The 106,881-nt window shown below is 71.9% G+C and carries 110 protein-coding genes, 1 pseudogene and 1 riboswitch (1 of these 112 only partly in view); of the genes and pseudogenes, 53 read left to right on the top strand and 58 right to left on the bottom strand.

Translation table 11 applies throughout. The features are described 5' to 3' along the window. A partial coding sequence (locus ACZ7LU_RS30950; RefSeq protein ID WP_392133596.1) for a hypothetical protein occupies nt 1-229 on the top strand: 229 nt, incomplete at its 5' end. Nucleotides 230-387: 158 nt separating this feature from the next. On the opposite strand, the gene ACZ7LU_RS30945 is transcribed toward ACZ7LU_RS30950, so the two are convergent. Next, the gene (locus tag ACZ7LU_RS30945; RefSeq protein ID WP_468317108.1) at nt 388-1,029 is read right to left on the bottom strand and encodes a DNA-3-methyladenine glycosylase; all 642 of its coding nucleotides are present in this window, start codon (nt 1,027-1,029) and stop codon (nt 388-390) included. Nucleotides 1,030-1,191: 162 nt separating this feature from the next. Between ACZ7LU_RS30945 and ACZ7LU_RS30940 the strand changes: the two genes are divergently transcribed. The 3 genes from ACZ7LU_RS30940 (at nt 1,192) to ACZ7LU_RS30930 (ending at nt 3,241) form a co-directional block, all read left to right on the top strand. After that, nucleotides 1,192-1,974: a sporulation protein gene (locus tag ACZ7LU_RS30940; protein ID WP_398307789.1), complete on the top strand. Its 783-nt coding sequence runs from the start codon at nt 1,192-1,194 to the stop codon at nt 1,972-1,974. A 48-nt stretch (nt 1,975-2,022) separates the two neighbouring features. After that, the gene (locus ACZ7LU_RS30935) at nt 2,023-2,562 is read left to right on the top strand and encodes a YbhB/YbcL family Raf kinase inhibitor-like protein (protein ID WP_398307787.1); all 540 of its coding nucleotides are present in this window, start codon (nt 2,023-2,025) and stop codon (nt 2,560-2,562) included. Nucleotides 2,563-2,728: 166 nt separating this feature from the next. Further along, nucleotides 2,729-3,241, top strand: a complete 513-nt coding sequence (locus ACZ7LU_RS30930) for an HNH endonuclease (RefSeq protein WP_398307785.1) — start codon at nt 2,729-2,731, stop codon at nt 3,239-3,241. A gap of 10 nt (nt 3,242-3,251) precedes the next feature. Here ACZ7LU_RS30930 and ACZ7LU_RS30925 read toward each other — a convergent pair whose 3' ends face one another. From ACZ7LU_RS30925 to ACZ7LU_RS30915, 3 genes and pseudogenes are all read right to left on the bottom strand, one after another. Beyond that, entirely contained in the window at nt 3,252-4,193 is a 942-nt protein-coding gene (locus tag ACZ7LU_RS30925; protein ID WP_398307783.1) for an SPFH domain-containing protein, read from the bottom strand. A gap of 80 nt (nt 4,194-4,273) precedes the next feature. Next, nucleotides 4,274-4,702: an NfeD family protein gene (locus ACZ7LU_RS30920; protein ID WP_468317112.1), complete on the bottom strand. Its 429-nt coding sequence runs from the start codon at nt 4,700-4,702 to the stop codon at nt 4,274-4,276. Nucleotides 4,703-5,014: 312 nt separating this feature from the next. Further along, nucleotides 5,015-5,545: pseudogene (locus tag ACZ7LU_RS30915) on the bottom strand (ABC transporter ATP-binding protein); the annotation flags it as partial. A 121-nt stretch (nt 5,546-5,666) separates the two neighbouring features. Between ACZ7LU_RS30915 and ACZ7LU_RS30910 the strand changes: the two are divergent. Continuing rightward, the gene (locus tag ACZ7LU_RS30910; RefSeq protein WP_471918600.1) at nt 5,667-6,458 is read left to right on the top strand and encodes a hypothetical protein; all 792 of its coding nucleotides are present in this window, start codon (nt 5,667-5,669) and stop codon (nt 6,456-6,458) included. Nucleotides 6,459-6,518: 60 nt separating this feature from the next. Here the strand turns inward: ACZ7LU_RS30910 and ACZ7LU_RS30905 are convergent, their stop codons facing one another. The 4 genes from ACZ7LU_RS30905 to ACZ7LU_RS30890 all read right to left on the bottom strand — a co-directional run bounded on the left by ACZ7LU_RS30905 (nt 6,519) and on the right by ACZ7LU_RS30890 (nt 9,042). Next, nucleotides 6,519-6,767, bottom strand: a complete 249-nt coding sequence (locus ACZ7LU_RS30905) for a chaplin (RefSeq protein ID WP_398307775.1) — start codon at nt 6,765-6,767, stop codon at nt 6,519-6,521. A gap of 73 nt (nt 6,768-6,840) precedes the next feature. After that, nucleotides 6,841-7,086, bottom strand: a complete 246-nt coding sequence (locus ACZ7LU_RS30900) for a chaplin (RefSeq protein ID WP_398307774.1) — start codon at nt 7,084-7,086, stop codon at nt 6,841-6,843. A 155-nt stretch (nt 7,087-7,241) separates the two neighbouring features. Then, a complete protein-coding gene (locus tag ACZ7LU_RS30895) occupies nt 7,242-7,904 on the bottom strand; it encodes a response regulator (RefSeq protein ID WP_398307772.1) in 663 nt (220 codons plus the stop codon). After that, complete coding sequence (locus ACZ7LU_RS30890) at nt 7,897-9,042, bottom strand: GAF domain-containing sensor histidine kinase (RefSeq protein WP_398307770.1); 1,146 nt, start codon at nt 9,040-9,042, stop codon at nt 7,897-7,899. Before ACZ7LU_RS30890 ends, ACZ7LU_RS30895 begins: the two co-directional genes overlap by 8 nt. A gap of 452 nt (nt 9,043-9,494) precedes the next feature. On the opposite strand from ACZ7LU_RS30890, the gene ACZ7LU_RS30885 reads away from it, so the two are divergent. After that, a complete protein-coding gene (locus ACZ7LU_RS30885) occupies nt 9,495-10,193 on the top strand; it encodes a transglycosylase SLT domain-containing protein (protein ID WP_398307768.1) in 699 nt (232 codons plus the stop codon). A 109-nt stretch (nt 10,194-10,302) separates the two neighbouring features. On the opposite strand, the gene ACZ7LU_RS30880 is transcribed toward ACZ7LU_RS30885, so the two are convergent. After that, complete coding sequence (locus tag ACZ7LU_RS30880) at nt 10,303-12,873, bottom strand: ABC transporter ATP-binding protein/permease (RefSeq protein ID WP_471918599.1); 2,571 nt, start codon at nt 12,871-12,873, stop codon at nt 10,303-10,305. A gap of 275 nt (nt 12,874-13,148) precedes the next feature. On the opposite strand from ACZ7LU_RS30880, the gene ACZ7LU_RS30875 reads away from it, so the two are divergent. Together ACZ7LU_RS30875 and serB are read left to right on the top strand one after the other, a co-directional pair. Further along, nucleotides 13,149-14,960: a streptophobe family protein gene (locus tag ACZ7LU_RS30875; protein ID WP_471918598.1), complete on the top strand. Its 1,812-nt coding sequence runs from the start codon at nt 13,149-13,151 to the stop codon at nt 14,958-14,960. An 825-nt stretch (nt 14,961-15,785) separates the two neighbouring features. Continuing rightward, nucleotides 15,786-17,000, top strand: coding sequence for a phosphoserine phosphatase SerB (gene serB, locus ACZ7LU_RS30870; RefSeq protein WP_398307762.1), 1,215 nt, complete (start codon nt 15,786-15,788; stop codon nt 16,998-17,000). A 130-nt stretch (nt 17,001-17,130) separates the two neighbouring features. On the opposite strand, the gene ACZ7LU_RS30865 is transcribed toward serB, so the two are convergent. The 4 genes from ACZ7LU_RS30865 to ACZ7LU_RS30850 all read right to left on the bottom strand — a co-directional run bounded on the left by ACZ7LU_RS30865 (nt 17,131) and on the right by ACZ7LU_RS30850 (nt 19,685). Continuing rightward, complete coding sequence (locus tag ACZ7LU_RS30865; RefSeq protein WP_398307760.1) at nt 17,131-17,649, bottom strand: SixA phosphatase family protein; 519 nt, start codon at nt 17,647-17,649, stop codon at nt 17,131-17,133. 88 nt (nt 17,650-17,737) lie between these two features. Further along, nucleotides 17,738-17,953 (bottom strand): hypothetical protein, encoded by a 216-nt coding sequence (locus tag ACZ7LU_RS30860; RefSeq protein ID WP_398307758.1) that lies wholly within the window; start codon nt 17,951-17,953, stop codon nt 17,738-17,740. 191 nt (nt 17,954-18,144) lie between these two features. Then, nucleotides 18,145-18,261, bottom strand: a complete 117-nt coding sequence (locus tag ACZ7LU_RS30855) for an SGM_5486 family transporter-associated protein (RefSeq protein WP_107059069.1) — start codon at nt 18,259-18,261, stop codon at nt 18,145-18,147. A gap of 110 nt (nt 18,262-18,371) precedes the next feature. After that, nucleotides 18,372-19,685, bottom strand: a complete 1,314-nt coding sequence (locus ACZ7LU_RS30850) for a CynX/NimT family MFS transporter (protein WP_471918597.1) — start codon at nt 19,683-19,685, stop codon at nt 18,372-18,374. A gap of 108 nt (nt 19,686-19,793) precedes the next feature. Between ACZ7LU_RS30850 and ACZ7LU_RS30845 the strand changes: the two genes are divergently transcribed. Beyond that, a complete protein-coding gene (locus tag ACZ7LU_RS30845; RefSeq protein ID WP_398307754.1) occupies nt 19,794-20,480 on the top strand; it encodes a FadR/GntR family transcriptional regulator in 687 nt (228 codons plus the stop codon). Nucleotides 20,481-20,515: 35 nt separating this feature from the next. Here the strand turns inward: ACZ7LU_RS30845 and ACZ7LU_RS30840 are convergent, their stop codons facing one another. The 3 genes from ACZ7LU_RS30840 to fabG all read right to left on the bottom strand — a co-directional run bounded on the left by ACZ7LU_RS30840 (nt 20,516) and on the right by fabG (nt 22,491). Then, a complete protein-coding gene (locus tag ACZ7LU_RS30840) occupies nt 20,516-20,863 on the bottom strand; it encodes a hypothetical protein (RefSeq protein WP_471918615.1) in 348 nt (115 codons plus the stop codon). Nucleotides 20,864-20,996: 133 nt separating this feature from the next. Beyond that, nucleotides 20,997-21,767 (bottom strand): enoyl-ACP reductase FabI, encoded by a 771-nt coding sequence (gene fabI, locus ACZ7LU_RS30835; RefSeq protein ID WP_468093011.1) that lies wholly within the window; start codon nt 21,765-21,767, stop codon nt 20,997-20,999. Nucleotides 21,768-21,771: 4 nt separating this feature from the next. Beyond that, nucleotides 21,772-22,491, bottom strand: a complete 720-nt coding sequence (gene fabG / locus ACZ7LU_RS30830; RefSeq protein ID WP_398307750.1) for a 3-oxoacyl-[acyl-carrier-protein] reductase — start codon at nt 22,489-22,491, stop codon at nt 21,772-21,774. A gap of 186 nt (nt 22,492-22,677) precedes the next feature. On the opposite strand from fabG, the gene ACZ7LU_RS30825 reads away from it, so the two are divergent. The 3 genes from ACZ7LU_RS30825 to tyrS all read left to right on the top strand — a co-directional run bounded on the left by ACZ7LU_RS30825 (nt 22,678) and on the right by tyrS (nt 26,939). Then, nucleotides 22,678-24,201, top strand: coding sequence for a TldD/PmbA family protein (locus tag ACZ7LU_RS30825; protein ID WP_468317125.1), 1,524 nt, complete (start codon nt 22,678-22,680; stop codon nt 24,199-24,201). Next, nucleotides 24,198-25,592 carry a metallopeptidase TldD-related protein gene (locus ACZ7LU_RS30820; protein WP_471918596.1) on the top strand — a complete coding sequence of 465 codons (1,395 nt, stop codon included), beginning with the start codon at nt 24,198-24,200 and terminating at the stop codon, nt 25,590-25,592. The genes ACZ7LU_RS30825 and ACZ7LU_RS30820 overlap by 4 nt, the downstream gene beginning before the upstream one ends. A 78-nt stretch (nt 25,593-25,670) precedes the next feature. Further along, entirely contained in the window at nt 25,671-26,939 is a 1,269-nt protein-coding gene (gene tyrS, locus ACZ7LU_RS30815; RefSeq protein ID WP_471918595.1) for a tyrosine--tRNA ligase, read from the top strand. Nucleotides 26,940-27,026: 87 nt separating this feature from the next. Here tyrS and ACZ7LU_RS30810 read toward each other — a convergent pair whose 3' ends face one another. Continuing rightward, a complete protein-coding gene (locus ACZ7LU_RS30810) occupies nt 27,027-27,302 on the bottom strand; it encodes a GlsB/YeaQ/YmgE family stress response membrane protein (protein WP_150183375.1) in 276 nt (91 codons plus the stop codon). A gap of 222 nt (nt 27,303-27,524) precedes the next feature. On the opposite strand from ACZ7LU_RS30810, the gene ACZ7LU_RS30805 reads away from it, so the two are divergent. After that, nucleotides 27,525-27,911, top strand: a complete 387-nt coding sequence (locus ACZ7LU_RS30805; protein ID WP_398307743.1) for a DUF3099 domain-containing protein — start codon at nt 27,525-27,527, stop codon at nt 27,909-27,911. A 186-nt stretch (nt 27,912-28,097) separates the two neighbouring features. Continuing rightward, on the top strand, nt 28,098-28,328 hold the full coding sequence (locus ACZ7LU_RS30800; protein WP_471145388.1) for a hypothetical protein: 231 nt from the start codon (nt 28,098-28,100) through the stop codon (nt 28,326-28,328). On the opposite strand, the gene moaA is transcribed toward ACZ7LU_RS30800, so the two are convergent. The 3 genes from moaA to ACZ7LU_RS30785 all read right to left on the bottom strand — a co-directional run bounded on the left by moaA (nt 28,325) and on the right by ACZ7LU_RS30785 (nt 31,546). Then, entirely contained in the window at nt 28,325-29,332 is a 1,008-nt protein-coding gene (gene moaA / locus ACZ7LU_RS30795) for a GTP 3',8-cyclase MoaA (RefSeq protein ID WP_398307739.1), read from the bottom strand. The genes ACZ7LU_RS30800 and moaA overlap by 4 nt on opposite strands. A gap of 169 nt (nt 29,333-29,501) precedes the next feature. Further along, complete coding sequence (locus ACZ7LU_RS30790; protein ID WP_398307737.1) at nt 29,502-31,139, bottom strand: cation acetate symporter; 1,638 nt, start codon at nt 31,137-31,139, stop codon at nt 29,502-29,504. Then, nucleotides 31,136-31,546 carry a DUF485 domain-containing protein gene (locus tag ACZ7LU_RS30785; RefSeq protein ID WP_398307735.1) on the bottom strand — a complete coding sequence of 137 codons (411 nt, stop codon included), beginning with the start codon at nt 31,544-31,546 and terminating at the stop codon, nt 31,136-31,138. Before ACZ7LU_RS30785 ends, ACZ7LU_RS30790 begins: the two co-directional genes overlap by 4 nt. A 360-nt stretch (nt 31,547-31,906) precedes the next feature. On the opposite strand from ACZ7LU_RS30785, the gene ACZ7LU_RS30780 reads away from it, so the two are divergent. Next, nucleotides 31,907-33,454, top strand: a complete 1,548-nt coding sequence (locus ACZ7LU_RS30780) for a S8 family peptidase (RefSeq protein WP_470981307.1) — start codon at nt 31,907-31,909, stop codon at nt 33,452-33,454. Between the two features lie 143 nt (nt 33,455-33,597). Further along, a complete protein-coding gene (locus tag ACZ7LU_RS30775) occupies nt 33,598-35,106 on the top strand; it encodes a S8 family peptidase (RefSeq protein ID WP_471918614.1) in 1,509 nt (502 codons plus the stop codon). Between the two features lie 21 nt (nt 35,107-35,127). Here ACZ7LU_RS30775 and ACZ7LU_RS30770 read toward each other — a convergent pair whose 3' ends face one another. From ACZ7LU_RS30770 to ACZ7LU_RS30745, 6 genes are all read right to left on the bottom strand, one after another. Beyond that, nucleotides 35,128-35,823 carry a lysoplasmalogenase gene (locus tag ACZ7LU_RS30770; protein ID WP_471918594.1) on the bottom strand — a complete coding sequence of 232 codons (696 nt, stop codon included), beginning with the start codon at nt 35,821-35,823 and terminating at the stop codon, nt 35,128-35,130. Continuing rightward, nucleotides 35,820-36,719: a sterol desaturase family protein gene (locus tag ACZ7LU_RS30765; RefSeq protein ID WP_398307730.1), complete on the bottom strand. Its 900-nt coding sequence runs from the start codon at nt 36,717-36,719 to the stop codon at nt 35,820-35,822. The genes ACZ7LU_RS30770 and ACZ7LU_RS30765 overlap by 4 nt, the downstream gene beginning before the upstream one ends. 146 nt (nt 36,720-36,865) lie before the next feature. Next, nucleotides 36,866-38,104: an amidohydrolase family protein gene (locus ACZ7LU_RS30760; RefSeq protein ID WP_468092991.1), complete on the bottom strand. Its 1,239-nt coding sequence runs from the start codon at nt 38,102-38,104 to the stop codon at nt 36,866-36,868. Then, a complete protein-coding gene (locus ACZ7LU_RS30755) occupies nt 38,101-39,402 on the bottom strand; it encodes an amidohydrolase family protein (RefSeq protein WP_468317140.1) in 1,302 nt (433 codons plus the stop codon). Before ACZ7LU_RS30755 ends, ACZ7LU_RS30760 begins: the two co-directional genes overlap by 4 nt. A gap of 14 nt (nt 39,403-39,416) precedes the next feature. Continuing rightward, nucleotides 39,417-40,301 carry an SDR family NAD(P)-dependent oxidoreductase gene (locus tag ACZ7LU_RS30750; RefSeq protein ID WP_471918593.1) on the bottom strand — a complete coding sequence of 295 codons (885 nt, stop codon included), beginning with the start codon at nt 40,299-40,301 and terminating at the stop codon, nt 39,417-39,419. A 1-nt stretch (nt 40,302) separates the two neighbouring features. Continuing rightward, the gene (locus tag ACZ7LU_RS30745; RefSeq protein ID WP_468092985.1) at nt 40,303-41,100 is read right to left on the bottom strand and encodes an acetoacetate decarboxylase family protein; all 798 of its coding nucleotides are present in this window, start codon (nt 41,098-41,100) and stop codon (nt 40,303-40,305) included. Nucleotides 41,101-41,182: 82 nt separating this feature from the next. Here ACZ7LU_RS30745 and ACZ7LU_RS30740 point away from each other — a divergent pair, with 82 nt between their 5' ends. The 6 genes from ACZ7LU_RS30740 (at nt 41,183) to ACZ7LU_RS30715 (ending at nt 46,657) form a co-directional block, all read left to right on the top strand. Continuing rightward, complete coding sequence (locus ACZ7LU_RS30740) at nt 41,183-41,821, top strand: TetR/AcrR family transcriptional regulator (RefSeq protein WP_398307721.1); 639 nt, start codon at nt 41,183-41,185, stop codon at nt 41,819-41,821. Between the two features lie 31 nt (nt 41,822-41,852). Continuing rightward, nucleotides 41,853-42,848, top strand: a complete 996-nt coding sequence (locus ACZ7LU_RS30735) for a DEDDh family exonuclease (RefSeq protein ID WP_398307719.1) — start codon at nt 41,853-41,855, stop codon at nt 42,846-42,848. Between the two features lie 86 nt (nt 42,849-42,934). Then, nucleotides 42,935-43,168, top strand: coding sequence for a hypothetical protein (locus ACZ7LU_RS30730; protein ID WP_079043687.1), 234 nt, complete (start codon nt 42,935-42,937; stop codon nt 43,166-43,168). Nucleotides 43,169-43,243: 75 nt separating this feature from the next. Further along, nucleotides 43,244-44,032, top strand: coding sequence for an SURF1 family cytochrome oxidase biogenesis protein (locus tag ACZ7LU_RS30725; RefSeq protein ID WP_398307717.1), 789 nt, complete (start codon nt 43,244-43,246; stop codon nt 44,030-44,032). A 70-nt stretch (nt 44,033-44,102) separates the two neighbouring features. Next, a complete protein-coding gene (locus tag ACZ7LU_RS30720; RefSeq protein ID WP_471918592.1) occupies nt 44,103-45,896 on the top strand; it encodes a glycoside hydrolase family 15 protein in 1,794 nt (597 codons plus the stop codon). A gap of 5 nt (nt 45,897-45,901) precedes the next feature. Next, nucleotides 45,902-46,657, top strand: a complete 756-nt coding sequence (locus ACZ7LU_RS30715; protein ID WP_471918591.1) for an SDR family oxidoreductase — start codon at nt 45,902-45,904, stop codon at nt 46,655-46,657. A gap of 13 nt (nt 46,658-46,670) precedes the next feature. Here ACZ7LU_RS30715 and amaP read toward each other — a convergent pair whose 3' ends face one another. Genes amaP through ACZ7LU_RS30690 form a run of 5 tightly spaced genes read right to left on the bottom strand, consistent with a single transcriptional unit; the run spans nt 46,671 to nt 48,969 of the window. Then, a complete protein-coding gene (gene amaP / locus ACZ7LU_RS30710) occupies nt 46,671-47,258 on the bottom strand; it encodes an alkaline shock response membrane anchor protein AmaP (protein ID WP_471918590.1) in 588 nt (195 codons plus the stop codon). Next, nucleotides 47,255-47,920: a DUF6286 domain-containing protein gene (locus tag ACZ7LU_RS30705; RefSeq protein WP_471918589.1), complete on the bottom strand. Its 666-nt coding sequence runs from the start codon at nt 47,918-47,920 to the stop codon at nt 47,255-47,257. Before ACZ7LU_RS30705 ends, amaP begins: the two co-directional genes overlap by 4 nt. Beyond that, nucleotides 47,917-48,261, bottom strand: a complete 345-nt coding sequence (locus ACZ7LU_RS30700; protein ID WP_398307707.1) for an Asp23/Gls24 family envelope stress response protein — start codon at nt 48,259-48,261, stop codon at nt 47,917-47,919. The genes ACZ7LU_RS30705 and ACZ7LU_RS30700 overlap by 4 nt, the downstream gene beginning before the upstream one ends. A gap of 3 nt (nt 48,262-48,264) precedes the next feature. Next, nucleotides 48,265-48,450, bottom strand: a complete 186-nt coding sequence (locus tag ACZ7LU_RS30695) for a hypothetical protein (RefSeq protein ID WP_355818703.1) — start codon at nt 48,448-48,450, stop codon at nt 48,265-48,267. 33 nt (nt 48,451-48,483) lie between these two features. Beyond that, a complete protein-coding gene (locus ACZ7LU_RS30690) occupies nt 48,484-48,969 on the bottom strand; it encodes an Asp23/Gls24 family envelope stress response protein (RefSeq protein ID WP_398307705.1) in 486 nt (161 codons plus the stop codon). Between the two features lie 109 nt (nt 48,970-49,078). Here ACZ7LU_RS30690 and ACZ7LU_RS30685 point away from each other — a divergent pair, with 109 nt between their 5' ends. Continuing rightward, nucleotides 49,079-49,816: a nucleopolyhedrovirus P10 family protein gene (locus ACZ7LU_RS30685; protein WP_471918588.1), complete on the top strand. Its 738-nt coding sequence runs from the start codon at nt 49,079-49,081 to the stop codon at nt 49,814-49,816. Between the two features lie 45 nt (nt 49,817-49,861). Here the strand turns inward: ACZ7LU_RS30685 and ACZ7LU_RS30680 are convergent, their stop codons facing one another. The 4 genes from ACZ7LU_RS30680 to ACZ7LU_RS30665 all read right to left on the bottom strand — a co-directional run bounded on the left by ACZ7LU_RS30680 (nt 49,862) and on the right by ACZ7LU_RS30665 (nt 53,888). Further along, on the bottom strand, nt 49,862-50,665 hold the full coding sequence (locus tag ACZ7LU_RS30680) for an enoyl-CoA hydratase/isomerase family protein (RefSeq protein ID WP_398307701.1): 804 nt from the start codon (nt 50,663-50,665) through the stop codon (nt 49,862-49,864). A 137-nt stretch (nt 50,666-50,802) separates the two neighbouring features. Next, the gene (locus ACZ7LU_RS30675; protein ID WP_055550175.1) at nt 50,803-51,024 is read right to left on the bottom strand and encodes a helix-turn-helix domain-containing protein; all 222 of its coding nucleotides are present in this window, start codon (nt 51,022-51,024) and stop codon (nt 50,803-50,805) included. Between the two features lie 367 nt (nt 51,025-51,391). Continuing rightward, nucleotides 51,392-52,990: an ABC-F family ATP-binding cassette domain-containing protein gene (locus tag ACZ7LU_RS30670; protein WP_398307699.1), complete on the bottom strand. Its 1,599-nt coding sequence runs from the start codon at nt 52,988-52,990 to the stop codon at nt 51,392-51,394. Nucleotides 52,991-53,111: 121 nt separating this feature from the next. Continuing rightward, entirely contained in the window at nt 53,112-53,888 is a 777-nt protein-coding gene (locus tag ACZ7LU_RS30665; protein WP_471918587.1) for a hypothetical protein, read from the bottom strand. A gap of 225 nt (nt 53,889-54,113) precedes the next feature. Between ACZ7LU_RS30665 and ypfJ the strand changes: the two genes are divergently transcribed. Further along, the gene (ypfJ, locus tag ACZ7LU_RS30660; RefSeq protein ID WP_468717245.1) at nt 54,114-55,004 is read left to right on the top strand and encodes a KPN_02809 family neutral zinc metallopeptidase; all 891 of its coding nucleotides are present in this window, start codon (nt 54,114-54,116) and stop codon (nt 55,002-55,004) included. 18 nt (nt 55,005-55,022) lie between these two features. Here the strand turns inward: ypfJ and ACZ7LU_RS30655 are convergent, their stop codons facing one another. From ACZ7LU_RS30655 to ACZ7LU_RS30645, 3 genes are all read right to left on the bottom strand, one after another. Then, nucleotides 55,023-56,489, bottom strand: a complete 1,467-nt coding sequence (locus ACZ7LU_RS30655; RefSeq protein ID WP_471918586.1) for a serine/threonine-protein kinase — start codon at nt 56,487-56,489, stop codon at nt 55,023-55,025. Nucleotides 56,490-56,544: 55 nt separating this feature from the next. Then, entirely contained in the window at nt 56,545-57,681 is a 1,137-nt protein-coding gene (locus tag ACZ7LU_RS30650) for an alpha/beta hydrolase family protein (protein ID WP_471918585.1), read from the bottom strand. Nucleotides 57,682-57,747: 66 nt separating this feature from the next. Continuing rightward, the gene (locus tag ACZ7LU_RS30645; RefSeq protein WP_471145365.1) at nt 57,748-58,434 is read right to left on the bottom strand and encodes a class II aldolase/adducin family protein; all 687 of its coding nucleotides are present in this window, start codon (nt 58,432-58,434) and stop codon (nt 57,748-57,750) included. Between the two features lie 308 nt (nt 58,435-58,742). On the opposite strand from ACZ7LU_RS30645, the gene ACZ7LU_RS30640 reads away from it, so the two are divergent. The 7 genes from ACZ7LU_RS30640 to ACZ7LU_RS30610 all read left to right on the top strand — a co-directional run bounded on the left by ACZ7LU_RS30640 (nt 58,743) and on the right by ACZ7LU_RS30610 (nt 67,176). Beyond that, nucleotides 58,743-60,038, top strand: a complete 1,296-nt coding sequence (locus ACZ7LU_RS30640) for an inorganic phosphate transporter (RefSeq protein ID WP_468092958.1) — start codon at nt 58,743-58,745, stop codon at nt 60,036-60,038. A 12-nt stretch (nt 60,039-60,050) separates the two neighbouring features. Next, entirely contained in the window at nt 60,051-60,275 is a 225-nt protein-coding gene (locus ACZ7LU_RS30635) for a hypothetical protein (RefSeq protein ID WP_055554378.1), read from the top strand. Nucleotides 60,276-60,383: 108 nt separating this feature from the next. Beyond that, nucleotides 60,384-60,528, top strand: a riboswitch (cobalamin riboswitch). Nucleotides 60,529-60,635: 107 nt separating this feature from the next. Further along, nucleotides 60,636-61,592 carry a cobalamin biosynthesis protein gene (locus ACZ7LU_RS30630; protein ID WP_471918584.1) on the top strand — a complete coding sequence of 319 codons (957 nt, stop codon included), beginning with the start codon at nt 60,636-60,638 and terminating at the stop codon, nt 61,590-61,592. Beyond that, the gene (locus tag ACZ7LU_RS30625; protein ID WP_471918583.1) at nt 61,589-63,097 is read left to right on the top strand and encodes a cobyric acid synthase; all 1,509 of its coding nucleotides are present in this window, start codon (nt 61,589-61,591) and stop codon (nt 63,095-63,097) included. Before ACZ7LU_RS30630 ends, ACZ7LU_RS30625 begins: the two co-directional genes overlap by 4 nt. 58 nt (nt 63,098-63,155) lie before the next feature. Further along, nucleotides 63,156-65,237 carry a putative cobaltochelatase gene (locus ACZ7LU_RS30620; RefSeq protein ID WP_471918582.1) on the top strand — a complete coding sequence of 694 codons (2,082 nt, stop codon included), beginning with the start codon at nt 63,156-63,158 and terminating at the stop codon, nt 65,235-65,237. Beyond that, nucleotides 65,237-65,845: a cob(I)yrinic acid a,c-diamide adenosyltransferase gene (cobO, locus tag ACZ7LU_RS30615; RefSeq protein WP_362996962.1), complete on the top strand. Its 609-nt coding sequence runs from the start codon at nt 65,237-65,239 to the stop codon at nt 65,843-65,845. Before ACZ7LU_RS30620 ends, cobO begins: the two co-directional genes overlap by 1 nt. Then, nucleotides 65,839-67,176: a cobyrinate a,c-diamide synthase gene (locus ACZ7LU_RS30610; protein WP_471918581.1), complete on the top strand. Its 1,338-nt coding sequence runs from the start codon at nt 65,839-65,841 to the stop codon at nt 67,174-67,176. The genes cobO and ACZ7LU_RS30610 overlap by 7 nt, the downstream gene beginning before the upstream one ends. Before the next feature lie 14 nt (nt 67,177-67,190). Here ACZ7LU_RS30610 and ACZ7LU_RS30605 read toward each other — a convergent pair whose 3' ends face one another. Continuing rightward, nucleotides 67,191-67,922: a ZIP family metal transporter gene (locus ACZ7LU_RS30605; protein WP_471918580.1), complete on the bottom strand. Its 732-nt coding sequence runs from the start codon at nt 67,920-67,922 to the stop codon at nt 67,191-67,193. Nucleotides 67,923-67,997: 75 nt separating this feature from the next. Between ACZ7LU_RS30605 and cobC the strand changes: the two genes are divergently transcribed. Next, nucleotides 67,998-69,470: an Rv2231c family pyridoxal phosphate-dependent protein CobC gene (gene cobC / locus ACZ7LU_RS30600; RefSeq protein WP_471918579.1), complete on the top strand. Its 1,473-nt coding sequence runs from the start codon at nt 67,998-68,000 to the stop codon at nt 69,468-69,470. A gap of 591 nt (nt 69,471-70,061) precedes the next feature. On the opposite strand, the gene ACZ7LU_RS30595 is transcribed toward cobC, so the two are convergent. Both ACZ7LU_RS30595 and ACZ7LU_RS30590 read right to left on the bottom strand, forming a co-directional pair. Next, the gene (locus ACZ7LU_RS30595; RefSeq protein WP_471918578.1) at nt 70,062-71,003 is read right to left on the bottom strand and encodes an SCO1860 family LAETG-anchored protein; all 942 of its coding nucleotides are present in this window, start codon (nt 71,001-71,003) and stop codon (nt 70,062-70,064) included. 268 nt (nt 71,004-71,271) lie between these two features. Further along, nucleotides 71,272-72,369: an amidohydrolase family protein gene (locus ACZ7LU_RS30590; protein WP_471918577.1), complete on the bottom strand. Its 1,098-nt coding sequence runs from the start codon at nt 72,367-72,369 to the stop codon at nt 71,272-71,274. A 142-nt stretch (nt 72,370-72,511) separates the two neighbouring features. Between ACZ7LU_RS30590 and ACZ7LU_RS30585 the strand changes: the two genes are divergently transcribed. The 6 genes from ACZ7LU_RS30585 to thpD all read left to right on the top strand — a co-directional run bounded on the left by ACZ7LU_RS30585 (nt 72,512) and on the right by thpD (nt 77,902). Then, nucleotides 72,512-73,612 carry a pyridoxal-phosphate-dependent aminotransferase family protein gene (locus ACZ7LU_RS30585; RefSeq protein WP_471918613.1) on the top strand — a complete coding sequence of 367 codons (1,101 nt, stop codon included), beginning with the start codon at nt 72,512-72,514 and terminating at the stop codon, nt 73,610-73,612. An 85-nt stretch (nt 73,613-73,697) separates the two neighbouring features. Next, nucleotides 73,698-74,222, top strand: a complete 525-nt coding sequence (locus ACZ7LU_RS30580) for a DinB family protein (protein ID WP_471918576.1) — start codon at nt 73,698-73,700, stop codon at nt 74,220-74,222. A 353-nt stretch (nt 74,223-74,575) separates the two neighbouring features. Beyond that, complete coding sequence (gene ectA / locus ACZ7LU_RS30575; RefSeq protein WP_398307666.1) at nt 74,576-75,127, top strand: diaminobutyrate acetyltransferase; 552 nt, start codon at nt 74,576-74,578, stop codon at nt 75,125-75,127. Nucleotides 75,128-75,221: 94 nt separating this feature from the next. Further along, nucleotides 75,222-76,493, top strand: a complete 1,272-nt coding sequence (ectB, locus tag ACZ7LU_RS30570) for a diaminobutyrate--2-oxoglutarate transaminase (RefSeq protein ID WP_398307664.1) — start codon at nt 75,222-75,224, stop codon at nt 76,491-76,493. A 52-nt stretch (nt 76,494-76,545) separates the two neighbouring features. After that, nucleotides 76,546-76,950 carry an ectoine synthase gene (locus ACZ7LU_RS30565; protein ID WP_125511962.1) on the top strand — a complete coding sequence of 135 codons (405 nt, stop codon included), beginning with the start codon at nt 76,546-76,548 and terminating at the stop codon, nt 76,948-76,950. A 52-nt stretch (nt 76,951-77,002) separates the two neighbouring features. Further along, entirely contained in the window at nt 77,003-77,902 is a 900-nt protein-coding gene (gene thpD / locus ACZ7LU_RS30560) for an ectoine hydroxylase (protein ID WP_398307662.1), read from the top strand. A 69-nt stretch (nt 77,903-77,971) separates the two neighbouring features. Here thpD and ACZ7LU_RS30555 read toward each other — a convergent pair whose 3' ends face one another. Continuing rightward, complete coding sequence (locus ACZ7LU_RS30555) at nt 77,972-79,033, bottom strand: alkene reductase (protein ID WP_471918575.1); 1,062 nt, start codon at nt 79,031-79,033, stop codon at nt 77,972-77,974. Nucleotides 79,034-79,150: 117 nt separating this feature from the next. On the opposite strand from ACZ7LU_RS30555, the gene ACZ7LU_RS30550 reads away from it, so the two are divergent. Further along, nucleotides 79,151-79,672 (top strand): MarR family winged helix-turn-helix transcriptional regulator, encoded by a 522-nt coding sequence (locus ACZ7LU_RS30550; RefSeq protein ID WP_468560559.1) that lies wholly within the window; start codon nt 79,151-79,153, stop codon nt 79,670-79,672. 268 nt (nt 79,673-79,940) lie between these two features. Here the strand turns inward: ACZ7LU_RS30550 and ACZ7LU_RS30545 are convergent, their stop codons facing one another. The 6 genes from ACZ7LU_RS30545 to ACZ7LU_RS30520 all read right to left on the bottom strand — a co-directional run bounded on the left by ACZ7LU_RS30545 (nt 79,941) and on the right by ACZ7LU_RS30520 (nt 84,322). Further along, nucleotides 79,941-80,966, bottom strand: a complete 1,026-nt coding sequence (locus ACZ7LU_RS30545; RefSeq protein ID WP_471918574.1) for a maleylpyruvate isomerase family mycothiol-dependent enzyme — start codon at nt 80,964-80,966, stop codon at nt 79,941-79,943. After that, the gene (locus ACZ7LU_RS30540) at nt 80,963-81,589 is read right to left on the bottom strand and encodes an RNA polymerase sigma factor (RefSeq protein ID WP_471918573.1); all 627 of its coding nucleotides are present in this window, start codon (nt 81,587-81,589) and stop codon (nt 80,963-80,965) included. The genes ACZ7LU_RS30545 and ACZ7LU_RS30540 overlap by 4 nt, the downstream gene beginning before the upstream one ends. Before the next feature lie 78 nt (nt 81,590-81,667). Continuing rightward, nucleotides 81,668-82,723, bottom strand: a complete 1,056-nt coding sequence (locus ACZ7LU_RS30535) for an aminotransferase class V-fold PLP-dependent enzyme (protein ID WP_471918572.1) — start codon at nt 82,721-82,723, stop codon at nt 81,668-81,670. A 22-nt stretch (nt 82,724-82,745) separates the two neighbouring features. Continuing rightward, on the bottom strand, nt 82,746-83,462 hold the full coding sequence (locus ACZ7LU_RS30530; protein ID WP_471918571.1) for a DsbA family oxidoreductase: 717 nt from the start codon (nt 83,460-83,462) through the stop codon (nt 82,746-82,748). 146 nt (nt 83,463-83,608) lie between these two features. Beyond that, on the bottom strand, nt 83,609-83,863 hold the full coding sequence (locus ACZ7LU_RS30525) for a peptidylprolyl isomerase (protein ID WP_468092926.1): 255 nt from the start codon (nt 83,861-83,863) through the stop codon (nt 83,609-83,611). Nucleotides 83,864-83,941: 78 nt separating this feature from the next. Further along, a complete protein-coding gene (locus ACZ7LU_RS30520; protein WP_468092924.1) occupies nt 83,942-84,322 on the bottom strand; it encodes a winged helix-turn-helix transcriptional regulator in 381 nt (126 codons plus the stop codon). Nucleotides 84,323-84,407: 85 nt separating this feature from the next. Here ACZ7LU_RS30520 and ACZ7LU_RS30515 point away from each other — a divergent pair, with 85 nt between their 5' ends. Then, nucleotides 84,408-85,532, top strand: coding sequence for a Gfo/Idh/MocA family protein (locus ACZ7LU_RS30515; protein WP_471918570.1), 1,125 nt, complete (start codon nt 84,408-84,410; stop codon nt 85,530-85,532). Here the strand turns inward: ACZ7LU_RS30515 and ACZ7LU_RS30510 are convergent. Both ACZ7LU_RS30510 and ACZ7LU_RS30505 read right to left on the bottom strand, forming a co-directional pair. Further along, nucleotides 85,529-86,137, bottom strand: coding sequence for a DUF1349 domain-containing protein (locus ACZ7LU_RS30510; protein ID WP_468092920.1), 609 nt, complete (start codon nt 86,135-86,137; stop codon nt 85,529-85,531). The two genes, ACZ7LU_RS30515 and ACZ7LU_RS30510, sit on opposite strands and share 4 nt — an antisense overlap. 4 nt (nt 86,138-86,141) lie before the next feature. Next, complete coding sequence (locus ACZ7LU_RS30505; RefSeq protein ID WP_471918569.1) at nt 86,142-87,674, bottom strand: aldehyde dehydrogenase (NADP(+)); 1,533 nt, start codon at nt 87,672-87,674, stop codon at nt 86,142-86,144. A 122-nt stretch (nt 87,675-87,796) separates the two neighbouring features. On the opposite strand from ACZ7LU_RS30505, the gene ACZ7LU_RS30500 reads away from it, so the two are divergent. From ACZ7LU_RS30500 to ACZ7LU_RS30475, 6 genes are all read left to right on the top strand, one after another. Then, nucleotides 87,797-88,570 (top strand): IclR family transcriptional regulator, encoded by a 774-nt coding sequence (locus ACZ7LU_RS30500; protein WP_398307638.1) that lies wholly within the window; start codon nt 87,797-87,799, stop codon nt 88,568-88,570. 3 nt (nt 88,571-88,573) lie between these two features. After that, nucleotides 88,574-89,050, top strand: coding sequence for a GNAT family N-acetyltransferase (locus tag ACZ7LU_RS30495; protein WP_398307636.1), 477 nt, complete (start codon nt 88,574-88,576; stop codon nt 89,048-89,050). A gap of 89 nt (nt 89,051-89,139) precedes the next feature. Further along, nucleotides 89,140-89,295: a hypothetical protein gene (locus tag ACZ7LU_RS30490; RefSeq protein WP_471918568.1), complete on the top strand. Its 156-nt coding sequence runs from the start codon at nt 89,140-89,142 to the stop codon at nt 89,293-89,295. Continuing rightward, complete coding sequence (locus ACZ7LU_RS30485; RefSeq protein ID WP_471918567.1) at nt 89,292-90,539, top strand: sensor histidine kinase; 1,248 nt, start codon at nt 89,292-89,294, stop codon at nt 90,537-90,539. Before ACZ7LU_RS30490 ends, ACZ7LU_RS30485 begins: the two co-directional genes overlap by 4 nt. A gap of 32 nt (nt 90,540-90,571) precedes the next feature. Further along, entirely contained in the window at nt 90,572-91,234 is a 663-nt protein-coding gene (locus ACZ7LU_RS30480) for a response regulator transcription factor (RefSeq protein ID WP_468317214.1), read from the top strand. A gap of 63 nt (nt 91,235-91,297) precedes the next feature. Further along, nucleotides 91,298-92,746 (top strand): peptidoglycan D,D-transpeptidase FtsI family protein, encoded by a 1,449-nt coding sequence (locus ACZ7LU_RS30475; RefSeq protein ID WP_471918566.1) that lies wholly within the window; start codon nt 91,298-91,300, stop codon nt 92,744-92,746. A 36-nt stretch (nt 92,747-92,782) separates the two neighbouring features. Here the strand turns inward: ACZ7LU_RS30475 and ACZ7LU_RS30470 are convergent, their stop codons facing one another. From ACZ7LU_RS30470 to ACZ7LU_RS30450, 5 genes are all read right to left on the bottom strand, one after another. Continuing rightward, complete coding sequence (locus ACZ7LU_RS30470; protein ID WP_471918565.1) at nt 92,783-93,544, bottom strand: hypothetical protein; 762 nt, start codon at nt 93,542-93,544, stop codon at nt 92,783-92,785. Continuing rightward, the gene (locus ACZ7LU_RS30465) at nt 93,541-93,885 is read right to left on the bottom strand and encodes a PadR family transcriptional regulator (RefSeq protein WP_468092905.1); all 345 of its coding nucleotides are present in this window, start codon (nt 93,883-93,885) and stop codon (nt 93,541-93,543) included. Before ACZ7LU_RS30465 ends, ACZ7LU_RS30470 begins: the two co-directional genes overlap by 4 nt. Before the next feature lie 14 nt (nt 93,886-93,899). After that, entirely contained in the window at nt 93,900-94,643 is a 744-nt protein-coding gene (locus ACZ7LU_RS30460; RefSeq protein ID WP_471918564.1) for a CPBP family intramembrane glutamic endopeptidase, read from the bottom strand. Between the two features lie 152 nt (nt 94,644-94,795). Beyond that, nucleotides 94,796-95,587 (bottom strand): HAD family acid phosphatase, encoded by a 792-nt coding sequence (locus tag ACZ7LU_RS30455; RefSeq protein WP_468317221.1) that lies wholly within the window; start codon nt 95,585-95,587, stop codon nt 94,796-94,798. A gap of 140 nt (nt 95,588-95,727) precedes the next feature. Beyond that, on the bottom strand, nt 95,728-96,348 hold the full coding sequence (locus tag ACZ7LU_RS30450; RefSeq protein ID WP_471918563.1) for a TIGR03086 family metal-binding protein: 621 nt from the start codon (nt 96,346-96,348) through the stop codon (nt 95,728-95,730). A gap of 132 nt (nt 96,349-96,480) precedes the next feature. Between ACZ7LU_RS30450 and ACZ7LU_RS30445 the strand changes: the two genes are divergently transcribed. Continuing rightward, nucleotides 96,481-97,701: an MFS transporter gene (locus ACZ7LU_RS30445; RefSeq protein WP_471918562.1), complete on the top strand. Its 1,221-nt coding sequence runs from the start codon at nt 96,481-96,483 to the stop codon at nt 97,699-97,701. Here the strand turns inward: ACZ7LU_RS30445 and ACZ7LU_RS30440 are convergent. The 3 genes from ACZ7LU_RS30440 to ACZ7LU_RS30430 form a co-directional block, all read right to left on the bottom strand. Further along, a complete protein-coding gene (locus ACZ7LU_RS30440; protein WP_471918561.1) occupies nt 97,676-99,034 on the bottom strand; it encodes a S28 family serine protease in 1,359 nt (452 codons plus the stop codon). The genes ACZ7LU_RS30445 and ACZ7LU_RS30440 overlap by 26 nt on opposite strands. 118 nt (nt 99,035-99,152) lie before the next feature. Further along, a complete protein-coding gene (locus ACZ7LU_RS30435) occupies nt 99,153-100,337 on the bottom strand; it encodes a hypothetical protein (RefSeq protein ID WP_471918560.1) in 1,185 nt (394 codons plus the stop codon). Further along, nucleotides 100,334-101,299, bottom strand: a complete 966-nt coding sequence (locus ACZ7LU_RS30430; protein ID WP_471918559.1) for a 5-dehydro-4-deoxyglucarate dehydratase — start codon at nt 101,297-101,299, stop codon at nt 100,334-100,336. Before ACZ7LU_RS30430 ends, ACZ7LU_RS30435 begins: the two co-directional genes overlap by 4 nt. Before the next feature lie 230 nt (nt 101,300-101,529). Here ACZ7LU_RS30430 and ACZ7LU_RS30425 point away from each other — a divergent pair, with 230 nt between their 5' ends. The 6 genes from ACZ7LU_RS30425 to ACZ7LU_RS30400 all read left to right on the top strand — a co-directional run. Further along, nucleotides 101,530-102,339, top strand: a complete 810-nt coding sequence (locus ACZ7LU_RS30425) for an NAD-dependent epimerase/dehydratase family protein (protein WP_471918558.1) — start codon at nt 101,530-101,532, stop codon at nt 102,337-102,339. Nucleotides 102,340-102,555: 216 nt separating this feature from the next. Further along, a complete protein-coding gene (locus ACZ7LU_RS30420) occupies nt 102,556-103,326 on the top strand; it encodes a DeoR/GlpR family DNA-binding transcription regulator (RefSeq protein WP_468092887.1) in 771 nt (256 codons plus the stop codon). Between the two features lie 111 nt (nt 103,327-103,437). After that, complete coding sequence (locus ACZ7LU_RS30415; protein WP_471918557.1) at nt 103,438-104,811, top strand: ABC transporter substrate-binding protein; 1,374 nt, start codon at nt 103,438-103,440, stop codon at nt 104,809-104,811. After that, on the top strand, nt 104,808-105,761 hold the full coding sequence (locus ACZ7LU_RS30410) for a carbohydrate ABC transporter permease (RefSeq protein WP_470981223.1): 954 nt from the start codon (nt 104,808-104,810) through the stop codon (nt 105,759-105,761). The genes ACZ7LU_RS30415 and ACZ7LU_RS30410 overlap by 4 nt, the downstream gene beginning before the upstream one ends. Then, on the top strand, nt 105,761-106,618 hold the full coding sequence (locus tag ACZ7LU_RS30405; protein ID WP_471918556.1) for a carbohydrate ABC transporter permease: 858 nt from the start codon (nt 105,761-105,763) through the stop codon (nt 106,616-106,618). Before ACZ7LU_RS30410 ends, ACZ7LU_RS30405 begins: the two co-directional genes overlap by 1 nt. A 16-nt stretch (nt 106,619-106,634) precedes the next feature. Beyond that, nucleotides 106,635-106,881 carry the beginning of a zinc-dependent alcohol dehydrogenase family protein gene (locus tag ACZ7LU_RS30400; protein WP_468560602.1) on the top strand. 743 nt of this gene lie beyond the right edge of the window, so 247 of the gene's 990 nt are visible here — the first part of the coding sequence; it begins with the start codon at nt 106,635-106,637; its stop codon lies beyond the right edge, outside the window.

Genomic DNA, 106,881 nt, shown 5'->3' with positions numbered 1-106,881 from the left:
GGCGTTGACTTTTGGCACGCTGTTGAGTTCTCAAGGAACGGACGCTTCCTTTGTACTCACCCTCTCGGGCTTTCCTCCGGGCGCTTCCCTTCGGTATTTCGTGTTTCCAACCTTACCAGATCCGTTTTCCGTTCCGTTCCCGGTTCGGATTTCATTTCCGGTGGCCGTTGGAGGGCCTTTGCCTTTCGGCGTGTTCACTACTTTAGCGGATTCCCTCCGCAACTCATAATCGAGTCTCGCGAGTTCGAATTCCGGCATGCAGGCATGCGAAATAAGACCCCGCTGAGGGGAAGTCGTCAGGTAGTGGTTGGTCGCTCCCGGCTGCTGGCAGACTGCCGTACCCGGTTCAAGCGACTCGGACCACCTTACGGAGGCACCGATCCTGCGTCAAGTCCGGCGGCGTCGGGGCGTATGGGCCCGATAAGGGCTCACCGTAGGGTCGTTGGCCACCCAGAAGCGCCACGGGTGGACGCCGCCCTCGCCCGCGACTCCTGTGCGCGGTCCGCTGCTGACCTGGTCGGACGTGACCGGGGTGCCGGTCAGCACAGAGAAGGGGGAGGACGGGTCCCCACAGACGTCGGCGCCGTCGAGCTGGCGGTCCACGTCGAGAGCGGTGGCCAGGCGTGCGGGGCCTTTGGCCAGTTCCTTGTCGTTACGGGCCGAGAGTCGACGCTCGCGGGCCAGTTCCACGCCCTTCGTGATCTCTCCCGCGCGCAGCAGGACCGCGCCGGCCATGCCCTCAGGGCCGCACACCAGGTTCATGCAGTGCCACATGCCGTAGGTGAAGTAGACGTACATGTGTCCTGGCCGGCCGAACATCACGCTGTTTCGGGCGGTGCGGCCGCGGTACGCGTGGGAGCCGGGGTCGACCTCTCCCGCGTAGGCCTCGACCTCTGTCAGGCGGACTTCGATCGGTCCTGCCGCCGAGTCGCGCACGAGGATGCGGCCGAGCAGGTCCGGGGCGACCTCCAGGACCGGGCGGTCGAAGAAGTCTCGGGTGAGAGGCGTACGGTCAGGGCTCGCGATCATGCCGTACGAGCGTACTGCACATGGTTCTGGTTCACGGGTGGTCCTCGGGCCGCCCGGTTGCCAGGGTGGTGGGGCGGAACCGCACACGGTTCTCTCGCGTTTCTATCGATCAAGTATTCAAGTCGGGACGAGCCACGGGCGGCGGCCCGGGGATGGAGTGTCATGGGGTTCAAGAAGCTGCTCGCGAGTCTCGGGGCCGGCGGTGCCTCGGTGGAGACCGTGCTGACCGAGGTCAACGTGGTCCCGGGCGGCGTGGTCCAGGGTGAGGTGCGGATCCAGGGCGGGTCCGTGGACCAGGAGATCGAGGGGCTCTCCGTCGGTCTGCAGGCCCGGGTCGAGGTCGAGGGCAACGACCAGGAGACCAAGCAGGACATCGAGTTCATCAAGCAGCGGCTCGGTGGCGCCTTCACGCTTCAGGCCAACCAGGTGCACGCCGTGCAGTTCAGCCTGGAGATCCCCTGGGAGACCCCGGTCACGAGCATCGACGGGCAGCAGCTGCGTGGCATGGACATCGGTGTGACCACCGAGCTGGAGATCGCGCGCGCCGTGGACTCGAGCGACCTGGACCCGATCATCGTGCACCCGCTGCCGGCGCAGCAGGCCATCCTGGACGCCTTCATCCAGCTCGGCTTCCGCTTCAAGAACGCGGACATGGAGCGCGGTCACATCCGCGGTACGCGGCAGAAGCTGCCGTTCTACCAGGAGATCGAGTTCTACCCGCCGCAGCAGTACCGCGGGCTCAACCAGGTCGAGCTGAGCTTCGTCGCCGACGACCGCGAGATGGACGTCGTCCTGGAGATGGACAAGAAGCCGGGTCTGTTCAGCGAGAGCAGCGACTCGTTCCGTTCCTTCAAGGTCGGGCTGAACGACTTCCACGGCACCGACTGGGCGGCGTACCTGAACGAGTGGCTGTCCCAGGTCGGCAGCAAGCGCAACTGGTTCTAGGCTCGGAGAGGATCAGCGAGGACCAGCAATCAACCAGGAGGTGCCTACGTGACCGAGCTCAAGAGGCCGCCGCTTCCCCATGACTTCCATCCGTCCGTGCCGTCGTTCACGGTCGTGAGCGAGGACTTCGAGCCGGGTGCGGTCCTTAAGGACGCTCAGGTCCAGGCGGCCGGGAACACCTCGCCGCAGCTGCGGTGGGAGGGCTTCCCGCCGGAGACCAAGAGCTTCGCCGTGACGTGCTTCGACCCGGACGCCCCCACGGGGAGCGGGTTCTGGCACTGGACCGTCTTCGACATCCCGGTCTCGGTGACCGAGCTGCCGAGTGGCGCGGGCAGCGGCAAGTTCGAGGGGCTGCCCGAGGGTGCCGTGCAGGTGCGCAACGACTACGGGGCTAAGGAGTTCGTGGGTGCGGCGCCGCCGCCCGGCGACCCGGCGCACCGCTATGTGTTCACCGTGTACGCGGTGGACCAGGAGAAGCTGGGTCCCGACTCGGACGCCACGCCCGCGGTCGTCGGCTTCAACCTCCGGTTCCACACGCTGGCGCGTGCTCAGGTGATCGCGGAGTACGCGGCTCCCGCGGAGAGCTGAGTGACCCTCAGATACTGAGCGTTCACCGATTGTTTGCCCGCCTCTGGTCATGGAAGTGATCAGAGGCGGGCATTTTTTATTGCGTTGTCCATCTCGGCGTGCCCGGCCAGAGTTGATCCCAGCCCGCCAGGCGGTGGGCCGGTGCATACGGGAGGTGGGCAGGTTGATGCGGGACACGCTGGTGCTGAACGCGAGCTTCGAGCCGCTCTCGACGGTGTCGCTCAACCGAGCCGTCGTTCTGGTGCTCCAGGACAAGGCCGTGGTCGAGCACGCCCACCCCGGACTGCGCGTGCGCGCGGCGGCCATCGACATTCCCGTGCCCCGCGTCATCCGACTCTGCAGATACGTGCGGGTGCCGTTCCGAAGACAGGCTCCATGGTCGCGGCGGGGTGTGCTGGTGCGGGACCAGCACCGGTGCGCGTACTGCGGCAGGCGCGCCACGACGGTGGACCACGTGGTCCCGCGGTCGCAGGGCGGCGCCGACTCCTGGCTGAACACGGTGGCGTCGTGCGCGATGGACAATCACCGCAAGGCGAACCGGACCCCGGAGGAGGCCGGTATGCCGTTGCTCCGGCAGCCGTTCGAGCCGACGCCCGCCGACGCGATGTTGCTCGCGCTCGGCCGGGAGGAGTTGGCCTCGCTGCCGGAGTGGCTGGCGCAGCCCGCGCCTGCGGCCTAGCGCTCCCCCGTCAGTCGATCGGCGGCTGTTCGCGGCGCTCCTTGCCCTGTGCGGGCACCGAGCCGCCGCCTCCGCCCAGCGGGCCGAAGTTGCCGAGTGCGCCGCCGAGGCCCTTGAGGGCGTCGCCGATCTCGCTGGGCACGATCCAGAGCTTGTTGGCGTCGCCCTCGGCGATCTTCGGCAGCATCTGGAGGTACTGGTACGAGAGGAGCTTCTGGTCCGGGTCGCCGGCGTGGATGGACTCGAAGACCGTGCGGATCGCCTGGGCCTCGCCCTCGGCGCGCAGGGCGGCGGCCTTGGCCTCACCTTCGGCGCGCAGGATCGCGGACTGCTTCTCACCTTCGGCGCGGAGGATCTCCGACTGCCGTACACCTTCGGCCTGGAGGATCGCCGCGCGCTTGTCGCGGTCGGCGCGCATCTGCTTCTCCATCGAGTCCTGGATGGAGGTCGGCGGCTCGATCGCCTTGAGCTCGACGCGGTTGACGCGGATGCCCCACTTGCCGGTGGCCTCGTCGAGGACGCCGCGCAGGGCCGCGTTGATCTCCTCGCGGGAGGTCAGGGTCCGCTCCAGGTCCATGCCACCGATGATGTTGCGCAGGGTGGTGACGGTGAGCTGCTCGATCGCCTGGATGTAGCTGGCGACTTCGTAGGTCGCGGCCCGGGCGTCGGTCACCTGGTAGTAGATGACGGTGTCGATGTTCACCACGAGGTTGTCCTGGGTGATCACCGGCTGGGGCGGGAAGGGGACGACCTGTTCACGGAGGTCGATGCGGTTGCGGATCGAGTCGATGAACGGGACGACGATGTTCAGACCCGCGTTCAACGTGCGGGTGTAGCGGCCGAAGCGCTCCACGATGGCGGCGCTCGCCTGCGGGATGACCTGGATGGTCTTGATCAGGGCGATGAAGACCAGCACCACCAGAATGACCAGGACGATGATGATTGGTTTCATCGTGTTCCCCGTACCCCTCTTGCCTCGGCGAAGATCTTGCTGGTCGAGTCTGTCAGACCGTCATCCGGCCCGTGGGGCATTCACATGACGACGGCCGTCGCTCCGTCGATCTCGACGACGTCCACGGCTTGGCCCGCTTCGAAGGTGCGGTCCGTGTCGAGTGCGCGGGCCGACCAGACCTCGCCCGCGAGCTTGATGCGGCCGCCGGAGCCGTCGACCCGTTCCAGGACGACGGCCGTTCTGCCCTTCAACGCCTCTACGCCCGTGGTCAGTTCGGGCCGCTGGGAGCGGTGCCGGGCCGCGACCGGGCGTACGACCGCGATGAGCGCGACCGAGACCGCGGCGAAGACCACGACCTGCAGCACCATGCCGCCGCCGAGGCCCGCGGTCACGGCGGCGGCGACAGCGCCCACGGCGAGCATGCCGAGCTCCGGCATCGCGGTCAGTACGAGCGGGATTCCGAGCGCGGCGGCTCCGATCAGCCACCACACCCATGCGTCGATGTCCACCCGGTCATGGTAGGACCGCGGGTCCCTTCCGGGACAGGGCGCCGATCAGCTGAGCGGAAGGCCCGTGGCGGTCCAGCGGTCGTTCCGCTGCTCGACGACCAGCGGGAGGCCGAAGCAGAGGGAGAGGTTGCGGGAGGTGAGCTCCAGCTCAAGCGGACCCGCGGCGAGCACCTTGCCCTGGCGGATCATCAGGACGTGCGTGAAGCCGGGGGCGATCTCCTCGACGTGGTGCGTGACCATGATCATCGAGGGGGCGATCGGGTCGCGGGCGAGGCGGCCGAGGCGTCGTACGAGGTCTTCGCGGCCGCCGAGGTCGAGTCCTGCCGCGGGCTCGTCGAGGAGCAGCAGCTCGGGGTCGGTCATCAGGGCGCGGGCGATCAGGGTGCGCTTGCGCTCGCCCTCGGAGAGCGTGCCGAACTTGCGGTCGAGGTACTCGCTCATGCCGAGGCGGTCGAGGAAGGCGCGGGCGCGCTGCTCGTCGACGTCCTCGTAGTTCTCGTGCCAGCCGGCGGTCATGCCGTACGCGGCGGTGAGGACCGTCTGGAGGACGGTCTGGCGCTTGGGGAGCTTGTCCGCCATGGCCATGCCGGCGATGCCGATGCGCGGGCGGAGCTCGAAGACGTCCGTGCCGGGCTTGCCGAGGGTCTCGCCGAGGACGGTGGCGGTGCCGGTGCTCGGGAAGAGGTAGCTGGACGCGACATTGAGGAGGGTGGTCTTGCCGGCGCCGTTCGGGCCGAGGATGACCCAGCGCTCCCCCTCCTTGACCGACCAGGAGACCTGGTCCACCAGAGCCCGGCCCTCGCGGACCACAGATACGTCCTCAAGCTCCAGTACATCGCTCATGAGCGCGCTGTCTCCCATTGCAGTCTCGGTCGTCGCTCGCGCCTGTGGACGCGGCCCCCGGATAAAACCTACGCCACCGGCCGACCGTTCCTGTCGTGAGGCCGGTCCTTAGGCTGTGTGCATGCTCTCGGAACCACGCTCAGGACGCCTGGCCGCATGGGGAAATGCCCTATTGGCCGGACTTGTTTCCCCGGATGACGCGGTGCTCGCGATGGTCGGCGAGGACGCGGTGCACCGGGTCGAAGGACTTCCCGGCGAGTCGGGCCCGGTCGGGCTCACGCTCGCCATGGGGCGGCTGCGGACGCTGGGGGTGACCGGTCTGCGGGTGGCACTGCCCGCGCCGGGGCATCCGCTCGGGCTGAGCGGGCCGCCCGAGTTCAACGCGCGCGCACTGGAGGCGGAGGAGGCGGTCGTCGGTTTCGGCGCGCCGTACGGGCTCGTTCCCGACGTGTACGAGGCGGGGCCCGACGGCGACGTCCATGTGGAGGTCGTCTGGCACTGCCTGCCCGTGCGGGAGGCGCCGCCCGCCGACGTGCCCTCGCTGGGCGAGGCGGAGCGGGAGCTCGCGGAGGCGCTGCGGGAGGCGACGCAGGTGCTGTCCCGGCTCGATGTGGCGGGGTCGGGGCCGGTCGCCGAGGCGGCGCTCGACGCGTACCGGGCGCGGGCGGAGCGGGGGCGCGAGCTGCTCGCGCCGGGGTATCCGCCGCGCGCGGTCCGGGTTCTGGAGCTGGCGCAGCGGGTCGGTCTGCTGATCTCGCTGGCGTACGAGAACGGGCATGGCGGGGCCGTGAGCGCTTCGGAGATGGCCGCACGGGTGCAGGCGCTGCGTCCCGTGGAGCGGACGGCGCGGCGGGCGCAGGTCGCGGCGTTCAACTCGTACGTCGAGGAGCGGGAACGGGACGGCGGGCGCTGAGCGATGACGCGGGCCCCGCGGACCTGCTCGGTCCGCGGGGCCCGTGCCGGGGCTTGCGCCTCAGTGGTTCACCGTGTGGTTGGCGAACGCCGGGTTGAGGACACCGATGACGTTCACGCTGTTGCCGGTGGCGTTGACCGGGACGTGGACCGGCACCTGGACGAGGTTGCCGGAGCCGACGCCCGGGGAGTTCTTCGCGACGCCGTTGGCCTGGGCGTCCGTGGCGGCGGACGCGGCTCCGGCGGACGCGCCCGCGGCGAGGCCTGCGGTGACGACGGCCAGGGCGGCCTTCTTGGCGATGCTGTTCATGGGACGTGCTCCTCCTGCTGTCATGAGCGACCCCGGTGGCGGGGTCACGGGATGTGCGGCTCGCAGGATGCGATCAGAGGTTCTTGCAGACGTTGCCGAACACCGGGTTGAGGCCGCCGATGACGGTGACGGTGTTGCCGCAGACGTTCACAGGGACGTGGACCGGGGCCTGGACCAGGTTGCCCGAGAGGACGCCGGGGGAGTTCTTCGCGACACCGTCGGCCTGCGCGCCGCCGTGGGCGGAGGCCATGCCGGCGCCGGCCGCAACCAGGCCACCGGCCACCATCGTGACAGCAGCGGCCTTCTTCAGGTTCTTCACTTCTACATCCTCCTGAGCAGAAGCTGCGGCCAGCCGCCGCAGCACGCACTGGAGAACGCCCGGACTCCCCCGGGGATACGCCATCCGGGGGACATCCACACGACGGTATGAATCTCAGACCGGAAGTCGACGGCCCCTCCTGGCCCATCGGCTGCTCAGCCGGTCACGCCGTGCCGCACGGCCCAGAGCGCGGCCTGGGTGCGGTCGGCCAGGTCCAGCTTCATCAGGATGTTCGAAACGTGCGTCTTGACGGTCTTCTCGGAGAGGACGAGGGCGCGGGCGATCTCGCGGTTCGAACGGCCGTCGGCGATCAGGCCGAGGACCTCGCGCTCGCGCTCGGTGAGGGAGCCGCCCCTGCCCTGCCCGCCGCCCGTCTCCTCCTGCGAGAGCAGTGCGCCCGCGACCTCGGGCTGGAGCAGGACGTGCCCGGCGTGCACGGAGCGGATGGCGCCGGCGAGGGCGTCCGGGTCGATGTCCTTGTACACATAGCCCGCGGCGCCGGCGCGCAGGGCCGGGACGACCGTGCGCTGCTCGGTGAAGCTGGTGACGACGAGCACGCGCGCGGGGTTGGCCAGCTCGCGGAGCTTGCGCAGCGCCTCGACGCCGTCCATGCCGGGCATCTTGACGTCCATCAGGACGACGTCCGGCTTCAGCTCCTCGGCCTGGGCGACTCCTTCGGCGCCGTCCGACGCCTCGCCGACGACGTCGATGTCCTCCTGGATCTCCAGGAACGTGCGCAGGCCGCGGCGGACCACCTGGTGGTCGTCGACCAGCAGCACCCGGATCCCTGTCTTCGTGTTGAGCGCGGCGTCAGCCACCGGGAACCTCCATCTCGATCGTCGTGCCCTTGCCGGGCTCCGATTCCACGGTCAGCCGTCCGCCGACCCCGCTCGCCCGGTCCCGCATGGAGACCAGGCCCAGGTGCCGCCCCGCGCGCCGGGTCGACTGCGGGTCGAAGCCCGAACCGTCGTCGACGACACGCAGGACGGCTCCGGTGCCGCGCTTGTCCAGCAGCACGGCGACGTGCTCCGCGCCGGAGTGACGCAGCGCGTTGTGCAGGGCCTCCTGGGCGACCCGCAGCATGGCTTCCTCCTGCGAGGCGGGCAGCGCCCGCACGCCGTTGCTCTCGAAGGTGACGTGTGCGGAGTGCGCGCGGTCCAGGACGTGCGTGTGGGTGCGCAGGGTGGCCACCAGGCCGTCCTCGTCGAGGGCGGCGGGGCGCAGCTCCACGACGGCCGCGCGCAGCTCGTCCGCCGCCTCGGCCGCGAGCACCGCCACCTGCTGCAGTTCCCCCTTGGCGCGGGACGGGTCGCGGTCCACCAGGGCGGCGGCCGCCTGGGCCGTCAGGCGCAGCGAGAAGAGCTTCTGGCTCACCGCGTCGTGCAGTTCGTGGGCGAGGCGCGAGCGCTCCTCGGCGATGGTCAGCTCGCGGCTGCGCTCGTACAGCCGGGCGTTGGTGAGGGCGATGGCGGCGTGCTGGGCGAGGATGGCGAGAAGCTCCGCGTCGTCCTCGGTGAAGCCGCAACCGCCTTGGGGCTTGGGGCAGTTCTTGTTGGCGAGGAAGAGCGCGCCGAGCGTCTCGCCGTCGGAGTGGATGGGCACGCCGAGGAAGTCGGACATGTCCGGGTGGGCGGAGGGCCAGCCTCCGAAGCGCGGGTCCTCGCGCACGTCGCCGAGCCGGACGGTCTCGCCCTTCTGGAGCATCGAGGCGAGGATGCCGTGCTGCCGGGGCAGGGGGCCGATGGCCTTCCACTGGTCGTCGCTGACGCCGTCGACGACGAACTGGGCGAAGCCGCCGTGGTCGTCGGGGACTCCGAGCGCGGCGTACTCCGCGTCGAGCAGCTCGCGGGCCGAGGCGACGATCGTCTTGAGGACGTCACGCACCTCCAAGTGCCTGCTCATGGCGAGGAGCGCGGAACTCACCGCGGTCAGGCCGGATCGGGGTCCTTGACTCATGGTCACAACCGTAGCGGCGGGGTGTGACAGTGCGTATCCGACCAGTGGAGGCCCCCGCCTAGGTCCTGGGGCCTAGGTCCGTGGTCCGGCGACGCCCATCTCCTACTCCCGGATGAGGCCCCTCACTGAGAGCGTTGCGGCGGCAACTCCTGGTGAGACCGTTACGTCGCTGATGTGAGGCCGCGCATAGGACGCACATCACGTACGAAGACCCCTAGTGGATGAGGAATCCCTTTACGCGAACGGGGTAGGTGCCCGATTCGGGCGTCTCTGTACCCCCTGATCCACTACCCGGCATCGTACGTCACACCTTTGCCACACATTTTTGCGGCCGCTAAGAATTGCTCTCGTCGCTCGGCGCCGCGGTCTTCCCGACCGCGGCGTTTTGCCGGAATGCACCATGTCCCCCGCCGGCCGGAGCGACCTCCGCTATTCGAAGAGGTCCAACTCGCATGTCCATGCACAGCACCCCTGGTCATAGTCGTTCCACCGTGACCAAGGCCCAGAAGTTCTCGATCGCCGGTGTCGCCACGCTCGGCGCCGCTGCCCTCGCGTTCTCCCTCGTGCCGGGCAGCGCCGATGCGGGAACCAAGACCCAGAGCCTCGATGCCGCCCCGGTGGCCTTCAAGCAGAACGTCGAGGCCGAGCAGGCCGTCCGCGCCGGTGTCATCAAGCAGCACAGCAGCGCCGACAAGAAGGCCAAGGACACCGCCGCGAAGGCCGCCGCCGACAAGAAGGCCGCCGACGAGGCCGCCGCGAAGAAGAAGGCCGAGGACGAGCGCAAGGCCAAGGAGGCCGCGAGCCGCGCCGCCGCCCGCAAGCCCGTCTACGCCAACAACCTCGACGGCTGGATCCGCCAGTCCCTGGACATCATGAAGGCCAAGGGCATCCCCGGCTCGTACGAGGGCCTGCACCGCAACATCATCCGCGAGTCGGCGGGCAACCCGCAGGCCGTGAACGGCTGGGACATCAACGCCATCAACGGCACCCCGTCGATCGGCCTGCTCCAGGTCATCAAGCCGACGTTCGACGCGTACCACGTCGAGGGCACCTCCACGAACATCTACGACCCGGTCGCCAACATCACGGCCGCGGCCAACTACGCCGCCGACCGGTACGGCTCGATGGACAACGTGAACGGCGCCTACTGAGCCTTGATCGCCTGATCACTGGACCTCTTCAGCCGAAGATGAGGTTCTCAAGACGCCGAAGGGCGGCACCCCGCACGGGGTGCCGCCCTTCTCGTACGCACGGACGTGCTTACTTGCGCATGACCTCCGGCTCGTGGCGGCGCAGCAGGCGCGCGACCGCGATGCCGCAGATGACGCCGAGCGCGAGCAGGATGGTGATGTTGATGCCCCACTGGCTCGCCGAGTGCTCCCACAGCGGGTCCAGGTCGTTCGGGTTCTTCGGGTCCCACGGCGGCATCAGGTGCGCCAGGTCGAGGGTGGCGCCCGCGCCTGCGATGGCCCAGCGGGACGGCATCAGCCAGGCGAACTGCTCCAGGCCCGGCGAGCCGTAGACCTGGAAGAGGACGCCGGTGAACACGACCTGGACGATCGCGAACATGACCAGGAGCGGCATGGTCTTCTCGGCGGTCTTCACCAGCGAGGAGATGACGAGGCCGAACATCATCGAGGTGAAGCCGAGCGCGATGATCGTCAGGCAGATCTCCGCCGCCGGCGGCATGATCAGGCCTTCCTCCGGCAGCTCGCGCGGGGCGAAGCCGATGGCGCAGATGATGACGCCCTGGATGGCCGTGATGACGCCGAGGACGATGACCTTCGACATCAGGTACGCCGAGCGGGAGAGGCCGGTGGCCCGTTCCCGTTCGTAGATGACCCGTTCCTTGATCAGCTCACGTACGGAGTTGGCCGCGCCCGAGAAGCACATGCCGACCGCGAGGATGAGCATGATCGTGCCCGCGTCGCCGTTGAACTTGACCGGCGGTTTCGGCGGGGCGAGGCCGAAGTCGGCCGGGATCACGACGCTGACGATGCCGAGGACCGCGGGCAGGATCACCATCAGGCCCATGAAGCCCTTGTCGGAGGCGATCACCGAGGTGTAGCGGCGGATCAGGGTCCACAGCTGCGATCCCCAGCCCTGCGGCTTCGGCGGCTTCACCGCCTGGGGCGGCGGCATCTGTACGGACTGCGCGGCGACGGCGTCGATGTCCGCGGCGTACATCTGGTAGTGCTGCGAGCCCTTCCAGCGGCCCGCCCAGTCGTAGTCGCGGTAGTTCTCGAAGGCGGAGAAGACGTCGGCCCAGGTGCTGTAGCCGAAGAAGTTCAGGGCTTCCTCGGGCGGGCCGAAGTACGCCACGGAACCGCCCGGCGCCATCACCAGGAGCTTGTCGCAGATCGCCAGCTCGGCGACCGAGTGCGTCACGACGAGGACCGTGCGGCCGTCGTCGGCGAGGCCGCGGAGCAGCTGCATGACGTCGCGGTCCATGCCCGGGTCGAGGCCGGAGGTCGGCTCGTCCAGGAAGATCAGCGAGGGCTTGGTCAGCAGCTCCAGGGCGACCGACACGCGCTTGCGCTGGCCACCGGAGAGGGAGGTGACCTTCTTCTCCTTGTGGATGTCCAGCTTGAGCTCGCGCAGCACCTCGTCGATGCGGGACTCGCGCTCGGCCTCCGTGGTGTCGGCCGGGAAGCGCAGCTTGGCCGCGTATTTGAGGGCCTTCTTGACGGTCAGTTCCTTGTGCAGGATGTCGTCCTGCGGGACCAGACCGATGCGCTGCCGCAGCTCGGCGAACTGCTTGTAGAGGTTCCGGTTGTCGTAGAGGACGTCGCCCTGGTTGGCGGGCCGGTAGCCGGTGAGCGCCTTGAGCAGGGTGGACTTGCCGGAACCCGAGGGTCCGATGACCGCGATGAGCGACTTCTCCGGGACGCCGAAGGAGACGTCCTTGAGGATCTGCTTGCCGCCGTCGACCGTGACCGTGAGGTGGCGGGCCGAGAAGGAGACGTCACCGGTGTCGACGAACTCCTCGAGCTGTCCGCCGACGAGGCGGAAGGTCGAGTGGCCGACGCCGACGATGTCGTTCGGGCCGATCAGGACCGTCGAGGACTTCGCGATCGGCTGGCCGTTGACGTACGTGCCGTTGTGCGAGCCGAGGTCGTGGAGCTCGAAGCGGCCGTCGGGCGTCGCGGTGAACTCGGCGTGATGGCGCGAGACCTGCAGGTCGGAGACGACGAGCTCGTTCTCCAGGGCACGGCCGATGCGCATCTTGCGGCCGAGTGCCAGCTGGTGGAACGTCGTCGGGCTGCGGTCGCCGTAGACCGGCGGGGCCCCCGCGACACCGCCGGTACCGGGAGTCTTCTGCACGTACTGCTCGGACGGGCCGCCTTGCTGCTGGGGCACGTGCGGTTGCTGCTGCTGCGGCGGTTGGTGTTGTTGTTGCTGGGGCTGGTGGTGCTGCTGGTGCTGTTGCGGTTGCTGCGGTGGCTGCTGCCAGCCCTGCTGCGGCGCCTGGTACGGGGCCTGCTGCTGGGCGTGCTGCTGCGGTGCCGAGACGGCGGCCGCGGCGGCCGCGCCCGGGGCGCCGCCGGACACGTTCACCCGCGGACCGTCGGTCGCGTTGCCGAGGTACACGGCCGAACCGGGGCCGATTTCCATCTGGTGGATCCGCTGGCCCTGTACGAAGGTGCCATTGGTGCTGCCGTGGTCCTCGATGACCCAGCTGCGCCCGTTCCAGCTGATCGTCGCGTGCCGCCAGGAGACCCTGGCGTCGTCGAGCGAGATATCCCCCTGCGGATCACGTCCGAGGGTGTACGGCCTGGACGCGTCCAGCGTCCAGGTCCTGCCATTCAATTCCAGTACGAGTTCCGGCACTCCAGCCCCACTGAGTTGTCCCCCGAGCTAGCCCCCATCGGTGGGGAGTCTAGGGATGTCGAACATCGGGAGGAACTATTTCAGGAGGAGGGCTCTGACCGAAAGTCGGGCCTTGTGAAGACTGCGTACGGGCGTGACGGGTTGCCCCGTTGACGGGGAAGAAATCGGCCCGGAGCATAGGAAGCGCCCATCAGTGCCCATCAGTGCATACGGATCATGCTCATTGAGAGCATTAAGTGCATTCAGGGCAACGCGCCGCGGTCCGGGGGGTCCTGATGCAGGCCGACGATCACCGAGGCGGTCATCGAGGCGAGAGCCGGGGTGTGCGGTGGGGTGACGTGCTGCTCTCCGCGATCGCCGCGGTCAGTTGGGCGCTGGTCGGCATGGCGGGGACGGCCGCGCTCGGTCTTCATCTGCTCGGCGCGGACGCGATCGCCGCGCTCGGGCCGATGACGGCGGCGACCGTCGCGCTGGGTGCGGGAGGTTCGGTCACACCGTCCGGTGACGTGTCGGCGTTCGGCCTGGACAGCGCCGAGGCGACCACAACAGTCGATATTGCGCCACTCGGTGTGGGTTTGGTCGGCGCGCTGTTCCTCGCCCACTTCTTCCTGCGCTCCTTGCGCGCCGCGGGGGCCGTCATCGCCCCCGGCGAGCTCGCCGCGCGTGCGGCCGCGGTGGTCGCCCTCTTCGTCGCGATGCTCGCGGGGCTCGCCTGGGCGGGGCACGACGTCATCACGATCGACGGCAAGGAGCTCGGCATCGACAAGGGGATCGAGGAGGGCATCGACGGGCTGCCGGACGGCATCGGCGACAAGCTGCCCGGCGGGATCGGGGACGACATCGGCGGGCTCCTCCCCGACCGGCTCGGGGACCTGGTCGAGGCGGAGGCCTCGGTCGGCTTCACCGTGGACACCGGGCCGACGCTGCTCGGTGGGGCGGTCTGGGTGACCGGCGTCCTGCTCGTCGCGCTGCTCGCGTCGCGGCGCACGCCGCTGCCGCGTGCCCTCGGCGGGCTGCACCGGGTGGTGCGGCCGGCCGTCTCCGCGCTGGTCACGGTGGTGCTGGTGGCGGTCGCGGCGGGGTTCGCCGCGGCGGCGTACGCGATGGTCGGCGACGACCACCCCGAGCGGATCGCCGGCGCCGCACTGCTCGGGGCGCCGAACGGCGTGTGGCTCGGCCTGTCCGTCGGCCTCTTCGTGCCGTGGGACGGCACGGCGACGGGTGAGCTCCGCCGGTTCCTGCCGGACCCGGTGGACGACCTCCTGACGGGCCCGTCCGACAAGGCGCTCACACTCGGGCGGCTCGCGGAACTGGAAGACAGGGTCTGGTTGTTGGGCGTGGCGGCGGCGGTGACGATGGTGTTCGCGGGGGTGCTGACGGCGGTACGGACTCCTTATATACGGGATATACGGGGTGTAGATGCTGTACGCGGTGTAGCTGGCGTGGGGGTTACAGCTGGTGCATCCGAGGTGGGCGAGGTGCGCGCCAAGACGTCCGCCCCAGGGTTCGTGGGCCTGTGCGGGGTGCGGCTCGGGGTGGTGACGGCGGTCGGGCTTCCCCTCCTGGCATGGCTGTCCGAGGTCTCCGCCGACGCCTCGCTCTCCGTGTTCGGCTTCGACGCGTTCGGCGCGGGGGTCGAGCTGCACGGGCGGCTCGGGATGGCGGTGCTGCTGGGGGCGGTGTGGGGGTTCGGGGCGGGGGTGGCGGGGGCGTTGCTCGCGGTGGCCGCGGGGGCGGCGGGGGGTGGGGCGTCGCGGTTCGCGTTGGCGTCGACGCAGCCGGGGACGACCGGACCGTCGACCACTTCCGGCGCTTCCGGCGCTTCGGGTACTTCCAGCACTTCGGGTACTTCCGGTGCCGGGCCTTACACCCCAGGCACTCCGCACCGACCGCCGAACCCGGACACGAACCCCTACCTACGTCCACCGCCGTCCGCGCCCAGCGACGACGTCTCCGGCGCCCCGACGGTCATGGGCCCGATGGTCCCCCCACCCCCACCGCCCCGCCGCCGCTCCCGCTCCACCGACTGGCCCCCACCACCTCCTCCTCCCCCACCACCCCCAAAAACCCCACGCAAGCCCAACTAACCCGCACCCGGCACCGTGGGTTGTGCCCACCCGTGCCGCCCGCGGCCCGCCTGCCCACAACGGGATCGGGCCGGCCACGCCGGCCCCGGCCCCGCCGAGGAGGAGCACTCGCGGAGCACCCCGCGCACCCCCAGCCCACGCGCCCGAAACGGGAACGGGTCCTCCGAGGACACGGAGCACTCCGTGCACCCCCAGCCCACCTGCCCGGAACGGGAGCGGGTCGGAAGCCCTGCCCCTACGGGAAGGCAGGCGGCGCGGAGCAACCGAACCGGGTCGTCGGCCACACCTGGGCGCGCCCCGCCCCGTCCCTACGGCGAGGAGGCGTCGCGGGGCAAACGGGTGGGTGGGTGGGAGAGATCCGCCGCGAAGCGGCGGGCCAGGATCACCCGCGCCGGACCAGGGCCCACGGCAGACCAGCGGCGGGCGCACCCAGCACGAGACCGAAACCGACACCGATCAGACACACCGGGACGGAACAACGGGGCAGCGCAGGGGGCACCGGCAAGCAAGGCCCGGCACGGCACTGCAGGAGAGGCCGGACCGGAGCACAGGGCGACGCCGGATCAGGGCGAGGCGAGACACGACGAGGCCAGACCGTGGCGACGCCGGCGCACGGCGCGGCAGAACACCACACGATGAGGCCTCTGGATAAGGGCGCGGCACGGCGCTGACGGATCGGAGCGAGACACCGCGAGGCCGGATCGAGGCGCAGGCAGGGCAAGACAGGGCAAGGTGGCGCAGGACAGGGGGCCGGCAGTGGGGGGTGTCCGGGTGGCGGACCGGGCGGGCGGGGGCCGGAAGAGGGCGGATACCGTAGGGATCACCATGAGTGCTTCGCAGCCCCCTCAGCCCGCCGACATCCCGACACTCCTAGTCAAGATCTTCGGCAAGGACCGCCCCGGCATCACCGCCGGCCTCTTCGACACCCTCGCCGCCTACTCCGTCGACGTCGTCGACATCGAGCAGGTCGTCACCCGTGGCCGTATCGTGCTGTGCGCGCTCGTGACCGAGCCGCCCGCCGGCCTGGAGGGCGACCTTCGGGCCACCGTCCACAGCTGGGCGGAGTCCATGAAGATGCAGGCCGAGATCATCTCGGGTATCGGCGACAACCGGCCGCGCGGCCTCGGGCGTTCGCTCGTGACCGTGCTCGGCCACCCGCTGACGTCGGAGTCGACGGCCGCGATCGCCGCCCGGATAACGGCCACCGGCGGCAACATCGACCGTATCTTCCGGCTCGCCAAGTACCCGGTCACCGCCGTCGAGTTCGCGGTGTCCGGCACCGAGACCGAGACGCTGCGCACGGCCCTCGCCATAGAGGCCGCGAAGCTCGGCGTGGATGTCGCGGTCGTCTCTGCGGGCCTGCACCGCCGCGCCCAGCGCCTGGTCGTGATGGACGTCGACTCGACGCTCATCCAGGACGAGGTCATCGAGCTCTTCGCCGCGCACGCCGGGTGCGAGGCCGAGGTCGCCGAGGTGACGGCGGCCGCGATGCGCGGCGAGCTGGACTTCGAGCAGTCGCTGCACGCCCGCGTGGCGCTGCTCGCGGGGCTCGACGCGTCGGTCGTCGACAAGGTCCGCTCGGAAGTACGGCTCACGCCGGGCGCCCGCACCCTCATCCGCACGCTCAAGCGCCTCGGCTACCAAGTGGGCGTCGTCTCGGGCGGGTTCACCCAGGTCACCGACGATCTGAAGGAACGCCTCGGTCTCGACTTCGCGCAGGCCAACACCCTGGAGATCGTCGACGGCAAGCTGACCGGCAAGGTCACCGGCGAGATCGTCGACCGCGCGGGCAAGGCCAGGCTGCTGCGCCGGTTCGCCACGGAGGCCGGGGTGCCGCTGGAGCAGACCGTCGCGATCGGTGACGGCGCGAACGACCTCGACATGCTGAACGCGGCGGGGCTCGGTGTCGCCTTCAACGCCAAGCCGGTGGTCCGCGAGGCCGCGCACACCGCGGTGAACGTCCCCTTCCTGGACACCGTCCTCTATCTCCTCGGGATCACCCGGGAAGAGGTCGAGGCGGCCGACATGCACCTGGACTGACAGCTGAGGGCGGACGGCTGACGTGCACCCGATAGACGTACGCCTATAGACGTACCCCTACCTGTCATCCATGTCGAAGGGGCCCGGCACCCACTGTGTGCCGGGCCCTTCACGGTGGACGGGGAGGCGGCTACTCGGAGGGTGCCCAGTAGTCGACGAGCGTGGCCACGCCCGGCTCGAGCGCCTTCCACGAGCCGGAGTACGTCAGGACGGCGAAGGCCGCGGTCGGGAAGCCCCGGCGCTCCAGCCGCGTTCTGGTGTCGCCCTCGGCCTCCCCGGCGAGGACGTGGGCCAGGCCCTGCACGCCGGGATTGTGGCCGATCAGGACGAGGTTCTGCACGTCGTCCGGGGTTTCGTTGAGCACGGCGATCAGCTCGCCGGGAGAGGCTTCGTACAGCCGCTCCTCGTAGACGGTCTTCGGCCGCTGCGGCAGCTCCTGGACGGCGAGCTTCCAGGTCTCGCGGGTCCGGGTGGCGGTCGAGCAGAGGGCCTGGTCGAAGGTGATGCCGCTGTCGGCCAGCTTGCGCCCGGCGACGGGGGCGTCCCGGCGGCCTCGCTCCGCGAGCGGCCGCTCGTGGTCGGAAACCTGCGGCCAGTCGGCCTTCGCATGCCGGAAGAGGACAATCCTGCGGGGTTCTGCGACGCTCATGCATCCCAGCTTCGCATGAAACGTGCCATGGGGCGCAGGGAGTTGGCGTGGTGCCCCGGCGCGGGTGACGGGCCCGGTGGTGGAGGGGTCAGGAGGCCGTGCGCAGGACCAGCGTCCGTATCCGCTCCAGGAGGTGTGTGACGGCCGGCTCGCCGGTCGCCGCGTGCGCGTCCACGGGATTCAGGATGAGCAGGAGCAGGGCCGCGAAGGCGACGGCGGGGAGGGCGATGGCCCACCAGGGGAGCTGGATCTCGACGCTGCCCGACTGGGCCGGGTCGCGCCGGGTGTGCGATCGGGCCGACATGCCGCCTCCGTGGTCTTCGAATGGTCCGTGCCGCGTCTTCGCGGTCACAATTCGAAGTTAGGTGATCGGCGACCCTCAACCCATCCGGAGATCCACCCACTTGACCCTGATACTGACCCCCTAGGGGATGGGGGTGCTAGCCCCACCATCCGCCCCGCCGGAGCCCGTTCGGGCCGTCGTGGGCACCGGTCTCACGGTGAGGCGATGGAGGCGATGATGCCGATGATCACGGTGATGGCCAGCATCGCGCCGAGCACGATGAGCAGCTTCTTCTGGCCGTTCTGGGGGTTCGGGTCGAGGACGGGCATGCGGCCAGTCTCGCACCCTTTGCCCACCCGCCCTCCGCCGGGGTCGGGCCCCCCTCCGCCGGGGTCGGGCCGCCTCACAGGCGGGGGCGGCCCTCCCCCGCCTGCGGGGATCAGGCCGCCGTGGCCCTGGCGGCCCTGGCCGCCACCTCGTCCTCGACCGTGCGGTTGCGGCCCGCGAGCGTACCTATGACGATCTGCGGCACCATCAGGGCCGCCATGAGCGCGATCGGCAGCCCCCAGCCGCCGCTGTGCTGGTAGAGCACGCCCACGAGGAGCGGTCCCGGGATCGAGATCAGATAGCCCGTGCTCTGCGCGAAGGCGGACAGCTTGGCCACGCCGACGCTGCTCTTGGCCCGCATCCCGACCATCGTGAGGGCGAGCGGGAAGGCGCAGTTGGAGACGCCGAGCAGCAGCGCCCAGGCCCACGCGCCGCCGGCGGGGGCGAGGTAGAGGCCCGCGTAGCCGGCGAGTCCGCACGCGCCGAGGAAGATCACGACCGGGCCCTGGTTGGTCAGGCGCGTGGCGACCCTCGGGATGACGAACGCCAGGGGCACGCCCATGGCCATCGTGACGGCGAGCAGCACGCCCGCCTCGCCCGCGGGGACGCCCGCGTCGCGGAAGATCTGCGGCATCCAGCCCATCGTGATGTACGCGGCCGTGGCCTGAAGGCCGAAGAAGACGGCGAGCGCCCACGCGGTGCGGCTGTGGGTGATGCGCAGCCCCGCGTCCTCCTGGCGCACGGCGGGGCTGATGTGCTCCGGGGCCTCGGCGGCGGCCGTGCCCCGGTCGCGGATGAGCGGGATCCACGGCACGACGGCGACCACCGCGAGCACCGCCCACACGGCGAGGCCGGTCTGCCAGCGTCCGCCGAGGCCGTCGGTGAGGGGCACGGTGGCGGCCGCCGCGATGGAGGTGCCGAACGCGAGGGCCATCGAGTAGAGACCGGTCATGGAACCGACCCGGTCGGGGAACCAGCGCTTGACGATGACCGGCATCAGGACGTTGCTGACGGCGATGCCCGCGAGGGCGAGGGCGGTGCCCGCGAGGAAGCCCGCGGTGCCGCCGATGAAGGGCCTGATCACGAGACCCGAAGCGATGGCGGCCATGCCGACGCACACCACCGCGCTCGGCCCGAAGCGCCGGGCCAGGCGGGGCGCCATCACACCGAAGAACGCGAAGCAGAGCGGCGGCACGGAGGTGAGCAGTCCCGCGAGGGTGCCGCTCATGCCGAGGCCGTCGCGCACCTCTTCGAGGAGGGCGCCGAGGCTGGTGATGGCGGGGCGGAGGTTCATGGCCGCAAGGACGATGCCCACGACGACGAGTCGCGTCGCCCACGCGCGCGTGGGGGCCTGTTTCTCGGTCGCTCCCGTGCGTGTCGGGGGTGCTGCTGTCGGCGTCATCGTCCCGGTTTCCTCACTAGCCATAGGGCCATCATAGAATCATGGGATGATTGGCTGTCCAATCCGTTTACGTCACACTGCTCACACCACTGCTCACACTGCTCACCCACAGGTCTCCCTCGAAGGAGCGTCATGCCGCTGACCACCCCTCGCCGTTCGGCGCTCTCGGAGCAGGTCATCTCCGAGCTGCGCAACCAGATCTCGTCGGGCGAGTGGCCGGTCGGCTCCCGTATCCCCACCGAGCCCGAGCTGGTCGAGCAGCTGGGCGTGGCCAGGAACACGGTCAGGGAAGCGGTGCGGGCCCTCGCGCACAACGGCCTGCTCGACATCAGGCAGGGCTCGGGGACCTACGTGGTCGCGACGAGCGAGCTCGCGGGCGTGATGCAGCGCCGGTTCGCCGACGCGGACCCTCGGCACATCGCCGAGCTGCGCAGCACGCTGGAGTCCAGTGCCGCGAAGCTCGCCGCGGAGCGCCGCACCGAGCGCGACCTCAAGCAGCTCGACGCGCTGCTGGCGCGCCGCGAGGAGGTCTGGGCGTCCGGGGACGCGGAGGCGTTCGTGACGGCCGACGCGACGTTCCACATGGCCGTCGTCGCCGCGTCGCACAACGACGTCATGATGGCGATGTACGCGGACCTCGGCGAGGTGCTGCGGGACTGGCTGCGCGAGGACATCGGCGAGGAGCTGACCCCGGAGTCCCACATGGACCACGCCCGCCTGGTGGACGCGATCCGCGCGGGCGACGTGGAGGCCGCCGCTTCGGAGGCGGCGGGCTACCCCTTCATGTGCCGTCCGGAGCGGCTCGCTTCCGGCGGCTGACGGGGCGGCTCACCCCTCGCGGCCGAGGCAGCGGTTCACTTCTCGTGGCTGACCCAGACCGCGCGGACCTCTTTCCAGCACCGTCCGGTCAGGCGCACCGTCATCGCCGGTGCGGCCTCGACGGGGCGCGAGTCGGTGTCGATGTCCCACCACCGGTAGCACTCCACGTGGAGGCGGACCCGGTCGGTCTCGGGGTAGGGGTTGTGGCAGTGCGCGACGACGTGGGAGCCGACGACGCCGGTGCGGCACTCCGAGCCGAAGGGGCGCGGCCGCGGCTTCTCCGCCCGCACGTCCGCCTGCCCGTCCGCACCCGCGCCCGCGCGCGGCGGTTCTGGCGGCGCGGCGCTCGGCGCGACGACCGCCAGAGCGAGAGCCACGGGCACCACACCGGAGAGACGCACACTTCAGAGTGCGCGGCACTCTCCCCGGGGCGCCCGGCCGGGGGGCCGAACGGGTGAGGCCCCGCCGCCCGCGCGCTGCGGGGGACGGGGCCTCGAAAACGTACGTACGACCTGGTCAGGCGCCCATCATGTGCACGCCGCCGTCGACGTGGATGATCTCGCCGGTGGTCTTCGGGAAGAAGTCCGAGAGCAGGGCGACGATGCCGCGGCCCGCGGGCTCCGGGTCGGCCATGTCCCAGTTCAGCGGGGAGCGGGTGTCCCAGACCTTCGCGAGGTCCGAGAAGCCCGGGATGGACTTGGCGGCCATGGAGCCGAGCGGACCCGCGGAGATGAGGTTGCAGCGGATGTCGCGGGAGCCGAGGTCGCGCGCCAGGTAGCGGCTGGTGGCCTCCAGGGCGGCCTTGGCCGGGCCCATCCAGTCGTACTGCGGCCAGGCGAACTGCGCGTCGAAGGTCAGGCCGACGACGGAGCCGCCCTCCTCCGGCATGAGCGGCAGGCAGGCCATGGTCAGCGACTTCAGGGAGTACGCCGAGACGTGCATGGCCGTGGCCACCGACTCGAACGGCGTGTTCAGGAAGTTGCCGCCGAGGGCGTCTTGCGGGGCGAAGCCGATGGAGTGGACGACGCCGTCCAGGCCGCCGAGCTCCTCGCGGACGATGCCCTCGAGGCGGTCCAGGTGCTCCTGGTTGGTCACGTCGAGCTCGATGACCTTGGCGGGCTTGGGGAGCTTCTTGGCGATGCGCTCGGTGAGGGTGGGCCGCGGGAAGGCGGTCAGGATGACCTCCGCGCCCTGCTCCTGAGCGACCTTCGCCGCGTGGAAGGCGATGGAGGACTCCATCAGCACACCCGTGATGAGGATGCGCTTGCCGTCGAGAATTCCGCTCATGTGATCAGTGACCCATGCCCAATCCGCCGTCAACGGGGATGACGGCTCCAGTGATGTACGAGGCGTCGTCGGACGCGAGGAACTTCACCGCGGCGGCGATCTCCTCGGGCTGCGCGTAACGGCCGAGCGGCACCTGAGAGACGATGCCCTCGCGCTGCTCGTCCGTCAGCACCTTGGTCATGTCGGTGTCGACAAAACCGGGGGCGACGACGTTGAAGGTGAGGTTGCGCGAACCGAGCTCGCGGGCGAGCGAGCGGGCGAAACCGACCAGACCGGCCTTGGAGGCGGCGTAGTTCGCCTGCCCCGCGCCGCCCAGCAGGCCGACGACGGAGGAGATGAGGACGACGCGGCCCTTCTTGGCGCGCAGCATGCCGCGGTTGGCGCGCTTGACGACGCGGAAGGTGCCGGTGAGGTTGGTGTCGAGGACGGACGTGAAGTCCTCCTCGGACATGCGCATCAGGAGCTGGTCCTTGGTGATGCCGGCGTTGGCGACCAGGACCTCGACGTTCCCGTGCTTCTCCTCGATCTCCTTGTAGGCCTGCTCCACCTGCTCGGCGTCGGTGATGTCGCACTTGACGGCGAGGACGCCGGCGTCGGTGAGGACCTTCGGCGGCTCGCCCGAGCGGTAGGTGATCGCGACCTTGTCGCCGGCCTCGGCGAAGGCGCTGGCGATGGCGAGGCCGATGCCCCGGTTTCCTCCGGTGACGAGAACCGAGCGGCTCAACGGATCACCCTTTCGATAGCGGTCTGGTACCTCGAAAACCTATCGGTACCTCCCGCGATACGGAGAATCGACGACCGACAGTGGCTCGGAGGAGTCGCTGTCGGGTCCCTACAGAAAACCCTGGCCCTCGGGCCGTGGTGCGCGACATGATCGGACCTGACCGGTGCCGACAGCAGGGAGACATCCGTGCCTCATTCCATCGATGAAGCCTTCACGGCGCTGCCGCTGCGGGCTCTCGCCGACGCCGCGCTCGCCCGCGCGCGGGCGCTCGGCGCCGACCACGCGGACTTCCGCCTGGAGCGGGTGCGCAGCGCGTCCTGGCAGCTGCGCGACGCCAGGCCGTCCGGCACCTCCGACTCGACGGACCTCGGATACGCGGTCCGTGTGGTGCACGGCGGCACCTGGGGCTTCGCCTCGGGTGTGGACATGACGATGGACGCGGCGGCGCGGGTCGCGTCGCGGGCCGTGGCGATGGCGAAGCTGTCGGCGCAGGTCATCAAGGCCGCCGGGTCCGACGAGAGAGTGGAGCTCGCGGACGAGCCCGTGCACGCGGACAGGACGTGGGTGTCCTCGTACGAGATCGATCCGTTCTCCGTGCCCGACGAGGAGAAGGCGGGGCTGCTCGCCGACTGGAGCGCGCGGCTGCTCGCCGCCGACGGGGTCGCGCACGTCGACGCCTCGCTGCTCACCGTGCACGAGAACAAGTTCTACGCGGACACGGCGGGCACCGTGACCACGCAGCAGCGCGTGCGCCTGCACCCGCAGCTGACCGCGGTGGCCGTGGACGGCTCGACCGGCGAGTTCGACTCGATGCGGACGATCGCGCCGCCGGTCGGCCGCGGCTGGGAGTACCTCACCGGGACCGGCTGGGACTGGCAGGGCGAGCTGGAGCGCATCCCCGAGCAATTGGCGGAGAAGATGCGGGCGCCGAGCGTCCAGGCGGGTTCGTACGACCTCGTCGTCGACCCGTCCAACCTCTGGCTGACGATCCACGAGTCCATCGGCCACGCCACCGAGCTGGACCGCGCCCTCGGCTACGAGGCGGCGTACGCGGGCACGTCGTTCGCCACCTTCGACCAGCTCGGCAAGCTTGCGTACGGCTCCTCGCTGATGAACGTGACGGGTGACAGGACCGCCGAACACGGGCTCGCGACCGTCGGGTACGACGACGAGGGCGTGGCCGCGCAGTCCTGGGACCTGATCAAGGACGGCACGCTCGTCGGCTACCAGCTGGACCGGCGGATCGCGAAGCTCACCGGCTTCGAGCGCTCCAACGGCTGCGCGTACGCCGACTCCCCCGGCCATGTGCCGGTGCAGCGCATGGCGAACGTGTCGCTCCAGCCGGACCCTGGCGGGCTCTCCACGGAGGACCTGATCGCGGGCGTCGACCGCGGCATCTACGTGGTCGGCGACCGGTCGTGGTCGATCGACATGCAGAGGTACAACTTCCAGTTCACCGGGCAGCGCTTCTACAAGATCGAGAACGGGCGGCTCGCCGGGCAGCTGCGGGACGTCGCCTACCAGGCGACGACCACCGACTTCTGGGGCTCGATGGCCGCGGTCGGCGGCCCGCAGACGTACGTCCTCGGCGGCGCCTTCAACTGCGGCAAGGCCCAGCCCGGCCAGGTCGCCGCGGTGTCGCACGGCTGCCCGTCCGCCCTGTTCCGGGGCGTGAACATTCTGAACACCACGCAGGAGGCCGGTCGATGAGCCGCAGCGCCACCAAGCCGCACGAGATCGTCGAGCGCGCCCTCGAACTGTCCACCGCCGACGGCTGCGTCGTGATCGCCGACGAGGAGTCGACGGCCAACCTGCGCTGGGCGGGCAACGCGCTGACCACCAACGGCGTCACCCGCGGCCGCACCCTCACCGTCATCGCGACCGTCGACGGCAAGGAGGGCACCGCGTCCGGTGTCATGACGCGCTCCGCCGTGACCGCCGACGACCTGGAGCCGCTGGTGCGGGCCGCCGAGGAGGCGGCGCGCGGGGCGGCTCCCGCCGAGGACGCGCAGCCGCTGGTGACCGGCAACGCCGCGTCCCCCGACTTCACCGAGGCGCCCGTGGAGACCTCGTCCGCGGTCTTCGCGGACTTCGCTCCGGCGCTCGGTGAGGCGTTCGCACGGGCTCGTGCGGGCGGGCGCGAGCTGTACGGCTTCGCGAACCACGAGCTCGTGTCGAGCTACCTCGGTACGTCGACGGGGCTGCGGCTGCGGCACGACCAGCCCAACGGCACGCTGGAGCTGAACGCCAAGTCGCCGGACCGCACCAAGTCGGCGTGGGCGGGGCGGGCCACCCGTGACTTCAAGGACGTCGACCCGGCGGCGCTCGACGCGGAGCTCGCCCAGCGCCTCGGCTGGGCCCGGCGGCGCGTCGAGCTGCCCGCAGGGCGGTACGAGACGCTGCTGCCGCCCACCGCCGTCGCCGACCTGCTGATCTACCAGTACTGGTCGTCGTCGGCCCGCGACGCCGCCGAGGGCCGCACGGTCTTCTCCAAGCCGGGCGGCGCCACGCGCCTCGGCGAACGCGTCACCGAGCTGCCGCTGACGCTGCGCAGCGACCCGTACGAGCCGGGTCTGGAGTCGGCGCCTTTCGTGCTCGCGCACTCCTCGGGCGGTGACGCCTCCGTCTTCGACAACGGTCTGCCGCTGGCCGCCACCGAGTGGATCCGCGCCGGTGAGCTCGCTCACCTCGCGACCAGCCGGCACAGCGCGGGCCTGACCGGACTGCCGGTGACGCCGGCCGTCGACAACCTCGTCCTGGACGGGGGCGGCGACCGCTCGCTCGACGAGATGGTCGCGGCCACCGAGCGCGGGCTGCTGCTGACCTGCCTCTGGTACATCCGTGAGGTGGACCCGGCGACGCTGCTGCTCACCGGTCTTACCAGGGACGGCGTGTACCTCGTCGAGAACGGCGAGGTGGTGGGCGAGGTGAACAACTTCCGGTTCAACGAGTCGCCCGTGGACCTCCTCGGCCGGGCCACCGAGGCGGGCCGCACGGAGAAGACGCTGCCGCGCGAGTGGGGCGACTACTTCACCCGGGCCGCGATGCCCGCGCTGCGCGTCCCGGATTTCAATATGAGTTCGGTCAGCCAGGGCGTATAACCTCGGAGACTGCACTCCCAGTGCATCCCATCAGCACTCAGTGCATCCCATCAGCACATCCAAGGAGACGCGAGACCCGTGACGGACATCGTCGACGAGCTGAAGTGGCGGGGGCTTTTCGCCCTGTCCACCGATGAAGACGCACTGCGCAAGGCGCTCGCGGACGGTCCCGTCACGTTCTATTGCGGCTTCGACCCGACCGCGGCGAGCCTGCACGTGGGACACCTCGTGCAGGTCCTCACCGTCCGCCGGCTCCAGCAGGCGGGGCACCGTCCGCTGGCGCTGGTCGGCGGCGCGACCGGCCAGATCGGTGACCCGCGGCCGACCGCCGAGCGCACGCTGAACGACCCGGAGACGGTCGCGAACTGGGTGGCCAGGCTGCGCTCGCAGATCGAGCCGTACCTGTCCTTCGAGGGCGAGAACGCCGCGACGATGGTGAACAACCTCGACTGGACGGCGGGCCTGTCCGCGATCGAGTTCCTGCGCGACATCGGCAAGCACTTCCGGGTGAACAAGATGCTGACCAAGGACTCCGTGGCCCGCCGCCTGGAGTCCCAGGAAGGCATCTCGTACACGGAGTTCAGCTACCAGCTCCTCCAGGGCATGGACTTCCTGGAGCTCTACCGGCGGTACGGCTGCACCCTGCAGACCGGCGGCAGCGACCAGTGGGGCAACCTCACGGCGGGCATCGACCTGATCCACCGCCTGGAGCCGGACGCCGTGGTGCACGCCATGGGCACGCCGCTGATGCTCAAGTCGGACGGCACCAAGTTCGGCAAGTCCGAGGGCGGCGCGGTCTGGCTCGACCCGGCGATGACGACGCCGTACGCGTTCTACCAGTTCTGGCTGAACACGGACGACCGGGACATCTCGACGTACATGCGGATCCTGTCCTTCAAGTCCCGCGAGGAGCTGGAGGAGATCGAGAAGCAGACCCAGGAGCGTCCGCAGGCGCGCGCCGCGCAGCGTGCGCTCGCCGAGGAGCTGACCACGCTGGTGCACGGCGCGGACCAGTGCGCCGCGGTCATCGCCGCGTCCAAGGCCCTCTTCGGCCAGGGCGAGCTCGCCGGGCTGGACGAGGCGACGCTGGCCGCGGCCCTCTCCGAGCTGCCGCGCGTCGAGGTCGCCGAGCTCGGTCCGGTCGTGGACCTGCTCGCCGAGGTCGGTCTGGTGGCGAGCAAGTCCGCCGCCCGGCGCACGGTCAAGGAGGGCGGTGCCTACGTGAACAACGTGAAGGTCGCCGCCGAGGACGCCGTGCCGGCCCGCGAGGATCTGCTGCACGGGCGGTGGCTCGTCCTGCGCCGCGGCAAGAAGAACCTGGCCGCGGTGGAGGTCACGGCGGGCTGACCCGCCCGCACGCCCGCACCACGGCACGCCCGCACCACGCGAGCGCGAAAGGGGCCGGTCCGCGTGGACCGGCCCCTCCGTGTGCGGCTAAGCCCGTCGTTTGTTGCCGCGGAGCATCGTGTACGCCGCGTCACCGAGGCCGACGACCACGAGAGCCGCGACCAGCTGGAGCGCGTGCCTGCCCCAGTCGATGCCCTTGGTCTCGTTGATGCCGAACTGAGTCGCGAGCCAGTTGCCCAGAACGGCTCCGATGATGCCGAACACCGTGGTCAGCCAGAGAGGACTGTGCTGCTTCCCGGGGAGGATCGCCTTGGCGATCAGACCCAGCACGAAACCCACGATGATGGCCCACAACCAGCCCATAGCTGCCTCCTAGTCGGCTCAGATGAGCATTACGGCCAGTCTCGACCCGTCCGCCATACGGCGCATGTCGGGCTCGGCCATACGTGGCGCGGCGCAGGAGGGGCACCGGGATGAGGCCCGCCCCGGTCTCGTAGGCTGCGCAGCCGCGGCGTAACGTTGAGGGGCCGGACCGGGGCAGGTACCGCGGAGAGTCCGGCACAGCGGACAGGGCGGTGGAATGTGATGCGGAAGCAGAGCAGCGGCCAGGTCTTCCGGATCACGGGGGCCCGGCAGGGTCTCGCGGAGGACGTGCGCGGCAGGCAGCGACGGTACGTGATCTCGATGTCGGTCCGTACGGTGTCGGTGGTGGCCGCCGCCGTGCTGTGGAACGTCGAGCGGCACGTCGCGCTCGTCGCTCTGGTGCTCGGGGTTCTCCTGCCGTACATCTCCGTCGTGATCGCCAACGCCGGGCGGGAGTCGCCGCCTTCGCTGCCGTCGACGTTCGTGCCCGCTCCTTCTCGGCCAATGCTCGCGCCGCCCGTCGCGGCAGCCGCCGCGGAATCCGTCCCGGAAGATCCCCTGGGCCCCGCGCACGACCAGCGACGCGGTGCCGCGCACGAGCCGAACTGACCGTCGACGTTGCGCCAAGCTCAAGAAAACCTCAGATCAATCGTGTAGTTCCAGTGCCGGTCGGCGGGTCCCCCATGACATACTTCGTACGCGCTCCGCATCCCCCGTCGGAGCGACAGACCGACGCCGGGCAGCTCCCCCCGTGGCTGCTCGGCGTCGCCTTGTTCGCAGCACTTGGACGCGACTGTGAGTGACGAAAACCCGATCTGTTCCGCCAAGGGCTGCCGCGTCGCAGCGGTGTGGGTACTGGCCTGGAACAACCCCAAGATCCACACCCCGGAGCGGCGCAAGACCTGGCTCGCGTGCGGTGAACACCGCGAGCACCTCTCCCAGTTCCTCGGCGTGCGCGGCATGCTGAAGGACGTCGTGCCGCTCGACGAGTGGCGGGCGCGCGAGGCCGCCGACGGGGACGGCTAGCCGCCGATCGCCGACATCGGGCGGTCCGGCTGCAGGAACGACGGGTCGTCGAGGCCGGAGCCGGCCTTCTTGCCCCACATCGCGAGCTTCCAGATGCGGGCGATCTCCTCGTCCGAGCCGTCCGCCGTGTCGTCGGGCGCGGCGCGCAGGGCCGCGCGCAGGTCCGTTTCCTCGGTGGCGAAGAGGCAGGTGCGCACCTGGCCGTCGGCCGTCAGGCGGGTGCGGTCGCAGGCCGAGCAGAACGGGCGGGTGACGGAGGCGATGACGCCGACGCGGTGCGGGCCGCCGTCCACGATCCAGCGCTCGGCGGGCGCGGAACCGCGCTCCTGCGAGCCCTCCTCGGTGAGCTCGAAGCGGGTGCGCAGGGACTGCAGGATGTCACCCGCGGTGATCATGCCGTCGCGCTTCCAGCCGTGCTGGGCGTCGAGGGGCATCTGCTCGATGAAGCGGAGCTCGTAGTCGTTCGCGACGGCCCAGGCGAGGAGGTCGGGGGCCTCGTCGTCGTTCAGCCCGGGCATCAGGACGGTGTTGACCTTGACGGGGGTGAGGCCGGCGTCGCGGGCCGCTTCGAGGCCTTCGAGGACGTCCTTGTGGCGGTCGCGCCGGGTGAGCGTCTTGAAGACGTCGGGGCGCAGGGTGTCCAGGGAGACGTTGACCCGGTCGAGTCCGGCGGCCTTGAGGGCCGCAGCGGTGCGCTTGAGACCGATGCCGTTCGTCGTCAGGGACATCTTGGGGCGGGGCTCCAGCTGGGCGCAGCGCTCGACGATGCCGACGAGGCCGGGGCGCAGCAGGGGCTCGCCGCCGGTGAAGCGGACCTCGGTGATGCCGAGCTGTGTGACGGCGATGCGGATCAGGCGGACGATCTCGTCGTCGGTGAGCAGGTCCGGCTTGGCCAGCCACTGCAGGCCTTCCTCCGGCATGCAGTAGGTGCACCGCAGATTGCAGCGGTCGGTCAGCGATACGCGCAGGTCAGTGGCTACGCGGCCAAACGTGTCGATGAGCACTGCGGCCCCCTCCCCGGCGGTCCGATACGGATGGGTCCCATGGGTCCCACTGCCTTCGACCTTACGCGACACCTCTGACAACGCCATGGGCCATTTGCCACGAGGAACGGTACGGCCGCGTCGTAGGACTCTACGACGCGGCCGCTACGAACATGTGAACAAATGCCGGTCAGTGGGCTCCGACGCCGGTGAGGGACTTGACCTCCAGCTCGGCGTACTTGCCCTTGTCCGGCTCCTCCTTGGAGAGGAGCGAGCCGAGCCAGCCGAGCAGGAAGCCCAGCGGGATGGAGATCAGGCCCGGGTTCTCCAGCGGGAAGAAGTCGAAGTTCGCGTCGGGGAACATCGAGCTGGGCTTGCCCGAGACGACCGGTGAGAACAGCACCAGGCCGACGGCGGCGATGAGGCCTCCGTAGATCGACCAGAGCGCGCCCTGCGTGGTGAACCTCTTCCAGAAGAGGCTGTAGAGGATCGTCGGCAGGTTCGCGGAGGCGGCGACCGCGAAGGCGAGGGCGACGAGGCCCGCCACGTTCAGATCGCGGGCCAGGGCTCCGAGCGCGATGGAGACGATGCCGATGAAGACGGTCGACCAGCGGGCCGCCTTCATCTCCTCCTTCTCGGTGGCCTTCCCCTTGCGGATGACGTTCGCGTAGATGTCGTGCGCGAAGGACGACGACGAGGCGAGGGTGAGGCCCGCGACGACCGCGAGGATCGTGGCGAAGGCGACCGCGGAGATCACCGCGAGCAGGATCGCGCCGCCGGTCGAGTCGCCACCGCCGCCGATCTCCAGGGCGGCGAGCGGCGCCGCCGTGTTGCCCGCCTTGTTCGAGGCGATGATCTCGCCGGGCTTGAGCAGGGCGGCGGCACCGAAGCCGAGGACGATCGTCATCAGGTAGAAGGCGCCGATGATGCCGATGGCCCAGTTCACGGACTTCCGGGCGGCCTTGGACGTGGGCACGGTGTAGAAGCGGATCAGGATGTGCGGCAGGCCCGCGGTGCCCAGGACCAGGGCGATGCCGAGCGAGATGAAGTCCAGCTTCGAGGTGCCGGAGACCCCGTACTTGAGGCCGGGCTCCAGGAAGGCCGAGCCCTTGCCGCTGTTGGAGGCGGCCGTGCCGAGCAGGTCGGAGACGTTGAAGTTGAACTTCAGCAGGATCAGGAAGGTGATGAGGACGGTGCCGGTGATGAGCAGGACGGCCTTGACCATCTGCACCCAGGTGGTGCCCTTCATGCCGCCGATGGTGACGTAGACGATCATCAGGACGCCGACCAGGGCGACGATGAGGATCTTGCCCGCGTCGCTGGTGATGCCGAGCAGCAGCGAGACCAGGACGCCCGCGCCCGCCATCTGCGCGAGCAGGTAGAAGATCGAGACGACGATCGTGGAGGTGCCCGCGGCGGTACGGACGGGACGCTGGCGCATGCGGTACGCGAGGACGTCGCCCATCGTGTAGCGCCCGGAGTTGCGCAGCGGCTCGGCGACCAGGAGGAGCGCCACGAGCCAGGCGACCAGGAAGCCGATGGAGTAGAGGAAGCCGTCGTATCCGAAGAGGGCGATGGCGCCGGCGATGCCGAGGAAGGACGCGGCGGACATGTAGTCGCCGGAGATCGCGAGGCCGTTCTGGAAGCCGGTGAACTGGCGGCCGCCCGCGTAGAAGTCGGCGGCGCTCTTGGTCTGCCGGCCGGCCCACACGGTGATGAAGAGGGTGGCGACGACGAAGGCGGCGAAGAGGCTGATGATCAGCGGCCGGTGCTCGGAGGCGTCGGACGCGGCCGCCAGGTCGATGACGGCGGTGTGCGCGGGGCTCATGCGTCGCCCTCCGTGCGGGACTCCGTGCGGGTGTCCATGCGGGTCTCCATGCGGGACTTGATCCCCTCGGCCTTCGGGTCGAGCTGCGCCGCCGCGTGGCGCGAGTAGAACCAGGCGATGAGGAAGGTGGTCAGGAACTGCCCGAGGCCGAGGATCAGGGCCACGTTGATGTTGCCGAAGAGCTTGGTGCCCATGAAGTCGCCCGCGTAGTTGGAGAGCAGGACGTACACGAGGTACCAGGCGATGAAGGCGATGGTGAGCGGGAAGGCGAACGAGCGGTGCGAGCGGCGCAGTTCACCGAATTCCGAGCTCCCCTGCACCTGGATGAACTCCTCCGTGGAGGGCGCGTGGGGAGCGGGTTCTTTTCCTGCGCCACCCTTCGAAGGGGGCGGTGCGTCGGTGGCCACGGAGTCTCCTCGTGGTGCGGGTGGGGTGGGGACGGACAGTTGTTCCATGGGTTCTCTGGCCTCACGTCCGGCGTGACGCGGATCACGTGTGCCACGGATGGCGATGCTAAGGCCACGGGACGTGATCCGACAGGGGTTGATGTTGCTTCCGTTGTCTGCTCAACGTCCCCGGACCGCGCACGACGCGCCCCCGCTGCCCGGTTTCTGCCGGAACGCAGTCGGAACACGGCCAGAAGGCAGCCAGGAGGCATTGCTGGCCTGGGAGTTCGGGGGATAGCTTCACCCTGCACGCCCGTCATGTACCTGCCCGAGCACCAGCTGTGTTCGGGCAGTTCCGTATCCGGATGATGTGGAGATCCCATGGCTCATCTGCGTTCCAGACGTCGTACGGCGCTCACCGTGCCGCTCGGCCTCGCGCTCGCCGCCTCGGTCGGCTTCGTGCCCGGCGCCGCGACCGCGGCTCCGAACGAGTCCCCCGCCCCCGTGTCGGCGCAGACCGCGAAGGACGCCCCCGTCTTCGCGTACGTCGTCAACACCCGCACGGACCGCAAGACGCTCGCGTACGTCAAGAAGGCGATAGCCAGGGCCGGCGGCTCCGTCGTCGTCACGCACGAGAAGATCGGCGTCATCGTCGTCCACTCGACGGACCAGGACTTCGGCAGGCGAATACGCGACGTGCGCGGCGTCCAGTCCGCGGGCGCGACCCACACCGCGCCGCTGAAGTCGGCCGCCACCACGGACGACGGCAAGGCGAAGGTGCTGTCCGCCGCCGAGGCCAAGGCCCTGAAGAAGAGCGCCGCGCCGGGCACCGAGCCGATGGAAGCCGACCAGTGGGACCTGCGGGCGATCGGCGCCGACAAGGCCGCGAAGATCAACCCGGGCAGCAAGAAGGTCACCGTCGCCGTGATCGACACCGGCGTCGACGACACCCACCCGGACCTCGCCCCCAACTTCTCGGCCGCGCAGTCCGCGAGCTGTGTCGGCGGCAGGCTCGACACCTCACCCGGGGCCTGGCGTCCGGCGAAGAAGGAGCACTACCACGGCACGCACGTGGCCGGTGAGATCGGCGCCGCGCGCAACGGCGTCGGCGTCGCGGGCGTGGCGCCGGGCGTGAAGATCGCGGGCATCAAGGTGGCCGACCCGGTCGACGAGCTGTTCTACCCGGAGAACGTGGTCTGCGCCTTCGTGTTCGCCGCCGAGCACAGCGTCGAGATCACCAACAACAGCTACTACGTGGACCCGTGGCTGTACAACTGCAAGGACGACCCGGACCAGAAGGCGATCCTCGACGCGGTCAACCGCGCGCAGCTGTACGCGCAGAAGAAGGGCACCCTCAACGTCGCCTCCGCGGGCAACTCCAACCACGACCTGGACGCGGACGCGATCGTCGACGACTCCAGCCCGGACGACTCCACTCCGGTGACCCGCACGATCGACCCGCACGAGTGCCTCGACGTGCCGACCCAGCTGCCGGGCGTCGTCACGACCAGCGCGACGGGCGTCAAGAACCTCAAGTCGTCGTATTCCAGCTACGGCAAGGGTGTCGTCGACGTGACGGCCCCGGGCGGCGACAAGTACCAGCTGCCGACCGACACCCCGTCGAAGAACGGCAACATCCTCTCCACCATGCCGGGCGGCGAGTACGGCTGGCTGCGCGGCACGTCGATGGCGGCGCCGCACGCCTCGGGTGTCGCCGCGCTGATCAAGTCGACGCACCCCAAGGCGGGCCCCGCCGAGCTGCAGCGGATCCTGAAGAAGCAGGCCGACCGCCTGGAGTGCCCCACCACGCCGTACGACCCCGACGGCGACGGTGACGTCGACGCGGTCTGCGAGAGCGGCGGCGCGCACAAGAACGGCTTCTACGGCAGCGGCCTCGTCGACGCGCTCGACGCCGTGAAGAAGAAGTGACGGGGAGACAGAACGTGAGCGAGTCCACCAAGTCCCGCAAGTCCTCTGAGTCCTCTGAGACCTCTGGGTCTTCCAAGGCCCACATATCCGCTGCCGCCTTCCTGCGCTCCCGCCGCGCGCTGGCCCTGCCGCTCGGCGTCGCGATGGTCTCGGCCGTCGCCTTCCTGCCGGGGACGGCGTCCGCGCGGCCCGCCGCGGTACCGGACTCTCCGGCGTCGGCTTCAGCTTCGACGTCGGCTTCGGCTTCGTCCTCGGACGCCTCGTCGATGAGTTACGTCGTGAACGTCCGGCCCGGCAAGGGGAGTTCGGAGCGCGCCAAGAAGGCGATCGCCAAGGCCGGCGGCGACGTCGTCATCGCGTACGACAAGATCGGCGTCATCGTCGTCCACTCGGCGAACCCCGACTTCGCCAAGACGATCCGCCAGGTGAAGGGCGTCGACTCGGCGGGCGCGACGCGGACGGCCCCGCTGTCCGCCCAGTCGGACAACGCCCTCGAGTCGGAGCGGCCGCTGACCGCCGCGGAGGCGAAGGCCGCGGCCGGGAAGGCCTCGGCGGGCCAGGACGAGCTGGAGCCGCTGCAGTGGGACCTGCCCGCCATGAAGGCGGACAAGGCGCACGAGATCTCCCTCGGCAGCCGCAAGGTCACGGTCGGCGTGCTCGACTCCGGTGTCGACGACACGCACCCCGACATCGCGCCGAACTTCGACCGCGGGGCGTCCGCGAGCTGCCTGGGCGGCGTGCCCGTCCAGAAGGACAACGCGTGGCGGCCGGTGGCCGGGGAGAGCGACCACGGCATGCACGTGGCGGGCACGGTCGCCGCCGCGAAGAACGGCACCGGTGTCACCGGCGTCGCGCCGGGTGTGAAGGTCGCGAGCCTGAAGGTGGCGGAGCCCAAGACCGGCATGTACTACACGGAGGCCGTCGTCTGCGGCTTCGTGTGGGCGGCCGACCATGGCGTCGACGTCACCAACAACAGCTATTACACCGACCCGTGGCTGTTCAACTGCACGACGGACGACGACCAGAAGGCGCTGGTCGACGCGGTCGGGCGGGCCTCGAAGTACGCGGAGCGCAAGGGCGCGGTGAACGTCGCGGCCGCGGGCAACGCGAAGACCGACCTCGCCCAGGACGAGATCATCGACAAGTCGAGCCCCAACGACACCACTCCGGTGCCGCGGACCATCAAGACCAAGGACTGCTTCGACCTCCCGTCGCAGCTTCCGGGGGTCGTGACGGTCTCCGCCACCGGTGCGAAGGGCATCAAGGCGTCGTACTCGAACTACGGCCACGGCGTCATCGACATCACGGCACCGGGCGGCGACTCCACCAAGTACCAGGCGCCGAACCCGCCGGCCGTCGACGGCCGGATCCTGTCGACGCTGCCGGGCGGCAAGTTCGGCTACAAGGGCGGCACGTCGATGGCGTCGCCGCACGCCGCGGGCGTGGCCGCGCTGCTCAAGTCGACGCACCCGCACGCCTCGGCCAAGCGGATCAAGGAACTGCTCCACCGTCAGGCCGACGCGATGGCCTGCACCGACCCGTACGACTTCGACGGCGACGGCAAGGTGGACGCGGTCTGCGAGGGCGGCCGGAACAAGAACGGCTTCTACGGCGTGGGCATGGCCGACGCGTTGGACGCCGTGCGCAAGTAGCAGCACTCAAGTAGCACCACATCACCGCATCGCGGTGGCGAGGGCCGGGCGGTTCGTGAGCCGCCCGGCCCTCAGCACTCCCCTGGTCAGCAGGGCCTGGGCCGCCAGGTATGTGAGCATGATCGCGAAGTCGGGCCTCGGCGGCTGCGGCCAGTCGGCGACGCCGGTCGCGATCAGGGTGTCCGAGAGCAGGAACAGCGCCCCGCCCGCGGCCGCCGTGACGCCGAGCGTGGTCGCGCCGAGCGCCATGGCGGTGAGCAGCAGGCTGTAGCCCGCGACGGGCCCCCGCATGTCGGCCGGCAGATCCGGCCAGAGCAGCGCCACGGTGCCGGCGAGCGCGAGGGCGTACGCGGCCACGAGTGCCGCGCCCCGCGCGCGGGGCGACCCACCGCCGCGCGCGTACCTGTGGGTGTCGCCGTACCGCTTGAAGAGCACGAGGTAGCAGACGTGTCCGGCGGCGAAGGACCCCATCCCGGCGAGGAACGCGGGCTCGGCGTCGAAGAGCAGGAGGGTGTCGCCGCCCCAGCCGCAGAGGAGGGCGGCGATCAGCAGCCGTGGCCCTTTCCGTGTGGCGACGTACGCCGCGAGGAGGGGCATGAGCAGGGGCTTGAAGACGGCGTGGCCGGGGCCGGAGTCGGCGAGGAGTGCGACGAAGTCGCCGAGCGCGGCGGCGCCGAAGGCACCGAGGAGCAGCCCCGGCGGCGGCCGCCCCGTCACGCCGCCCGCTCCGGGACCGGCGCGTCGGAGGCGGCGGGCAGCGGAGCCGGTGACGCCTCGGGGGCCTGCGGCTGCCAGCCGGGGCCGCGGAAGACCCGCCCGGCCCGCTCCCGCCAACCCGCCGCCGCCCGCAGGTCCTTGGCGATGGCGACGTACTCGTGGGTCGCCACGCGCAGGGGGTTGTACGTGTTGATGTTCTTCGTCAGCCCGTAGACAGGGCGGTCGGTCTCGGCGACCCAGGAGCCGAACAGCCGGTCCCAGACGATGAGAATGCCGCCGAAGTTCCGGTCCAGATAGCCGCCTTGGGACGCGTGGTGCACGCGGTGGTGCGAGGGCGTGTTGAAGACGTACTCGATGGGGCGGGGCAGCTTGCCGATGCGCTCGGTGTGGATCCAGAACTGGTAGACCAGGTTGGCCGAGGAGCAGAACGCGAGCGCCGCCGGGTGGACGCCGCAGGCGATGAGCGGCAGGTAGAACGGCCACACCGTGAGGCTCGTCCAGGGCTGGCGCAGTGCCGTCGTGAGGTTGAACTTGCGGCTGGAGTGGTGCACGACGTGGCAGGCCCACAGGATGCGGATGACGTGGTGGCCGCGGTGCGACCAGTAGTAGAAGAAGTCCTGGGCGAGGAGCATCAGCGGGATGGTCCACCACAGGACGGGCACGCGCAGCGGTGTCAGCGCGTAGACGCCCGAGTAGATCGCGACGATCGGGATCTTCCACAGCAGGTCGAAGACGAGGCTGCCGAGCCCCATGGTGATGCTGGTGGCGGCGTCCTTCGTCTCGTACCCGGCGGCGTCCTCGTCGGGATGGATCCGGTGGCTCACGATCTCGACGACGGTGAGCAGCACGAAAGCCGGGATGGACCACAGCACGACATCGGGCAGGTTCGGGGACATGCGTGCACCGTAGAACGGCTGCAGGCGCACGACTAGGGGTTGTTACCGACAAGTATTACCGGCGGTACGGGAGCGGTTGTTGGTGATCCTCACCAAAGATCCGACTTCAAACGGCAGGGGGGCTCCTGGCCCCCCTGCCCGTCCGCTCACCAGACCCGTACCGACGCCCCCGCCGCGAACACGGGACTCGTCGCGTCGGCGGGGGCCTCCTTGAGGGGTTCGTCCAGTTCCCCCACCGTGGGGCCCACGCGTGCGGCGATCCGGCCGAGCCGTTCCAGGTCGAAGCCGTAGACGCGGGCCGCGTTGCCGCCGACCATGGCCGCGATCTCCTCCCTGGGGAGGCCGGCGTACGCGGTGCGGAGGCCTTCGCGCGAGTAGGGGTACGTTCCCTCGTCGTGGGGGTAGTCGCTGCCCCACATGATCTTGTCGAGGCCGATCCGGTCGCGCAGCGCCGCCTCGTGGGGGCGCATGAAACTGGCGCCCACGAAGCAGTTGTCGCGCCACACTTCGGAGGGGCCCTTGCCCATCGCGTCGGCGAGACCCGCGCCGAACTTCGACTCGGCCGTCTCCGCGCCGCCGGCCCTCCGCGCCGCCGCGACGAGGCGCCCGTGGTAGTAGTCCAGCATGTCGAGCACTCCGGGGACCCAGCCCGAGCCCTGCTCGGTGAGGACCAGCTTGAGGTCCGGGTGGCGGCGGAAGGCCCCGCCGAAGACGAGGTGCCACAGCGCGCGGTGCGAGAACCACGTCGTCTCGACCATGAACACCGCGCGCGCGGCCGGCTCCTCGCCGAGCGGCGGCGAGGCCGAGCCCGCGTGGTGGTTGACCGGCACGCCCAGTTCGGCGCAGGCCGCCCAGATCGGGTCGTACGTCGACGAGTAGAGCTCGGGCAGGCCCGAACCCGGTGGCGTGCCGGGCAGCATGAGGCCGCCCGTCAGGCCCGCCTTCGCCGACCGGTGGATCTCCTCGACGGCCAGGTCGACGTCGTTCAGGAGGATCTGGAAGACGCCCGCCCTGCGTCCCGGGGCGGCCGCGCAGAAGTCCGCGAGCCAGCGGTTGTGGGCGCGCAGACCGGCCCAGCGCTGCTCGAACTCCTCCCGGGTCGGCGCGGGGGCCATCAGGGACGCCGAGGGGAAGAACGGCGGGATGGTGTTCGGGAAGACGACCTCGGCGACGATGCCGTCCGCTTCGAGCTCGGCGACGCGGCGGTCCGAGTTCCAGTTGCGGTCGGCGGTGTCCGCGAGGAGGTCCTCGTACGGATTGACGTAGGTGGCCGCCCACGCGTCGAACGCGTCGTGGTGGCGCGACTCCAAGTAGGGCCGGTAGTCGAGGAGATCGGCGCCCGCGTGGCAGTCGGCGGAGATGACGGTGTAGCGGTCCCCGGTCATCGGGTCACCCCCAGAGTCGGGAAGTCGTGGTCGGTCAGCCAGTGGCGGCCCACCTCGCGCGAGCGCGCCCAGGAGGCGGCCACGGCTTCCTGGTCGTCGGCCTGGCCGAGCTCGGCGGGTGTCGGGCCGATGCGGCGCGCCAGCGGCGCGAGCTTCTCCGTGTCGAAGCCGAAGACCTCCGCGGCGGCGAGGCCCAGCATGCGGCGGGTCTCCGCCACGGGGATGTCGTGGAAGGTCTTCCGCAGCCAAGCGCGCGTGTCGGGCCAGGTGCCCTCGGGGTGCGGGAAGTCGCTGCCCCAGAGGATGTTGTCGACGCCGATCTCGTACCGCTGGGCGAGCTCGCGGCGCTTGGTGTTGGTGGCGCAGACGAAGATCTGCCGGTCCAGGTACTCGTGCGGCGGGCGCTTCAGCTCCGCGAACGGGGAGAGCTTCTTTCCGCCGTGCGCGCCCAGGTAGAGGCGGTCCATGAACCACAGGAGGTTCGGCAGCCACCAGCAGCCGGACTCCGCGACGCCGAACCTCAGCCCGGGATGGCGTTCGAAGACGCCGGACCAGAGCATGAACCACAGCGGCCGCGCGGGCCACCAGGTCACTTCGGAGACGTAGATCCCGAGGTGGTCCCCGTACTCGTGGCGGGGCGCCGCTCCGGAGTGGGTGACCACGGGCATCGCGCACTCGGCGGCCGCGGCCCACACGGGGTCGTAGCGCCGGTCGTGGTAGGGCGCCTTGTCGACCCACATGGAGGGGATCATCAGCGCGCCGAGCCCCGACTCCTTGGCGCGGCGCACTTCGGCGACGACGCGGTCGACGTCCCCGGTGATGGGCAACAGGGCGACCCCGCAGTGCCGTTCGGGGTGCTCGGACACGAAGTCGGCCAGCCAGCGGTTGTGCGCCTGGGCGCCCGCCATGCCGAGCTCCGGGTCCTGGTCCCCGGAGAGGCCGAGGCCCACTCCGAAGGGTGCGGCGGTCTGGCTGTCGACGGCGTCCGCGTCGGGGAAGACGACTTCGGCGGCCACTCCGTCGCCGTCGAGTTCCTTGAGGCGCTGCGCGCTGTCCCAGCCGCCGCGCAGGCCCTCTTCGTTGTCCTGGAACCACTTGGCGGCGAACGCGTCGTTGCGGATGCCGAGCCGGGTCGCCTCCTCGCGGCGGGCGCCGCGCTCGCCGAGGAAGGCGTCGAAGTCCCGGTGGAAGCGGCTGTCGAGGTAGGGCCGGTACTCCTCGGTGGGGAGTCCGGCGTGGCAGTCGGAGGAGATGATCAGGTACGGGTCCTGCGGATTCCGGTGACCTTGGTCGCTCATGGGTGGCGCTCCCTTCAGTCCAGGATGAAGTTCTCCAGGTACGCCGGGTCGGACCGGTCGAGCATCGACCTCGACCGCGCCCGGATCTGCCGGTCGCTGTGCTCGCTCGCCGGGAGCAGCCAGAAGCGGTCGGCGGCGATGCCCTCGGCCACGAAGTCCGCGACCTCTTCGACGGGGGTGAACTCCACCTCCTGGCCCGCCTCCCGCATCGCGGCCTCCCACTGGTCGAGGCTGCGGTAAGGGGTCCTGCGGGGGCGGGACTTGGCGTACCGGTCGGGCCGGTTGCGGTGCGACTCCCACAGGCCGGTGCGGAGCATGTGGGGTCCGGGGAAGAGCACGGAGGCGCCCACGCGCGCGTGCTCCGCCTTCAGATGGGCGTACAGCGACTCGGTCATCGTCACCACGGCGGCCTTGGTGACGGCGTACACGGAGGCGGTGGGCAGTGGCGCGATGCCGCCGTCCCCGGAGGAGGTGTTGACGACGTGGCCAGGGTCGCCGCCCGCGATCATCCGGGGCACGAAGGCCTGGATGCCGTGGAAGACACCCCAGACGTTGACTTCGAAAGCCCACTTCCAGTCGTTCGGCTCGTGTTCCCACATGCGGCCCTCGGCGCCCGAGCCGACCCCCGCGTTGTTGCACAGCACGTGGACGGCGCCGAACCTCTCGTACGCCTCATCGGCGAGGGCGAAGACCTGCTCGCGCGCCCCGACGTCGACCACGCGCGCGTGCACGGTCGCGCCGTCCTCGCGCAGTTCCGCCGCGGCCTTCTCCAGGGCGCCCTCCTCGACGTCGGCGAGGACCACTTTCAGGCGGTCCGCCGCGAACCGCCGCGCCATGGCAAGCCCGATGCCGCTCGCCGCGCCCGTGACGACGGCGACCTGCCCCGCACGCAGCTCCATCTCAGACGCTCCCCTCGGGCGGCCCGTCGAGGATCTGCGCCGGGTCGTCGTAGCGCTGGTGGATGTAGGGCAGCAGGGCCTGTGCGCTGACGCGCTCGACGACGCGGCCCTGCTGGTCGGTGGTCTTCTCGCCGATGGTGATCTCGACGAGCGTGCGCACCGGCAGATCGGCCACCGGGTCGTACATCGACTCGCGCAGTACGACGTCCCCGGTGACGGCCTCCAGCTTGCGGACCTTCTCGTTCCGTACGCAGTGCACGAGCACCGGGTCCGCGTCGAAGCCCGAACCGTCCACCGCGGGCAGGAACTTGAAGTAGAAGTCGGTCTTCCGCGTCGGCTCCGGCAGCGGCAGGGAGCCGCTGACCGCGCCGCGCACCTCCACGAACGCGATGCCGTGCCGGGCGAGCCTGGCCCGCACCACCAGGCCGTCGCGCTCGACCTCCACCTCGCCGAGCTTCTTCGGCTCGCCGAAGACCTCACGGCCGCCGATCAGGGCCCGCTCGTGGGTCATCGGCATCACCAGCGGATACCAGCCCGCCACGCCCGCGTGCTCGGCCGCGACGGCGACGGAGCCCGCGCCCAGCGGGTAGCCCGGCAGGTCGACCTTGCTGATGTTCGCCCGCACCAGGGGCCGCCCGGTGGGCTTCAGCGGCGGCGGCAGGACGGCGGCGACCGTGTCCGGGTCGCTCTCCCAGACGGCCACCACGCCCGTGGACCAGATGTCGGGGAGCCTGGAGCTCGCGGTGCGCGCGGCGGCGATCTCCGCCTCGTCGCGCGCTCCGTAGCGAATGCGTGCCATGTCGTACCACCCTTCGTCAGCGCGGACTCGGGCCCGCGGCCGGGACTTGCGGCGGTTCTGTAACACAGTTACAACAGGACTCGTGAAGGGTAAAGAGAAGTCCGGTGCGCATCTGGACCGGGAGCAGGTTCTCGACACGGCCGCGCGCCTCGTCAAGCGGCACGGCCCACGCGCGCTGACGATGCGCGCGCTCGCCGCCGAGCTCGGCACCGCCGTCACCTCGATCTACTGGCACGTCGGCAACCGCGAGTCGCTCCTGGACGCCCTCGTCGAGCGCACCCTCGCCGACCTCGGCGAGGTCCGCGCCACCGGCCGCACCCCCGCGCAGCGCGTCGCCTCCGTGGCCCGCGCCCTGCGCCACCAGCTCCTCGACCACCCGCACCTGGTCGCGATGGTCCACGAACGGGGCCTGACGGAACGGATGTTCCTGCCCGCCCAGCGGGCCCTCGTCCACGAGGTCCACCGGGCGGGCCTGCGCGGCGTCCGCGCCGCCGAGGCGGTGCGCGCCGTCCAGGTCCACGTCGTCGGCCACGTCCTGGTCGAGCGCTATCGCGAACGCGCCCCCGAGCAGCACCCCGGCGAGGACGAGCTGTGGACGGCTCAGGCGGCCGAGCAGGACGGCGCGCTCGCCCGCGCGCTGGCCGGACCCGTCGACGCGGAGGCGCTCTTCGCCACCTCCGTCCGGGCTCTGGTGGCCGGGCTTCTCGGACCGGCGCCCTGACTGTCAGTCGCGGCCCGTATCCTCATGGACCATGCTCGAAGACCGCACGACCGCAGCGTCCGCAGTGCCCTGGCCGGCCGCGTATCCAACGGGGTACGCGGTCGTCGACGTGGAGACCACCGGCCTGGCCCGCGACGACCGCATAGTGTCGGCCGCCGTCTACCGCGTGGACGCCCGGGGCGAGATCGAGGACCACTGGTACACGCTGGTCAACCCCCAGCGCGATCCGGGCCCGGTCTGGATCCACGGGCTCACCGGCGAGATGCTCGCGGACGCGCCGCTCTTCAAGGACATCGCCGAGGAGTTCGCGGGACGCCTGGACGGCCGCGTCCTCGTCGCGCACAACGCGGTCTTCGACTGGTCGATGATCGCGCGGGAGTACGCGCGCGCGGAGCGCCTGGCCCCCGTGCGCCAACGCCTGTGCACCATCGCCCTCTCCAAGGAGCTGGCGCTCCCGCTGCCCAACCACAAGCTGGAGTCCCTGGCCGCGCACTTCGGCGTCGAGCAGCGCCACGCGCACAACGCCCTCGACGACGCCCGCGTGCTCGCCGAGGCGTTCCGCCCGAGCCTGCACGCCGCGGCGGGCGGCAATGTCCGCCTGCCGCTCCTGGAGTGCCGTCCGCTGACCGAGTGGTCCGACGGCGCGCCGCGCGTCGTCCGCCAGTCGACGGGGCCCGCGCCGTCCTCCTCGTACCGGCCGGGCAGTTGGCGCCCCTCGCGCAAGCGCCCGCCGTGCCCGTATCCGAACCCAGGGCGTTACGAACCGGGCAAACCACTCAAGCAGGGCATGCGGGTGGCGTTCTCCGGAGACACCTCCGTGGAGCGCGAACTCCTGGAGGACCGGGCCGTCGAGGCCGGGCTGCACATCGCGACGAGTGTGTCCCGTCTCACGAGCCTCCTCGTCACGAACGACCCGGACTCCGGCACCTCCAAGACCGTCAAGGCGCGCTCGTTCGGCACGCCGGTGATCGACGAGGCGGCCTTCGGACAGCTCCTCCAGGACGTGGCGCCCGCCACGGAGTCGTAACCGAGCAGGCGTCAGACGGGTGATTGCGGGCGACTCGCCCACGGGCGGCTCGCCCCGCACCGCCCCCGCGTCCCACCCTGTGGCGCATGGCACGTTGCGAGGTCTGCGGAAACGACTACGGCATGTCCTTCGAAGTGCACGCGCAAGGCGCGGTGCACGTCTTCGACTGCTTCTCCTGCGCCATCCACCGCATGGCGCCCATCTGCGAGCACTGCCGGTGCCGCATCATCGGCCAGGGCGTCGAGGTGGAGGGGCACTGGTACTGCGGCGCCCACTGCTCGCGCGCGGAGGGGCGGGTGGGCATCATCGACAAGGTCTGACCGGCCCCGCCTCCGGGCGGCCGCCGACCCCACCCCCGGGCAGGCACCCCACAGACCTAGAGGTACGGTCGTGGGGTGTACCGCTTCCTCCTGACCCGGCAGTGGGTGATCCTCACCCTTATCGCCCTCGTCCTCATCCCCGTGATGGTCGAGCTGGGTTTCTGGCAGCTGCACCGCCACCAGAACCGCGTCGCGCAGAACCACCGGGTCGCCGAGGCGCTGGCCGCCGCCCCGGTCCCGGCGGAGAAGATCACCTCACCCGGCCACGAGGTGCCCAAGAAGGACCTGTACCGCCGGGTGAGCGCCAAGGGGACGTTCGACACGGAGCACGAGGTCGTCGTGCGGCGCCGCACCAACTCCGACGACGAGGTCGGCTTCCACGTCCTGACGCCCTTCGTCCTTGCGGACGGCAAGGTCCTGCTCGTCAACCGCGGCTGGATCCCGGCCGAAGGACCGCAGACCGCCTTCCCCAAGATCCCCGCCCCCCCGAAGGGTGAGATCACCATCACCGGCCGCCTCAAGGCCGACGAGACGTCCGCGGCCAGCGGCATCAAGAACGTCCGCGGCCTGCCGGACCGTCAGATCATGCTGATCAGCAGCGGGCAGCAGGCCGACAGCCTCGGCAAGCAGGTCCTCGGCGGTTATGTCGAGCAGACCTCGCCCGAGCCGGCCGACGGCTCCCCCGAACTGATCGGCGAGCCCGACCACAGCAGCATCGGCGCGCACATGGCGTACGCCGTCCAGTGGTGGCTGTTCGCCTCGGGCGTCCCCGTCGGCTGGGTGGTGCTGGTCCGCAGGGAGCGGCGCGACCGCGCGGCGGCCGCGGCGGCCCCCGCGCCCGAGGCGGCACCGGCGAACGCCTGATCCGGAGACCCGCGCATCCACGCGGCAACAGGTTCGATTGACGGAGCCTTATCCCGGGAAGCCGTTCTGCGTGCATCACCCCATAGAGGACTACGCGCTCATCGGCGATCTCCAGACCGCCGCCCTGGTCGGCAGGGACGGATCCGTGGACTGGCTCTGCCTGCCCCGGTTCGACTCGGCCGCCTGCTTCGCCGCGCTGCTCGGCGACGAGGAGAACGGCCACTGGCGCATCGCGCCGAAGGACGCGGGCCCCTGCACCCGGCGCGCGTACCGGCCGGGCACCCTCGTGCTCGACTCGGAGTGGGAGACCCCGGACGGCACCGTCCGCGTCACCGACTTCATGCCGCAGCGCGACCGCGCCCCCGATGTCGTACGCATCGTCGAGGGCCTGACGGGCAGGGTGACGGTCCGCAGTACGCTCCGCCTCCGTTTCGACTACGGCTCGGTCGTGCCGTGGATGCGCAGGATCGACGGACTCCGCGTGGCCGTCGCCGGCCCCGACGCGGTGTGGCTGCGCAGCGAACCCCAGGTACGCACCTGGGGCGAGGGATTCAGCACGCACTCCGAGTTCACTGTGGAGGCGGGCGAGAAGGTGGCCTTCGTCCTCACCTGGCACCCCTCGCACGAGCCGCGCCCCACCCTCGTCGAGCCCCATGAGGCGCTGCGCGACAGCCTCGCCGACTGGCGGGAGTGGACCGCCCGCTGCCGCTACGACGGGCCGCACCGCGACGCGGTCGTCCGCTCCCTCATCACCCTCAAGGCACTCACCTACGCCCCGACCGGCGGCATCGTGGCCGCCCCCACCACCTCCCTGCCCGAGGAGATCGGCGGCGTACGCAACTGGGACTACCGCTACTCCTGGCTGCGCGACTCCACCCTCACCCTGGGCGCCCTGGTCGCGGCCGGCTATCTGGAGGAGGCCGAGGCGTGGCGCGACTGGCTGCTGCGCGCGGTCGCCGGCAACACCGCCGACCTCCAGATCATGTACGGGATATGCGGTGAGCGGCGGCTTCCTGAGCACGAGATCCCGTGGCTGCCCGGCTACGAGGGCTCGGCCCCGGTGCGCATCGGAAACGACGCCGTGAACCAGCTGCAGCTCGACGTGTACGGCGAGGTCATCGACTCCCTCACGATGGCCCGCGCGAAGGGCCTCACCCCGCGTCCGCACGCCTGGAACCTCCAGCGGTGCATGCTGGAGTTCCTCGAGGAGAAGTGGCGCGAACCGGACGAGGGGCTGTGGGAGGTCCGCGGTCCGCGCCGGCACTTCGTGCACTCGAAGGTGATGGCGTGGGTCGCCGCCGACCGGACCGTGCACGCCTTGGAGGAGGACCCGGAGCTGGCCGAGAACCTCGGGGACGTCGATCGCTGGCGCAAGATGCGCGACGAGGTGCACCGGGAGGTGTGCGAGCGCGGATACGACGCCGAGCGGAACACGTTCACGCAGTTCTACGGCTCCGCCGAGCTTGACGCCTCGCTCCTGCTCATCCCGCGCGTGGGGTTCCTGCCGCCGGACGATCCGCGCGTGGCCGGCACGGTGGACGCGATCCACCGGGAGCTGGGCCGCGACGGGTTCGTACGGCGTTACAGCTCGGACGAGCGGCACATCGACGGGCTGCCGGGCGGCGAGGCCACCTTCCTCGCCTGCTCGTTCTGGCTCGCCGACGCGCTGCACATGACGGGCCGCACGAAGGAGGCGCGCGCGCTGTTCGACCGCCTCCTCGCGCTCCGCAACGACGTGGGGCTGCTCGCTGAGGAGTACGACCCGGCGTCGGGCCGGCAGCTGGGCAACTTCCCGCAGGCATTCAGCCACATCGGCCTGGTCAATACAGCCCTCGCGCTCTACGGGGCGGACGCGGGAGGATAGGGGCCATGGATCTTGGACTGAAGGACCGTGTCTACGTAGTCACCGGCGCCACCCGTGGCCTCGGCAACGCCACCGCGCGCGAACTGGTCGCGGACGGCGCGAAGGTCGTCGTCACCGGCCGCGACGAGAAGACGGTCGCCGAGGCGGCCGCCGAGCTCGGCCCGAACGCGGTGGGCGTGGCCGCCGACAACGCCGACCCCACCGCCGCGGACACGCTGATCGCCGCGGCCCGTGAGCACTTCGGCGGCTTCGACGGCGTGCTGATCAGCGTCGGCGGGCCCGCGCCGGGCTTCGTCGCGGACAACACCGACGAGCAGTGGCAGGCCGCGTTCGAGTCGGTCTTCCTGGGCGCCGTGCGGCTCGCCCGCGCGGCGGCCGCGCGGCTCGGCGAGGGCGGCGTCATCGGCTTCGTGCTCTCCGGGTCGGTGTACGAGCCGATCGCGGGCCTGACGATCTCGAACGGTCTGCGGCCCGGGCTCGCCGGCTTCGCCAAGTCCCTCGCGGACGAGCTGGGTCCGCGGGGCATCCGCGTCGTCGGCGTGCTCCCCGGCCGGATCGGCACCGACCGCATGCGCCAGCTCGACGGCCTCTCCCCCGACCCGGCGGCCACCCGCGCCGCGAACGAGTCGGCCATCCCCCTGCGCCGCTACGGCACCCCCCAGGAGTTCGGCCGCACCGCCGCCTTCCTGCTCTCCCCCGCCGCGTCCTACCTCACGGGCATCATGGTCCCGGTGGACGGCGGTGCCCGGGCGGGCTTCTGACCCCGGGGGCCGGTCAGTTCACGCGCTCCGCGTGGTGTTTCAGGGCTCGCAGACGCACGGTCGTGGGCAGGCTCTTCAGGCCGGCCGAGTCGCGGGCGTGGGTCAGGGGCCGGGCAGAGAGGTCGTGGAGGACGTCGGCCGGGGCGGCGTGGGGGGCGAGGACCGCGTCCACGCGGGCCTGAGGCGCGCTGCGTCGGCCGGTCAGGACGGCGCGGGCGCGCTCGACGCCGTCCAGCGTCTCAGCCTCGGCGGCCAGCACGTTCTCCATGGCCCGGCCGCGCAGCAGCGCGCCCTCGCCGTCTCCGGTATCCACCAGGACCTCCGCGAGGCGGCGCCTGCGCAGCTGCGCGGAGAGCCACCACAAGGAGAGCAGGAGCAGGACGGCGAGGACGGCGATGACCACGGGCCAGAACCATCCTTCGTCCCGCCAGCGCGCCCGGTCGGCGGCGCTGACCAGCACGTCGTGCCGGCTGTCGTGGATCCACCACGACGGCGGCGAGGCGCCGAGCCCGACCGCGAGCACGGAGCCGCCGAGGACGAGCAGCACGAGCCCGGCGAGGGCGAGGAGTACGCGGTTGACCGTGCGCAGCATCGCGCTCACGCCTTTCTGCCGGGCCGGGCCACACGGACGGAGAGGCCGGGTGTGCGGGCGAGGCCCAGCTCGCGGATGCCGTCGGCCATCGCGGCGTCCAGGTCGCCGCGTACGTCGTCGAGTTCGCGGAAGTGCGACACCGCGCGCACGTCCACCTTGGAGCGCTTCATGCGGACCCGGACGGACTGTACGCCGGGTACGTCCATGGCCCGGTCGCGCAGTGCCGTGGCGGCGGCGCCGCGGTACAGGCCCGCGCGCACGTCCGCGTGCGTGCGCCGCATCGGCAGGAGGCCGCGCTGCCCGGGGGTCGCGGCGAGCACGAGGAGCCAGAGCCCGACGAGGGCGGCCACCGCGGCCCCGGCGAGCACGGCGGTGTCGTCGAGGGGCCGCCGGCCGAGCTGGTGGGCCAGTTCGCGGCGCCAGTGCATCGCGGGGTGGTCGGCCCGGACGGCGACGACGTCGTCGAGGAGCAGCCCGGTGGCGCCGAGGACCAGCAGCGCGACGAGGGCCGCGGGCACTCGTCGGCGCGACCAGAACCGGGAGGCCTTCTCGTCGCCGGAGAGCGTGGGCGGCGGCTCATAGGCGGTCGCGGAGGCCGACTGGTCCAGCTCGCCCTCCGACTGTTCGAGGACCGGCAGCGGCCGGGTGCCGCCCCCTTGGGGTTCACTCATCGGATCCTCCCCTGTGCCGCCGCGCGGACCTGTGCCGAGTGCAGCCGCTCCACCTGGACGGCCACCTCGGGCACCTCCATCCCCGCCAACTCCCTTACCCGCTCGGCTACTTGGCGACGCACCGCGCCGCACTGGGCGCCGATGTCGCAGGGGTAGTCCAGTTCGATGCTGACGCGGACGCGGGCGGACTCATGGCGGACGGAGACCGTGGCGCGCGGCGGCGAGCCGTCGGCCGGGACCGCGTCCACCGCCTCGCGTGCCGCCCGCGCGGCGATCTTCGCGACGACGCGGTCGGCGATCCGGGTCGCGCCGCGCTCGCCGGGTGCGACCTGTGCCGCCACCGCTCACCGCCGCCGGTCGCCGCGGCCGCGGAAGAAGTCCCCGGGCTCCAGGTCCCCCTCGAGGAACCGTCCGGCCACGAAGCCGATGGCGCCCAGGGCGGCCACCAGAAGGAACGCCCCGAATCCGCCGAAGTATCCGGCGAAGCCAAGAGCCATTCCGGCCACCATGCCGATCACGGCCATGCTCATCGTGCGCTCCTTTGGGTCGCTTGGCGGGACGTGCTACTGAAGGCGTCCCTGCGGCTCGTCGTCTTCCTCGTCCGGCAGCTTCACATCGCTCACCGCGATGTTGACCTCGACGACCTCGAGTCCGGTCATGCGCTCGACGGCCGCGATCACGTTCTCCCGCACGTCCTGCGCGACGTCGGCGATCGATACGCCGTACTCGACGACGATCTCCAGGTCGAGCGCGGTCTGCACCTCGCCGACCTCGGCCTTCACACCGCGCGACACGGACTTCGAGCCGCCGGGCACCCGGTCGCGCACGGCGCCGAAGGTCCGCGCGAGGCCGCCGCCCATCGCGTGCACGCCTTCCACGTCGCGCGCGGCGAGCCCGGCGATCTTCTCGACGACGCCGTCCGCGATGGTGGTGCGGCCCCGGCCCCCGGGGTCACCGCCGCCCCGGCCGGTCGCGGACTTCGCCGCGCTCTGCTTCGGGGAGTCCTTCTCCAGCGTCTGAGACGCGTTCCGCTGTCCGGTGTCGCTCATCGTCGTCCCGTTCCTTTCGAAAGGGGATCTGCTCCGTGGAGTGCTGCTTCTCCGCTCACATTAAGCGCGGCCCCGCGCCCGCGCGCCCGGGATGCGGCAGGGTGGAGCCATGACGGGTGAGGGTTGGACGCAGGCGGTACGACGACAGCTGCGGCTCGGCCGGGTACTGCCGCTGGGCGGTGCGGCGGACGGCGCGTGGGTGACGGAATCCGCGGCGGAGGGCGCGTTGCGCCAGATGGCTGACCGGGTCGCCGGTGTGCGTCTCGGCACGGTCCGCGTCGCGTCGGCCGATCCGGACAGGACGTACGTCGCGGCCGTGCCGGCACCGCCGAGCGCGCTGCCGCCCGGGCCGCTGCGGATCACCGCGGAGTTCGCGGCCGTCGCGGGCGAACCGCTGCCCGCGGCGGCGGCCCGGTTGCGCGCCGCGCTGTCGGAGGCGGCGGCGGACCGGCTCGGCCTCCTGGTCGATGAGGTGGACCTGAAGGTGGTGGACCTGCTCGACGAGGGCACGGATTTCGCGGCCGGGGGCAGGGACCTCGAAGACGTACGCCCGGAGAAGGAGCCGCAGCGACAGGGCGACGACTCCGGCGACGGCGACGAGGCGCGCGCCGGGCGGGCCGCCCTGGCGGTGCCCGGGGTGGTCCGGCTGACCGGCGTGCTCGGCGGGGCCGTGCACATCGAGCAGCGCCCGGCGACGGACACGCTGCCGCGCCGCCACGCGCGCGTGGAGCTCGCGACGGACCGCGACCACCGCGCTCTGGACGTGGCGCTCGCGGTCCGCGCGGCGGTCGGTGCCGCCCTGCCGGACCACCCTTCGGTGGCCGTGCTCGTCACCGAAGTGGGTTAGAACAGCTCAGCACCGAGCCGGGTCAGGGCATGAGGGGACGTGGCGTCAGTCGCCGAGGCCCGCGAGGTCGCGCAGTCGGCGGCCCTGCGCGGCGCGCTCGGCGACGCGCTGCTCTTCGTAGGAGCGGCCCGTCGCGCCCTGCAGCAGCGCCTTGGTCTCGATGACGGCGTCACGCGGCGCGGCGACGAGCGCGGCGGCCAGGTCCTTGGCGGCGGCGTCGAGCTGGTCGGCCGGCACGACGAGGTTGGCGAGGCCCACCCGCTCGGCCTCGTCCGCGTGGACGAAGCGGCCGGTGGCGCAGATCTCCAGCGCGCGGGCATAGCCGACGAGACCCACGAGCGGGTGGGTGCCGGTGAGGTCGGGGACGAGGCCCAGGCTGGTCTCGCGCATGGCGAACTGCACGTCGTCCGCCGCGATCCGCAGGTCGCAGGCGAGCGCGAGCTGGAAGCCGGCGCCGATGGCGTGGCCCTGGACGGCGGCGATGGACACGATGTCGCTCCGCCGCCACCAGGTGAAAGCCTCCTGGTACTCGCTGATCGTGGCGTCGAGGACGCCGTCCTCACCGCGTGCGAGATCGATGAAGGACGGCTCGCCGTCGAAGCCCTCGGGCGTGAACGCCTGCCGGTCGAGGCCCGCGGAGAAGGACTTGCCCTCACCGCGCAGCACCACGACGCGGACACTGCCGGGCAACAGCTGACCTGCCTCCGTCAACGCCCTCCACAGCGCGGGAGATTGGGCGTTGCGCTTGGCCGGATTGGTCAGCGTCACCGTGGCGACGGCCTCGTCGATGGTGAGGCGTACGCCGTCCTTGTCGAGAACCGGTGCGAGCTCGGTGTCGGACGAAGCCATGGGTGCCTCCGATGGGGTGCGGTCGGTCCGGACGCTCGGGAGCGCCCGTAAGTGACTGCACAGTAACCACCCGGCCGATCACGCGATCGACCGGGTGGCCACCGTCGGACCATGGGTACAGCGGGCCGCGCCTGCCGTCAGCCGGCGGCGGCCTTCTTGCCTCGCGTCGCCCCGCCGCGTCCCCGCAACGTGACGCCGGACTCACTGAGCATGCGGTGCACGAACCCGTACGACCGGCCGGTCTCTTCGGCCAACGCCCGGATGCTCGCACCGCCGTCGTACTTCTTCTTCAGGTCTGCCGCGAGCTTGTCGCGCGCGGCGCCGGTCACCCGGCTGCCCTTCTTCAGAGTCTCGGCCACCCGTGCCTCCTCATGGGAAGTGCGCTCTGGACTTCTCATGATCACCCCTTACGGGCTTCCTGGCCACCCATTCGACAAGGTCGGTACGTCGAGGTTTGCCGCGAAGGAAGGGCCCGCCACGAGCGGAATTCGTGATTCCGCACGTGGGATTCGCTACGACCGACCGAACCGCGCGACGAATCGCCAGGTCAGCGGGGTGCCGGGGGGAATGCCCGGCACCATGCCCCGACGGCGGCGAAATCCGTGTATGACACACCTCGGTACGAGGACGGCTCACACAGATGAGGGATCACCGATCGGCCGAATGATCCATACGCAGTGGATCAGTGGTTCGATCACGCGAAGTGGACGCCGCGGACGGGCGGGCTCAGGCGAGCGCGACGAGATCCGCGTAGTCCTGGCCCCACAGGTCCTCGACGCCGTCCGGCAGCAGGATGATCCGCTCCGGCTGCAGCGCCTCGACGGCGCCCTCGTCGTGCGTGACAAGGACGACCGCGCCCTTGTAGGTGCGCAGCGCGCCGAGGATCTCCGCGCGGCTCGCCGGGTCGAGGTTGTTGGTGGGCTCGTCCAGGAGGAGGACGTTGGCCGAGGAGACGACGAGGGTCGCGAGGGCGAGCCGGGTCTTCTCACCGCCGGAGAGCACACCGGCGGGCTTGTCGACGTCGTCTCCGGAGAAGAGGAACGAGCCGAGCGTCTTGCGGACCTCGACCAGGTCGAGGTCGGGGGCGGCCGAGCGCATGTTCTCCAGGACCGTGCGCTCCGGGTCGAGGGTCTCGTGCTCCTGGGCGTAGTAGCCGAGCTTGAGGCCGTGGCCCTCGATGACCTGCCCGGTGTCGGGCTTCTCGGCGCCGCCGAGGAGCCGCAGCAGGGTGGTCTTGCCCGCGCCGTTGAGGCCGAGGATGACGACGCGCGAGCCCTTGTCGATGGCGAGGTCGACGTCGGTGAAGATCTCCAGCGAGCCGTACGACTTCGACAGGCCCTCCGCCATGAGCGGCGTCTTGCCGCACGGCGCGGGCTCGGGGAAGCGGAGCTTGGCGACCTTGTCGCTCTGGCGCACCTCGTCGAGGCCCGCGAGGAGCTTGTCGGCGCGGCGCGCCATGTTCTGCGCGGCGACGGTCTTGGTGGCCTTCGCGCGCATCTTGTCGGCCTGCGAGTGCAGGGCGGCGGCCTTCTTCTCGGCGTTCTGCCGCTCGCGCTTGCGGCGCTTCTCGTCGGACTCGCGCTGCTGCTGGTAGAGCTTCCAGCCCATGTTGTAGACGTCGATCGCGGAGCGGTTGGCGTCCAGGTAGAAGACCTTGTTGACCACCGTCTCGACGAGGTCGACGTCGTGGGAGATCACGATGAAGCCGCCGCGGTACGTCTTCAGGTAGTCGCGCAGCCAGACGATCGAGTCGGCGTCGAGGTGGTTGGTCGGCTCGTCGAGGAGGAGCGTGTCGGCGTCCGAGAAGAGGATGCGGGCCAGCTCGATGCGGCGGCGCTGACCACCGGAGAGCGTGTGCAGGGGCTGTCCGAGCACGCGGTCCGGGAGGTTGAGCGCGGCGGCGATGGTGGCGGCCTCGGCCTCGGCGGCGTACCCGCCCTTGGTGAGGAACTCCGTCTCCTGGCGCTCGTACTGCTTCATGGCCTTGTCGCGCGTGGAGCCCTGGCCGTTCGCGATGCGCTGTTCGTTCTCGCGCATCTTGCGGATCAGTACGTCGAGTCCGCGGGCGGAGAGGATCCGGTCGCGGGCCAGCACGTCGAGGTCGCCGGTGCGGGGGTCCTGGGGGAGGTAGCCGACCTCTCCGGAGCGGGAGATCGTGCCGCCCGCGGGGACGCCCTCACCCGCCAGACACTTGGTGAGGGTGGTCTTGCCCGCGCCGTTGCGGCCGACGAGGCCGATGCGGTCGCCCTTCGCGATGCGGAAGGAGGCGTTCTCGATGAGGATGCGGGCGCCGGCGCGCAGCTCGATGCCGGAAGCGGTGATCACGGGGGTACTCCTGAACAGAGTGGACGGCGAGTGGGACGACTGAGGTGCTCGGGACCGGTGTCTATGCCGTCCAACTGAGGAGAGGAGCTGCCATGGCAGCAAGTCTAACGGGCCGTCGCAACTAGTTTTCCGGGCCGCGGTCGCCGCCGGGGGCCCGGCCGAGATCCCCGTTGCCCAGCGGGGTGCGGCCGGGCACGATCCTTCCGTAGTCGTCCACCGCCACGACCTGGGCGGTCCACGGGGCGGTCGGGCCCGCGCAGGGCTGGGCGATCAGGAGGGCCTCGCCGCGGCGCACGGAGCGCGCGGGTTCGAAGGCGCAGCCGGGGCGGGCGGGCAGTACCCAGCGCAGGTCGCCGTCCGCGGTGCGGTAGGCGGCGATGCGGTGCGGGGTGACGACGGCGAGCATGCGGGCGCCGGGGGTGAGCGGCTGCAGGACGCCGGCGCCGCCGCGGGCGCCCGGGGTGCGCAGCCAGTCGGCGGCGGCGGGGATGGCACGATGCCAGCGCACGGAGCTGCCGTCGGCGCGTGCGGTGTCGGTGACGAAACCGTCGCTCCAGAGCGTGAAGGCGTGCCCCGGCGCGGGCAGGAGCGTGACGGGCCGGCGCCCCGCCCGCGTATACGTCCACCGAAGGCCGCCGCTCTCCGTGTCGTACGCCTCGACGGCCGGCCCCCTCATGCGCAGCCCGGGCTCCCCGGCGGGGCCGGAGGCGGTGTCCGTCACGCGCGCGTGGACGGTGAGGTGGTCTCCGTAGGGGACGGGCCGGGAGTGGTGGGCGGCGGTGATGAGCGGCAGGGCGAGCAGAGCGAGGGCCACGGGCAGTGCGATGCGCGTGCCGCGGCGGCCGGGGGCGGGGGGCTCGTCCGGCGGGACGGGTGAGTCGAGCGGTGGAGCGGACATGTCGCCCCCTTCGGTACCACTGCCCACGGATCAGGCGCAGCGTAGCCGCGAGGAAGCGGGGCAATCGCTGTGTGGTGGGGCGACACGGCGCGGGAAGCGGTGCGTGTCGCCCGTTCGGACCTCCGTCCGGCGCCGGGCGGGGGCGGGCATATCAGGATGAAGTGGCCGGTGGTCCGGCGCGGAGCGGCGTGTGTCGCTCCGGATGCGCGGCAGAGGGGTGCGCCCATGCAGTTCGACGACGACGCCAACCTGGACACCTCGGAGGTGCGGGATGTGCGCGGCAGTCGGATCCCCGGCGGCCGGGCGACGGTGGGCGGCGGCGTCGCCGGGCTCATCGCCCTGCTCCTCGGGCTCTTCTTCGGAGTGGGCCCCGACCAGCTGGGGCTCTCCTCGGGCGACGAGGAGCCGGAGGCGTCGTCGTCCTCCCTCGCGCAGGTGCAGCAGAGCTGCCGCACGGGGCGGGACGCGAACAGCAAGGAGGACTGCCGCATCGTGGCGGTGGTCAACAGCCTCCAGGACTACTGGCGCCCCGAGTTCCGGCGCCGAGGGGCCGCGTACTCCCCCGCGCAGACCGTCCTGTTCACCAGCCGCGTGGGCACCGCCTGCGGCGCCGCGTCGTCGGCGGTCGGCCCGTTCTACTGCCCCGGCGACCGGAAGGTCTATCTGGACCTGGGCTTCTTCGACGAGCTGCGCACCAAGTTCGGCTCCACCGGCGGGCCCTTCGCGCAGGCGTACGTCGTGGCCCACGAGTACGGGCACCACGTGCAGAACCTGACGGGGATCCTGCAGCGTTCCCAGGACGGGCGCACGGGCCGCGACAGCAACGCCGTGAAGGTCGAGCTGCAGGCCGACTGCTACGCCGGGGTCTGGGCGCGGCACGCGACCCGCAGCCCCGACGACCGCACGGGCAGGCCGCTGATCAGCAGCCTCGACGACAACGACATCCGCGACGGCCTGGACGCGGCGGCCGCGGTGGGCGACGACCGGATCCAGGAGAAGTTCCAGGGCCGGGTCACCCCGGAGTCCTGGACGCACGGCTCGGCCGAGCAGCGCCAGCAGTGGTTCTACGAGGGCTATCGCACCGGCGACATGGGCCGGTGCGACACCTTCCGCTGACCACGGAGGCCGTGGGCCTCACTCCCCGCCGGTGTGCACCTGGAAGGCGGCGCGGCGCACGGCCTTGGCGAGCGCCGGGTCGGGGTGGGCCGCGGCGAGGGCGACCAGGACCTGCACGGTGCGGGGGTGCCCGACGCGGCGGACCTCGTCGAGGAGCGCGGGCACGGTGGGCTGGACCGCCGACTCCAGGTGGCGGACGAGGAGTTGCGCCTCGCCGTGGTCCGCGACGGCCGCCGCGGTGTCGACCCACAGCCAGGTGGACTCCTCGCGGGTCAGCACGAGATGGACGTCCTCGGGGTCGGCGCCCTCCTGCTCGGCGAGCCAGAGCAGGGCGTAGGGCCGCAGCGGGGTCTCGTCGACGACAGCCCGGACCTCCGCCTCGGCCGGGGCGCCCACCACGCGGAGCGCCTCGAAGGCGAGGCCGCGCAGCAGGGCGTCCTCGCCACGGGCGGCGGTGAGGAGGTCGGTGACGGCGCTGCCGACGGTGCGGGCGGCCAGCCAGGCGCGGTACTCGGCGCGGGCCGCGTTGGGCCGCAGGCGCGCGCAGCCGCGCAGCATGTCCTCGGCGGACTGTTCGATGTGCCCGGCCGGGCTCTGCGCGGCGACGCAGATCTGCTCCAGCTTGACCCAGACCGCCCAGCTGCCGAGCGGGGTGAGCGTGGCCTGCCCGTCGGCGTAGGTGAGCGCGCCGACGGCGGCGAGGCCGTGCAGCGCCCAGTCGAGGAGGGCCGGCAGCGGGGCCTCGTCCCGGGGGCCTTCGGCCGGTGCGGCGGTCTCGGGCTGTGGCTGTGGCCCGTACGGGATCTCGCAGCGTTCGGTGCGCAGTTCGGTGACCCGCTGGTCCAGGAGGTCGAGCAGTTGCGGCACGGGGACGGGGCCCGCGGACAGCTGGAGGAAGGAGAGGACCTGCGGCATGGCCTCGACGGTCTCGGCGACGGCCGCGGGGGCGAGGTCGTCCGGTGCCGGGTGGGCCAGCGACCAGGCGTCGAAGAGGGCGACCCAGCCGCGCAGCACGGCGGTGTCGTCGCGGTCCCAGGCCCGCAGGCGCCAGCCGGGGCGTGCGCTGTCGCCGTGCACCTCGATGAGGCCCGCGAGGCGCGCGGTGTCCCAGTCGGCGCGGACCTGACCGGGGGTCAGCCCCAGTTCGGCGGCGGCCCGTTCGGCGGTGGCGTCGGAGAGCGTGCCCTTGCCGTCGGGGGCCGCGCCGGTGCGGCCGGGGCCCGGGCGCAGGGCGGCGTCGGCCCAGCGGGCGACCCGTGCGGCGTCGGCGAGACAGGCGCGGGCGCTGCGGGCCAGCTCGGCGGGGGCGGGCGTGCCCTCGGGGGGCCGGGGCGCGGGGCGGCGCGTGCGGCGGTTGCTCATCGCGCCGGGCGCGGCGGAGAGGGGTCGTGTCGCGTCGCGCCGGGCCTCTCCTCGCTCTTCGGCCCTCGGGCGGGGCGCGCGGACAAGTCGGAGCCTGGAGTCGCGCGGGGTACGGGACGTCACGGGGGCAGTCTTCCTGTTGACGGTCCGAAAACCCAAACGGAATGGCGGCGCAGCGTCACAGCAGGGGGGTGAGGAAGCGGCGCAGCACCTCTTCGTAGCCCGCGGGGTCGGCGTTCCACATGGCGCCGTGCGGCGCGTCGGGAACCGGGTGCAACGTGACCAGGTCCGGGCGCTGTTCGGCCAGCCTGCGGGAGAGGGCCCAGGGTGCGACGGCGTCGTCGGGGCCGTGCACGATCAGGGTCGGCACCCGCAGCGCCCCGGGGTCCGCCGCGGCCGGCAGCCGGTCGCCGCGCAGACCCGTGCGGCCTTGGGCCGCACGGACCGCAAGCGGAAGGAGAGGTCCGGGGGTGCGCCGGGCGCCGGCGAGGGCGCGCAGGGTGGTTTCCCAGTTCAGGACCGGGGAGTCGAGGACGAGGCCGCCGACGCGGTCGCGCAGCGCGGAGTGCGCGGCGGCGTGCAGGCACATGGCGGCGCCGGTGGACCAGCCGTGCAGGACGACGCGCTCGGCGCCGTGGCGCACGGCGTGGCGGATGGCGGCGTCCAGGTCGCGCCACTCCGTCTCGCCGAGGTGGCCGAGGCCGTCCGGGGAGCGGGGCGCGCCGGGGTCGCCGCGGTAGGCGAGGTCGAGGACCGGGACCCGCAGGCGGTGCAGGAAGTCCATGACGACCATGGGGTGTTCGCGGGTGGTGCCGAGGCCGTGGACGGTGATGACCCAGGTGTCCCTGGCGCCGGGCACGAACCAGGCGGGCAGGGCGCCGAGCTCGCCGGGGATGACGACGTCCGAGTGGTCGAGGCCGAGCGCGGTGCGCGGGTCCCCGATGTGGACCTGGGGAGTGAGCCAGACGCGGTCGCCTGGTTCCAGGGAGCCGCGGGTGACGGCTTCGAGGCGGCGTACGACCGTGTCGGCCTCGTGCGGGGCGGACTCCAGGACGGGGCCGACGACCGCGTGGGTGCCGGGGCCGCTCAGGCCGTACGTGCCGGGGCGGCGGCTGGCGAGGGCGCGGGTGAGGCTGACCTGGCCGGCGGCTGTGGCGTGCACGGTGAGGCGGGGCTGGGTCGGCAGGGGGCGGCCCGGGGGCGCCTTGAGGGCGGCGTCGCTGGCGAAGCGGCCCGCCGCGATGGCGGCCGCTGCCGTCCCCAGGGCGGCTGTTACTGCGGTGACGGCCGCTGCCGTCGCTTTGGCTGGGCGCACGGGTCCAGTGTCCGGGGCCGAGGGCTCCGGGGCCAGTGGGCGATGCCTCCGGAGTGACGTGCCGGGTCAGTCCGCGGGCTGACCGTAGCCCCGGAGTTTGTCCCGTGCTGCGCGCAGCTGGTCCGGGGAGAGGAGCGTCGGCGTGTGGCCGGGGACCGCGGCGGCCGTGAGCCAGAGGCGGGACATCCATTCCAGCTGGGCGGTGCGGTCGTACGCCTGGGAGAGGTTGTCTCCGTAGGTGACCGTTCCGTGGTTCTGAAGGAGGCAGCCCGTGCGGTCGCGCAGGGCGCGGAGCATGTTCTCGGCCAGTTCGTCGGTGCCGTACAGCGCGTAGGGCGCGACGCGGACCGGGCCGCCGAGGGCGCCGGTCATGTAGTGGACGGCCGGGAGCTCGGGGACCAGCATCGAGACGGCCGTGGCGTGCACCGCGTGGGTGTGGACGACGGCGCCCGCGCTGGTGTCGCGGTAGATCGCGAGGTGCATGGGGAGCTCGCTGGTCGGCGCGAGGTCGCCGAGGAGCTGCCGCCCTTCGAGGTCGACGCCGACCGCGTCCTCGGGCCGCAGCCGGTCGTACGGCACCCCGCTCGGGGTGACGAGGACGGTCCCGCCGACACGTACGGAGACGTTGCCCGAGGTGCCGACGACCAGGCCGTCCCGCACCGTCCTGCGGGCCGTCAGGACCAGCTCGGCCCAGGCTTTCCGCACGGCGTCGCGCGCCGTGTCCCGACCCTCGTCGTGCCGCTGCTCAGTCATGCGGCGATCCTGCCAGCCGGGCGATTCCGGTTACCGGCGGCCCGGGCGTGATCAGGATCTCTTCGGCGGGTCTCCGAGCCGGTCGCGGCAGGTCGGGCGGGGGCGGCCGCCGGGTGGCGGAGCGCGACACTCCGCCCAGTTTGCGGGCTTCCTGCCCCCGATCCGTACGATCGACATCGGACGCCTGGTCCATACGGAGTGATGGCACTCCACTTCGGGTCACCGCACCGCCCGGCCCAGTTCACTTTCCGTTCACCCAGGTTGCCTACGTTCCACATGCCACTGACGTCCAACAGAAGCCTGGGTAAATGGAACACATCACGCTTCTCCTCGGGATCGTGATCGTCACCGCTCTCGTGTTCGATTTCACGAACGGTTTCCACGACACTGCCAACGCGATGGCGACGACCATCTCGACCGGCGCTCTCAAGCCCAAGACGGCGGTGGCCATGTCCGCCGTGCTCAACCTCGTCGGAGCCTTCCTCTCCGTCGAAGTCGCCAAGACGATCTCCGGCGGCATCGTCAACGAGGACGGCCTCAAGACAGAGGTCATATTCGCCGCGCTCGTCGGCGCGATTCTCTGGAATCTCCTGACCTGGCTGGTGGGCCTGCCCTCCAGCTCCTCCCACGCCCTCTTCGGCGGCCTCATCGGCGCCGCGGTCATGTCGATGGGCTGGTCGTCGATCAACGGCGGCACCGTCGTCACCAAGATCCTGATCCCGGCCCTCGCCGCGCCGCTCGTGGCGGGTCTCGCCGCGGCGCTGGCCACGCGCCTGACGTACCGGATCGGCCGCAACACCGACACCAAGGCCACCGCGAAGGGCTACCGCGCCGGCCAGATCGCCTCCGCGGGCCTGGTCTCGCTGGCCCACGGCACGAACGACGCGCAGAAGACCATGGGCATCATCACGCTCGCCCTGGTCACCGGCGGCGTCCTGAGCCCCGGCTCGAACCCCCCGATGTGGGTCATCGTCTCGGCCGGTGTGGCCATCGCCCTCGGCACGTACCTCGGCGGCTGGCGCATCATCCGCACCATGGGCAAGGGCCTCACCGACCTCCAGCCGCAGCAGGGCTTCGCCGCCCAGACCAGCGCCGCGACGGTCATCCTGGCCTCCTCGCACCTGGGCTTCTCGCTCTCCACCACCCAGTCCTGCTCCGGCGCCGTGATGGGCGCGGGCCTCGGCCGCAAGGGCGGCGTGGTCCGCTGGTCGACCGCGACCCGGATGTTCATCGCCTGGGGTCTGACGCTGCCGGCCGCCGGTCTGGTCGGCGCGGGCGCCGAGTTCCTCACCAAGCAGGGCCCCTGGGGCGTCGCGGTCACCGCCGCGCTCCTGATCGCGGGCTCGGCCGTCATCTGGGTGCTCTCGCGGCGCAACGCCATCGACCACACCAATGTCACCGACGACGAGATCCGCCACGACGGCACCACCGGTGCCGAGCCCGCGGGCGTCGTGACCACCGCGATCGCCGCGGTCACCCCGCCCCCGACGAGCGCTATGGCCGCTTCGGCCGGCCCGGACGAGTCCGTCAAGGCCACCATCGCGGCCCCGACCACCACCACGACCGGCGCCATGGCGGACCCCGCCAGGACCGCGACGGTATAAGGACAGATCACCATGAGCATCGACTGGGCAGCCCTCGGCTCCGTCTTCGGAGTCAGCCTCGCGGTGACGGTGGCCCTGGTGGGCCTGTTCACCCTCGGCATCGTCGGCCTCTCCAAGCAGGAGGCGGCGGCCGCCTCAGGCGGCGGTTCCGCGGCCGTCGCGCGCACCGGCGCGTACGCCTGCTTCGCGCTGTGCGCGGCGGCCGTGGCGTACGGGATCTATCTGATCGTCGCCTGACAGCAGCGTTCCCGGGTGGGGCGCGGAGCGTGCGGAACGCTTCGCGCCCCCCTTGTGCGTGTGGGCCCCAACACACTCTCCCGTCGCAGGTCAACGGCGAGTTGACGGGCTCTCGCGGGGCGTGGTGGACTGCCGGGGCCAACTACGGCGGCAGAAGAGGAAGCCGGTGCGAATCCGGCGCGGTCCCGCCACTGTCACCGGGGAGAGACGCTCCCCGCGAGCCAGGAACTCTCGCCGCCGATCACGTCGAACCAGGGCGCGGACACCCTGAGTGAGGACATATCGCCATGCGCGGCCGCCCGTTGCCGGTTCCTTTCCTGAGTACGAGTTCCCTCCTCAGTGCAGCGACGGGCTGAGCCCATGAGTGCTGCCGATCGCGACTTCGCGTACGGCGCCGCCGCCGGACTCCTCGGTGACCTGCTGCTCGGCGATCCGCGCCGGGGCCATCCGGTCGCCGCGTTCGGACGTGCCGCGGGCGCCGTCGAGCGGGTGCTGTGGCGCGACCACCGCGGGTGGGGCGCGCTGCACGCCGCGGTGTGCGTCGGGGGCGCGGCGGGCGCCGCAGCCCTCGCCTCTTCTCTCGTACGCCGGTCACGCGCCGGTTCGATGGCGCTGACCGCCGCCGCGACCTGGGCCGTGGTCGGCGGGACCTCCCTCGGCCGTGAGGCGCGGGCCGTCGGCGGGGCGCTGGAGGCCGGCGACATCGAGGTCGCGCGGGAGCGGCTGCCGCATCTGTGCGGACGTGACCCGCAGGCGCTGGACGCCGACGGCGTCGCGCGGGCCGTCGTGGAGTCCGTCGCGGAGAACACGTCCGACGCGGTGGTGGGGGCGCTCGTGTGGGGCGCCATCGGCGGGGTGCCCGGACTCGTCGCCTTCCGTGCCGTGAACACGCTGGACGCGATGGTCGGCCACAAGTCGTCGAGGTACCGGCGCTACGGGTGGGCCTCGGCCCGCCTCGACGACGTCTTCGGATGGCCGGGGGCGCGGCTCACCGCCGCGCTGGCCGCGCTGGCCGGGGACTCGCCCTCGGGCGCGGTCGGGGCGTGGCGTGCGGACGCCGCGAAGCACCCCAGTCCCAACGCGGGGCCCGTCGAGGCGGCCTTCGCGGGGGCGTTGGGCGTGCGGCTCGGGGGGACCCTCTCGTACGCGGGGCGGGTCGAGCACCGGCCCGTCCTGAACGCGGCGGGGCGGGACGTGCGGGTGGCGGACATCGAGCGGGCCGTGAAGCTGTCCCGGCGCGTGAGCTGGCTGGCACTGGGAGTCGCGGTGACGGCCCGCCGGGCACTGCGGTCGGCGAAGTCGAGGAGAGACATATGAGTGGTGGGCTGCTCGTCGCGGGGACGACCTCCGACGCCGGGAAGAGCGTCGTCACCGCCGGCATCTGCCGGTGGCTGACCCGCAAGGGCGTGTCCGTCGCGCCGTTCAAGGCGCAGAACATGTCCCTCAACTCCTTCGTCACCCGCGAGGGTGCCGAGATCGGGCGCGCGCAGGCCATGCAGGCGCAGGCCGCCCGCGTCGAGCCGAGCGCGCTGATGAACCCCGTGCTGCTCAAGCCGGGCGGCGACCGCTCCAGTCAGGTCGTCCTGATGGGCAAGCCCGTGGGCGAGATGAGTGCCCGCGGCTACCACGGAGGGCGGCAGGCCGCGCTGCTCGACACCGTCGTGGGCTGCCTGGACGAACTCCGGGGCACCTATGACGCCGTGATCTGCGAAGGCGCGGGCAGTCCCGCCGAGATCAACCTGCGGCGCACCGACATCGTGAACATGGGCATCGCGCGCGCCGCCCGCTTCCCCGTCCTGGTGGTCGGGGACATCGACCGGGGCGGGGTGTTCGCGTCGTTCTTCGGGACGACGGCGCTGCTGAGCGCGGCGGACCAGGAGCTCGTCGCCGGATATCTGGTGAACAAGTTCCGCGGGGACGTCTCCCTCCTCGAACCCGGGCTCGACATGCTGCTCGGGCTCACCGGGCGGCGCACGTACGGCGTGCTGCCGTTCCGGCACGGGCTCGGCATCGACGAGGAGGACGGCCTGCGGGTCTCCCTGCGGGGTGCGGTGCGGGAGTCCGCGGTGGCGCCGCCGGTCGGCGAGGACGTGCTGCGGGTCGCCGTGTGCGCGGTGCCGCTGATGTCCAACTTCACGGACGTGGACGCGCTGGCCGCCGAGCCGGGCGTCGTCGTGCGGTTCGTGGACCGGGCGGAGGAGCTCGTCGACGCGGACCTCGTGGTCGTACCGGGCACGCGCGGCACGGTGAAGGCGCTGCGGTGGCTGCGCGAGCGCGGCCTCGCCGACGCCCTCGTGCGGCGGGCCGCCGAGGGGCGGCCGGTGCTCGGCATCTGCGGCGGCTTCCAGGTCCTCGGCGAGCACATCGAGGACGACGTGGAGTCGCGGGCCGGGTCCGTGGACGGCCTCGGGCTGCTGCCGGTGCGGGTGCGGTTCGCCCGCGAGAAGACGCTCGCACGGCCGGTGGGCGAGGCCCTCGGGGAGCCGGTCGAGGGGTACGAGATCCATCACGGCGTGGCCGAGGTGGCGGGCGGGGAGCCCTTCCTGGACGGCTGCCGGGTCGGCGAGGTGTGGGGCACGCACTGGCACGGGTCGCTGGAGAGCGACGCGTTCCGCCGCCGGTTCCTCACCGAGGTCGCCCGCGCGGCGGGCCGCCGCTTCGTGCCCGCCCCCGACACCAGTTTCGGCACGCTGCGGGAGGAGCAGCTCGACCTGCTCGGCGACCTGATCGAAGAACACGCGGACACGGACGCGCTGTGGCGCCTGATCGAGAACGGCGCGCCGGGGGGCCTGCCGTTCATCGCGCCGGGCGCGCCGTCATGAGCGGCCGCGCAACGGCTCTCGTGAGCACCGCCACGCACCACCGCATCAAGGAGGCTCTGTGAGTACCCCGTATCCGTTCACCGCCCTCGTCGGGCAGGACGACCTGCGGCTCGCGCTGTTGCTGAACGCCGTATCGCCCGCCGTCGGCGGCGTGCTCGTGCGGGGAGAGAAGGGCACCGCCAAGTCCACCGCCGTGCGCGCGCTCTCCGCGCTGCTCCCGGAGGTCCCGGTCGTCGCCGGGTGCCGCTTCTCGTGCGACCCGGCCGCGCCCGACCCGAACTGCCCCGACGGCCCGCATGAGGCGGGCGGCGCCACCGCGCGCCCCGCACGCATGGTCGAGCTGCCCGTCGGCGCGTCCGAGGACCGGCTCGTCGGCGCCCTCGACATCGAGCGGGCGCTCGCGGAGGGCGTGAAGGCCTTCGAGCCCGGACTGCTCGCCGACGCCCACCGCGGCATCCTGTACGTCGACGAGGTCAACCTCCTCCACGACCACCTGGTCGACCTGCTCCTGGACGCCGCCGCGATGGGCGCCTCGTACGTCGAGCGCGAAGGCGTGTCCGTGCGGCATGCCGCGCGGTTCCTGCTCGTCGGCACGATGAACCCCGAAGAGGGCGAGCTGCGGCCGCAGTTGCTCGACCGGTTCGGTCTCACCGTCGAGGTGGCCGCGTCCCGGGAGACCGACCAGCGCGTCGAGGTCGTACGGCGGCGGCTCGCGTACGACGACGACCCCGAGGGCTTCGCGGCCCGCTTCGCCGCGGACGAGGCCGCGCTGCGCGACCGCGTCGTGGCGGCGCGCGCGCTGCTCCCCCAGGTGGTCCTCGGCGACGCGGCGCTGCGGCAGATCGCGGCGACCTGCGCGGCGTTCGAGGTCGACGGGATGCGCGCGGACATCGTGATGGCGCGCACGGCGACGGCGCTCGCCGCGTGGGCGGGCCGTACCGACGTGCAGAGCGAGGACGTGCGGCAGGCCGCGCTGCTCGCGCTGCCGCACCGCAGGCGCCGCAACCCCTTCGACGCGCCGGGCCTCGACGAGGACAAGCTCGACGAGACGCTGGACGAAGCACGCGAGAACGAGTCCACCGAGGAGCCCGAGCCGCCCGAGGGCGACGACGACCCCGACGGCGGCGGTCCCGACGGGGGCCCCGGCGGGGGCGGTGGGCAGCCTCCCGCGGACGGCCCGGACTCCCCGGAGCTGCCGTCCCAGAACCAGGGCTCCCAGAACCAGGGCCCGGAGGCCGAGGAGGCCCCGGCCCCGCAGGAGCCCGCCCCGGCCCCGGGCGGCGCTTCCGGCGAGCAGCAGGCCGTACGCGCCGCCGAGCCGTTCCGCACGAAGATGCTGAGCGTGCCCGGCATCGGCGAGGGCGCGGCGGGCCGACGCTCGCGGGCGCGGACCGAACACGGCCGTACGACGGGTTCGCGCCGCCCCCGTGGCGCCCTCACCAAGCTGCACCTGGCGGCGACGGTGCAGGCCGCCGCGCCGCATCAGAAGGCGCGCGGGCGGTCCGGTGCCGGTCTCGTCGTGCGCCGTGACGATCTGCGGCAGGCGACGCGGGAGGGGCGCGAGGGCAATCTCGTGCTGTTCGTCGTGGACGCCTCCGGGTCGATGGCGGCGCGGCAGCGCATGAGCGCCGTGAAGGGCGCCGTGCTCTCGCTCCTCCTGGACGCCTATCAGCGGCGCGACAAGGTGGGGCTTGTGACGTTCCGCGGCAAGGACGCCGAGGTGGCGCTGCCGCCGACGTCGTCGGTGGACGCGGCCGCGGCCCGGCTGGAAACGCTGCCGACCGGCGGCCGCACCCCGCTGGCCGCGGGCCTGCTCAAGGCGCACGACGTGCTGCGCGTGGAGCGGCTGCGGGACGCCGCGCGGCGGCCGCTGGTGGTCGTGGTGACGGACGGACGGGCGACGGGCGGTGTGGAGCCGGTGGCCCGCGCGGGCCGTGCGGCCCGGCTGTTCGCGGCGGACGGGGTCGCCTCGGTCGTCGTCGACTGCGAGTCGGGCTACGTCCGCCTCGGCCTCGCCGGCCAGTTGGCGGGCGAGCTCGGCGGGACGGCCGTGACCCTCGACGAGCTGCGGGCCGACTCGATCGCCGGCCTCGTCAAGGACGTACAGGGAATGAACTCGCCTTCGAGGAGGGCCGCTTAATGCCGCAGGGACAGCCGAGTGTCGTACCGGACGACGGTCTGACGACACGTCAGCGCCGCAACCGTCCGCTGGTGTTCGTCCACACGGGCATCGGGAAGGGCAAGTCGACCGCCGCGTTCGGGCTCGCGCTGCGCGCCTGGAATCAGGGGTGGCCGATCGGTGTCTTCCAGTTCGTGAAGTCGGCGAAGTGGAAGGTCGGCGAGGAGAACGCGCTGAAGGTCCTCGGCGCCTCGGGCGAGGGCGGCACGGTCGCCTGGCACAAGATGGGCGAGGGCTGGTCGTGGATCCAGCGCGCCCCCGCCGAGGGCGAGTTGACCAACGAGGACAAGGCCCGCGAGGGCTGGGAGCAGGTCAAGCGGGACCTCGCCGAGGAGACGTACAAGCTGTACGTCCTCGACGAGTTCGCCTACCCGATGCACTGGGGCTGGATCGACACCGACGAGGTCGTGGAGGTGCTGCGGAACCGCCCCGGCACGCAGCACGTGGTCATCACCGGCCGCAACGCCCCGCAGCAGCTGATCGACTTCGCGGACCTCGTCACCGACATGTCCAAGATCAAGCACCCGATGGACGCCGGCCAGAAGGGCCAGAGGGGCATCGAGTGGTAGCTCGTCTCGTCATCGCGGCGCCGTCGTCGGGCAGCGGCAAGACGACCGTCGCGACGGGCCTGATGGCCGCCTTCGCGGCGGCCGGGCTCGCCGTCTCCCCGCACAAGGTGGGGCCCGACTACATCGACCCCGGCTACCACGCGCTCGCCACCGGCCGCCCCGGCCGCAACCTCGACGCGTACCTGTGCGGGCCCGACCTGGTCGCGCCGCTGTTCGCGCACGGGTCGGCGGGCTGCGACCTCGCCGTGGTCGAGGGCGTGATGGGGATGTACGACGGGGCCGCCGGGCAGGGCGAGCTGGCCTCCACCGCCCACGTCGCGAAGCTGCTGCGGGCACCGGTCGTGCTGGTCGTCGACGCGTCGTCGCAGTCGCGGTCGGTGGCGGCGCTGGTGCACGGCTTCGCGTCCTGGGACCCCGAGGTGCGGGTCGCGGGCGTGATCCTCAACAAGGTCGGCTCGGACCGGCACGAGGCGCTGCTGCGGGAGGCGCTCGACGAGTCCGGGGTGCCGGTGCTGGGCGTACTGCGCCGCGTGGCCCAAGTGAGTGCGCCATCACGGCACTTGGGGCTCGTGCCCGTTGCCGAGCGGCGAGCCGAGGCCGTGGAGTCCGTCGCGGCGCTGGCCTCGCGGGTACGGGAGGGGTGCGACCTGGACGCCCTGCTCGCGCTGGCGCGCAGCGCGCCGACCCTGCCGGGTGGGGCGTGGGACCCTGGGGAGCCTTCAGCCGGGCAGCGCCCCGTCGTCGCCGTCGCCGGCGGGGCCGCCTTCACCTTCTCCTACGCCGAGCACGCGGAGCTGCTCACCGCCGCCGGAGCCGAGGTCGTCACCTTCGACCCCCTCCACGACGAGCAACTGCCCGACGGGACGGCCGGGTTGGTCATCGGGGGCGGTTTCCCCGAGGTGTACGCGCCCGAGCTGTCGGCCAACGAACCGCTCCGGAAGGCCGTGGCCGCGCTCGCGCTCTCCGGCGCGCCCGTCGCCGCCGAGTGCGCGGGGCTGCTCTACCTCTCCCGTGAGCTGGACGGGAAGCCGATGTGCGGGGTCCTTGACGCCGCGGCGCGGATGTCGGAGCGGCTGACGCTCGGGTACCGGGAGGCGGTGGCCGTGTCGGACAGCGTGCTCGCGCCGGCGGGGACGCGGATGCGGGGCCACGAGTTCCACCGCACGGTCGTCGAGCCGGGTGCGGGGGCGGCCCCCGCGTGGGGCCTGCACCGGCCCGAGCGGCGTGTCGAAGGCTTCGTACAGGGGAACGTGCATGCGAGCTATCTGCACACGCACTGGGCGGCTGAGCCGGGCGTCGCCCGCCGGTTCGTCGAACGATGCACGCCGTGACCGGACCGGGGCGCTCACTCCGCGATGCCCACCACGAGCCAGATGAACGCCGCGCCCGCCACCGTGCACAGCAGCGTCGAGTGGGCCGGGTGGTCGTGGTGCGCCTCGGGCAGGATCTCGGCCGCCGCGAGGTACAGCAGCGCGCCGCCGAAGAAGCCCAGGTAGCCGCCGAGCAGCTGCTCCGGGATGGTGAGGAGCAGCGTCGACGCGGCGCCCACCACCGGGGCCGCCGCGTCCGCGAAGAGCATGGCGAGGGCCTTGCGGCGGGCGTTCCCGTACAGGCTGGTGATCGTGTACGTGTTGAAGCCGTCCGCGAAGTCGTGGGCGACGACGGCCAGCGCCACGGCCGCGCCCATGCCGCCGCCCACCTGGAAGGCGGCGCCGATCGCGACGCCGTCCATCGCGCTGTGCCCGACCATCGCGGCGGCCGCCGTGAGGCCGACCTGCGGGACCCGGCCGTGCCCGTCGTCCCCGGCGCCGTGCGCGGCGTGCCGGCCCGCGAGGAGGCGTTCCACCAGATGGGCGAGAAGGAAGCCGGCGACGAACAGGAGCAGGGCCGCCGGTACGCCGAAGACGGGTCCGCCCGCGGCGTCCAGCGCCTCCGGCAGCAGGTCGAGGCCGACGACGCCGAGCATCAGCCCGCCCGCGAGGCCCAGCACGAGATGGCGCCGGTCGGTGACCCGCTGGGCCGTCCAGCCGCCCACCAGGGTCATGAGGAAGGCGCCGAGCGCCACGAGCACCGCCATGGCCCCTTGCTAGCCGATTGACCCCCGGTCCCGCACATCCACCACCCCCGCCCCACACGAAAGGACCTACTTCCCATGGCCGGAGCCGGAAAGGTGACGCCTGTCGAGGACGTCGTGCTCGTCGTCGGCGTCGGCGCCTGCGAGGACGCTCCGGTGGAGGAGGTGCTCGGCCTCGTCCGGGACGCGGTCCGCGACGCCGGTTTCCCCGAGACGGCGGTCGCCGAGCTGGCGACGGTGGACGTGAAGGGCGAGGAGCCGGGGATCGTCGGGGCGGCCGCGCGGCTCGGCGTGCCGCTCGTGACGTACGCGGCGCGGGACCTGGCGGACGTCGCGGTGCCGAACCCGACCGCGAGGTCACGTGCCGCGGTGGGCACGCCGTCGGTGGCGGAGGCGGCGGCGCTGCGGGGCGGCGGTGAACTCCTCGTGCCGAAGCGGAAGTCCGCGCCCGTGGGGCGCCCGCCGATGGCGACGTGCGCGGTCGCGGCCCGGCCCGGCACGCCCGCCGTCCCGGTCGACCTGCGCCACCACGGGGACGCGGAGGTGCGGGACGACGGCGCGGACCTCACGGACCTCGCCGTGAACGTACGCTCCGACACTCCCCCGGCCTGGCTCAAGGAGGTGATCGCCGCGTCCCTCGACGGCCTGGCGGCCTATCCGGACGGGCGTGCGGCGCGGGAGGCGGTGGCGGCGCGGCACGGTCTGACGCCCGACCGCGTGTTGCTCACCGCGGGCGCGGCGGAGGCCTTCGTCCTGCTCGCCCGCGCCCTGAAGGTCCGTCACCCCTACGTGGTGCACCCGCAGTTCACCGAGCCCGAGGCGGCGCTGCGGGACGCGGGGCACGAGGTGGGGCGGGTGCTGCTGCGGGAGGAGGACGGCTTCCGGCTAGACGTCTCTGCCGTACCGGAGGAGGCCGACCTGGTGGTCGTCGGCAACCCCACGAACCCGACGTCCGTACTCCACCCGGCGGCGTCGGTCGCCGCGCTGGCGCGGCCCGGGCGGATCCTGGTGGTCGACGAGGCGTTCATGGACGCGGTGCCGGGCGAGCGGGAGGCGCTGGCGGGCCGTACGGACATACCCGGCCTGGTGGTCCTGCGCAGCCTCACCAAGACCTGGGGGCTCGCGGGGCTCCGCATCGGTTACGTCCTGTCCTCACCGGAGGTGATCTCCACCCTCGCCCAGGGGCAGCCGCTGTGGCCGGTCTCGTCGCCCGCGCTGGAGGCGGCGCGGACGTGTGTGGGGCCGCGGGCGCTGGCGGAGGCGGGGCATGCGGCGCACCGCATCGCGGCGGACCGGGCCCACCTGCTCGGTGGGCTCGCCTCCCTTGCCGACCGCGGGGTCCGCGTGGTGGGCCCCGCGGAGGGGCCCTTTCTCCTGGTCCGGGTGCCCGGGGCGGGCGGGGTGCGGGAGCGGCTCCGAGGGTTTGGGTTCGCCGTGCGGCGTGGCGACACGTTCCCTGGCCTGGGGCCCGACTGGATCCGCCTCGCCGTCCGAGACCGCGCCACCTCGGACCGCTTCCTCGCCGCCCTCACCGCGACGCTGCACCGGTAGGCCTCCGGCCGGGGCACGTGCAGCTGCCCCGCGCCGCCCCGCTCGGGTAGGAGCCCCAAGCCCGCCGCTCCGCGGCGGATGTTCCCCACCCACCCACCCGTTTGCCCCGCGACGTTCAGCGGGGGTAGGGGCGGGTGGGCGGGGGTGCCCCTGTGACGTTCAGCGGGAGTGGGGGGCGGGTGGGCGGGGGTGTCCCTGCGGCGTTCAGCGGGAGTGGGGGGGCGGGTGGGCGGGGGTGTCCCTGTGGCGTTCAGCGGGAGTGGGGGGCGGGTGGGTGTTGTCCCTCGGCGTCCTGCGGGAGCAGGGGCCCGGGGGGGTGGGAATTGCCCCGCGACGCGGTTGCCGCGGAGGGGAGCAGAGGCGGGAACCCCCACCGGGCCGCAGCCGCAAATGCTCGCGAGGGGACGTGGGGGTATGTGCGAACGGAGCACCGAGCGCACTGTGGCGTCTTTGGACTTGAGGCGCGGCGCAGGGATGGCGAGTACGCACATACCCCCGCGGCCCCGCCCCGCAGACGAACAAAAGGCGAACCCCGCCCAAGGCGCCCCGCCAGACCCCCGCCGAAGAGCAGGCGGAGCCGGGTGCCTGCGGCTAGCGCCGGTTGCGGCGGCCCAGTGCTACCGCTCCTCCTCCCGCCGCCAGCAGCGCCACCGCTCCGCCCGCCACGTACGGCGTCATGGAGCTGCCACCCGTCTCAGCGAGGTTCGCTTCAGTTTTCGGCTTTGCCGGGGCAACCTGCTCCCCCGGCTCACCCTGCGGCTTCTCCTGCGGCTGCTTCTCGTTCTCCTTCGGCGGCGTGGCCGTCGGTGCCTCGCAGCCCGCCCCGGCCAGCCGCACCGTGCCCGTGACCTCCGCGACGTTCAGCTTCAGGGGGTTCACGGAGACCGTGAGTTCCAGCGCGGAGGCCGCGGCGGTCCGTGACGTCGTGTGGGTCTTGGAGAGGTCGAGGCGCACCTCGCCGACCCCGGGCACCTTCACCTCCGTCGTCCCCCGCGCCGTCAGCGTGACCTTCTTGCCGAGCACGGTCACGCCGCCCAGCAGATTCGATTCGGCGACCGGCTTCTTCCCCGCCGCGCAGACCGCCTTCGACGTGACTTTCTCGACCTCGACGAGGGAGAGCAGCGGCAGCCCGGGCACATGCATCTTCGCCCGGGCGATGTTGCTGTACCCCTCCGCCGTGCCGCCCCGCACGGTCGCCTTCGCCGTGGCCACGTCGGCGCGCAGGACGCTGAAGGGGCGCCCGCCGTCGACCCCGTCCAACCGGGCGGTGAGCGTGGTCTTCTCGGCGCTCGCGGGCGCCTGCACTTCGTTCAGGGCGACCTTGAGCGGGACGTTCAGGGTCTTGTTGAGCAGGGAGATGTTCAGGCCGGTGCGCAGCACGACGGCGTCGGCCCGCCCGCCCCGGTGGCTGTCGCCGCCCGTGGCGTGCGCGGATCCCGCGCCGGCCAGCGCCGCGGGCCCTGCGGCGAGCGCGGTGGTCACCGCGACGACGGAGAGGCGGCGGGCAGGCGTGCGGAAGGTGTCGCTGTTCAAGGTGGTGGAACCCCCACAGGAGAAAGTGGGCCACCGGCGGCGCACGCCACATGGGGACATCACGTGCGCGCCGATGGCGTCGTCCCGCTGGGACGGGGGACGACGCGGGAATCCTTACGCACTTAGAGTGAACGGTCAGCAACCCGGCGTGTGTTCACTCCAACGGGACGTTTCCGTCCCTGGGTTCGAATCTCGCGGCACGCACGTTCCCCCGCGTCACCCCAGCACCAGCCCCACCGCGTGCGGCGGGTGACAGGTCAGCCCCCGGTCAGCCCACCACTCGCCCGTTCAGCACCACCCTCCGCGGCGCCCCAAGCACCCGCACGTCCGCCCGCGGATCCGCCTCGTACACCACGAGGTCCGCCGGCGCGCCCTCCGCGAGACCCGGGCGCCCCAGCCACTCCCGCGCGCCCCACGTCGTCGCGGAGAGCGCGTCGACCGCCGGGATGCCCGCGCGGGTCAGCTCGACGATCTCCGCGGCCACCAGGCCGTGGGCCAGGGAGCCACCGGCGTCGGTGCCCGCGTAGACCGGGACGCCCGCGTCGTACGCCGCGCGCACGGTGTCGTAGCGACGCTCGTACAGCCGCCGCATGTGCCCTGACCAGCGCGGGAACTTCGCCTCGCCGCCCGCGGCGAGGTCCGGGAACGTGGCGATGTTGACGAGCGTGGGGACGATCGCGACGCCGCGCTCGGCGAAGAGCGGGATGGTCTCCTCGGTCAGGCCGGTGGCGTGCTCGATGCAGTCGATGCCCGCCTCGACCAGATCGCGCAGGGAGTCCTCGGCGAAGCAGTGGGCCGTGACGCGGGCGCCGAGCCGGTGCGCCTCCGCGATCGCCGCCTCCACGGCCTCGCGGGGCCAGCACGCCGTCAGATCGCCGACCTCGCGGTCGATCCAGTCGCCGACGAGCTTGACCCAGCCGTCGCCGCGCCGCGCCTCCCCGGCGACGTACTCGACGAGGTCCTCGGGCTCGATCTCGTGGGCGTAGTTGCGGATGTAGCGGCGCGTGCGCGCGATGTGCCGGCCCGCACGGATGATCTTCGGGAGGTCCTCGCGGTCGTCGATCCAGCGGGTGTCCGAGGGTGAGCCCGCGTCGCGCAGCAGGAGGGCGCCGATCTCGCGGTCGGTGAGGGCCTGCTTCTCGGCGGTGTCCGCGTCGACGGGTCCGTGCGCGTCGAGGCCGACGTGGCAGTGCGCGTCGACCAGGCCGGGCAGCGTCCAGCCCTCGACCGTACGGACGTCGCCCGCCGCCGTCCCGACGGGCCGGTCGTACGTCACCCGCCCCCCGACCACCCACAGCTCGTCCCGTACGTCATCGGGTCCGACGAGCACCCGCCCCTTCACGTGCAGCACCGCGTGATCGCTCATGCCAGCAGCTTAGGAGGGCCCCGGACGAGTGGTACAGGGCGTACAGGGCACTCGGAACGCCCCACGCGGGACCGGTCGGTACGCTCGGTGCCGCAGCCCGAACGAACTCGTGAGCGAAGTGAGCACTGACGTGAGCAGTACTGTGACGCACCCCTTTCTGGACCTGGCGCCGCTGAGCGCCGAGCAGTTCGCCGCCATCGAGGCGCGGGTGGCCCGCCTGCTCGACACCGAGCAGGACGTCGTGATCATGCAGGGTGAGGCGCTGCTGCCGCTGGAGGGCTGCATCCGGGGCGCCGCGCGGCCGGGCACGACCGCGCTGAACATCATCACCGGGCCGTACGGCCAGACCTTCGGGAACTGGCTGCGGGACTGCGGCGCGACCGTCGTCGACCTCGCCGTGCCGTTCCACACCGCCGTCACGGCCGAGCAGGTGCGCCAGGCGTTCGCCGAGCACCCGGAGATCGACTTCGTCTCGCTGGTGCACGCCGAGGCGGCGACCGGCAACACCAACCCGGTCGCGGAGATCGGCGAGGTCGTGCGCGCGCACGGCGCGCTGTTCATGCTGGACGCGGTCGCCTCGGTGGCCGCCGAGCCGCTGCTTCCCGACGCGTGGGGCGTGGACCTGTGCGTGATCGGCGCGCAGAAGGCGATGGGCGGCCCCGCGGGCGTCTCCGCGGTGTCCGTGAGCGGGCGGGCCTGGCAGCGCATCGCCGCCAATCCGCAGGCGCCGCGCCGCTCCTACCTCTCCCTCCTGGACTGGAAGGAGCGCTGGATCGACGGGGGCAGGAAGGCGCTGCTGCACGCGCCGGCCCAGCTGGAGATGCTCGCTCTGGAAGCGTGCGTGGAGCGCATCGAGTCGGAGGGCCTCGACGCCCTGATGGCGCGGCACGCCACCGCCGCGGTCGCCACCCGCGCGGGCGCGCTCGCGCTCGGCGGGGGCCTGGAGCCGTATGTGCGCGAGGCCGTGGACGCGGCGCCGGTCGCCACCACCCTGCGTACGCCCTCCGGTGTCGACGCCTCGGAGCTGGTGGCCAGGGCGCTCGCCGCGGACCCGGCGCTTCCGCTGATCGCCGGCGGCGGGTCGCTGGCCAAGGAGATGATCCGGGTCAACCACTACGGCACGGACGCGACCCGCGGTGTGGTGCACGCCTGTGTCGCCGCCCTGGGTGCCGCGATGGCCGAGGGCGGCCTCGTGGTCGACCTGGAGGGGGCCCGGCGCGCGGTGACGGACGCCTGGAGCTGACACTCCCCGCCCCGCGGGAAGTTCTGCCCGCGGCCGTCCGACGCCCCATGGCCAGATGCACGCGCCCCGTGGCACCGTGCATGTCATGACCACGCTCCCGGACGGCCGCCGCATTCCGCCCCTGACCGCCGACGAGCCCGCCATGCTGGCGAGTTGGCTCGACATCCATCGCGCCACCCTCGCGCTGAAGTGCGCGGGGCTGGACGACGAGCAGGCGCTGCGCACGTCCGTCGAACCGTCCTCGCTCTCGCTGTTCGGCCTCGTGCAGCACCTCGCCGAGGTCGAACGGAACTGGTTCCAGCGGGTGTTCGCGCGGCGTGACGTGGCGCCGCTCCACGGGGATCGCAGCGGTTTCGTCCTGGACCGGTCCAGGACGTTCGCCGAGGTGCTCGCGGTGTGGGAGCGCGAGGTCGCCGTGGCCCGGGAGCTCTGCGCGGGGCGCTCGCTCGACGACACCGGGCGGCTCGGCGCGGAGGAGGCGGCCGTCATGGGCGGCGAGGACGTCGTCAGCCTGCGCTGGATCCTCGTCCACCTCATCGAGGAGTACGCCCGGCACAACGGCCACGCCGATCTCCTCAGGGAGCGCATCGACGGGGTCACCGGATCGTGAATCCACCCCTCCGCTCCTTTGCCGCTCTCTTTGAATTCCCGCGCACGTTCTCACGAATTATTTATAAACTCGACAAGCACAGCTTCCCGTATTCTTCTGCCCGCTTTCCGGAGACCTAAACACTAAGGTTTCGACAGCACCAATCGCCGTAATTCGGGCACGTCTCCACCGGGTTACGCCTGTGTGACGTACTCCACAACGCGTCCTTTTTGCTTGGTAAATCCGGACCAAACCACCCCAAAGCGGCGGCATCTCATGCGGGCGCACGCCCACGCGTGATAACACATGAAGCGCTCTCATGTAACCCCTTCCCCCGATGCAATTCCAGAAATTGCTCGGTAAATTCAATCCGCATGACCGCTGCACAAGCCGATCTACCGACCGACCTGCAAGCGAAATTCCTGAAAATGCCGGAGGGGTTGCGTCTCGACAGTCCCGTGGTCGCCGACGGCGCCACGATCTGGCGGATCGCCCGCGACTCCAAGGTGCTCGACCTCAACTCCTCGTACAGCTATCTGCTCTGGTGCCGCGACTTCGCCGCCACGTCCGTCGTGGCCCGGGACGCCGACGGGGAGCCGGTCGGCTTCATCACCGGGTACATCCGGCCCGAGCGGCCGAACACCCTGGTGGTCTGGCAGGTGGCCGTCGACCACGCGCAGCGCGGCCGCGGTCTGGCCGGCGCCCTGCTCGACGGGCTCACCTCGAAGGTCGCCGCCGGACGTGCGCTGACCGCGGTCGAGACGACCATCACGCCCGGGAACACCGCGTCCGAACGGCTCTTCACCTCCTACGCGGCACGCCACGGCGCGTCCCTGGAGCGGACGGTCCTGTTCGACGCGGGGCTCTTCCCCGACGGCGGACACGAGCCCGAGGTGCTGTACCGCATCGGTCCACTCGGCTACTGAGCGCCCTCGCCTCCCCCACGTGCCACCCCGGCAACACGCAACACCCGTAACTCCCCCCACCTCCCACGTCTTTCCATCTCCCAGGAGATCTGCTGTGACCATCACCCAGCCCGACCTGAGCGTCTTCGAGACCCTGGAGTCGGAGGTGCGCAGCTACTGCCGCGGTTGGCCTACGGTCTTCGACCGCGCGCAGGGCAGCCGCATGTACGACGAGGACGGCCACGAGTACCTCGACTTCTTCGCCGGCGCCGGTTCGCTCAACTACGGGCACAACAACCCGGTGCTGAAACGCGCACTCATCGACTACCTGGAGCGCGACGGCGTCACGCACGGTCTCGACATGTCGACGACCGCGAAGCGCGCGTTCCTTGAGTCGTTCCAGAACATCATCCTGCGCCCGCGCGACCTGCCGTACAAGGTCATGTTCCCGGGCCCGACGGGCACCAACGCCGTGGAGTCGGCGCTGAAGCTGGCCCGCAAGGTCAAGGGCCGCGAGTCGATCGTGTCGTTCACGAACGCCTTCCACGGCATGTCGCTCGGCTCGCTCGCCGTGACCGGCAACGCCTTCAAGCGGGCCGGCGCCGGCATCCCGCTGGTGCACGGCACGCCGATGCCGTTCGACAACTACCTCGACGGACAGACCCCCGACTTCATCTGGTTCGAGCGGCTCCTGGAGGACCAGGGCTCCGGCCTCAACCAGCCCGCCGCCGTCATCGTCGAGACGGTGCAGGGCGAGGGCGGCATCAACGTCGCCCGCGCCGAGTGGCTGCGCAAGCTCGCCGACGTGTGCGAGCGCTGGGACATGCTCCTGATCGTCGACGACATCCAGATGGGCTGCGGCCGCACCGGTGCCTTCTTCTCCTTCGAGGAGGCGGGCATCACGCCGGACATCGTGACCGTGTCGAAGTCGATCAGCGGTTACGGCCTCCCGATGTCGCTCTGCATGTTCAAGCCGGAGCTCGACGTGTGGGAGCCGGGCGAGCACAACGGCACGTTCCGCGGCAACAACCCGGCGTTCGTGACGGCCGCCGCCGCCCTCGAGGCCTACTGGACCGACGGCCCGGCGATGGAGAAGCAGACCCGCGCCCGCGGCGAGCAGGTCGAGCAGGCGCTGACCGCGATCGTCGACGAGAACCGCGCCGAGATCAAGGAGTTCCGCGGCCGCGGTCTGGTCTGGGGCATCGAGTTCCTGGACAAGGACCGGGCGAGCGCCGTGGCGAAGCGGGCCTTCGAACTGGGCCTGCTCATCGAGACCTCCGGCCCCGAGGGCGAGGTCGTCAAGCTCCTTCCGGCGCTGACGATCACCCCCGACGAGCTGGACGAGGGGCTGCGCACGCTGGCCCGCGCGGTCCGCGAGACCGCCTGAGCGAGCGCGCTACCGAGCCCCGGCACCGTAAGAGAAAAGGAACCGACTCACCGTGATCGTCCGTTCGTTCAAGGACATTGAAGGCACCGACCGGCATGTGAAGGCCGCTTCGGGCACCTGGGAGAGCAAGCGCATCGTGCTCGCCAAGGAGCGCGTCGGCTTCTCGCTGCACGAGACCATCCTGTACGCGGGTACGGAGACGTCGATGTGGTACGCGAACCACATCGAGGCCGTCGTCTGCACCAAGGGCGAGGCCGAGCTGACCGACGACACGACCGGCGAGAAGTACACGATCACGCCGGGCACCATGTACCTGCTCGACGGGCACGAGAAGCACACCATGCGGATCAAGGAAGACTTCCACTGCCTGTGTGTCTTCAACCCGCCCGTCACCGGTCGTGAGGACCACGACGAGAACGGCGTGTACCCGCTGCTCACGGAGCCGGACCCGGTCTGACCACGACCTACATCCCGAACAGGGCCGTACGAGAGGAGAGGCAGGCAACACCATGACGACCGCACCCGAACGCACCCGCGACCTGTACCCGACCCGAGGCGCCGAAGAGGTGCTCATCGAACGCAAGGACCCCGTGGTGTGGTCCGAGCCGGGTGCGGCAGGGCCGATCACGCCCGGGGACCTGGCGGGGTTCGAGCGGGACGGTTTCCTGGCGATCGACCAGTTGATCACCCCGGACGAAGTGGCCGTGTACCACGCCGAGTTGGAGCGGCTGATGAACGACCCGGCGATGCGCGCGAACGAGCGCTCCATCGTCGAGCCGCGCTCCCAGGAGATCCGGTCGATCTTCGAGGTGCACAAGATCAGTGAGCTCTTCGGCAAGCTGGCGGCGGACCCGCGGGTCGTCGGCAGGGCCCGGCAGATCCTCGGCTCGGACGTGTACGTCCACCAGTCCCGGATCAATGTGAAGCCGGGCTTCGGCGCCTCGGGGTTCTACTGGCACTCGGACTTCGAGACCTGGCACGCGGAGGACGGCCTGCCGAACATGCGGACCGTCTCGGTGTCCATCGCGCTGACGAAGAACCACGACACCAACGGCGGCCTCATGATCATGCCGGGGTCGCACAAGACGTTCCTCGGCTGCGCGGGCGCCACGCCGAAGGACAACTACAAGCGTTCGCTGCAGATGCAGGACGCGGGCATCCCGTCGAACGAGACGCTCACGCACCTCGCGTCCGACTACGGCATCCGCCTGTTCACGGGCGAGGCCGGTTCGGCGACGTGGTTCGACTGCAACGCCATGCACGGTTCGGGGGACAACATCACCCCGTATCCGCGCAGCAACGTCTTCATCGTGTTCAACAGCGTGGAGAACACGGCGGTGGAGCCGTTCGCGGCGCCGGTGCGCCGGCCCGAGTACATCGGGGCGCGGGACTTCACGCCGGTGAAGTGACCCGCCGCTGAGCAGCGAGCCGGCCCGGTACCCCCCGTGGGTGCCGGGCCGGCTCGCTGTGCGTGCGCCTTACAGCGGCAGGTAGTCGGTGTAGCCCTTCTCGGTGCCGCCGTAGAAGGTGGCCCGGTCCGGGGTGTTGTACGGACCCGCGGTCTTGAGGCGGGCCGGCAGGTCGGGGTTGGCGAGGAAGAGCGCGCCGAACGTGACGAGGTCCGTGGTGCCGTCCTCGATCAGGGCGAGCGCGTCGTGGCCGGTGGGGCCTTCGGTGTGCGGGTTCAGGAGGAACGTGCCGCCGAAGTCCTCGCGCAGCCGTACGGAGAGTGCGCGGATGTCGCCCACCTCGGCGATGTGCAGATAGGCGAGGTCGAGCGCGGCCAGCTCCTTCGCCAGGGCGGTGTACGTCGGCTCCGGGTCGGGCTCGGAGATGTCGTTGAACGGGTTGCCGGGCGAGAGGCGGAAGCCGGTGCGGGCGGCGCCGATCTCGGCGGCGACGGCCGAGGCGACCTCGACGGCGAAGCGGATGCGGTTCTCGACCGGGCCGCCCCACTCGTCGGTGCGGCGGTTGGAGCCGGGCGCGAGGAACTGGTGGATCAGATAGCCGTTGGCTCCGTGCAGTTCGACGCCGTCGAAGCCCGCGTCGATCGCGTTGCGCGCGGCGGTGACGAAGTCGTCGATGGTGGCGCGGATCTCGGCGCCGGTCAGTTCGCGCGGGGTGATGAAGTCCTTGGGGCCCTCGGCGGTGTAGACCTGCCCCGCGGCGGCGACGGGTGACGGGGCGACGTTGGTCAGGCCGTCGGGCAGCAGCACGGGGTGGCCGACGCGGCCGGTGTGCATGAGCTGGGCGAAGATCGTGCCGCCCGCCGCGTGCACGGCGTCGGTCACCTTGCGCCAGGAGGCGACCTGCTCCGTGGAGTGCAGGCCCGGGGTGTCCGGGTATCCCTGGCCGACCACAGATGGCTGGATGCCCTCGGTGATGATCAGGCCGGCGGAGGCGCGCTGGGCGTAGTACTCAGCGGTCAGCTCGGTGGCGACACCGCCCTCACCGGCGCGGCTGCGGGTCATGGGGGCCATGGCGATGCGGTTGGCGAGCCGGGTGCCGGACAGGTCGATCGGGTCGAATGCGGTGGTCATCGGAACTCCCGGGGTGGTTTATATGGTCGGCCAATCATTCGCGACGAGTGCCACTGTAGCCCATTCCTTGGCCGACCAAGGTAAAGTTTTCGAAGACGTCTACAACAGGAGCTCGCGATGAAGGCCGACACCGTGCAGGCCCCCTCGGCCGACCCCGTCTGTACGCCCGGGGCATCGGGCGTCGCCGCGGCGGGGCCCGTCAGTCTCGCCGTCAGCCGGGTGGCCCGGCTGCACCGCATCGCCGCGGGGAAGGCCCTCAAAGGGCTCGGCCTCTACCCCGGCCAGGAGTTCGTGATGATGCACCTGTGGGAAGCGGGTCCTGTGCGGCAGTCCGAGCTGATCAAGGCGGTCGACCTCGACCCGTCGACGGTCACGAAGATGCTGCAGCGCCTGGAGCAGGCCGGGCACGTGCGGCGGCGCCCCGACCCGGCCGACCGGCGGGCCGTGCTCGTCGAGGCGAGCGCGGCGAGCTGCGGACTGCTCGCCCAGGTGGAGCGCGCTTGGGGGGAGCTGGAGGGGCACACGTTGGGGGGCCTGGAGGAGACGGAGTGCGCGGAGTTGCTTCGGTTGCTCTCCAAGGTGGAGGCGAATCTCTGCAAGGAGACGGAGGACTGTCCCGAGCGGAGGGCTCGGGGCTAGCCCCGAGTGACGCCTCTGCCCCCGCCTGGCGCGGCGGGCCCCGGCTGCGGGCCGGTGGGGGCTGGGCGCGCAGTTCCCCGCGCCCCTGACGGGGCACGCCCCCCCTCAGCCGCACCGGAGCCAATGCGGGTCGCGCCGTGGGGGCTGACGCGGCGGACCCGGCTGCGGGGTCGGTGGGGGTTGAGCGCGCAGTTCCCCGCGCCCCTGACGGGGGCACGCCCCCCCAAGCTGCACCGGAGCCGCAGCCGCGCCAGTGCTCAGCCCGGAGTTACAGCCAAGCCAGGGAGGCTGCTCTCGTCAGGATGTGGTGGATTGCGGTGGTGTCGCCTGATGTGCCGCGGGGGAGTTGGGGTGGGGTGCGGCGGCCGGCTATCAGGAGGCAGAAGTCGACGGAGTGCAGGACCAGTTCGGCGCGGATCGGGTCGTCGGAGTTGCCCAGGATCCACTCCGTCTCGCCGCCGTCCCCGGTGATGGTCAGGGCGACGGGTGGGGACTGGGGGCCGAGGGCCGGGCCGAGGATGCGGACGCCGAGCCGTACCAGCTGCCACAGGTGCGGGGCGGGCGGCGGAGGCACGGCGCGGTCGAGCGCGACGCCGATGTCGTCGGCGTGCACCCAGGTCTCGAAGGCGCGGGACAGGAAGTGGTCGGCGACGGGCAGGCGCACCCCGGCGAGCACCGTGGCGCGGGCGGCGAGTTCCGGGTCGTGGGCGGCCCGGGAGGAGAGCAGCCCGGCGGCCTGGACCCGCCACACGGAGACGGTCTGCGCGGGCGTACGGGTGCGTTCGCGGCGGATCACCTCGCGGGTGCGCGCCTCCCACGCGGCGCGCCGCGGTCTGCCGTCCGGCGCGCGCGGGACGGGCTCCCGCGGGGGCAGGCCCAGATGCCGGGCGAGCGGCTCGTCGGCGGCGATGAGGTGGGCGACGGTGTCGTGGACGTCCCAGTCGTGCACGACGGGTGTCCCCCAGGAGGCCTGCTCGTCCAGCTCCGCGAGGAGCGCCTGGAGTCCGGCGACGGCGGCGGCGTAGGGCGCGGCGTGCGGGGCGGTGCGCAGGGCGGGGGCGCGGCTCCGCAGGGCGAGGGAGAGCCCGTGCCGTCCCGGGGTCTCGTCCGGCGCCGGGTCGGGCAGGGCGGGCCCGTCCAGGTGCCGCACGGTGGCGCGCAGCCGCGCGGCCTCGGTGGTACAGGGGTCGCACTCCCGCAGGTGCCGGGCGACGGCGGCCTCGTCGCCCGGCATGAGGGCGTCCACGGCCCAGGCGCCGAGGAGTTCGCGTACCGCGTCGTGGTGGTCGGTCAAGGCTGTTCACCTCGCAGGGGCGGGTCCGCGAGGGTCTCGGCCAGGGTGCGCAGGGCCGTTCGCAGGCGGGTCTTCGCGGTGCCTTCGGGGATGCCGAGTTCGACGGCGGCCTGCCGGTAGGTGCGGCCGGCGAAGTAGGCGAGGTGCACCACCTGCCGCTGGGGCAGCGGGAGCCGGGCGAGGGCGGAGTGCAGGAGCAGGGAGCGCTCCTGTTCCAGGATCGCCTCGTCGGGGGCGGGTCCCGGCGCGGGGAACGCCCGCAGGGCCGCCTCGTCGGCGTGGGCGGCCTTGCGGTGCCGTTCCTCGCCGCGCACCCAGTCCACGGCGCGCCGGTGGGCGAGCATCGAGAGCCAGCCGCGCAGGCTGCCGCGGCGCGCGTCGAACGCGTAGGGCCTGGTCCACAGGTGGGCGAAGACCTCCTGTGCCACGTCCTCCGCGGTGGTGCGGTCGCGGGTGACGCGGGTCGCCACGCGCTGCACGAGCCCGCCGTACGCGGCGTGGACCTCGGCGAGGGCCGCCTCGTCGCCGTAGACGAGGCGCCGGTGCAGTGCGGCGTCGGGGGGCGGCCGGCCGGGGCCGGACGGCAGGTCGGACGTGCCCGGCCTCTCGAAGGACGGCTCCACCTGCACCACCACCTCGCGCGGCCGCGCGACCGCGCAGTACTGCCAAGCCTGGCGCCCCGCGGCCCGCCGCGCCAGGCCTCAGCCGGACAGCACGTCGAGGATCCGGTCCACATCCGCCTCGGTGTTGTACAGGTGGAACGCGGTGCGCAGGTGTCCCGCCCGTGCCGAGGTGAGGATGCCGGCGCGGGTCAGTCCGGGGGCGCGGTCGGCGAGTCCTGGCACCGAGACGATGGGTGAGCCGCCGGGCACGGGGGTGTGGCCCAGTTCGGCGAGTCCGGCGCGGTAGCGGGCGGCGAGTGCCGTGTCGTGGGCGTGGATCGCGTCGATCCCCGTCTCCTCGACGAGGGTGAGCGCGGCGGCGGCCCCGTGGTAGGCGAGGAAGGCGGCGGGTTCGTCGAATCGGCGGGCGTCCGCGGCGAGTCGGTCGAGCGGCCCGTAGGTGGAGTGCCAGGTGTCGGCCGCCGCGAGCCACCCGCCGTGCAGCGGCGGCAGGGACTCCTGCGCCTCTTCCCGCACCGTCAGGAACGACACGCCGCGCGGACACAGCAGCCACTTGAAGGCGCCGGTCACGGTGTAGTCGTAGGCGCCCGCGTCGAACGGCAGCCAGCCCACCGCCTGCGTGGCGTCGACGAGGGTGCGGGCGCCGTGGGCGGCCGCCGCCTCGCGGACCGCGGGCAGGTCGGCGGTGCGGCCGTCGGCCGACTGGACGGCGGAGAAGGAGACGAGCGCCGTCGTCGGGGTGACGGCCGCGGCGAGCTCGTCCAGTGGCGCGTACCGCATCTTGAGGTCGCCGCGCAGCACGAAGGGGTTCACGATGGACGCGAACTCGCCCTCGGGCGCGAGGACTTCGGCACCGGACGGCAGCGAGGCGGCGATCAGCCCCGCGTGCACCGCGACGGACCCGCCGGTCGCGACGCGGCCGTCCGGGACCCCGACGAGCCGGGCGAAGGCGACGCGCGCCTCGTCCACCACCTCGAAGTCACCCGCGCCGCCCGGCCGTCCTTCGCCGCTCTCGGCGGCGAGCGCGCACACCGCCTCGACGGCGCGGCGGGGCAGCAGGCCGCAGCTCGCGGTGTTCAGGTACGTCGATGTGGGAGCGAATTCGGTGCCGTTGTTGATCCCCAGGGACTCCATGGGGATCAACCTATGCGGCGGCTCAGGCCTGCGGAACCGCGCATCCGTCGGGCCCGCACGCCTCGCCGCCGTCGGCCTGCGCGAGGGTGGTGAGCGGCGGGCGCTCGCCCCACGCCTGCTCCAGGGCCCGGGTGAAGACCTCGGCGGGCTGGGCGCCGGAGATGCCGTACTTGCGGTCGAGGACGAAGAACGGCACGCCGTTCGCGCCCAGTTCGGCGGCCTCGCGCTCGTCGGCGCGCACCTCGTCGGCGTACCGCTCGGGGTCGGCGAGGACGGCCCGCACCTCTTCCTCGGCCAGGCCCGCCTCGACGGCGAGCTCGACGACGCGCTCGTCGTCCGTGAAGACGGACCGCTCCTCGGCGAAGTTCGCGCGGTAGAGCAGCCCGATCAGCTCGTCCTGCCTGCCCCGCTCCTTGGCGAAGTGCAGGAGGCGGTGCATGTCGAAGGTGCTGCCGTGGTCGCGGCCCTCGGTGCGGTAGTCGAGGCCTTCGGCGGCCGCGTTCTCCCCGAGCCGCCGCTCGCCCTCGCGGGCCTGCTCCTCGGTCATGCCGTACTTGCCCATGAGCATCGGCAGCACGAGGCCGGTGTCGCCCTTGGCGCGGCCGGGGTCCAGCTCGAAGGAGCGGTGCACGACCTCGACGCCGTCACGGTGCGGGAAGGCGGCGAGGGCCTTCTCGAAGCGGGCCTTGCCCACGTAGCACCAAGGGCAGGCGATGTCGCTCCAGATCTCGACGCGCATGTGTGGCTCTTTCCAGGTCGTACGGTACGAAGCAGTCGGTGCGGAGGGTGCCTCCGCTCAGTCCGTCAACGTACGGGCAGACCGTCTCATTCCCCCACGGCGCCGGAACCGGGCCGTGCCTCAGCGGCACGGCCCGGTTCACCGCGTCAGTCCTGGCGGCTGGTGACCTCGACGAGGTGCGACCCGAACTGGGTCTTCACCGGGCCCTGGACCTCGCCGACCGGGGCCGAGAAGACGACCTGGTCGAACTCGGGGACCATCTGTCCCGGGCCGAACGAGCCGAGGTTCCCGCCGGCGCTCGACGAGGGGCACGAGGAGTGCTTCTTGGCCAGCTCGGCGAAGTCCGCTCCGCCCTCGATCTGCTCCTTCAGCTGGAGCGCTTCCGTCTCCGTTGCGACCAAGATGTGTCGCGCAGTGGCCCTGGCAGCCATGTGTCACGCCCTTTCGAGTGCATATGAACGCCGCCAAGGGTAGACGCCTCATTCCCCTGCCCGGGACTCCGCGGCCGCGAAGCTGCCCGTGTTCGCCCTGACCCAGGTGCGCAGGTGGGCGAGGGGTTCCAGGGCGCCGCGGCCCAGCTCGGTCAGTTCGTACTCGACGCGGGGCGGGACCTCGGCGTGGACCGTGCGCGTCACGAGGCCGTTCTCCTCCAGGCGGCGCAGGGTCTGGGTGAGCACCTTGGGGCTGACGCCCTCCAGCTTGCGGCGCAGCTCCCCGAAGCGGCGCGGGCCGTCCGCCAGGGCGGTGACGGCGAGGCCCGTCCACTTGTGGACGAGCAGCTCGAAGACCTTGCGGCCGGGGCAGAGCAGGCCGTAGATGTCGTGCCGGGTCCGGGTGTCCTCACGGTTGTGACCAGTCATGGTTCCCAGTCTGACCAGTCATGGTTTCCAGAAGATAGTTGGGGCCCTTGCGGGTGATCAGGGCTTCCCGCCTAGCGTCCCGCCCATGAACTCCACCACTACGCCCGTCCGCGTCGGTCTCGTCGGTCTCTCCGCCCGCGGCGGCTGGGCACCCCACTCCCACGTCCCCGCCCTGGCCCGCCTCGACGGCTACGAACTGCGTGCCCTGGCCGCTTCCGGTGAGGCCTCGGCGCGGGCCGCGGGCGAGAAGTACGGGGTGCCGCTGGCGTTCGGCTCGGCCGCCGATCTCGTCCGCAGCGACGAAGTCGATCTCGTCGTGGTGAGCGTGCGGGTGCCGCTGCACCGCGAGGTGATCCTCGACGCGCTCGGCGCGGGCAAGGCCGTGCTGTCGGAGTGGCCGCTCGGCAACGGTCTCGCCGAGGCCGAGGAGCTGGCGGCGGCCGCGGAGCAGGCGGGGGTGCGGACGTTCGCGGGGTTGCAGGCCCGCTCGGCGCCCGCCGTGCGGTTCGTCCGCGATCTCGTCGCCGACGGGTATGTCGGAGAGGTCCTGTCGACCAGCCTGGTCGCGTCGGGGCGGCGCTGGGGTCCCGTCTTCGAGCCGTCCGGGGAGTACCTCCTGGACAGGCGGAACGGCGGGACCATGCTGACCATCCCCTTCGGGCACACCGTCGACGCCGTCTCCATGGTGCTCGGCGAGTTCACCGAGGTCTCGGCGACCCTGGCGACCCGGCGCCCCGTCGTCCGCGAGGAGGGCACGGGCCGCCCGGCCGCCATGACCGTCGACGACCAGATCGCGGTGAGCGGGCGGCTCGAATCGGGCGCCGTCGCCTCGGCGCACTTCCGCGGCGGCCTCTCCCGAGGCACGAACTTCCACTGGGAGATCAACGGCACGGACGGCGACCTGGTGATCACCGGCGACTCCGGCCATCTGCAGCAGGCCGCACTCACCGTGCGGGGCGCCCGCGGCGCGGACCCGGCCGCTCGCGAACTCCCCGTGCCCGGGCGGTACTTCGACGTCCCCGCACTGGACGACCTGCGCGGACTTCCCGCGTACAACGTAGGGGCGCAGTACGCCCGGATGCTCGCCGGCCCGGCCGAAGGCGACGCGCCCGTACCGGACTTCGCGCACGCGCTGCGGCGCCAGCGATTGCTCGACGCCATCGATCGCGCGGCGGCCACCGGCACCCGCGTCGCCCTGCGGCAGGGCTAGGAGCCGTCCCGCAGCCCCTGCGGCCAGTTGGGCCGGAACTCGATGTGGTCGTACGTCACCACGCAGCCCTCGCCGACGGGTGACTGCGCCATGAAGCCGACGAGTGCTGCGCCCGCCGTCTCCTCGTCGCCGAGCGAGAAGATCCGCACGAACGTCCACCGCTCGCCGTCCGTCGACGCGTGGAACGCGAACGCCGACCCCGTACGGCTGACGCGCAGCCAGGCGCTGCTGCCGTCCACCACGAAGGCGTTGGCGTCGTCGGAGCGGCCGCGGGTGACGACCGTGCAGATGGTGGGCTCGTCCGGGGAGCGTTCCAGGCACAGCTTGGCCCACTCCCGCTCCCCCACGTGGAGATACAGCACGCCCGCGTCGAAGGCGGCGGCGAAGCCGACCGTGACCCGGGCGATCAGCTGGAAGTCGCCCTCGGGGGCGCCGAGGAGGCGGGGCGCGTCGGAGGCGGGCTCCAGCGCCCCGCCCGTCGGGGGGACGAAGCGGTCCTGCCGGGCGCCCGCCCAGCCGGTGAGCACCCCGTCCTCGTACGACCAGTGCCCGTCGGGGCCGTATGTGCGCAGGGAGAACGGGAGTTGCCCGATGGTGACGTCCATGCGGTCAGTGTTCCAGGCGCCCGTCGTAACGCCGCGGCAGGCCCAGCGGGTTGTCGTCGCGCAGCTCCGGCGGGAGCAGCGCCTCGGGGGTGTTCTGGTACGCGACCGGGCGCAGCCAGCGCTCGACGGCCGTGCCGCCCACGGACGTCGAGGTCGATGTCGTCGCGGGGTAGGGGCCGCCGTGGTGCTGGGCCGGGGCGACGGCGACGCCGGTCGGCCAGCCGTCGACGAGGACGCGCCCCGCGAGCGGGGTGAGCTCGGCGAGCAGTTCGGCACCCCGGCCCCTCTCCCCCGCCGCCTCGTCCGAGGAGAGCTGCACGGTGGCGGTGAGGTTGCCGGGAAGGCGGGAGAGGACGGCGGTGATCTCCGCCGCGTCGGTGTACCGCGCGACGACGGTGACCGGGCCGAAGCACTCCTCCAGGAGCAGGTCGTACGCCCCTTCTTCGGCGAGGCGCGCGGCCGGGACGGTCAGGAAGCCCGCGCTGACGGTGTGCTCGCCGCCCGCGCCGGGGGTCACCGGGGCCTCCACGTCCGGGAGTGCGGCGCGCTCGCGCACCCCGGCGACGAAGTTGTCCCGCATCCGGTGGTCCAGGAGCACCCCGGCCTCGGTGGCGCCGACCGCTTCGGTCAGGGACTTCAGGAGCCGGTCGCCGCCCGCGCCCTCGGGGGCGAGGACCAGGCCGGGCTTGACGCAGAACTGGCCGACGCCGAGCGTCATCGAGCCTGCGAGGCCGGTGCCGATCTGCTCGCCGCGCTCGGCGGCGGCGGCCTCGGTGACGACGACGGGGTTGAGGGAGCCGAGCTCGCCGTGGAAGGGGATCGGGACGGGCCGGGCGGCGGCCGCGTCGAAGAGGGCACGCCCGCCGCGGATGGAGCCGGTGAAGCCGGCGCCGGACACCAGCGGGTGCTTGACCAGTTCGACGCCCGCCTCGAAGCCGTGCAGGAGGCCGAGGACGCCCTCGGGGATGCCGTGCGCGGCGGCGGCCCTGCGCAGCACGGCGGCGACCAGTTCGGAGGTGCCCGGGTGGTCCGGGTGGGCCTTGACGACGACCGGGCAGCCCGCGGCGAGCGCGCTCGCGGTGTCGCCGCCGGGCACGGAGAAGGCGAAGGGGAAGTTGGACGCGGAGTAGACCGCGACGACGCCGAGCGGAATCTTGTAGCGGCGCAGGTCCGGTATGGGCGGGGTCGCCGTGGCGTCGGGGTGGTCGATGACGACGCCGAGGAAGGCGCCCTCGTCGACGATGTCCGCGAAGGAGCGCAACTGGTAGCAGGTGCGGGCGAGTTCGCCGGTGAGCCGGACGGGCCCGAGCGCGGTCTCCGCGTCCGCGGCCTGCACGAGGTCGTCCTTCGCCTCTTCGAGGAGGTCGGCCGCGGTGCGCAGGAAGGCGGCGCGGACCTCGCGGTCGGCGAGTGCGGGCGCCGCGTCGCGGGCGGCGCGGACCGCGCGGTCGACCTCCCCGGCTGTGGCTTCCACCGCAACCTGCTCGCGCTGCTTCCCGGTTCGGGGGTCGACACTCCAGACTGGTGTTGCTGCCACCGCGGATTCCCTTTCCAGACGTATGCCACTCACCAGGGCTGTTCGATATGCTGAACACCGTCTCCGTTGATGAACGGCGGGGACTTGAGACTATTTCTCGGCGTTCAAAGGGGTCAAGGGCGATGTCGGCTGGCGAGACCGGAGGCGGTGCGCAGGTCAAGTCCGCGGTGCGGACGGTGGAATTGCTCGAGTACTTCGCGGGCAGCCCCGGAATGCACTCGCTGGCCGCGGTCCAGGAGGCCGTCGGCTATCCCAAGTCGAGCCTGTACATGCTGCTCCGCACGCTGGTCGAGCTCGGCTGGGTCGAGACGGACGCCACCGGCACGCGGTACGGCATCGGCGTGCGCGCCCTGCTCGTCGGCACCTCGTACATCGACGGCGACGAGGTCGTGGCCGCCGCCCGCCCGACCCTGGACCGGCTCTCCGACGACACCACGGAGACCATCCACCTCGCCCGGCTCGACGGCACGAACGTCGTCTATCTCGCCACCCGCCAGTCGCAGCACTACCTGCGGCCCTTCACGCGCGTGGGCCGCCGCCTCCCCGCGCACTCCACGTCGCTCGGCAAGGCGCTGCTCGCCACGCACACCGACGAGCAGGTCCGCGCCCTGCTCCCGGAGACGCTGCCCGCGCTCACCGAGCACACCATCACCGACCGCGAGAAGCTCATCGAGGAGCTGCGCACGGTGCGCGAGCAGGGCTTCGCGGTGGACCGCGAGGAGAACACGCTCGGCCTGCGCTGCTTCGGCGTCGCCATCCCCTACCGCACCCCGGCGCGCGACGCGATCAGCTGCTCGGTGCCGGTGGCACGGCTCACGCCCGCGCACGAACAGATCGTCAAGGACGCGCTCTTCGACGCCCGGGACCGGCTGACACTGGCGACTCGTAGGCTCTGACGCATGGATGTCAGCCTGCGCGAAGTCCACGACAGCGATCTGCCCGTCTTCTACCGCCAGCTGAACGATCCCGTGGCCGGCCACATGGCCGCGTTCACACCGGAGGACCCGGCCGACCGGGACGCCTTCGACGCGCACTGGAGGAAGCTGCGGGGCTCCGCCGACATCGTCGTCCGCACGGTCCTCGCGGACGGTGACGTGGTGGGCAACGCGGGGGTGTACGGGGAGCCCGGCGAGCGCGAGGTCACGTACTGGATCGACCGCGCCCACTGGGGCCGTGGCCTGGCCACCGCGGCCCTGCGCGGCCTGCTCGAACTGGCACAGGACCGGCCGCTCTACGCCCGCGCGGCGGCGGACAACGCGGGCTCGATCCGGGTCCTGGAGAAGTGCGGCTTCCGCGTCTCCGCCACGGAGCGGGGATACGCCCCGGCGCGCGGCACGGAGATCGACGAGGTCGTCCTCGTCCTGCGCGAGGACTGATCCGCGCGGCGCCGCCTCCGCCGCGCGGCGGAGGCGGATCGACCCGGCGCAGGAGGTGCCGCGACGCGTCCGGGCGGGACCTTGGAGACATGCCGCACACACTGTCCCCCGCCCCTGCGCCGTCCACCCCCGGCCGCATTCCGCGTCCCGCCCGCACGACCTACGCTGTCGACATGATCATCGGGGGGATTGTCGCCGTCCACACGAGCTGCTTCCTCACGCGGCGGACCGGCGCCACCGCGTGAAGACACTCGCCACCACTCTCTTCGGGCGCCGGGCGCGTCGCCGCTGGATCCATCTGATCCTCGGCGGCGCCCTCGCCATGCCGTACGTCCTCGTCGGCTCCATCGTCGTCGGGCCGCTCTTCGACGACGAGGCGGTCCTGGGCTCGCTCGGCGCCCAGCTCAGCGCGTTCGCCGTCGGGCTGCCGCTCGCCGCGGTCACCGCGCTGTTCCCGCTGACGCGGCCGATGTCGGTGGCCGCTGTGCGGGCCCTGTGCGGGGTACCGGCCGACTCCCTGGCCGAGGGGCCCGCGCGCACTCGGGTCGCCCGCACCCGCGCCGCCGCGTGGTTCACGCTGCACCTCGGCTTCGGCGGTGTCATCAGCGGCATGTCGCTCGCGCTGCCGCCCTTCGCGAGCGTCCTGATCGCACTGCCCTTCTGCGCCGTCCTCGCGGACAGCCGCATCGGGATGCCCGAAGTCTTCGGCGAGACCTGGCTGTTGGTCCTCTCCCCCGTCATCGGCTGCGCGTCGCTCGTGGCGCTCGCGGCGTGCGCCGCCACGGCCGGCGCGCTGCTCGCCCGCTGGGCGCCCGGCCTGCTCGGGCCGACGCCCGCCGACCGGCTCGCCGCCGCCGAGCAGCGCGCCGCCGACCTCGCCGTGCGCAACCGGCTCGCGCGCGAACTGCACGACTCCGTCGGTCACGCCCTGAGCGCCGTCACGCTCCAGGCGAGCGCGGCCCGGCGCGTCCTGGACCACGACCCGGAGTTCGTGCGTGAGGCGCTGGCCGCCATCGAGGACACCACGCGCCGCACGGTGGGCGAACTCGACGCCGTATTGGGCGTGCTGCGGGAGGCCGACAGCGCGGGTCCGACGGCGCCCGCGCCCACGCTCGCCGCCGACCTGGACGGCCTGCTGCGCCGCACCGGGGCGGCCGGACTGCGGGTGACGGCCACCGTCGCCGCGAACCCCGAGTCGCTCCCGCCGCTGGTCTCCCGGGAGGCCTACCGCATCGTGCAGGAGGCCCTGAGCAACGCGCTGCGGCACGGCGGCGATGCCACCTCCGTGACGCTCCGCGTCGCCCTGGACGGCCCCGACCTGGCCGTCACCGCCGAGAACCCGCTGCCACCCCGCTCCCCCGCGTCCCGGCCCGGCGGCGGCCACGGCCTGCGCGGCATCGCGGACCGGGCCCGGCTGCTCGGCGGCACGGCCGATGCGGGCCCCGCCGACGGGATGTGGCGGCTCGACGTACGACTTCCCCTGAACTGACCTGACGTACGACTTCCCCCGAAGGGACAGCCATGACGGCCGACGACAACATCCGGGTCGTCCTCGCGGACGACGAGCGCATGGTGCGCACCGCCCTGCGCGCGATCCTCTCCCCCGAGCCCGGCATCGAGGTGGTGGGCGAGGCGGCGACGGGCGCCGAGGCGGTCTCCGTCGTACGCGATCTGAAGCCGGACGTGGTCCTGATGGACGTCCGCATGCCGGAGACCGACGGGATACGCGCGACCGAGCAGATCCTGCGGACGATGTCGGGGCCGCCGCGCGTCGTCGTCGTGACGACCTTCGAGAACGACGCGTACGTCTACGAGGCGCTGCGCGCCGGAGCCGCCGGGTTCCTCCTCAAGCGGGCGGACGCCGACGAGCTCGTCCAGGCGGTCCGGCTCGTGGCGCGCAGCGAATCGCTGCTCTTCCCCGCGGCCGTCCGCGCCCTGGCCGCCGAGTACGGCCGCCCCGAGCCCGCGCCGCCCGCCTGGGTGGCGCGGCTCACCGGCCGGGAGAGCGACGTTCTGCGGCTGATGGCGGCGGGCCTGACCAACGCGGAGATCGCCGGGCGGATGGGGGTGGGCGCGGCGACGGTGAAGACGCACGTGGCGTCGGTCCTCGCCAAGACGGGCGCGCGGGACCGCACCCAGGCGGTGATCGCGGCGTACGAGGCGGGCTTCATGAAGGCTCGATGAGAAATCGGTCGCAAGCACGCCACAAGGGAACGAAACCCTCCCCTTTGCTCGTCCTCCCACGGGATGAACAAGACGATCAGGCACGCCTCGGTCTTCGCACTGCTGCTCGTGCTCGCCCTGCTGGTCCGGGCGACATGGGTACAGTTCCACGACTCGAAGGCGCTCGCGGACGACAAGCACAACCGGCGCAACGCGATAGAGCAGTACGCGGCCCCGCTGGGCGACATCATCGTGGGCGGTGAGGCCATCACCGGCTCCGAGCGGACGACAGGGGGAGACCTCGCGTACAAGCGGACCTACAAGAACGGCGATCTCTACGCACCCGTCACGGGCTACAGCTCCCAGGTCTACGGCGCCACCCAGCTCGAAGGCATCTACCAGGACCTGCTCGACGGCACCGACAACCGTCTGAAGACCCCCCTCGACACGCTCACCAACAAGCGGGCCGACCCCGGCGACGTCGTCACGACGATCGACCCGGCGGTGCAGAAGGCCGGCTACAAGGCGCTGGGCGACACGAAGGGCGCGGCGGTCGCCCTCGACCCGAAGACCGGCAAGATCCTCGGCATGGTCTCGACGCCGTCGTACGACCCGTCGAGGATCAGCGGTTCCTCGGACTCCAAGGCGTGGCGGGAGCTGACCACCGACAAGGAGAAGCCGATGGTCAACCGCGCGATGCGGCAGCCCCTGCCGCCCGGATCGACGTTCAAGCTGGTCGTGGCGGCGGCAGCCCTGGAGGACGGTCTCTACGGCTCGGTGGACACGCGGACGAGCAGCCCGAATCCGTACACGCTGCCCGGGACGCGCACCGTCCTCAAGAACGAGAACCAGGCCGCCCCCTGCGAGAACGCGAACATCCGCACGGCGCTCCAGTACTCCTGCAACAACGTCTTCGCGAAGATGGCCGTCGACCTCGGCCGGGACAAGGTGAAGGCGATGGCGGAGAAGATGGGCTTCAACGCCGACAAGCTGGACGTGCCGGTGCGCGCGGCCAAGAGCGTCTACCCCTCCGACATGGACAAGGCGCAGACGGCGCTCACCGGCATCGGCCAGTTCGACGTGACGGCGACCCCGCTGCAGATGTCGATGGTGTCGGCCGCCATCGCCAACGGCGGCGTGCTCGCCGCGCCGCACATGGTCTCGCAGATCAGCGACTCCGACGGGAACGTCCTGGAGAAGTACGACGACGGCGACTCCCAGCGCGTCATGGACGAGTCCACCGCCGAGGGCCTGCAGTCCGCGATGCAGACGGTCGTCGAGAAGGGCACCGGCTCGAACGCGAAGATCAGCGGCGCCACCGTCGGCGGCAAGACGGGCACGGCCCAGCACGGCGAGAACAACAGCAAGACGCCGTACGCCTGGTTCACGTCGTACGCCAAGGGCAGCGACGGCAAGGAGGTGGCGGTCGCGGTGATGATCGAGTCGTCGAGCGCGGCCCGCGACGAGGTCAGCGGCAACGGCCTGGCGGCCCCCATCGCCAAGGCGATGATGGCGGCGGCGCTCAAGGGCTGACGGCGGGTGCCTGGCGGCCCCGGGGGCGGACGTGTCCTACCCCCGGCGCCCCCGCCACCTCGACACTCCCCACGCGAGCGCCACGACCGCCGCCGCGCCCGTCAGCAGGCCCGCCGCGAAGCCCGCACCGGACGCCGCGTCGTTCTCGTCGGCCGCCACCGCCGCCCCCGCGACCGCCACGGCCGCGGCGAGGACGGCAAGCAGGGCGTAGAACTTCCGGCTGAAGAAGCGGGAGCGAGCCGGGGCCGGCGGGGTGGACGTGAGCCGGGCCGCGGGGCCGATGCTCGCGGCCTTGGGGCGCTTGTACCAGGCGTAGACGATCCACTCGCCGCACAGCTCCCAGCCGTCGGGGGCGAGCCGCTCGTCCAGATCTTCGCGGCCGCGCGTGACCAGCTCGCGCCGGTACTCCCAGCGCTGCGGCTGCGTCACGTCGCGGTGGCTGACGAAGCGGCCGAGGGCGTCGACCCGCTCGACCTCCCAGCCCTCGTCGCCGAAGCGGTTCAGGAGCTCCTCGTCGACGTACGTGTCGGCGGTCCAGCGCCAGGTCTCCACCCGCTCGTCCGGCGCCTGCGGTGCCCGCTCCCCCGTGGCGGGCACCAGCTGCGCGGCGAACTCCTCGACGGGCCCGAACTCGGCCTCCGCGTCCTCGGCCCCGGACTCCTCCAGGTGGGCGGCGAGGTCCGTGACGGTCGCCTCGACGCGGTCGGCGGGCAGGCCCTGCGCCCGCAGCCGCTCGGCGAGTTCGACGAGGTAGCCGTCCTGCCCGTCCGTCGCGTGCTGTGTGTGCTGTGCTTTCATCGTGTCTCCACTCCGGCCCTCGCGAGGACTTCTCGTACGGATCCGTCGAAGGCGAGCCACAGCCCGCCCTGCTCGCCGAGGGTTTCCCGGCCGGCGTCGGTGAGCCGGTAGTAGCGGCGCCCGGGCCCCTTCTCGGCGGCGCGGAACTCCGCGGCGACGAGGCCCGCCTCCTCCAGGCGGTTCAGCACCGGATAGAGCGTGCCGCCCTTGATCTGGCCGAAGCCGGCGGCACCGAGCATCTTGGCGATCTCGTAGCCGTAGCTCTCGCCGTCGGTGAGGCCGGCGAGCACGAGGAGGTCGAGTACGCCTTTGAACCAGCTGGCGCGGCGGTCGGTCGTCACTGCGGGTCTGCCTTTCAGACGGCGGTTGCCGGGTGCGGCTTCTCGGGCGCGGGGAGCGTCAGATCGCGTACGGAGAGGTAGACGTGCACGGCGACGGGGAGCAGCAGGCTGCCCGTGGCGAGGTAGAGCCCGGTGAACACCGCGCCGAAGAAGGCGAAGACGAGGACGCCCCGGCGGCCCTGGTAGAAGCCGGCCAGCGCGTAGACGAGGATCGACAGGGCCGCCGCCACATAGAGGTCGAGTCCGAGCGCTCCCACGCCGAAGGCGATGAGCAGGCCGCGGTAGACCAGTTCGGCGCAGACGCCGTCGGACACGGCGACGGCGATCGCGAGCCTGCGCTCCTCGGGCGTGCGCGGCAGCATCGCCTCGATGGCGGCGAGCCCGGGCACGTTCCTGCCGCGCTCGGCGAGGTCGCGGAAGTTCCGTCCGGAGGCGACCGCGGCCGCGCCGGTGAGGAGGATCGTGGCGATCGTATAGGCGGGCCGCTCGGGCAGCGCGAGGCCGAGGTCGGCGGCGGCGGTGCCGGGCGAGAGGAGCAAGGCCGCGCCGGCGAGGGCGGCGAACGCCCACCACAGGGCGAGCACGAGGCCGTAGTAGCGGACGAGGGCGCGGGGTTCGGTGTCCCTGCGCCGGGCCAGCGACTCGTACATACGGCGGCCTGCCCAGGGCTCGCCGAGCAGCAGATAGGCGGCGAGCGCGGCCGCGACGGCGGTGGACGGTGCCGAGAAGTCCGGCGCGAAGTCCGTCGTGATGGTCATGGGATCCCCCTTCCCGAGGGGGTGGTGCGGCGCGCATTGGCGTACGCCGCACCACCCCTGTGCGTCTGAGCTACCTAGACCGTATGGCGACCTAGTCAGGAATGCAACCTATCTCGGGGAGCTGACCATCCGGGGACCCTGGTCGACCTGCCCTATCCGACGTAGTACGTCGGGTTCGGGAGCTTGTACGTCTTGTCGGCGTAGCCGCCTTCGAGGTCGCTCACCTGGTCACCGAAGCTGCCGACGATGTTGTAGCCGGTGGACTCGATGTACTTGCGCGTGCCTTCCTTGAACTGGACGGTGGTGCAGTTCCAGGCGGCGGGCGTCGCGCAGTCCTTCAGGTAGGCGGGCGGGTTCGTCTTGTCCTTGGTGAAGACGTGCGTGCGGTCGAGCGCCGTGTCGTATCCCGCCCTGGCGAGGTTGGTGACGGCGCCCTCGCGCAGCGACTCGGCGAGGCCGGTGAGGAAGAAGACCTCGACGCCCTTGCTCTTGGCGTACTTCACGAGCTGCGGCATGCCGAAGACGGCGGGGCGCTTGGCCTCCTTGACGTAGGCGTACCAACTGTCGTTGTTGTACGTGTAGTTGGTCGACTTCTCGTAGTCGAAGCTGAGCAGCGCCGTGTCGTCGACGTCGAGGACGATCGCCGGCTTCTTGCCGTGCCGGGCGTGGTGCGCGGCCTTCTTGATGTCCTTCTTCGCCTTGGCCTGGATGCGGGCCAGGTCCTTGGCGTACGGGCTGTCGGGCGAGGACCTCCACACGCCGTCCGCCCCCTTGGCCGCGCCGTAGTAGGCGTCGATCTCGCCGACGAGGAGGCCTATGTTGTGCGGCTCCTTGGTGGCCCGCGGCGGGGCCTGGTCGGCTCCGGCGGCACCGGCGGTGTAGAGGGCGGCACCGGCGACGGTGCAGGCGGTGGCCAGGCCGGCCACGCGTAGGGACTTCCGCATGTGTTGCGTCTCCGCATCAGGGTTCGGGCAGGTCAAGGACTGTCTACGCGCATCGACCCGGGTGTGGGGAGACCGTGGGACGACCCTTTACCTGATCCATACCTGGAGCACACGCGGCTCGCGCCGGGCCCGGAGCGCGCTCAGCCCTGCCCCGGCGCCTGCCCCTGCCCCTGCGGCCGCCAGCCGGGGTCGCGGCCGCTGAGACCGATCACCCGGTCCAGGAGAGGCGCGTCGTCCGGCACCGGAACCGGCGCACCGAACAGCCCTCCCCCGTCGGCGTCCGCCTCGGCGCCCCCTTCGGGCGTGAGCAGTGCCTTCGCGGCCTCCAGGCTCGCCTCGTCGGGGGCGTACTCCTGCCCGGTCGCGCGCGCCAGGTCCCAGCCGTGCACGACGAGTTCGTCGAGGGCGACGAGGCCGGCGACCTCGCCCGGCAGGTCGACGCCGCCCGCACGGGTCATGCCCTGCCAGGCCGCCGGGGAGCGCCAGGCGTCGGCGAGGGCGTCGAGCGCCTTCGGCAGCTCGCCGCGCCAGCCCGGCCCGATGTCCGGCACGAAACTCCCCGGGTCCTGGTCGAGGCCGGGTCCGAACTCCTTGCGCGCGGCCTGGCCGAAGGCCACGGAGAGGCCGAGGACATGGCCCAGCAGATGGCGCACCGCGTATTCGGGGCAGGGCGTGGGCGCCGCGAGCTGGTCGTCCGTGACGCCGTCGGCGATCCGGGCGACGAGCCGGGCCTGCGGGCCGAGGTCGAGGATGTCGGTCATGGGGGCCTCCTGAGGGGGCGGTGTCGGTACGTCTCCCCTTGTGGACTCCGCACCTGCCCCGAACTCATCGCGGATCCATAGGGAATGCTCCCGATACCGGCGCGGGGGCCTCAGGAACCAGCATCACCAGGCATGACATCGACGATCGGACGCGTCCTGCGGGACCGCAACGCGGGTCTCTATCTGGGCGCCGTGGTGGTCTCGGGCTTCGGGAGCTCCGCGCTGTGGCTGGCCTCCGGGATCTGGGTGAAGGAGCTCACCGGGTCCGACGGGCTCGCCGCGCTCTGCCAGTTCGCGCTGTGGGCCCCCACTCTCGTCGGCCCGCTGCTCGGCACCCTGGCCGACCGCACGCGCCGCAGACCGCTCCTGGTGACCGCCAACCTCGCGCTCGCCGCACTCCTTCTGTCCCTGTTCACCGTCGACACCGCCGGACGGCTGTGGATCCTCTTCGCGGTCCTCCTGGTGTACGGGGCGTGCGGCGTCGTCACCGACGCGGCGGAGGCCGCCCTGGTCGCGACGGCCGTCGACAAGGATCTGCTGGGCGACTTCAACGGCCTGCGGATGTCCGCGAACGAGGGCATGAAGCTGGTGGCGCCGCTCGCGGGGGCGGGCCTGTTCGCCGCGTACGGGGGCGCGCGGGTGGCGTTCCTGGACGCGGTGACGTTCGTCCTTGCGGCCGGGATGTTCGCGCTGCTGCGGGTCCGGGAGGGCGTACCGGCGCCGGACCCCACGCCACTGCGGGCGCGGACCGCGGAGGGCGCGCGGTACCTGTGGCACCACGAGCGGCTGCGCCCCCTCGTGGTGGCGGCCGGACTGACGATGCTGACCTCGGGGATCAGCGGCGCGCTGGTCTACGCCGTCGTCGAGGGACTCGGCCGCTCCCCCGCGTACACCGGGGTGCTGTACGTCGCACAGGGCGTCGGTTCCGTCGCGGTGGGCGTGGCGTCGGGAACGCTGATGCGGCGGTTCGGGGCGCGGCGGTTCGGCGGCGCGGGCATCGCCCTGACCGGCGCCGCCGCCGCACTGACCGCACTGCCGCACGACGCCGCGGTCCTCGCCGGAAGCCTCGCGAACGGCATCGGACTGCCCTGCGCGCTGATCGCGGGCCTGACGGCGGTACAGCGCGAGACACCCGACGCACTCCTCGGCAGGGCGGCGGCAACCGCCAACACCCTGATGTTCACGCCGACAGCACTGGGCATCGCGGCGGGCGCGGCGCTCGTGGAGAGCGTCGACTTTCATGTGCTGCTCCCGGTCCTCGCGGGGGCACGACTCTTGATCGCCGCGCCCCTGCTGAGGTCCCGGGGTCCGGTGTCCGGGGGGCGGGTTACTTCACGTCGGCCCAGCGCTTGATGGTCTTGATGGCCTGTGCCTGTTCGGCTGCCGGCAGCTTGGTGATCGAGGCGCCGTGGTTGGCGCCGGGGACCACGTAGCGGTGGGAGTCGTGGCGGCTGGGGGTGAACTTCTCGGCGCTCCACGGGTCGTTCTCGCCGTAGATGAACATCATGTGGCGGCCGCGGGTCTTCACCCAGCGGTCGACGTCGGCCATGGTGCTGTTGTCGTACGTGCCGCGCATGGCGGCGGGCAGGACCGAGTTCGGCTGGTAGATGTCGGGGTGGTTGCGGACGCCCTTGAGGTGCTTGAACTTCAGGTCGGCCCAGCCGAGTTGGGTGGCGGCCTGGCGGTAGTAGGGGCCCGAGCCGTTGGTGCCGAGGGACTCGTCCTGGTAGACGCTGAAGCCGTGCTTCTTCGACCAGTCGTAGAGCTCGTCGTCGGTGACCTTCTTCGCGTCGGGCACCGTCGGGCAGTCGGCGGCGGTGCCCGACTGCCAGAAGTTCCACACCTGGTCGAGGACCGCGAACTCGTAGGCGCGGTCGGTGGTGCCGAGGGTCTCCTCGAAGGTGTCGCCGTTGGCCTTCGCGTCCGCCTCGAACTTGGGGAGCAGCGCGTCGCGGCGTACGAGCATCTCGCGCTGCACGGCGTTCAGCGCGTCCCGGCACTCCTTGGTGCCCACCGTCTTGAAGAAGCGTTCGTAGCCGCTGTCGTCGCGGTTGTTCGCGTCGTTGGGCGCGACGAACGCGACGACGGCGTCGAGGTCCTCGGGGTAGAAGCGCTCGTGGTACGTCGCGGTCATGCCGCCCTTGCTGGCGCCGGTGCCCAGCCACTTGCCCTTCTCGACGGTGCGCAGGACGCGGGTGAGGCGGTGCTCGTCGGCGGCCTCCTGCTGGACGGTCATCTTGGACCAGTCGTCGCCCGCGGCGCCCTTGGGCCGTGACTCGGCGAAGTAGCGGTGCTCGACGGCGACCTGGTTGGCGTCGATCAGCCGGGTGAGGGAGGCGGTGCCGCCGGGGAGGGTGTAGCCGCCGGTGTAGAGGACGGTCGGCTTGTCCGTGGCCTTGTGCCAGAGCGTGGCGCGCTGCGTGAAGGTGGCGCCGTGGGGCCTGCGGTGGTCGACGGGCTGCTTGTACGTGAGCGTGTAGAGGGGGTGGCCCTCCCTTTCCGCGACGGAGACCACCGTCATGCCCGGTATTCGCTCCAGGCGTTCGCGGAGGTCGGACGGCGTCCCGCTGTCGCCGGCCGACGCCGGGCCCGCGGGTGCCGCGGCGGCGGGCGTCGCGCCGCCGAGCGCCGCGGCACCCGCCATCAGTCCGGCACAGACCAGCGCGGATATCCCCTTGTGGCGCACCTTGTTCCCCCTCTGTCCCCCGGTTCGGGGATCTGTCGCCCCTGATCCGGGGGTGTCCCTGGCAGGGGATGTCCCTGGTAGGGGCGCGACGGTTGTGGTGCGCGGATCGTACCGGCGATCACTCCGGATGCGACAGGGCTTCCGCGACGTGTGCGAGGTCGGCGTCCGAGGCCAATCCGGCGTGGTAGAGCCGCAGTTCCGTGGCGCCCAGGCCGGCGGCGCGTGCCGCGTCGGCGGCGAGGGTGGCGGGGCTGCCGCCCATGCCGCTCACCACGGTGAGGTTGGCGGCGAGGACCGCCCCGTCCCTCCCCTGCGCGGCGAACGGCTCCAGGAGGTGGGCGCCGCCCGTGCAGGGCACGACCACGCCGTCGGCCACGGAGAGGACGTGCGCCGGGTTGACGCCCGCGTTCGCGCCGCAGTGGTACGTCACCGGGTCGGCGTGGAGCAGCACCTGGAAACCGGCGGGCGCCGCCGCGCGGACGGCGCCGACGGCGGCCTCCTGGAGGGTGCGGGCGGTTTTCTCGCGCCACGCGCGCGTGGCCGCCGCCCGGCCGGCGCCGATGAGCTTTTCGACGCCCGCCCAGCCCGCGTCCCCGTCCTCGCCTTGGTCTCCGCCGCGCCACACGGGCTCCAAGGCGCGGCGGACGACGGCCGCCAGCTCGTCCGGGTCGAGGCCCTGTCCGGCGTACCCCTCCCGGCAGAAGACGCAGAAGCACAGCGACATCAGGTACTGCCCGGCCTCGCCGGGGGTGACGCCCGCGATCTTGTCGTGGGCGTGCAGGTGCGCGAGGCCGTACCAGCCGCAGGACTCCAGTTCGGTGCCGCGCGTCCCGGTTCCTGGGCGCACGGCGGCTTCCGCGGCGAGGTCGGTCAGGTACGCGCGCGTGGCGGGCTGCGCGATGCAGGGCGCCCAGGGATAGCGGTCTCCGTAGGCGTTGACCACCGAGGTCGCCGGGTGGTCGTCGCCCAGGCGGGAGTTGTGGGCGAGGACGACCCAGCTGTGCACGTCGAGCCCGGCGTCGGTCAGTGCCTGTGCCGCCTCTCCGTAGGCATCACCCGGCGCCCACTCCCCGGCGGCGTACGGGCGCAGCGTGCGGCCCTGCCAGCGGTCTCCCGGCGGGTAGAGCACGGCGGCGTGCGCGGCCGTGACGACGCGGTGGCGCGGGTGGCGCGGGGTGAGCGCGCGCGTGGAGTGATAGGCGGCGGCCAGGGTGACCTGGCGGATACCGAGGGCGGCGAGGCGGGCGGGCGCGTCGGGGTCGCCGACGACGTCCCAGGGGTAGAGGAACGCGGCGGCCTTCACGCGCCCGCTCCGGGGTGTGCGCCGCCGACCAGCTCCCGCCCGCGTTCGACGAGTTCGGCGAGCCGCTTGACGTGTTCGCCGGCTGGTTCGTGGAGTGGCGGCCGTACGGGACCCACGTCCAGGCCGCCGAGCCGGACGCCCGCCTTGACGAGGGAGACGGCGTAGCCGCGGCCGAGGGCGCGGAGCTCCACGAAGGGCCGGTAGAAGCCGTCGACGAGGCGGTCGACGGTGGCGTCCCCCTCCGGCGTACCGGCGTTGAACGCGCGGTGGAAGGCGAGCGCGATGTCGGGCGCGAAGCAGAAGACCGCCGAGGAGTAGAGGGTCACGCCGACGCCGCGGTAGGCGAGGGCGGTCAGCTCGGCGGTCGGCAGGCCGTTGAAGTACAGGAAGTCGCCCGGCACCTCGCCGCGCACGGCGCTGACGGTGCGTTGCATCAGGTCCATGTCGCCGAGGCCGTCCTTGAAGCCGATGACGCCGTCCGTGCGGGCGAGTTCGACGACGGTCTCGGGGGTGAGGACGGCGTTGTCGCGCTGGTAGACGATGACGTCCAGGGAGGTGGCGGCGGCGAGTTCGGTGTAGTGCCTGATCAGTCCCTCCTGCTCGGCGACGACGAGGTAAGGGGGCATGGCGAGCAGCCCGTCGGCGCCCGCCTCCTCGGCGAGGCGCGCGTACCGCACGGCGAGCGCGGTGCCGTATCCGGCGCCCGCGACCACCGGCACCCGGCCCGCCGCCTCCTCGACCGCGGCGGCGACGCACTCCTGGAACTCCTCGGGCGTCAGGGCGTGGAACTCGCCCGTGCCGCAGCAGGCGAACACCGCGGCCGCGCCCGCCTCGATGCCGCCGCGCACATGGGCGCGGAAGGTGTCCAGGTCGAGGGCGCCGTCCGGCCCGTACGCCGTGACGGGGAAGAACAGCGGCCCGCTGGGGACGCGGAGTCGGGAAGCGAGGGGGGCTGACGTCACGGGCTCTCCCTAGGCGTGCACGTTTCTGATCCATGTCCATATCCCTGAACGCATCCACGCTAAGGTGCCCTCTCCGGCCCGGTCAAGCTCGCGAACTCACCGCCCAAGAGCGGATTTACCGCGTCCGGGCCCCGTCAGGACCCCTTGACGCGACGTGACGGCGATCTCTAGCGTTTCCACGGATGTGAATCCTGTACGTGGATGCATACGCCCGCCCGAGGAGACCCCGCATGCCCGCTCCCCGCACCGTCCTGCTGACCGGCGCCGCCGGCGGACTCGGCACGCTGATGCGCGGGCTCCTGCCCGCGTACGGCTACGACCTGCGCCTGCTCGACGTGCGCCCGATCCCGGACGAGCCGGACGCCGTCATCGCCGACCTCGCCGACAGGGACGCGCTGCGCGAGGCCGTGCGCGGGGTGGACGCGGTCCTCCATCTCGCGGGCATCTCCCTGGAGTCCACCTTCGACAAGATCCTCAAGGCCAACATCGAAGGGACGTACAACCTCTACGAGGCGGCCCGCGAGGAGGGCGTCCGGCGGATCGTCTCCGCCTCCTCCAACCACGTGGTGGGCTTCACCCCGCGCCCCCGGGGCGACGACCCGCTGATCCCCGTCGACACCCCGCGCCGCCCCGACACCTTCTACGGGCTCTCGAAGTCCTTCGGAGAGGACCTCGCCCAGTTCTACTGGGACAAGCACGGCGTCGAGACCGTGTCGGTCCGCATCGGGTCGTGCTTCCCCGAACCGTCGAGCGTGCGGATGCTGTCGGTCTGGATGAGCCCCGACGACGGCGCTCGGCTCTTCCACGCGGCCCTCACCGCCGAGGACGTGCGGCACACCGTGGTCTACGGCTCGTCCGCCAACACCCGCCTCTGGTGGGACCTTTCCTCGGCGCGGGCGCTCGGCTACGACCCGCGGGACGACTCCGAGGCGTACGCGGAGAAGCTCATCGCCGAACAGGGCGAACTGGACCCGGAGAACCCGGACCACGCACACCTGGGCGGCCACTTCTGCACGAACCCGCCCGTGTGGCCGTACTGACCTCCCGCTCGCCCCGACCGGGCACCGAACGGGCGGCCCCGGCCCCCGAAACGGGCATGCCCGCGGCCCGCCGCACAGGCCGTCGCCCCACCAAGCGGGCACAAACGGGCAGCATCGCGCCCGCTGCCACCCTGGTCACCCCCTTGCCCGCGCTGTAGAACTTCCCCACAGGGCCCGAACGGGCACCGCGAGACCCAGGGGAAGCAGGTGGCGCCGATGACCGCGGAGGAACGACAGCGGCGGATCGTCCACGCGGCCCGCAACGCCGGCTCCGTCGACGTGACGGCGCTCGCCGACGAGCTCGGCGTCGCCAAGGAGACCGTCCGCCGCGACCTGCGCGCCCTGGAGGACCACGGCCTGGTCCGCCGCACCCACGGCGGCGCCTACCCCGTGGAGAGCGCGGGCTTCGAGACCACCCTCGCCTTCCGCACGACCATGCACGTCCCCGAGAAGCGGCGCATCGCGGCCGCCGCCGCCGAACTGCTCGGCGACGCCGAGACCGTCTTCGTCGACGAGGGCTTCACGCCCCAGCTGATCGCCGAGGCGCTGCCGGAGGCCGCGGCGGGCCGCCCGCTGACCGTCGTGACCGCCTCACTGGCCACCGCGGGCACCCTCGCCGAGGCCGAGAACGTCACCGTCCTGCTGCTCGGCGGCCGGGTGCGCCCGGGCACCCTCGCCACCGTCGACCACTGGACGACCCGCATGCTGGCCGGGTTCGTCATCGACCTGGCGTACATCGGCGCCAACGGCATCTCCCGCGAACACGGCCTCACGACGCCCGATCCCGCGGTCAGCGAGGTGAAGGCGCAGGCCATCAGGGCGTCGCGGCGCACGGTGTTCCCGGGCGTGCACACCAAGTTCGGGGCGACGAGCTTCTGCCGGTTCGCGGGGATCGGCGACCTCGACACGATCGTCACGAGCAGCCGCCTGCCCGCGTCCGAAGCGCACCGCTACTCCCTCCTCGGTCCGCAGGTCCTCCGCGTCTGACAGCCGCCGCCTCCCCGCCTCAACACACCCCCCGCACGGCCGACGCGGGCTTCCGCACACCCCGCAGTGCGCCAATTACCCCGATATGACCCTCTACGTCCAGGAGCACTCATGCGAACCCCGAGCCGACGGCGGCCGAGGCCGCGCGCGCTCGCCGCGGCCGCCGCAGGGGCGCTGCTCGCCCCGCTGCTCGCCGGCTGCTGGGCCGGTGCCGGCGGGGCCGGTTCAGGCGGCGACTCCATCAACGTCCTCATGGTGAACAACCCGCAGATGGTGGAGTTGCGCAAGCTCACCGCCGACCACTTCACCAAGGAGACCGGCATCGAGGTGAACTTCACCGTCCTGCCGGAGAACGACGTCCGCGACAAGATCAGCCAGGACTTCGCCAACCAGGCGGGCCAGTACGACGTCGCGACGCTCAGCAACTACGAGATACCGATCTACGCCAGGAACGGCTGGCTGCACGAGGTCGGTTCGTACGCGCGCAAGGACACGGCGTACGACGAGAAGGACATCCTGCCGTCCATGCGCCAGTCCCTCACCGGCGACGACGGCAAGCTCTACGGACAGCCCTTCTACGGAGAGTCGTCCTTCCTGATGTACCGCAAGGACGTCTTCGAGAAGGCCGGCCTGACCATGCCCGACCACCCCACCTGGCAGCAGGTGGCGGACCTCGCCGCCCGCGTGGACGGCGCGGAACCCGGGATGAAGGGCATCTGTCTGCGCGGACTGCCGGGCTGGGGCGAGGTGATGGCGCCGCTGACGACCGTGGTGAACACCTTCGGGGGCACCTGGTTCGACAAGGACTGGAAGGCCCGCCTGGACTCCCCCGAGTTCGAAAAGGCAACCCGCTTCTACGTAGACCTCGTGCGCGAGCACGGCCAGTCCGGGGCCGCGCAGTCCGGCTATGCCGAGTGCCTCAACAACCTCACCCAGGGCAAGACCGCCATGTGGTACGACGCGACGGCCGCCGCGGGTTCGCTGGAGTCCGCCAAGTCCCCGGTCAAGGGAAAGATCGGCTACGTACCCGCCCCGGTGGCGCGGACGAAGAGCTCCGGGTGGCTGTACACGTGGGCCTGGGGCCTCCAGAAGGCCTCGCGCAACCCGGACCGGGCCTGGAAGTTCATCTCGTGGGCGTCGGGCAAGGAGTACGAGAAGCTCGTCGGCGAGAAGATCGGCTGGTCGAACGTGCCCGCGGGCAAGCGCGCCTCCACCTATGCGAACCCCGCCTACCGCAAGGAAGCCGCCGCCTTCCAGGACGTCACCCGCGCCGCCATCGAGGGCGCGCGGCCCCGCGACCCCGGCGTGCAGCCCCGCCCCGCGCCGGGCATCCAGTTCGTCGGCATCCCCGAGTTCACCGACCTCGGCACCAAGGTCTCCCAGGAGATCAGCGCGGCCATCGCCGGACGCCAGTCCGTCGACGCGGCCCTGGCCACGTCGCAGGACCTCGCCGAGAAGATCTCCGAGGAGTACGAGGGACGATGACCGCCACCGCGAGCACCACCACCCCCGTGGGGCACACGCGCGTGCCCGCCGCGAAGCCACCGGGAACGGGGCGGCTGCGCGCCTGGGCGACCAGAGCGCCCCTGCTGCCCGCCCTCATCTTCATGATCGCCGTGACCCAACTGCCGTTCGTGGCGACCCTGGTGATCTCCTTCTTCGACTGGAACGCCCTCTACCCGGACGCCCGCAGCTTCACCGGACTCGCCAACTACACCGAGGTCCTCACCGACCCCGACCTGCGCAAGTCCGTCCTGACCACGATCCTCCTGACGGCCTCCGTCGTCCTGGCGAGCCTGGTCGCGGGCCTTGTTCTCGCGCTGCTCCTGAACCGGAAGTTCCGGGGACGCGGACTCGTCCGGACCCTCCTCATCGCGCCGTTCCTGCTCGTCCCCGTGGCCGCCGCGCTGCTGTGGAAGCACGTGCTCTACAACCCCGAGTACGGCCTCTTCAACGGTCTGCTGCACTGGGTCGGCGGGGACTCCGCGGCGCAGCCGGACTGGATCTCCAACACCCCGCTCCTCGCCATCGAGGCCTCCCTGGTGTGGCAGTGGACGCCCTTCATGATGCTGATCCTGCTCGCGGGGCTGCAGAGCCGCGACCCCGAACTGATCGAGGCGGCCCGCATGGACGGCGCGAGCAACTGGCAGGTCTTCCGCCATCTGACGCTGCCGCACCTGCGCCGCTACCTCGAACTGGGCGCGCTGCTCGGCTCGATCTACATCGTGCAGAACTTCGACGCCGTCTTCACCATCACCTCGGGCGGCCTCGGCACGGCGAACCTGCCCTACACCGTCTACCAGAGCTTCTACCAGGCCCACGAGAACGGCCTGGCCTCCGCGGCGGGCGTGCTCGTCGTCATCGGCTCGCTCGTCATCGCGACCTTCGCCCTGCGAGTCGTCTCGTCCCTGTTCCGTGAGGAGGCGTCCCGCTGATGAGCACCGTACGCACCGGTCGCACCAAGGAAACCAGGGGAGCCAGGGGAGCCGGTCTGGGGCTCGTCGCCTGGCTCGCCGGCATCCTGTTCTTCCTGCCCATCGCCTGGATGGCGCTGACCTCCTTCCACTCGGAGGAGGACGCCGCGACCAACCCGCCGTCGCTCGCCGCCTCGCTCACCCTCGACGGCTACCGGGAGTTCTTCGGCTCCGGCGGCGGCGCGAGCCCCTGGCCCTCGCTCGTCAACTCGACGGTGGCGTCGGTCGTCTCGACCCTGTGCGTGCTGGTCCTCGCGCTGCCGGCCGCGTACGCCCTGTCGATCAGGCCCGTGAAGAAGTGGACGGACGTGCTCTTCTTCTTCCTGTCCACGAAGATGCTGCCGGTCGTGGCGGGTCTCCTCCCGATCTACCTCTTCGCCAAGAACACCGGCCTCCTGGACAACATCTGGCTGCTCGTCCTCCTCTACACCTCGATGAACCTGCCGATCGCGGTGTGGATGATGCAGTCGTTCCTCGCCGAGGTGCCGAAACCGGTCATCGAGGCCGCGCAGATCGACGGGGCACGGCTGCCGACGATCCTCACGCGCGTGGTGGCGCCCATCGCGCTCCCCGGGATCGCCGCGACCTCCCTGATCTGCTTCATCTTCAGCTGGAACGAACTCCTCTTCGCGCGGGTGCTCACGGGCGTCGTCGCCCAGACCGCGCCCGTCTTCCTGACCGGCTTCATCACCAGCCAGGGCCTGTTCCTGGCGAAGGTGTGCGCCGCGTCGCTCGTGATCTCCCTGCCGGTGCTCGCCGCGGGGTTCGCCGCCCAGGACAAGCTGGTCCAGGGCCTGTCGTTGGGAGCCGTCAAATGAACCAGGGAGCCGCCAAGTGAAGGCCGCCATCATCGAGTCCGTCGGCAAGGCCGTCGTCGGGGAGCTGCCCGACCCGGCCCCGGGCCCCCGCGACGTCGTCGTCGAGGTCGCGGCGTGCGGCCTGTGCGGAACCGACCTGCACATCCTCCAGGGCGAGTTCGCGCCGACCCTGCCGGTCGTGCCGGGCCACGAGTTCGCCGGCGAGGTCGTCGCGCTCGGCGCCGACGTCCGCACGCTCGCCGTCGGCGACCGGGTCGCCGTGG

The sequence above is a fragment of the Streptomyces sp. NPDC039462 genome (genome assembly GCF_055639375.1).
The sequence above is the reverse complement of the archived record's forward strand: the minus strand, read 5'-3'. Positions and strand labels throughout refer to the sequence as shown.

What these genes read in the sequence shown, in the direction of transcription:
- ACZ7LU_RS30405 (WP_471918556.1), top strand. Translation starts at nt 105,761, where the DNA reads ATGAGCACCGTACGCACCGGTCGCACCAAGGAAACCAGGGGAGCCAGG.
- ACZ7LU_RS30590 (WP_471918577.1), bottom strand. Translation starts at nt 72,369, where the DNA reads ATGAGCGATCACGCGGTGCTGCACGTGAAGGGGCGGGTGCTCGTCGGA.
- ACZ7LU_RS30845 (WP_398307754.1), top strand. Translation starts at nt 19,794, where the DNA reads ATGCCGCTGACCACCCCTCGCCGTTCGGCGCTCTCGGAGCAGGTCATC.
- cobO (WP_362996962.1), top strand. Translation starts at nt 65,237, where the DNA reads ATGCCGCAGGGACAGCCGAGTGTCGTACCGGACGACGGTCTGACGACA.
- ACZ7LU_RS30735 (WP_398307719.1), top strand. Translation starts at nt 41,853, where the DNA reads ATGCTCGAAGACCGCACGACCGCAGCGTCCGCAGTGCCCTGGCCGGCC.
- ACZ7LU_RS30865 (WP_398307760.1), bottom strand. Translation starts at nt 17,649, where the DNA reads ATGAGCGTCGCAGAACCCCGCAGGATTGTCCTCTTCCGGCATGCGAAG.
- ACZ7LU_RS30605 (WP_471918580.1), bottom strand. Translation starts at nt 67,922, where the DNA reads ATGGCGGTGCTCGTGGCGCTCGGCGCCTTCCTCATGACCCTGGTGGGC.
- ACZ7LU_RS30875 (WP_471918598.1), top strand. Translation starts at nt 13,149, where the DNA reads ATGCAGGCCGACGATCACCGAGGCGGTCATCGAGGCGAGAGCCGGGGT.
- ACZ7LU_RS30535 (WP_471918572.1), bottom strand. Translation starts at nt 82,723, where the DNA reads ATGGAGTCCCTGGGGATCAACAACGGCACCGAATTCGCTCCCACATCG.
- ACZ7LU_RS30925 (WP_398307783.1), bottom strand. Translation starts at nt 4,193, where the DNA reads ATGAAACCAATCATCATCGTCCTGGTCATTCTGGTGGTGCTGGTCTTC.
- ACZ7LU_RS30415 (WP_471918557.1), top strand. Translation starts at nt 103,438, where the DNA reads ATGCGAACCCCGAGCCGACGGCGGCCGAGGCCGCGCGCGCTCGCCGCG.
- thpD (WP_398307662.1), top strand. Translation starts at nt 77,003, where the DNA reads ATGACGACCGCACCCGAACGCACCCGCGACCTGTACCCGACCCGAGGC.
- serB (WP_398307762.1), top strand. Translation starts at nt 15,786, where the DNA reads ATGAGTGCTTCGCAGCCCCCTCAGCCCGCCGACATCCCGACACTCCTA.
- ACZ7LU_RS30695 (WP_355818703.1), bottom strand. Translation starts at nt 48,450, where the DNA reads ATGAGCATGGCCGTGATCGGCATGGTGGCCGGAATGGCTCTTGGCTTC.
- ACZ7LU_RS30475 (WP_471918566.1), top strand. Translation starts at nt 91,298, where the DNA reads ATGAACAAGACGATCAGGCACGCCTCGGTCTTCGCACTGCTGCTCGTG.
- ACZ7LU_RS30945 (WP_468317108.1), bottom strand. Translation starts at nt 1,029, where the DNA reads ATGATCGCGAGCCCTGACCGTACGCCTCTCACCCGAGACTTCTTCGAC.
- ACZ7LU_RS30490 (WP_471918568.1), top strand. Translation starts at nt 89,140, where the DNA reads ATGCCGCACACACTGTCCCCCGCCCCTGCGCCGTCCACCCCCGGCCGC.
- ACZ7LU_RS30680 (WP_398307701.1), bottom strand. Translation starts at nt 50,665, where the DNA reads ATGGCTTCGTCCGACACCGAGCTCGCACCGGTTCTCGACAAGGACGGC.
- ACZ7LU_RS30745 (WP_468092985.1), bottom strand. Translation starts at nt 41,100, where the DNA reads ATGGCACGCATTCGCTACGGAGCGCGCGACGAGGCGGAGATCGCCGCC.
- ACZ7LU_RS30940 (WP_398307789.1), top strand. Translation starts at nt 1,192, where the DNA reads ATGGGGTTCAAGAAGCTGCTCGCGAGTCTCGGGGCCGGCGGTGCCTCG.
- ACZ7LU_RS30910 (WP_471918600.1), top strand. Translation starts at nt 5,667, where the DNA reads ATGCTCTCGGAACCACGCTCAGGACGCCTGGCCGCATGGGGAAATGCC.
- ACZ7LU_RS30455 (WP_468317221.1), bottom strand. Translation starts at nt 95,587, where the DNA reads ATGCGGAAGTCCCTACGCGTGGCCGGCCTGGCCACCGCCTGCACCGTC.
- ACZ7LU_RS30685 (WP_471918588.1), top strand. Translation starts at nt 49,079, where the DNA reads ATGACGGGTGAGGGTTGGACGCAGGCGGTACGACGACAGCTGCGGCTC.
- ACZ7LU_RS30480 (WP_468317214.1), top strand. Translation starts at nt 90,572, where the DNA reads ATGACGGCCGACGACAACATCCGGGTCGTCCTCGCGGACGACGAGCGC.
- ACZ7LU_RS30790 (WP_398307737.1), bottom strand. Translation starts at nt 31,139, where the DNA reads ATGAGCCCCGCGCACACCGCCGTCATCGACCTGGCGGCCGCGTCCGAC.
- cobC (WP_471918579.1), top strand. Translation starts at nt 67,998, where the DNA reads ATGGCCGGAGCCGGAAAGGTGACGCCTGTCGAGGACGTCGTGCTCGTC.
- ACZ7LU_RS30810 (WP_150183375.1), bottom strand. Translation starts at nt 27,302, where the DNA reads ATGGGCTGGTTGTGGGCCATCATCGTGGGTTTCGTGCTGGGTCTGATC.
- ACZ7LU_RS30860 (WP_398307758.1), bottom strand. Translation starts at nt 17,953, where the DNA reads ATGTCGGCCCGATCGCACACCCGGCGCGACCCGGCCCAGTCGGGCAGC.
- fabI (WP_468093011.1), bottom strand. Translation starts at nt 21,767, where the DNA reads ATGAGCGGAATTCTCGACGGCAAGCGCATCCTCATCACGGGTGTGCTG.
- ACZ7LU_RS30780 (WP_470981307.1), top strand. Translation starts at nt 31,907, where the DNA reads ATGGCTCATCTGCGTTCCAGACGTCGTACGGCGCTCACCGTGCCGCTC.
- ACZ7LU_RS30520 (WP_468092924.1), bottom strand. Translation starts at nt 84,322, where the DNA reads ATGACTGGTCACAACCGTGAGGACACCCGGACCCGGCACGACATCTAC.
- ACZ7LU_RS30460 (WP_471918564.1), bottom strand. Translation starts at nt 94,643, where the DNA reads ATGACCATCACGACGGACTTCGCGCCGGACTTCTCGGCACCGTCCACC.
- ACZ7LU_RS30625 (WP_471918583.1), top strand. Translation starts at nt 61,589, where the DNA reads ATGAGTGGTGGGCTGCTCGTCGCGGGGACGACCTCCGACGCCGGGAAG.
- ACZ7LU_RS30705 (WP_471918589.1), bottom strand. Translation starts at nt 47,920, where the DNA reads ATGAGTGAACCCCAAGGGGGCGGCACCCGGCCGCTGCCGGTCCTCGAA.
- ACZ7LU_RS30765 (WP_398307730.1), bottom strand. Translation starts at nt 36,719, where the DNA reads ATGTCCCCGAACCTGCCCGATGTCGTGCTGTGGTCCATCCCGGCTTTC.
- ectA (WP_398307666.1), top strand. Translation starts at nt 74,576, where the DNA reads ATGACCGCTGCACAAGCCGATCTACCGACCGACCTGCAAGCGAAATTC.
- ACZ7LU_RS30425 (WP_471918558.1), top strand. Translation starts at nt 101,530, where the DNA reads ATGCCCGCTCCCCGCACCGTCCTGCTGACCGGCGCCGCCGGCGGACTC.
- ACZ7LU_RS30580 (WP_471918576.1), top strand. Translation starts at nt 73,698, where the DNA reads ATGACCACGCTCCCGGACGGCCGCCGCATTCCGCCCCTGACCGCCGAC.
- ACZ7LU_RS30855 (WP_107059069.1), bottom strand. Translation starts at nt 18,261, where the DNA reads ATGCCCGTCCTCGACCCGAACCCCCAGAACGGCCAGAAGAAGCTGCTC.
- ACZ7LU_RS30760 (WP_468092991.1), bottom strand. Translation starts at nt 38,104, where the DNA reads ATGACCGGGGACCGCTACACCGTCATCTCCGCCGACTGCCACGCGGGC.
- ACZ7LU_RS30635 (WP_055554378.1), top strand. Translation starts at nt 60,051, where the DNA reads ATGAGCATCGACTGGGCAGCCCTCGGCTCCGTCTTCGGAGTCAGCCTC.
- ACZ7LU_RS30755 (WP_468317140.1), bottom strand. Translation starts at nt 39,402, where the DNA reads ATGAGCGACCAAGGTCACCGGAATCCGCAGGACCCGTACCTGATCATC.
- ACZ7LU_RS30905 (WP_398307775.1), bottom strand. Translation starts at nt 6,767, where the DNA reads ATGAACAGCATCGCCAAGAAGGCCGCCCTGGCCGTCGTCACCGCAGGC.
- ACZ7LU_RS30450 (WP_471918563.1), bottom strand. Translation starts at nt 96,348, where the DNA reads ATGACCGACATCCTCGACCTCGGCCCGCAGGCCCGGCTCGTCGCCCGG.
- ACZ7LU_RS30630 (WP_471918584.1), top strand. Translation starts at nt 60,636, where the DNA reads ATGAGTGCTGCCGATCGCGACTTCGCGTACGGCGCCGCCGCCGGACTC.
- ACZ7LU_RS30775 (WP_471918614.1), top strand. Translation starts at nt 33,598, where the DNA reads ATGGTCTCGGCCGTCGCCTTCCTGCCGGGGACGGCGTCCGCGCGGCCC.
- ACZ7LU_RS30515 (WP_471918570.1), top strand. Translation starts at nt 84,408, where the DNA reads ATGAACTCCACCACTACGCCCGTCCGCGTCGGTCTCGTCGGTCTCTCC.
- ACZ7LU_RS30530 (WP_471918571.1), bottom strand. Translation starts at nt 83,462, where the DNA reads ATGCGCGTCGAGATCTGGAGCGACATCGCCTGCCCTTGGTGCTACGTG.
- ACZ7LU_RS30750 (WP_471918593.1), bottom strand. Translation starts at nt 40,301, where the DNA reads ATGGAGCTGCGTGCGGGGCAGGTCGCCGTCGTCACGGGCGCGGCGAGC.
- ACZ7LU_RS30555 (WP_471918575.1), bottom strand. Translation starts at nt 79,033, where the DNA reads ATGACCACCGCATTCGACCCGATCGACCTGTCCGGCACCCGGCTCGCC.
- ACZ7LU_RS30550 (WP_468560559.1), top strand. Translation starts at nt 79,151, where the DNA reads ATGAAGGCCGACACCGTGCAGGCCCCCTCGGCCGACCCCGTCTGTACG.
- ACZ7LU_RS30930 (WP_398307785.1), top strand. Translation starts at nt 2,729, where the DNA reads ATGCGGGACACGCTGGTGCTGAACGCGAGCTTCGAGCCGCTCTCGACG.
- ACZ7LU_RS30665 (WP_471918587.1), bottom strand. Translation starts at nt 53,888, where the DNA reads ATGTCCGCTCCACCGCTCGACTCACCCGTCCCGCCGGACGAGCCCCCC.
- ACZ7LU_RS30500 (WP_398307638.1), top strand. Translation starts at nt 87,797, where the DNA reads ATGTCGGCTGGCGAGACCGGAGGCGGTGCGCAGGTCAAGTCCGCGGTG.
- ACZ7LU_RS30885 (WP_398307768.1), top strand. Translation starts at nt 9,495, where the DNA reads ATGTCCATGCACAGCACCCCTGGTCATAGTCGTTCCACCGTGACCAAG.
- ACZ7LU_RS30410 (WP_470981223.1), top strand. Translation starts at nt 104,808, where the DNA reads ATGACCGCCACCGCGAGCACCACCACCCCCGTGGGGCACACGCGCGTG.
- ACZ7LU_RS30495 (WP_398307636.1), top strand. Translation starts at nt 88,574, where the DNA reads ATGGATGTCAGCCTGCGCGAAGTCCACGACAGCGATCTGCCCGTCTTC.
- ACZ7LU_RS30730 (WP_079043687.1), top strand. Translation starts at nt 42,935, where the DNA reads ATGGCACGTTGCGAGGTCTGCGGAAACGACTACGGCATGTCCTTCGAA.
- ACZ7LU_RS30470 (WP_471918565.1), bottom strand. Translation starts at nt 93,544, where the DNA reads ATGAAAGCACAGCACACACAGCACGCGACGGACGGGCAGGACGGCTAC.
- ACZ7LU_RS30420 (WP_468092887.1), top strand. Translation starts at nt 102,556, where the DNA reads ATGACCGCGGAGGAACGACAGCGGCGGATCGTCCACGCGGCCCGCAAC.
- ACZ7LU_RS30645 (WP_471145365.1), bottom strand. Translation starts at nt 58,434, where the DNA reads ATGACTGAGCAGCGGCACGACGAGGGTCGGGACACGGCGCGCGACGCC.
- ACZ7LU_RS30805 (WP_398307743.1), top strand. Translation starts at nt 27,525, where the DNA reads ATGCGGAAGCAGAGCAGCGGCCAGGTCTTCCGGATCACGGGGGCCCGG.
- ACZ7LU_RS30850 (WP_471918597.1), bottom strand. Translation starts at nt 19,685, where the DNA reads ATGGCTAGTGAGGAAACCGGGACGATGACGCCGACAGCAGCACCCCCG.
- ACZ7LU_RS30690 (WP_398307705.1), bottom strand. Translation starts at nt 48,969, where the DNA reads ATGAGCGACACCGGACAGCGGAACGCGTCTCAGACGCTGGAGAAGGAC.
- ACZ7LU_RS30820 (WP_471918596.1), top strand. Translation starts at nt 24,198, where the DNA reads ATGAGCCGCAGCGCCACCAAGCCGCACGAGATCGTCGAGCGCGCCCTC.
- ACZ7LU_RS30640 (WP_468092958.1), top strand. Translation starts at nt 58,743, where the DNA reads ATGGAACACATCACGCTTCTCCTCGGGATCGTGATCGTCACCGCTCTC.
- ACZ7LU_RS30715 (WP_471918591.1), top strand. Translation starts at nt 45,902, where the DNA reads ATGGATCTTGGACTGAAGGACCGTGTCTACGTAGTCACCGGCGCCACC.
- ypfJ (WP_468717245.1), top strand. Translation starts at nt 54,114, where the DNA reads ATGCAGTTCGACGACGACGCCAACCTGGACACCTCGGAGGTGCGGGAT.
- ACZ7LU_RS30890 (WP_398307770.1), bottom strand. Translation starts at nt 9,042, where the DNA reads ATGAGTCAAGGACCCCGATCCGGCCTGACCGCGGTGAGTTCCGCGCTC.
- ACZ7LU_RS30445 (WP_471918562.1), top strand. Translation starts at nt 96,481, where the DNA reads ATGACATCGACGATCGGACGCGTCCTGCGGGACCGCAACGCGGGTCTC.
- ACZ7LU_RS30510 (WP_468092920.1), bottom strand. Translation starts at nt 86,137, where the DNA reads ATGGACGTCACCATCGGGCAACTCCCGTTCTCCCTGCGCACATACGGC.